This window comes from Polynucleobacter sp. MWH-Spelu-300-X4 (assembly GCF_018687515.1).
Taxonomy (GTDB): domain Bacteria; phylum Pseudomonadota; class Gammaproteobacteria; order Burkholderiales; family Burkholderiaceae; genus Polynucleobacter.
In genome coordinates this window covers 1,496,421-1,611,763 of the sequence record NZ_CP061294.1, presented here as the reverse complement: position 1 = coordinate 1,611,763, position 115,343 = coordinate 1,496,421, and the positions used below count along the sequence as shown (strand labels likewise).

Here is a 115,343-nt window from a genome sequence, read left to right as displayed (position 1 = left end):
ATGCCAAATCATAGGTAATGGGGCCATAAACGGCATCTTGGAAGTCCAGAATGCCAGGGTTATTCTCGTTTGTTAGCATCAAATTGCGGCTGTGGTAGTCGCGATGCACTAAGACCTGAGGTTGGGCCAGGTTATTTTGCAAAATTAGCTCAAAAATCTTATTTAGGTCTTCCGTTTGGCTATCTGTCAGGGTCATTCCAAGATGTTTTGATAGATACCATTCTGGGAAGAGCATTAATTCTCTTGTTAAGAGGGCTCGATCGTATGGGGGGATTGCCTCATCTTTACCCAGTAGTTGCATCTTAACTAGCGCACTCATGGCATCTTTATAAAGATTGGGCGCCGTTTTTTCATTCAAGCAAGCCAGGTAGGTTTGGCTTCCTAGGTCTGATAGAAGCAAAAATCCTTCAGCGACATTCTCTTCAAGAATCAAGGGTACATTAAGGCCGCCTTGGGCCATTAATTTGGCGATATGGATAAAAGGCCGCGTATCTTCATGGCTAGGCGGGGCATCCATAACGATAAAGCTGTCATTTTTATGGCCCAAAACCCTGAAATAACGCCTAAAACTGGCATCACTAGAGGCTGGTGCTAGGGATGCCATATTTAAGGACCATTTACCGGCTAAATTACCAAGCCAGATATTTAATTGAGATAAGCGCGTATCTGTTGTCATGGATTCGTATAATAAAAGCACTTAAGTCATATGCCTAAAATTTTTACATGTGCACAAGCACAATTTCCTAAAAAAGGGCCCGCCATAACGCAGTTAATGGTGGGTGTTTTTGCCTATTTTGCCTGTGTAGGCTTGGCGGCTGCTGAGGATGCTCAAAATCAGTCGGAGTCATTGCGACTAAAACTTGAAGATCAGTTATTGGTCAGGCCATTAGTGACCGATGAGGAAGCACCAACATTTACGTCTTCCAAAAAAGTTGATGGGGTGGTTGATCGGCAAATGCTCTTAGAGGGTGACGCAGTTATTAGGCGAAATCGCACGATTATTAAGGGTGATGTGATCACCTATGACCCCGATACTGACATTGCTGATGTGGTGGGTAATGCCACTTTAATAAAAGATTCAACATCATTTAAGGGAACGAAGGCTAAGTTAAGAGTAGATGCCCAAGAAGGTTGGATTGATGAGACGGTTTACGAACTAAGGGATATTGGCGGTGGCGGCAAGGCTAGCCGCGTTGAATTGCTTGAAGGCGATCAGTATGAGTTTGAGAAGCTAACTTACACAACATGCGGTCCTGATAATGTTGACTGGTATTTAAGTGCTAGCCGAATGGAAATAGATCCTGAAGCTAACTCTTCTACTGGTACAAATGGCGTCCTACATTTTTTTGATGTCCCAATTCTTTATACGCCAGTTTTTTCCTTGCCAGCTACATCTAATCGACAATCAGGATTTTTGTCGCCAACCTATGGGCATGTGTCTCGGGGCAATTGGAGTGGATGGGATATTACGTTGCCGTATTACGTCAACGTTGCACCTAATCGTGATTTAACTTTATTTCCTCGTTACCTTGAAGGTCGTGGTGAGCAACTCGGTGGTGAGTTCAGGTATCTAGATAGAAATTACATTGGCACTTTAAAAGCTGAGTATCTATCGAATGACAAAGTTTACGGTAAAGATCGTTGGGCATTTAGCATTAAGCATGCGCAAAATTTGGCAACAGGTGTTGTTGGTTATACAGATTTCTCCAAGGTGTCGGATGATTTGTATGTCGATGATCTTGGGAAAAGTTTAAACGGGGTGGTTAATCGCCAATTTAATCAAGAAATAGGTGCGCGTATAGCTAATAACGGTTGGAGTATTTTGACGCGAGTTCAAAAATTCCAAACCTTGCAGCCAGACCCAGCTTTAACAGCACAAACGTCCTTACCTTATGAGCGTGAACCACAGGTAAACGCCAAATACGTTAAGAACAATATAAGTGGATTTAATTTTAATTTCGAGTCTGATGTCACTAGGTTTACATATCCTGGCCGATATATCAGTGAACCTAATGCTGCAACTTATGGAACAGTATCTCGGTTGTATCGAGAGGGTGACCGGGCTTACATTAATACATCTTTAGCTAGGCCGTTTATGACTCCTGGTTATTACATCACGCCAAAGATTAGCTTGAGAACGACACAATATTCAGTCACCCCTTTCCCCGGTGAGAAAGATGTCAATCGTAATATTGCTCTACCCACTATGAGTGTTGATTCTGGAGTGACTTTTGAAAGAGATGCTTTTGAGTTAAAGCCTATTTTTGGTAGAGATATGTTGATGACGTTAGAGCCAAGATTGTTCTATGTCTATACGCCTTATAGGTATCAGTCTGACTTGCCATTATTTGATACGGCTGACGCTGGATTTGGGGTGTCTCAAATTTTTAGTGAAAATACATTTGCTGGTAATGACCGAGTTTCAGATAACAATAAAGTAACAGTGGGTGTGACATCTAGAATTTTGGATGGGGAAACTGGTATTGAAAGAGTGCGTGGCGTATTGGCGCAAAGGATCGACTTGACAGGTCAAAGAGTAGGCCTTACTTCTGAGCAAACGGTTACTCAAAAGAAAACGGATATTTTGGCGGGTCTTGCAACTAGACTTGCAGGTAATTTCAACATAGATGGTGTGGCGCAATATAGTCAAGAGCGTTCTAAGTTAGTTCAGCAGACTATTACCGCTAGTTATAGACCAGAAGTAAGAAAATTATTGAATGTTAGTTATCGTCGAACACTCAATCCTGATAACTCAGTGGCACTTGATCAATATGAAGTTTCTGGGCAGTGGCCAATTACAAGAAAATGGTATGGCCTAGCCAGATACAACTATGATGTGGTCTCTAGTAAGGTGTTAAATAGGGTTGCCGGTTTGGAATATGATGCTGACTGTTGGGTGGTTAGAGTTGTTCAGCGCCGCTATCAAAATACCAGTGTGTTAGCCACTTCAGAAATTTATATGCAAATCGATTTCAAGGGTTTTTCTGGGCTTGGAAGTAACCCAATTAACTTGATTCAATTTAATATTCCAGGCTATGAGCCTATCAGCCATAACCCAGCACCAATCTCTCCATTTGAAAGATACGAATGAAATTAAGTCATCTTATTTACTGTTCTTTGGTTTTAATGGCATTTGCCAAAGTGACGGTGGCACAAAATAAACCTCAATCTATTGATGAGGTTGTGGCAATCGTTGATACCGGGTTGATTACAAAAGTTGAGTTAAATACAAGAATTGCTCAAATTGAGAAACAGTTTAAGGCTAGCAATAGACCGTTGCCACCTGCTAATGAATTGAAGAAACAAGTTCTTGAACGCTTGATTTCCGAAAGAATTCAGGAGGGTTTGGCAAGAGATACGGGTATCAAGATTGCTGATAAAGAGTTAGATAAGATTATTGAAAATATCGCGGCTCAAAACAAAACAACGGTAGAAAATTTAAAAGCTAAGATTGAAAAAGAGGGTTTAACTTTTAAAAAGTACAGGGAAGATTTGCGTAAAGAAGTTCAAATTTCTAGATTGCGCGAACGTGATGTTGATGCCAGAGTTCAAGTTAGTGATGCTGAAATTGATGGGTATATCGCCGAAAAAAATCGTAGCCGAGCATCTGCGTTAGGTAATGAAGAAGTTGCTTTGGCGCAAATTGTTATATCGCTTAATCTAGGGGCGAGTGAGTCTGAAGTGGCTACAGCTAAGGCTAAGGCAGAAGAAATTTTCAAGCAAGCAGGTAATGAAAAAGATTTCTTGGCATTTTCCAAAAAGGTTGCCGCTGCAGGATCTGGCGTGCGTTCTGAAGATTTAGGTTCTAGAACATTTGATAGATTGCCACAATTGTTGGTGGAAGCTTCTCAAGGGGTGGGCGCCAATCAATTGATCCCGCGCGTATTGCAAAGTGGTGCTGGCTTTCATATTGTTAAAGTGATGGGTCGAAAAGGTGGCCCTGTTCAAGAAAATATTGTTATTACTCAAACGATGGCCCGCCATATTTTGTTACGCCATAGAGCAGGCATGACAGATGCTGAGGCAGAGCGTCGCTTAAGTATTTTCAGAGATCAGGTAAAAGTTAAAGCAGCTGATTTTGGTCAATTGGCTCAAAAATATTCAGAAGACGGTTCAGCTCCTAATGGGGGTAAGCTTGGTTGGATGTCGCCAGGAGAGTTGGTGCCAACATTTGAGCAAGCTATGAATAAGTTAAATATTGGTGAAGTAAGTGACCCAGTTAGAACGGAATTTGGTTGGCACTTAATTCAGGTGCTTGAGCGTCGTCAAACACAATTGTCTGCAGATAAACAGCGGGAATATGCTCGTGCAGCATTGCGTGAAAAGAAATTAGACCAGGCATATGAAGACTGGATTCGTCAGATTCGCGATGCGGCAACTGTAGAAATTCGTCAGATTGATTAAAGATGATTCATCTTGCGCTAACAACAGGTGAGCCTGCTGGTATTGGGCCTGAAATTAGTGTTAAAGCCACAAGAGCATTTCTAAAAGATAATCCGGATGTAACGGTTCACTTGTTGGGGGATCGACAAGTGTTAGGGTGCTCTGATGAGCCTCGTTTAATTGTTGAGCAACACGCTACGTGCGATAAGGTTTCTCCTGGGGAGCTGAATGTTCTTAATGCGCCATATGTTCTGAGTCTTTTAGATGGCGCAGTTAAAGGGTGTCAATCAGGTGCGTACGATGCCATGGTGACAGCCCCTATCCATAAAGGTATTGTTAATCAGTCTGGCATTCGTTTTACTGGCCACACTGAGTATTTGGCTGAGAAATGTGGCGTGCCATTAGTCGTAATGATGTTATGTGGCAAGCCTGTATTTGAGTCAAGCCTATTGCCTGAGCAACTGCGCGTGGCATTGGCGACAACGCATTTACCTTTGCATGAGGTGCCCAAGGCCCTTACCGCAGATTTATTAGAGCAAACCATTCATATTTTGCATGCTGATTTAAAAAATAAATTCGGCATCCAAAAGCCGCTTATCTATGTGACAGGTCTTAATCCTCATGCGGGGGAGTCTGGGCATATGGGCTCTGAAGAAGTTGAAGTGATTGAGCCAGTTATACAAAAGATGAAGTCCTTAGGATTACAGGTGGAAGGACCATTTGCTGGAGATACTATTTTTAGCCCTAAAAATTTAATGGCAGCAGATGCTATCTTGGCTATGTACCATGATCAAGGGTTGGCACCATTTAAATTTGCGACCTTTGGCTCAGGTGTTAATGTCACTTTGGGACTACCTATTATTCGGACATCGGTTGATCACGGCACTGCTTTAAATATGGCGGGGTTAGGTCAAGCTGATATATCAAGTATGCTTGCGGCATTAAATTTGGCTAAGCAATTAGCGAGGAATTCTAGTGGCACATCAAGCACGTAAACGTTTTGGGCAACATTTCCTGGTTGATACAGGCATCATTCATTCAATTATTCGAGTAATTGACCCTCAACCACAAGATGCCGTTATTGAAATTGGTCCAGGTTTGGGGGCAATGACCAAGCCATTATTGGCTCACTTGAACAAAATGGCGGTTGTTGAGCTAGATAGAGATTTGGTGAAGCGTTGGAATGCTGAAAATATCTCGAAGCTCACGGTTTTTGAGGCTGATGCGCTTAAGTTTGATTTTGCCGAATGGGTAAAAGCAGCTAAAGAAGAAGCTAAGAAATCCAGTGTTGGTGGGCGCATATTAATCGTCGGTAATTTGCCGTACAACATTTCATCTCCATTGCTATTCCATTTGATGGATGCGGCTTCAGATGTAGATGAGCAGGTTTTTATGTTGCAGGCTGAAGTTATTGAACGCATGGTGGCGACCCATGGTTCTTCTGAATACAGCCGTTTATCAGTGATGCTTCAGTCACGTTACATACTTGAAAATGTTTTAGACGTTCCCCCTGAGGCGTTCGACCCGCCTCCTAAGGTTGATTCTGCCATCGTTAGAATGACTCCTAGAACAGATTTGATTCTCTCAGATAAAGAATATCAAGCGCTTGAGGCTTTGGTTTCTATGGCTTTCGCGCAAAGAAGGAAGGTTCTAAGAAATAACTTAGCTAGCGTTAAAGATAAATTAAATTTGTCAGATGAAATCTTGAGCCAACGTGCCCAAGATATTTCTGTCGCTGATTACATTAGTTGGGCTTGTAAGCTGGCGCATCAATAACGCGCATTTCTTTTTCAATCCAATTTTCCATGGCTGTATGTAGTTCTCCAGCTGATTTATCGCTGGAGTCAATTGCTGGGCCAATAGAAACGGTAATTTTCCCTGGGTACTTTAAAAAGCCGTTTTTCGGCCAGCAGTGGCCAGCATTATGAGCAATAGGGATCACCCAAGCATTTGTTGCATTAGCTAAGCGCGCACCGCCTTTTAGGTAAGTTGTATTTGCGCCCACTGGAGTTCTAGTCCCCTCTGGAAAAATAATGATCCAAAGTCCTTTGGACAGATACTTCTTGCCTTGTGAAGCAATTGATTGAGAGGCGGCGGCAGTTTTAGAGCGGTTGATATGAATCATTCTAAGCATGCCAAGTGCCCAGCCAAAGAACGGTATCCATAGCAATTCGCGTTTAAATACGAAGCACAATTGTTTAGGCATGATGGCAAGAAATGCAATTGTTTCCCATGCAGATTGATGCTTAGACATGAGGATGACAGGCTTATCCATCATGGCAACCACATTTTCCATGCCAATAATTTCATAATGAATGCCACATAGATACTTTGCCAATCCTGTGACCGTCATGTTCCAGCCACGCACCAATTCATAACGCTTGCCTGCGCTCATAAATGGGAATGCAATAAAGCAAATAATGGCGTAAACCGGTGTGAAAGCTAATAAAAAAACAAAAAATAAGAATGATTTAATAAAGATCATGTGCGCTGAATGAAGTGGTTAGCAAAAGCCATTAAATCTTTATGAATAGCTGTGTAAGGAGGTAGGGCGCCAGATGCTCTGGCTTTCTCGCCTTTTCCAGTTAATACCAGATGAGGCTCCGCCCCTAACGCGACTCCAGCAGTTAAATCTCTAACGCTATCTCCTACAATTGGAACTCCAGTAATGGGAATGCCATAACGTTCAGAAATTTGTTGCATGAGACCTGGCTGGGGTTTTCTGCAGCTGCAATTATCAACATCTGTGTGTGGGCAGAAGAAAATCGCATCAATGTGACCGCCGCATTTGCCCAGTAGACGATGTAATTTCTCATGAATGGCATTTAATGTATCCATGTCATATAAGCCACGACCAACACCTGATTGATTGGTGGCGACAACGATGTGATATCCAGCCTGGTTAAGCTTGGCAATTGCTTCCAAACTCCTAGGAATGGGAATCCATTCGTCGGGAGACTTGATGTAGTGGTCGCTATCTTCATTAATAACACCATCCCTATCAAGAATGATGAGTTTTGAAGGATGTAATTTTGCAACCATATTAAGCAGCTAATTTACCAATGTCTGCCACGCGATTCATGGCTTGATGCATTTCAGAAAGTAATGCTAGACGGTTATCTCTGAGTGCCGTATCTGGATCCATGACCATGACGTCATTAAAGAAGCCGTCAACTTGGTGGCGTAATGACGCAAAAGATTGAAGTGCTAATGTGAAATTGCCTGCTTTGAAAGCCGACTGCACTTTAGGCATCACTTCATCAAGCGCTTGGGCTAAAGCTTTTTCCGCATCAAGTTTGAATAATGATGGGTTCACTTTCTTCGGGATCGCAAAATCTACTTTTTTCAAGATGTTGCCAATACGTTTATTGGCTGCCGCTAAGGCGGTAGCCTCTTCAAGTTGGCTAAACTGTCTAACAGCCGCTAAACGCTCCAAGATGTCATCAAAAAGAACTGGGGCTTGGCTGACAACGGATTCAACTTCATTCGTTGAGAAATTTTTACCATCCATCATTTGATCTTTTAGATAAGCTCTTAAACGATCTAGGATGAAGTTGTGAATAACATCAACTTTTGCGTTTTCGGCAACTTCTGCTTGAGGGAATTGCTTAAGTGTTTGGTTGATTAAATCAACCACGCTTAGTTTAATTTTCTTTTCAACCAAAATTCGACAGATACCTAATGCATGGCGTCGTAAGGCAAATGGATCTTTTTCACCTGTTGGCGCAAGACCAATACCCCAAATACCAATCAGCGTTTCTAATTTATCCGCTAGAGCGAGCACGGTGCCAATCTCTGTCTTTGGCAGGGCATCGCCTGAGAAGCGTGGCGCATAGTGTTCCATGCAGGCTGCGGCAACATCAGGATGTTCACCATCGTTGAGTGCATAGTAACGCCCCATGATGCCTTGTAGTTCAGGGAACTCGCCAACCATATCGGTTAATAAGTCAGCTTTAGCAATTTTTGCAGCTTGCTCTACTAGTGAGGTATCAATTTTTGAACCATTAGCCTGAAGTGATTGACTAATGAGGGCGCCAATTTTTTGAACGCGAGTAGTTCTTTCTAATTGAGAGCCTAATTTATTGTGATAAACCACTTTGGATAATAAGTTGGTTCTATCCGCTAAAGATTTTTTCTTGTCTTGCTCATAGAAAAATTTAGCGTCAGCAAGTCGAGGTCTTACAACGCGTTCATTGCCTGAGATGATTGCTTCTGGTGTTGATGTTTCAAGATTGGAAACAATTAAAAATTGATTGATTAGCTTTCCATCAGCATCTGTTAATGCAAAGTATTTTTGATTTGTTTGCATCGTTAGGATGAGACATTCTTGGGGGACGCCTAAGAATTCTTTTTCAAATTCACAGGTATAAACAACGGGCCATTCAACGAGTGCGCAAACCTCTTCTAGTAATGCCTCCGGCATTAAGACTGTTTTACCTTTTGCTGCATTTTGTAATGATTGGCGAATTTTTTCTAGGCGAACATCAAAGCTGGCAATAACTTTCCCCGAGCTTTCTAATTGGGCTGCATAGTTATCAGCATGAGTTATTTTGATGGCGCCATGAGATAAGAAGCGGTGCCCTAGGGTTGTGTCTTGAGAGCTTAACCCAAGAGTTTTAATTGAAATAGCTTTGTCACCATGTAAGGCAACCAAGCCATGGGCCGGTCTGACAAATTCAACATCTTGTGCTGCAGGAGTGCCAGGCGCTACTTGATAGCGCATCACTTTAGGTATCGGTAATTTAGTTAATGTTTGATCTATGGCTTGTTGCAGACCATTCGCCAAATCAACACCAGTGACTTCAACGGTTAAGTAAAAAGCTTCAGCCTTGTCTTTTCCTTGGCGCTCAAGATCTTCAATACGAGTATCAGGAAACCCTAAGCTAGCTAATTTTTTTAATAAAGGGGCGGTAGCCTGACCATTGGCATCTAATGCAATAGATACAGGTAATAATTTTTCTTGAACAGAGCGGTTCGGTGCTTTAGCTAATACGTTGGTGATGTGAACCGCTAGCCTACGTGGGGTTGCATAGCTTGTGCTAATGCTAGCATCCGCCAAAAGACCCGCTGATTTTAAATATTGCGTAATACCCTCAGAAAAACTTTGGCCTAAACGTTTTAAGGCTTTAGGAGGTAGTTCTTCTGTGAAAAGTTCTAGTAGTAGGGATGCCTGACTCATTTGACACCTCCTTGTTTGTTACACATAGGAAAGCCTAATTTTTCTCTTGAATCGTAATAAGCCTGCGCAACACTTCTAGATAGGTTGCGAATGCGTGCGATATAAGCCGCTCTTTCAGTAACAGAGATGGCACCTCTAGCATCTAGTAAATTAAACGTATGCGCAGCTTTTAAAACCATTTCATAAGCAGGTAGGGCTAGAGGAATCTCCATCAAACGTTTGGCTTCATTTTCATAGTTGCCAAATTGTTGGAATAGCAAATCCGCATTGGAGTATTCAAAGTTATAAGTTGATTGCTCAACTTCATTTTGGTGATAGACGTCGCCGTAACTAACGCCATCTGTCCAAACTAAGTCGTAAACATTCTCTACTTTTTGCAGATACATCGCTAAACGTTCTAAGCCATAAGTGATTTCACCTAAGATTGGTTTGCAATCAATGCCGCCTACTTGTTGAAAGTAAGTGAATTGAGTTACTTCCATGCCGTTTAACCAAACTTCCCAACCAAGACCCCATGCGCCTAGAGTTGGATTTTCCCAGTCATCTTCAACAAAACGAATATCGTTTTGTTTTAAATCTAGACCAAGCGCCTCTAAGCTGCCGAGGTAGAGATCTAAGATATTTTCCGGGGCCGGCTTTAGTACTACCTGGTATTGGTAGTAATGTTGAAGTCTATTTGGATTCTCGCCATAGCGACCATCTTTAGGCCTACGGGATGGCTGTACATATGCGGCCTTCCAAGGCTCTGGCCCTAGCGATCTCAAAAAAGTAGCGGTGTGGGATGTCCCAGCTCCGACTTCTAGGTCAACTGGTTGTAAAAGGGCGCAACCTTGTTGGTCCCAATAATTTTGTAGTGTAAGAATGACTTGCTGAAAGGTAAGCATATGATAGGTTTCCTGAACCTACTGATTTTACCTTTCTTGAGGCAACTAGTCGGACTTTTTATTGGAATACCAAGCCCATAACAGCAGTCCTAAGCAAAACACCAAAATGGGCGTGTTTTGCCATTTCACGAATGGTGTTTTTCCTTCGAAAGCCTGAACGGTTGTTTTTAGGCTTGTTCGAGTAAATTCAGGCAATTGAGCTGTAACCTGGCCTCGTTCATTAATTACAGCGCTAATGCCTGTATTGGTGGCTCGAATAGTGGGAATTCCTGTTTCAATCGATCTAAGTTGAGCTAAGCGTAGTTGTTGCTTGGACGCTTGGCTATCTCCAAACCAAGCTAAATTGGTTAGGTTGATCCATAACTGATGGGAGGTTTCGTTTTGACGTTTTGCTAATTCGCCGCCAAATACGTCTTCATAGCAAATCATGATGCCGGTATTGATAGCCGTATTTGTTTGTTTGATCACGAAAGGACTTTGGTTAGAGGCGCCTCTATAAAAATTTCCTAAAGGCACTCTCATGGCGTCGATGAACCACTGAAACCCTAATGGAATAAATTCACCAAAAGGCACTAAGTGTGTTTTGTCGTATCTGTAGTAGCCTAACTCTGGACCAAAGCCAAGCGCAGAATTAGCATATCGGCCATTGCCTGGTTCTCCCACAACTCCTGTCAAGATGTATTTGTTATGCCCCAAATCTTTTAGATAATTTTTATCAATTAAGTTTTCGCGAACAGGGAAAGCGGTCTCTGGTGTCACCACAAGATCAGCTTGGCTTTGTGTAATGGCTTTTTGATAAAAATTAATTTGATCTTGAATATAGTCCGGGTCAAATTTCAAACTTTGAGCGAAATTACCTTGAACTAGTTCAATTTGTATCGGGCTGCCAATTGGGGTGGTGAAGCTTAGGAAGCTTAAGGCATGAGCTGTGGCTAGACTTGCGCTGATAACAATTATTTTTTTGAACCAAGAGATTTTTATCTGACTTATAAATCCTGCCAATAAAACCGTGGCAAAGCACGAGGCTAATCCGCCTGCTAGCGGTGCTAGCGAATAAAAGGGCCCATTAATTTGGGATTCAGCAATACCTGCCCAAGGAAATCCTGTTAGCAGATAACCTCTTAGCCATTCTCCAATAGTCCACGTTGCGCCAAGTGCCCACACTTGAAGACAAGGTTTTCTAAATTGACGCGTTATGCTTATGCCTGCTGCTAAAAATATAGCCAAATAAGCAGATAGAGCTAAGACGCCAAATATGGCAAGTGGTGCGAACATGCCTCCTATATCGTGAAGGCTGATATAGAGCCACCATAGCGCGTTGGTAAAGTAGCCAAGCCCGAACAACCATGAATGGCGAAATGGCTGTTGACTAATGAGTGCTGCGTGAATAAATAAGGCCAAGTCTAGGATTAACCACCAACCCCCTAAAGGTAGCTCGGTAAGCCAAGCACCCATACAGCCTAATGCGAAAAAATAAAAAGCTTTAATCAATTCTGATGAGCGTCGCTAAAAGAACATGAATTTGGCTAGCGTCAGCTCTTTGAACTTCAAAATGAATATTGTCGATATCTAAAGATTCGCCTTTGTGAGGGACTCTGCCAAAATGTTTGAGAACGAAACCAGCTAAGGTGTCATTGTCTTCATCAGAAAAGTTGGTTCCTAGTACTTTATTGACTTGCTCTAGTTCTGTAATGCCTCGAATACGATATTTGCCTGTTTCGGCTTCGATAATGTTGTCTTCCACATCATCGGTGTCATGCTCATCCTCAATATCGCCCACAATTTGTTCTAAAACATCCTCAATGGTTACTAATCCTGCAACACCACCATATTCATCGACAACGATGGCAAGGTGATTGCGGTGCTCCCTAAAGTCTTTTAATAAAACACTTAAGCGTTTTGATTCTGGAATAAAGACAGCTGGGCGCAGCCAATCCCTTATTTGGAAGTCATCTTCTTGAGCGTGGCGTAATAAATCTTTAGCTAATAAGATGCCAATTACATTGTCGCGGTTATCTTCGTAAACAGGAAAACGTGAGTGAGCTGCTTGGATGACTTGTGCAATCGTCTCCGTCAGCGAGGCATTAATGTCAATCCAATCAATTTGAGATCTAGGTACGAGAATATCTCTGGCGGCAAGTTCGCTTACTTGAAAAACGCCTTCGATCATGGCTAAGGCATCTGCATCAATTAAACCTTCTCGCTGACCCTCCCGTAGAGTTTCCAATAACTCGGTGCGGCGTTCTGATGGCGTCGCTGGTGTTGGGGAAAGTAAATCGCTTAAGCGATCTAAAAGACTTCGTTCGGGTTCGGATGACATAATTTCTAAGGATAACGCATTTAGATGAATTTATTCATACGGATTGGGTTGCTTTATTTTTTTCAAGATAGCAATTTCCAATTCTTCCATCGCCAGGGCTTCTACTTCATCCTCGTGATCAAAGCCTTGCGCATGTAAAGTCCCATGAATCGTTAAGTGGGCTAAGTGTTGTAAAAAAGCCTTTTTTTGTTCTTTAGCTTCCTTTTCGACTACGGGAGGGCAGATGACAATGTCTGCGTACAAGTGGTCAATGCCAGGTTGTTCTTCATATGGAAACGTTAAAACATTCGTGGCGTAATCTTTCTGGCGATAAGCGGCATTTAATTTTCTGCCCTCTGCTCTACCAACAAAACGAATGGTGATGGTGGCATCTTCTAATAAAGCTGCTTGAACCCATTTCTTTAGCTTGGGTTTGGTAATCTGAAGACCCCACTTCTCCGCTAGTGCTTCACTGGCGAATTGCATATCTAACGTTAATTGATGTGTTTTTTTCTTCATTCTTTTATAAGAAGTTCGCCACGCAGAGAGTGTGGCATGGCTTCTGTAATTTTTACAGTGATTAATTTACCTAATAAACGTTTGGCTTGATCTGTATTGACATCAATTAATACCACTCGACCATTCTCTGTTCTGCCTTGAAGATGTAAGCCATCTCTAGCCATACTTTCCATCATGACCTTTTCAGTATTGCCAACCATGGTTTGATTGATTTCCCATACATGCTCATCAATTTTTGCGACGAGTTGTTTTAGGCGGGCATTTTTAACTTCTTTAGGAGTGTCATCTTTTAAGTTGGCAGCAGGTGTGCCTGGACGTTCGCTATAGATGAAGCAGTAGCTATTATCAAATTTGATATCTTCGACCAATTTCATCAATTGATTAAAGTCTTCATCAGTTTCTCCTGGAAAGCCCACAATGAAGTCGCTAGAGATGACCAAATTAGGTCTAATTGCTTTTAGTTTTTTAATAACGCTCTTGTACTCTAAAACTGTATAACCACGCTTCATACTGGCAAGAATTCTGTCTGAGCCATGTTGAACGGGCAGATGTAAATGGTTAACCAGCTTAGGTATTTTTTTGTACGCATCGATTAAACGTTGCGTAAATTCTTTCGGGTGGCTGGTTGTAAATCTAATGCGTTCAATACCTGGAACTTCTGCCACATATTCTAAAAGTAATGCAAAGTCGGCGATCTCATCTGTGCCTTGCATAGTTCCTCTATAGGCGTTGACGTTTTGACCTAGTAGATGAATTTCTTGTACGCCCTGTTGCGCAAGGCCAGCAATCTCAGTTAAAACATCTTCGAATGGGCGAGATACTTCTTCGCCACGCGTATAGGGCACAACGCAATAGCTGCAATACTTTGAGCAGCCTTCCATAATGGACACATAGGCAGAGCCACCTTCCACCCGAGCGGGAGGTAGGTTGTCGAATTTTTCTATTTCAGGAAAGCTAATATCTACTTGTGAGATGCCAGTCTTCTTACGGGCATTAATAAGTTCCGGTAAACGGTGCAGCGTTTGTGGCCCAAAAACAATATCGACATAGGGTGCTCTTGTGACAATGTGCTTGCCCTCTTGGCTAGCAACGCAACCGCCAACACCAATTAGTAGGTCGGGTTTATTTGCTTTTAATTCGCGTAAACGACCTAAATCCGAAAACACTTTCTCCTGGGCTTTTTCCCGAACAGAGCAAGTATTTAGAAGAATCACATCAGCATCTTCTGGTGTATCTGTTTGGATAAGACCTTCTTTTGCATTTAATACGTCGGCCATTTTGTCTGAATCGTATTCATTCATTTGACAGCCGAAGGTGCGGATATAAACTTTTTTCATTATTGCTTACTTAGAATAATTGAAAGGCAATCATGGCAATGATTGTTGATGGTAATGCTGCAAGAAATAAATTCAAAGCGGATATGCTTTGCTCGGGGAAGTGTTCTCTCAAAATTGATAGCCCTGCTGGATTGGGTGCGTTAGCAATGACGGTAAGGCCGCCGCCAGTAATGGCGCCAGCAACTAGGGAGTATTTGAACTCTGGGCTTGTTCCTTGCACCATCGACCCTAGGTAAGTTAGGGCCGCATTGTCAGTAATGGCTGTTAGGCCAACTGCTCCGAAGAACACTAACGCACTGTTGAGTTTTTCAAGAAGAGGTTGTAGCCACCATTGTTGTAAGCCACCAAGCACGACTAATCCTGCTAAGAAAAATGCTACTAGTAAAGCTTCTTTGAGTAGTAATGGATTTTGGTGTTTAGGATATGCGTGCGTATAGCCCATAAAGAAGAGTAATAGCCCCATAAATACTACGGGGTGATGAGCAAATATGACGATGCCAACCAGAAAGGCTAAATGAACCAAGCTAACGTTTAGTGGAATCACATCTTGTTTCGGTGATGATGTGTTGATGGTTGGCAGTGATTTATAGCAAAGTGTTGTTACTAGTAATGCATTAAAAAATACAACACTAATTGTTTTTATGCCAAATGTTTGAAATACAAAGCTAGTGCTCCAACCCCACGTGCCAGCAACCATCAGAATGGGAGGTGCAGCAAAGTTTGTTAGGGCGCCACCTACAGAGATATTTACAAATAAAGCGCCGATGGTGAGGTAAAGCAATTTGGCATTCTTGCTCTGGCTAAACACTTCTTTTTTTAGAAGTAGTGCCGCTAAAGTCATGGCTGCTGGTTCAGTAATAAAAGAGCCTAATAAAGGAACTAGGCACAATGTAATGAAGTAATTACTGGTTTGTGTATTTAGTTTGGTGACTTTGCTTAAACCTAGGCTAGTGTATTTAACAAAGGTAGACGCTAAAAATAAAATGGGTTTACTGGCGGAGACCACCATGATGGCAAATACAAATAAAGGCTCGGTGTAATTGCGACTTTCCAAATACTCGATGGCTGGACCATGGTTTCCATAAAGAAAGGCCATGCCAATAATAAGAATCAGTGCCCAAAAACCAAAAACAGTTTCAACCTCTCCAATCAAATGCCAAAGACCTGCATGATTAGGATATTTATGCGCTAAATGCTCAAAAAAAGATGCCGAAAATGTGTGCAAGATTGCGACACAAAATAAAGAAGTGGCAAGTAGTTCTATATGAGTTGCTGACATAAATGGTTAATTTTGTAGATTAGTTATATTTTACGTGGCTAAAAAAGCAAAACCGCCTAAATAAGGCGGTTTTTGCGGGGATTTATCGTATTAAGGTCTTAAATACGCATATTTTTGCTTGAACTGAAGGTTTGCTACTTCGGCAACGCCGGACGGTACGATTTTTGCCTCTAGAACAACTTGTTCTTTGGGTATTTTGCGGGCTTCTAAGGTGTTATTACAAGCTCTAAATTCAACACCTCGGCTAGCTAGCTCACCAATGGGGCCGGCAAACTTAACGCCAGACATGTTTTCAGCGCCTTCTAAAAGAAAGTCGATTCCGGCGCCATGTGTCACAACCACTATTTTTGCAGTTGGATCTGCATTGAGGTGGTTGCGAATATTGCCAATGGCTCGACTGGCTTGTTGAATGCCTTCACTTAGGTGGTAAACCACTTTTACCGGTTCAGCCTGAGCAGGTCCAGTAAAAAATAGGCTTAAGCCTAAACCTAAACCGACGAGAGTTCGTTTTAACCAGTTATTCATAAAAGATAGTCTAAATGAAAACGGCTCACATAGGTGAGCCGTCAGTATTTGGTGGCGAATCAGGGATTCGAACCCCGGACCTGCGGATTATGATTCCGTCGCTCTAACCGGCTGAGCTAATTCGCCAAAGACCGATATTTTAGCATAGGAGTGGCGTTTTTTAAATGTTCGGAACTATGCCTAACTCTACCCATCTTGTTTTGCCGGTAAAAAGGTTACGGTGCCCAATCCTGCGAGTGGGTGTCTAACCCTGTTGGATAGAGTGGGGAAATGGTGTTTTGGATGGGGTAGTGGTGTCGTGTTTAACACGACAGTGGATAAAAAAGCCACCCGAAGGTGGCTTGTAAGTATTGCTAAGGAATATTTAAAAACCGGCTGTATAAGTAGCCATTGTTGATAGCGTATTAGTTCTTTGGAAGGCTTCTTCTCTATAAACAGCATTTAGACTAACTCGCTGTGTTTTATCAATATCAAGATACGCACCAACATTAGCTGAGCCACGTAATCTCTTAATGTTTGGGTTAAAGGCGATATCTGTTAAACCAGTAACACCTGTTGCTGAATAGTTGTTACCACGATTCGTTGTATCTAGTTCAGCACCAAGACCGGCCAATACACCAAAGTTAGACATTAATCGACCTGATAAATTAATACCCGCTAAAGCTGTTGCTGCTTCTTGCTTTAACTCGCTATAAGTTAAAGGGGTTGTAACAGCATCAGATTCTGTATAGCCACCTGCTCTTACTTTTGTATAACGAGCACCTAAATATGGGCTAGCGACCCAATTCACTATCACGGGTGCGTTATAACTAACAACAGCGCTAACACCTTGAGTATTTAGACGAGTTTTACCTGTACCAGCTTCGCCACTAGAACCAACAGTTTCACGAGTAACTGTTAAGTCTTTATCGCCATAACCTGCTGCCACCTTAAGCTCTAAACCATTGCCTGATTTATCAGCATTCCAAACACCAAATACACCAAACATTGGCTTGCTATTACTTAAGTTAACGCCTGTACCTGTGTTAACGGATAAGTTTTGATCTACCCAAGCACCAAGACGAACATTAGGATGTACTTTATAAGCACCGATTACTAATCCATTCGCGGCTTTTGTTTCACCAGTATTCACACGGTTGTAGCGGCCACCAACACTGACGCAAATACCATTTTTATCAAAGATAGAACAGTCATAACTTAACCCTGCTGTTAGCGTAGATGTTTGAAGGGCGTAAATACTCTTTAATGCATTAGCTGATAACTCAAGAGATGATTGAGTATCCGCTGCTGTTGGGCCGGCAAGCATCACGTCTAACTCCCAAGTTGTTCCGGAAGTATTTACTAAAGACCACTTATATGCGCCAAATATTTGGTTGGTATAAGGCCCTGTTAAATTCGAAGCACTAATACCAGTTAAAACTGAAGAATATGTACCTACAGCAAGAGTAGAACCAGAATAAATTCCAAATGTAGTTTGCCCAGTAACTGAGTATCCAGCTAAGCGCCCGAATTGAGTTGGGCTATTAACAATAATGTTGTAATTAGTAGGCAAAATACCTTTATAAGTTAAAGGAGACCCGGAGCCCTGGAGGTTATTGAGCTCGCCAATCGAACCATTTTGATTGTAAATGGCGTAATTACTACCCCCACTGATAGTTCCGTAGTTTGTAATTGTGGTGACCGATGAGTTGCCCCCAGACATCCAAATAGCAGCTGGTCCACCAGTACCATCAATAATGCCCCCGCTTCTATTTTCGATAGTGCCAATTGATGAAAAAAGATCTAGTTGTATGGCAGCATTAGTGCTACCTTGTCCGTTATTAACTTGAATACTTCCTGTATTAATAAGTGTATTGATGCGAGTAATTGAGTCTGTTAGTGTGCCGTTACCATACAACCAAATACCTGTGCCTGTTTGACCTAAATATTGACTGGCTCCAATAAATCCACCATTAGTTAATGTATCAATACTGGTGTCAGAAGTGTAACCAGTTAGTCGAATGCCTGCCCACGGGCCTTCCACATATTTTGATGTATTAATTGTTACGTTTCCGCCGGCCACGCCTAATACTTCAAGACCATAATTATTTCTCCAATACATCCAATTTGATGGGCCACTTGCGGAGAGGTTCGCGTCAATCATTAAATTTTCACTGGCACTCAGAGAATATGTATTTGTTGTATTTGTAGAAATAGTTGTATCAATAGCGAATACGTTTCCCGCAAAACAAAGCGAGGTGAAAAATGGAATGGCAGATAATTTAAATTTCATTTATATAACCCTTATAGATATTAGGGTTAACTCTAGTGAAATTTATAAGTAAGTGGTTTTGGTATTTATATGAATAGTTAACCTATTTATATGAAATATTGTTTTTGATGTTTTATATAACCATCTTGTATGTAAAAATTTTCGAATGCATAGATCTAAACATACAGTTAATTTCAATTGGTTATTAGAGGCAGCTGAAACATCAGAGGAACTATTTGATAGCCAAGATATACCTTGGACAAAAACCCCTATGCCTGAAGCAATTGGTGAAGGCGGTTATGAAGGTTGGTTTTTAACAAATGGAATTGCGATTTATCGTTCTAACTACAAATTTCCAAAAGAAATTAGTGGGCAGTTAATACCACTAGCAAAAGTTTCTGGACAATTTGCTGAGCCGACATTAATGATTCAAACCCTCTTGAAGGGGCGTGTAATTCATCGAGATCAACTTGCCTCAAATGATTTAATTTATGGTGATGGCGTAGATTTATTTCGATTCTGTAATGAGGTTTCAGTTACGCCAATCATAGACACATCTAGTGAAATTGAAATGATTTCGGTCATGATTGGAAAAGCATCTTTATCGGCATTGATAGGAGAAGTCTTAGCCAATCAGTTAATTAGAAATCTTGGGTTAAATCCAATGCCTAAAGTTGTCGTTAGGCCAATCCCTAGTTATGTAAACAGCCCACTGCAAAATTGTTTGAAATCCCAATACTCTCCTACGCTTAAAAAAGTTTTAGCTCAAGCTAGGGTGCTAGATTACCTTTCAGAATTAACTAAATTTATTTGCGAAGATCAGGATAAAAAGATACCAACTAGTAAGCAAAAAAATAAAAGGGCTCAGCAAGTTCACCAGTATCTGATTACCCTCGAAGGAAAACTTCCAACAATTAATTCTCTTGCTGCTCAATTTGGGAAGTCTGCCAGAGTTTTGAATGAGGAATTTGAGCAAGAGTATGGTGAGTCTATTTATAACTTTATTTTCAATCACAGACTTAATGCCGCACACGAAGCAATCATCAATTCTTTAGTGCCCCTGAAGCAGTTGGCTGAGAAATTAGGCTATGCACACGTTAATCACTTTAGTGCAGCATTTCGCAAGAAATTTGGATATTCCCCTGGAAGTTTAAGGAAGAAATATTGATGGTGATGGGCGTTGCTCATTTTTATATCAGCGCATATCTTAGTAATAAGAATGGTTATTATTTGTGATAAGGTTATATTTTATATAACTAAAAAATAGCCAGCCGTAGAGAGTCTAGTTCTCTAATTTGTAGCCAGCCAACTTTCAATAAAGGTGGCTACATGCGAATTAAAAATAAATCTAGCGGTATCTCTATACCCGTATCAACGATCCTAGCAGCAATTCTGTTTCCGTCGACTAGTCATCTTGCAATGGCTAAAGAAGAAACTCAATTGCCAGCTATTCAAATTCTGGGTTCTGAGTCAGAGTATAAAAATATCCCCGGCTCATTATCTGTAGTTACAGAACGTGAACTTCAAAGTAATCAACCAGTTTCAGCACAAGATGCATTAAAGAAAGTGCCCGGTGTGAATGTTGTTGAAACAGATGGATATGGTTTTTATCCACGTATTGGTATACGCGGTATTGGTTCGACCATGAGTAAAAAAATATTGCTCTTAGAAGATGGCGCTCCTATTGCGTTAGGTCCTTATACAGATCCATCTAGTTATTACAGTCCACCCGTTGAGCGCATGGAGAAAATTGAAGTTTTAAAAGGCAGCGGTTCTTTGGCATATGGGCCATCGACTATTGGTGGTGTGGTTAATTACATTACCCGAGACCCATCTAAATTAAATGGACCAAGAGTGAAGTTATCTGCTGGAACTCAATCTAGTAAAAATATATTAGCTGAATACGGGACTCGCTGGGACGGCCATCATGCAAGCATTTCTATGCTGAAAAAAGATGGTGATGGTTGGCGTCAGACACCATTTAACTTAACTGATGTCGTAATAAAAGCGGGGACGCAAATTGGTTCTAATCATTATCTGGGTCTTAAGTACACCAATTATGATCAATCCTCAAAACATACCTACCTAGGTCTAACGGAGTACGAGTATCAAACTAATTACAAGCAGAATAAAGCTATCAATGATCAAATGTTTCTTAGTAGAGAAAGTCTTGATCTGACTGCGGTTAGTGATTTAGGCAATGAAGCTACTTGGAAAAATTTACTGTATTGGAATACAGCCAATAGAAATTGGTGGCGGCAATCACATACTCAAGGAAGTGACCCAGTTGTAACAACAATGGGTTCAACTGTGGATGGGCGGTTGAGGAAGTTTGATGTTCTAGGTCTTGATAGTAGATTAACTAAAAAATATAAATTAGCAGATCTCGATCAAGAAATTCATGTTGGGATTCGAGCACATGAAGAACAAATGAATAATCGTAGGGCTAGAGCCATTGGCCTAAGCACTTATGAGGTTGATGCTGCCTATACATCTGGTGACTATGTTGGAGGTTATCGAGAGCGAGATATGCGTAAAGCAAAAGCAATTGCTTTATATCTTGAAAATAGAGCACAGCTAAATAATGAATTAACTGTTACGCCAGGCCTTAGGGTCGAGCGTTATAAACAAGATCGAGTTAATCAGATGACACAAAAGTCTGGCGCTAGCTCAAATACGGAGTTTGTTCCAGGTGTGGGTGTCACTTATGACATGGCAAAAGATTCGGTAATGTTTGCTGGTGTTCATAAAGGTTTTGCGCCACCAACTGTGGCGGATGCGATTTCTTCAACGGGGGTTCCCGAAGATTTACACGCTGAACGAAGTACTAATTTTGAGTTAGGGCTACGGGGAAAATGGTCGCATGGAGATTATGAGTTCACGGTATTCAGATTAGACTTTGATAATCAGATTGTTTCCAAGTCAGCCTCGGGTGGTTCTGGGACTCAGTTAACTAATGCTGGCAAGACTTTAAATCAAGGGGTTGAATTTGCTGGTAGTTGGAGGCCTGACAACCATTGGAAATTGTCCGGAGCCTACACATGGTTGCCTGTCGCCAAATTAGATAGCACAAGAATGATTTCTGGGAAGAATAGAGATGGGAATCGATTAACCTATGCTCCCAAGCACACGCTTAACGCTAGCTTAAATTACGACACCAATCGTTGGTCTAGTGGCATTGGCATGGCCTATATTTCAGAACAATTTAGCAACTTGGAAAATACAGTTGAGCCAAGCTCTAATGGTAGATCGGGTGTTCTGCCTGGATATACCGTTTATCAGCTAAATGGCGATATCAAGATTGATAAAAAGACAAAAATTTTTGTGTCAGTTAAAAATTTATTTGATAAAAAATATATTTCATCTAGGGCGCCTGAAGGAATTTTCCCCGGAGTTGGCAGGATGGTTATGGTTGGACTGGATAGCAAGTTTTAATAAATTTTGAGCAATAAAAAACGGCAGCCTTTTGGGCTGCCGTTTTACTTTTTCTAACTACTGACTAGTATTTAGTCACCAGCATAGATGTCTACGTCTTTTGTTTCACGCATGAACAATGTACCGATAACCAATGTCATCGCGGCGATGATGATTGGATACCAGAGACCGTAGTAGATGTTACCGTTTTGCGCCACAAGAGCGAACGAAATAGTTGGTAGCAAGCCACCGAACCAGCCGTTACCAATGTGGTATGGCAATGACATAGATGTGTAACGAATACGTGTTGGGAACAATTCAACCAAGTAAGCAGCGATTGGACCGTACACCATTGTTACCAAGATCACCAAGTAAACAAGCAATGCTAGAACAGCAGGGATATTTACTTGAGCTGGATCAGCCTTAGCTGGGTAGCCAGCAGCATTCAACGCATCACGAACAGATTTCTTGAATGCAGCATCTTTAGCTTTAGCTTCATCAGCTGGAAGACCTTTTGAAGAGTAGCCTTCAATTTCTGTATCACCAATTTTTACCTTAGCAACTGTACCTGCGGCTGCGCCAACAGTTGAGTAGCTAGCAGAGTTACTTGCCATCACTTGTTTTGCGATATCGCAAGAACTTGTGAACTTAGCTGTACCTGTAGGGTTGAATTGGAAAGTACATTCTGCTTCATCAACAGTAATCGTTGCTGGAGATGCAGCCATCGCTTTTTCCAATGCTGGGTTGGCATAGTGTGTCAACGCATTGAATACTGACAATGGTGTATTTGGAATGTAAGTGATGATGGCAAGCAACAAGCCCAACATAATGATGAGTTTGCGACCAATACGGTCAGACAACGCACCAAATACGATGAAGAATGGCGTACCAATTACTAGTGAGCCTGCGATTAATAAGTTAGCAGTCTTAGCGTCTACCTTCAAAACTTGAGTTAAGAAGAATAGGGCATAGAACTGACCTGTGTACCAAACCACAGCTTGACCAGCAACTAGACCGAAAAGAGCCAAGATAACAATCTTCATGTTCTTCCATTGACCAAAAGCTTCTGTCAATGGCGCCTTAGATGTTGTACCTTCTGCCTTCATTTTTTGGAAAGCAGGAGATTCGTTCATAGATAAACGAATATATACAGATACACCTAAAAGCAAGATTGATACCAAGAATGGAACGCGCCATCCCCAGTCTTCGAATGCTGGGCCAGTGAATTCACGAGTGAACAAAATCACTAACAATGAAAGGAACAAACCAAGAGTTGCAGTCGTTTGAATCCAAGCAGTGTAGGCACCACGTTTACCGTGTGGAGCATGCTCAGCTACATAAGTAGCGGCACCACCGTATTCGCCACCCAAAGCCAAACCTTGCAACATCCGCAAGATGATCAAGATAATAGGAGCTGCTGCACCAATTACCGCATAGCCTGGTAACAAGCCTACGATGAAAGTTGCACCACCCATGATCAAGATTGTGACCAAGAATGTGTATTTACGACCAATCATGTCACCAAGGCGACCGAACACCAAGGCTCCGAAAGGACGTACGATGAAGCCTGCCGCGAAAGCTAGCAAAGCAAAAATGAACGCAGAACCTGCATCAAGACCAGCAAAGAATTGCTTAGCGATGATGGCAGCTAGCGAACCATAAAGGTAAAAGTCGTACCACTCAAAAACCGTTCCCAGCGATGATGCAAAAATAACTTTGCGCTCTTCGGCGGTCATCGGCGCGGCTGCAGTTTTAGCCATGTTTCCTCCTATTTATTGATAAAAAGACTCTATAGGTATAGAACCTCAAAATGCATCATTCTGTTTGGCACTTACTAAAGTCTGACGGGTTAGGGAAATCACTTACAAATCAGTGTTTTTAATGGGCTTTTTTTCGTATTTATGCATTTTTGAGGCATAAACCCATATTAATAGTAGGTATATAAGCAGAGCTCCTTGAGCGCCCCACCAGTAAGTGAATTCCCAACCAAAAAAGGAGAACCTAAGAAAGTTCGGGGCGACCCCTACTAACAAAGTAGTTAAAAACCAAATGATGAGTAGCATTCGCGTTAAGCGTTTGTTTTTTGACCAGGTTTTCATGCTCTACCTACTGGCAAATAGACTCTCATACAAGTGCCGTATTTGAGAGGAGTCTCTTGGTATACATTTTCAAGAATTTCTAATTTGCCGCCATGTTGGGCAGCAATTTCTTTAACAATCGCAAGTCCTAAGCCACTGCCTTCTACATCACTACCCAAAACTCGATAGAAGCGCTCTAAAACACGTTGCCTTTCTTCTGGTGGAATGCCTGGGCCGTTGTCCTTTACCTCAACAATTAATATGCCGGGGCGATTGGAGTGCCGAACGTTTACAGTAACGTAGCCCCCTTTGGGCGTGTATTTAATGGCGTTATCAATCAGGTTATTAAATAACTCTTTCAGCATGACTGGGTTGCCATACATTTGGAGTGTGCTGGTAGAGGATTCGTATCCCAAATCAACACCTTTTTCCCAAGCAGTATTTAGCCAATTTTTTGTTGCGTCTTCCGCTGCCTGAGATAAGTTAATAAGAATTTTCTCTGTTAGGTTGGAAGTGTTTTCCATTCTGGCTAAGGACAAGAGCTGCTGAACTAAATGTGTTGCCCGCGTTGAGCTGTCAGCGATTTGTTCTAAAGATCTTTGTAATTCTGCTGGGCTACTTTCTCTTTGCGCCAGCTCAGCCTGCATTCTTAGTCCTGCCAAAGGGGTTTTTAATTGATGTGCAGCATCGGCAATGAAGCGTTTTTGTGATTGCACGGAATCCTCAAGCTGGTACAGCACATCATTAAAACTAGAAATAAGCGGCATGATCTCTTGGGGTGCAGCGCGTTCTTCAATCGGGCTGGTATCGTCGACCGTGCGATTACGAATCCTGTTTTGTAAAGCATTTAAAGGTGCCAAGCCTCTCGTTAAGCCAAACCAAACTAAAACAACCACGATAGGCAAAATGATGAATTGAGGAAGAATGACGCCCTTAATAATTTCATTCGCCAGTTGAGCTCTTTTCTCTAAAGTCTCAGCTACCTGAACAAGAATTAACTTATTGCTATCGGTTTTATTGGGGGCAATATAGGTTGCGGCAACTCTTACTTCTTCGCCGCCAATTCGGGCATCTCTAAAAGTAACTAAGCCGATTTGCAAAACATCATTTTCGTGAGGAAGAGGTAGATCTTTATCTCCTGCAATGAGGTTGCCAAAGCGATCAATAACTTGGAAGTAAATAGAGTCATTTTCATCAGCTTTCAAAATTTGACGAGCCGACATGGGTAGGCTCAGTTGCGTCTTGCCATCGACTTCTTTGATTTGTTGGGCAATCGCTTGAACGGTATTTTCTAGGTTGCGATCAAATGGCGCATTTGCGATAGATTGTGCGACTAGGTAAGTAACCGCAATACTCATTGGCCACAGTAATAGCAATGGCGCGAGCATCCAATCTAAGATTTCTCCAAATAGAGATCTAGGGCCTTTATTGACAGGCCTTGCATCATAGGACTCTGGCGGCAGAAGTTGTTGCAGCTCAACATCGACTGCTGGATTAACGTCTGCCATATTAATTAAGCAACTGGATCTTTAGCTTGAGGTGCTTGAAATTTTTCTAAGCAATAACCAAGACCACGAATGGTTGCGATTCGAATTCCGCCAATTTCAATTTTTTTGCGTAAACGGTGTACATAAACTTCAATGGCGTTATTACTAACTTCTTCTCCCCACTCGCAGAGATGGTCAACCAATTGATCTTTTGATACAAGCCGCCCCACTCTTTTCAATAGAACTTCTAGCAAACCTAATTCTCTTGCTGATAGTTCAAGCATTTTTTCGTCGATATAAGCGACCCGACCAACTTGGTCAAATTGTAGGGGGCCATGTTTGACCACGGTTGGGCCACCACCAGTGCCGCGTCGAGTTAATGCTCTGACGCGGGCTTCTAGCTCTGAAAGTGCGAAAGGCTTAGCCATGTAATCATCCGCACCGTTATCTAAACCTTTAACGCGCTCTTCAGTTGAATCCGCAGCTGTCAAAATCAGTACGGGTAGCATTGAATTACGTGAGCGCAGACGTTTCAATACTTCCATGCCAGTCATTTTGGGTAGGCCTAAATCTAAAATTAATAGGTCAAATGCTTGCGCAGACAGAGCTAAGTCAGCAGACTGGCCATCTTTTACATGATCTACCGCATAGCCAGATTGGCGTAATGAACGGGTTAAGCCATCAGCTAATACGCTATCGTCTTCAGCAATCAGAATTCTCATACAACCTTATCCGGTAATTCCTACAAATTAATAAGATTTTGCCTACATTCCTAGGCAAGATATTTACTTTTAATGCATATATTCTAGCTAAGCACAAAAAATGCCTTGCGCAGACTACTGTTTTTATATACAGTTATTACTGTGAATTAAGCAAATATGACAAAAATACACCTAATTTTAAATAAGGACGATTATGGAAGACCATAAGAAGAAATCTGGCAGCGCTTCAACTGACATTGATGGTATGAGCGCTGATAAGCAAAAAGCATTAAATGCGGCCTTAGCTCAGATTGAGAAGCAATTTGGTAAAGGTTCCATCATGCGTTTGGGTGATAGTGATATTGCTCAAGATATTCAGGTGGTATCGACGGGCTCTTTAGGCCTTGATATCGCTCTAGGCGTTGGTGGCCTAGCCCGTGGTCGCGTGATTGAAATTTATGGCCCTGAATCTTCAGGTAAAACGACTTTAACTTTGCACGCTGTAGCGGAAATGCAGAAGTTAGGCGGTACATGTGCCTTTATTGATGCTGAACATGCTTTAGATGTTCAATATGCCGCTAAATTAGGCGTTGATGTTAATAATTTATTAATCTCTCAACCTGATACAGGTGAGCAAGCATTAGAAATCGCTGATGCCTTGGTGAGGTCTGGATCCATTGATTTGATTGTGGTTGACTCTGTTGCAGCGCTTGTTCCTAGAGCGGAAATTGAAGGTGATATGGGTGATTCATTGCCTGGATTGCAAGCTAGATTAATGAGCCAAGCGCTAAGAAAGTTAACAGGTACGATCAAGCGTACGAATTCAATGGTTATCTTTATTAACCAAATTCGTATGAAGATTGGCGTTATGTTTGGTTCACCAGAAACCACAACTGGCGGTAACGCTTTAAAGTTTTACGCTTCTATGCGCTTAGATATTCGTCGTATTGGCAGCATTAAGAAGGGCGACGAGGTAGTGGGCAATGAAACACGTGTGAAAGTGGTTAAAAATAAAGTTTCCCCTCCATTTAGAGAGGCTATCTTTGACATCATGTATGGCGAGGGTATTTCTCGCCAGGGCGAAATTATTGATTTAGGTGTTGAATGCGATATCGTTGAAAAGTCAGGCGCCTGGTACAGCTATAAAGGTGATCGTGTTGGTCAAGGTAAAGACAATGCCCGCGAATTCTTAAAAGAAAACCCTGAAATTGCTAAAGAAATTGAAGCAAAAATTCGTGAGAAATTAGGGGTTAAGGGCGGATCTATTATTTCTGCTCAAGAAATCGCTGATGCCTGAGGTTGCAGGCCCTAGCCTAATGGCAAGGGCTTTACGTTTTCTTTCACGTAGAGAGCATAGTAGGCAGGAGCTTCGTAAGAAGCTTCTGCCTCATGCAGCTGATAATCCAACGCAGTTGGATGAGCTTCTAGATCGTTTAGAAAAAGAGTCTTGGCTATCTAACGAACGATATGCTGAAAGCTTGGTGCGCCGTAAGTCTGAGCGTTATGGGACTTTACGCATTATTGATGAGTTAAAGCAACAATCAATCCCAATTGAAACCATTGATCGTTTAAAGGAGACCCTTAAAGAAACTGAGGGTGAGAGGGCTTGGGCTCTATGGTCGAGAAAATATGGCGAAGCTATTGCCACTGATCCTAAAGATCGAGCTAAGCAAGTTCGTTATTTGGTAAGCAAGGGATTTTCATTAGATTTAATTATTAAAATCACCTCTGGCAGATATCAGCCACCTTCAATCAATTTTGATTAGGGTTAACACCGTCCTGGTGTAGACTTTAGTGATGTCTTCCAGTCCTATTTCTCGCCAATTAATCCACACTCGGAAAATACATACTCAAGTTTTTCGGCGTGAGGATGGTTTGTGGGATATTGAGGCGAGTTTGCTAGATACCAAAGGTAAAGACTTTCATTTAGCTAGCAGCATGCGCGCAAAAGGTGAGCCTATTCACCAAATGTTACTCACTATTACGATTGATACCCAATTTAACGTTTTAGCAGCCAAAGCCGAATCATTAGCTGTTCCTTATCCAGGTTCTTGTGAGTCAATTACCCCAGCATATGAAAAGTTAGTGGGTCTTAACTTAATCTCTGGCTTTAGAGCTGCCGTAAAAAATCTATTTAAAGGTATGAAAGGCTGTTCGCACATCACTGAGCTTTGCTCAGTTTTGCCAACAGCGGCCATCCAGGCTTTTGCAGGCGAGGTTTTGCAGTCTAAAGTTGAGGGTGAGGCCCATCCTGACCAAATGCCCTTTCAGTTGAATGGTTGTCACGCACTTCGAACAGACGGCGAAGTAGTTAAAAAATATTACAAAATTTGGTATGGAGCGCCTCTGGTTGCGCCTGAAATGCGAAAACCAGGGTCTAGTGACTGAAAAAGGGATAATAGATAGCTTAGTTGTTAAAAATATACAGAGAAGACAGAGTTAAGTAAGTTAAAAACATTAGTATTTTGCGACTATTAAAGAGGGAGCCTCAATGAAGATCCATGAGTACCAAGGCAAGGAAATCTTGCGTCAATTTAACGTGCCAGTGCCAAATGGCGTTCCGGCATTAACTGTAGATGAAGCTGTTGAAGCAGCTAAGAAATTAGGCGGCCCAGTATGGGTTGTTAAGGCTCAAATTCACGCAGGTGGCCGCGGTAAAGGTGGTGGCGTTAAGGTTGCTAAGAGCTTAGATGAAGTTAAAACATATGCAACTCAAATTTTGGGTATGCAGTTGAAAACTCATCAAACTGGTCCTGAAGGTCAGAAAGTTCGTCGTTTATTGATTGAAGACGGCGCTGACATCAAAAAAGAATATTACGTAGGTATCTTGACTGACCGTGCAACACAATCAGTAGTTGTAATGGCTTCAAGCGAAGGCGGCATGGATATTGAAGAAGTTGCTGCTAAGACCCCAGAAAAAATTATCAAAGTGTTTGCAAACCCGTTAGTTGGTTTGACAGATGCTGATGCAGCTAAGTTAGCTCAAGGTATTGGTGTTCCAGAGGCTTCACAAGCTCAAGCAAAAGCTGTTTTGCAAAGCTTGTACAAAGTTTATATGGATACAGACGCATCATTGGTTGAGATCAACCCATTGATTTTGGAAGGTAACGGCAATATCAAGGCTTTGGATGCGAAATTCAATTTCGACTCAAACGCATTGTTCCGTCACCCAGAAATCGTGGCTTACCGTGACTTGGATGAAGAAGATCCAGCTGAAGTGGAAGCTTCAAAATTTGATTTAGCCTACATTTCATTAGACGGCAACATTGGTTGCTTAGTGAATGGTGCAGGTTTAGCGATGGCGACTATGGACACTATTAAGTTGTTCGGTGGCGAGCCAGCAAACTTCTTGGACGTAGGTGGTGGTGCTACTGCTGAGAAAGTAACAGAAGCTTTTAAGATCATGTTGAAGAACAAAGATGTTAAAGCGATTCTAGTTAACATTTTCGGCGGCATCATGAAGTGTGATGTGATTGCTGATGGTGTGATCACTGCATGTAAAGCGGTGAACTTGAGCGTACCTTTGGTTGTTCGTATGAAGGGTACAAACGAAGAGCTCGGTAAGAAGATGTTGGCTGAATCTGGCCTGCCGATTATTAGTGCAGACACGATGGCTGAAGCAGCGACTAAAGCTGTTGCAGCAGTTAAGTAAGCCACGAAAGGAATTTAAATGTCTATTCTTATTAATAAAAACACACGAGTTATTACTCAAGGTATCACTGGTAAAACTGGTCAGTTCCACACTGAAAAGTGTCAAGAGTACGCAAATGGTAAAGAATGTTTTGTTGCCGGCGTGAACCCTAAAAAAGCTGGCGAGAAAATTTTTGATATTCCTATTTATGCGTCAGTAAAAGAGGCTGCTGCTGAAACAGGTGCAACTGTTTCTGTGATTTACGTACCACCTGCTGGTGCTGCAGCTGCTATTTGGGAAGCTGTTGAAGCGGATCTTGATTTAGCAATCTGTATTACAGAAGGTATTCCTGTTCGCGACATGTTAGAAGTTCGCAACAAGATGGCTGCTAAAGAAGCTAAAGGCGGTAAAAAGACTTTGTTATTGGGACCAAACTGCCCAGGTTTGATTACGCCTGATGAAATCAAGATCGGCATCATGCCAGGTCACATTCATCGTAAGGGACGTATTGGTGTAGTTAGCCGTTCTGGTACTTTGACTTATGAAGCTGTTGCTCAGTTGACAGAAATCGGTCTGGGCCAATCTTCAGCGGTTGGTATTGGTGGTGACCCAATTAACGGTCTTAAGCACATTGATGTGATGAAGGCTTTTAATGATGATCCAGATACTGATGCTGTGATCATGATTGGTGAAATTGGTGGTCCTGACGAAGCTGAAGCAGCCCGTTGGTGCAAAGCTAATATGAAAAAACCTGTTGTTGGCTTCATTGCTGGTGTAACTGCCCCTGCAGGTAAGCGTATGGGCCATGCTGGTGCGTTGATCTCTGGTGGTGCTGATACAGCAGATGCTAAGTTGGCTATTATGGAAGAGTGTGGCTTCACAGTGACACGCAATCCATCAGAAATGGGTAAATTGCTAAAAGCGTTGTTGTAATATTCGCTCTAAGGGCAAAAAAATCAACGGGAGCCTGGCTCCCGTTTTTTATTCATAAAACAAAAAAGAAGATGACATGGAATTTTTCACAACAATAGACTGGGCAGTAATTGCTCAAATTATCATGATTGATGTCTTGTTAGGTGGTGATAATGCCGTAGTAATTGCATTGGCTTGTCGAAATTTACATCCAAGTCAGCGTCGCCGAGGAATTATGTGGGGAACGGTTGGGGCTATTATTTTGCGTATTATTTTGGTGATTTTTGCGGTCACATTACTAAAAATACCGTTCTTAAAATTTACTGGTGGTATTTTGTTGCTATGGATTGGCTACAAGTTGATGGTTGAGACGGCAGATGATGGTGATCATGAGTTGGAGGCATCTGACAAGCTTTGGACTGCAGTAAAGACTATTATCGTTGCCGACATTGCTATGAGCGTGGACAATGTTATTGCTATTGCTGGCGCAGCTGGTCAGGTTGATGCCGCTCATCATCAGTTTGGTTATATTGTTTTTGGTTTGTTAGTCTCTATTCCGTTAATTGTTGGTGGTAGTCAGATTGTTTTATATTTGATTGATCGATTCCCAATCATTGTTACATTCGGTGCGGGCTTATTAGGCTGGATTGCTGGCGGCATGATTTTCACCGACCCTGGTTTGATTCAGTATCTTGGTAATTACATTGAAGCATATTCTACTGTGGCTGGTGTTGTGGCTGCATTGAGTGTGATGTCTTTGGGAGAGTTAACGAAACGAAACAAGCAAAAGAAATAATTTTTTGCTGTAGTTTGATTCAACACAAAAATCAGCATTTTCTTACAATGTTGTGATCCCCCAAATCATTAACTATCTGGGATGATAGTGGGTGTTAACGGAGGTATTATTAAACATGAATGAAGGTAGACGTAATTTGCAGTTAAAAGAGAAAAACGGTTTCACTTTAATTGAGTTGATGGTTGTGATTGCCATCATTGGTATCTTGGCAGCTATTGCTGTGCCAAAGTATCAGGACTACATTGCCAAAACTCGTATTGCCGAAGGTTTAAGTCTTGCTGCTGGCGCGAAATTGGCTGTAACGGAGGTTTATTCAGGTAAGGGTGCTGCGGATATGGCTTTGGCGACAGAATCTATTTTTAAAGCCACAACAACCAACAGCGTTAAAGAAGTGAAAATTGATAAGAGCGGGGCCATTCATATTTCATATCAGAGCAACGTTGCACCAGAAGGGCAAAATTTACTTGTTTTGAGCCCAGTTAATGATGTGGCAAACGGTGAAGCAGTGGCAGTTGATTTAAGTGATGCCAAAGCTAAACCTTGGGCGGGTGTTTGGAGCTGTAAATCTACTCAAAATACATTGGATTCCAAACTATTACCGAGTGACTGCAAATAATCTAGACAGTTAGCTCGCAATTAGTAAATAAAACAAGGGAGCTATTTATAGCCCCCTTGTTTTATGGTCACCAGTCATTTTTCAAGTAAGCGCACATCTAAAATTACTCTATCTCTATCTAAGATTGCATTCTAAAACTTCTCCAGAGTTAGGGTAAGTAGGATAGAAATAAAACAAGGCTTTATATGGGGGGAATGGTGCATCATTTCTGAAATAGATGTTGGTTCGTGAGGGGCGCGCTAAAAGTTAAATTTAGAACTTATTAAGTGTTATAGTTTTTACAAATTAGAAGGCTTCCCGTGAAAAAAATAATTTTTATTGTTCTTGTTTTGTTTGGTTCAAGTGCCTATGCATATGATGGCATGACTAGTGAACTTAGTCATGCAGCAGGCGGCGCTGCAATTGCAGCGGTTGTAACAAAAATTGCTGATGACTCTCCTAATCGAGCATGGATTGGGTTTGGTGTTAGTGCCACCTTGGGTGTTTTAGCTCAAGGTTATGAGATGTCTGTTCAAAAAGCAAAGTTTTATCCTTCACTCTTGGATGCTGGCTCGCATGCCTTAGGTGCGGCCTTGGGTGCTTGGGTGACTGATAAATATTTTTTAACCCCTATTGTTTCCCGTTCGTATAGTGGAGTAATTTTACATAGGCAATTTTAATAAAACTAAAAGTGCGGGATTGGCAATGCCTCACCCCAGCTTGCTAATGTAAGTTCTATCTATATCGCACTTCAATGCAAGCTCTTCTTGGGAAAGAGCAATAGATTTTCTCGGGCTTCTCAGTTAGTATTTATAGAGGTTATTTTTCTCTTGTTGTTCTCGTGACGGCGCAATACTTTTAGGTCTAGAGATCAATGTATAAGATTAGCGTTTCCTACGCTGCCTTCCATATCCCAGATTTGCCGCCGCTCTTTTCAAGTAAACGCACATCTGAAATCACCATGCCTCTATCAACAGCTTTGCACATATCGTAAATGGTTAGAAGACCAATTTGAACGCCAGTTAAAGCTTCAATTTCAACGCCTGTTTGCCCAACGGTTTCTGTTGTCACGGTGCATTGGATAGATGACTTCTCTTCGTGCAAGTTGAATTCAACAGCAACCCTAGTCAACGCTATGGGGTGACACAAAGGGATTAAATCTGGGCTTCTTTTGGTTGCTTGAATAGCTGCAATTCTGGCAATACCAATGACATCGCCTTTTTTATGCGAACCTGCTTTAATGGCGGCAAAGGTATCTTTTTGCATTGAAATCATGCCAGTCGCAACCGCAACGCGATGAGTGTGGTTTTTTTGCCCAACATCAACCATATGGGCTTGGCCGCTTTCGTCAAAATGAGTGAACTTGTTCATGGCTGATTTGTACCATAATTGAGGCTATGAATAGTAAAAAAAATCGATTTCATAAAAAACTAATGGTCTTAGCTATGGCCTTAGTGTTTCAGCCAGCTTTTTTATATGCCCAGGTTGATGGAAATCGATTAAATCAAGATGCAACAGACCAGCCTATTAAATTAAGTAAATCTCAGGCGGCGGCTGTTGTCGCTCAGAGTCGCCAACCAATTTTGGTGTTGCCAGATTTAGGGGATTCATCAAGCGCTTCTTTAACGCCTGTTGATGAGCGTAAATTAGGTGAACGCATCATGCGAGAAATTAGGCGCGACCCTGATTATTCAGCGGATCCTGTCTTTTATGATTATTTGAATGGCATTGGACATCAGTTGGTCGATGCTGCTCGTAAACAGGGTGTAGCTGGTTTAGATGGTAAAGGTACTTTTGCGCTTAATTTTGAATTGTTTGGTGTGAAAGATCGCAGTATTAATGCTTTTGCATTGCCAGGTGGTTTTTTGGGTGTGCATACAGGTTTAATTGTTGCTGCTGAAACTGAGTCTGAGTTGGCTTCTGTGTTGGGGCATGAGATAGGCCACGTTACTCAGAAACATATTGCAAGAATGTACGGCCAACAAGGCACGAATTCCATGATTGCATTAGCCTCGATTGTTTTAGCAGTCGTGGCTGCGAGTCGTAATCCTAATGCTGCTCAGGGCCTGGCTGTGGGTGGTCAAGCTTTAGCGATTCAGAATCAATTAGCCTACTCTAGAGATGCCGAGCGTGAGGCAGATCGTGTGGGATTCCAGATTTTGCAAGCGGGTGGTTTCGATGTTCAAGGCATGCCGGATTTCTTCAATCGTATGCAGCGTGCTAATAGCATTATGGAAAGTGGTGTGCCTGGTTATGTTAGAACGCACCCATTAACGACGGATCGTATTGCTGATATGCAAGATCGTGTGCGAGGTATCGCTTCACGAAAAGTACCATCTTCAGTAGAGTTTTATTTATTAAAGGCTAGGGCTAGATTAATTCAGGCGACTAGTACGAGTACTTATCCAGACTTGCGTCAACTTTATGAAAGTTTGAGTCGTAAACCTGATTTAACTAAGCAGATAGAAGGGTATTACGGCTTGGCTCTGTTGAATCTCAAAGAGCAAAAAATTGCTGATGCGGAAGCTAATCTTGTGAAAACAAGAAATGCTTTGCAGGCACTTACTGCGAACGGTTCACCAATTCAGCGTTGGAGCTTAGCGGTAGAAGCAACTTCTATTGACATCATGTTTGCTAAGTCAATGTATGAGCCGGCATTAAAACAGTTAAATACATTAAGAGCAGGCCATCCTAGTTCTCGAACATTTAATTTATTAACAATTGAAGCGCAGCTGAAGCTAAAACAATTTGAGCCTGCGATTACTTGGCTAAAGAGGCAAACCAGGTTGTACTCGGATGATTCTGTGTGGTGGGGTCTTTTGTCCATGGCCTATGCGCAGTCTGGCAAGATTGCTCTTCAACATGCAAGCATGGCAGAGAAGTATGTTGCTGATGGTGCTTGGGTTGCTGCTATGGAACAAATGCGTTTGGCGAAAGCTTCAGGGGATGCCGATTTTTATCAATCTTCGGAGATTGATGCGCGCGCAAGACAGATACAAGAGTTGTATCGTCAAGAGCTAAAAGATCAAGGTAAGGTGCAATAAATTTTTTTAATGTCAGCAGATGTTGCTGATTCAACGGCAATTTTTTGACCTTGCCAATTCCAGTGACCTAATAGGCCGCAAGCATGTTGAACTTCAGCGGTCTCTGAAAATATGCCAAGATCATGATTGTGAAGTAACACATGGACTTCTTTTGTTTCTTTCAAAAACAGAGTTTCATTGGTGGTCGGTGCATATTGAACTTCAATGTGGGCAGTAAGGACAATTTGCCCTTTCTCATCCATTAAGCATTGAGTTGGTTTGATTGGTATGCCAGTTGTTGTTTTTAATAAATAAGTTTCTTTATCGGGATAAAACCGTGCAACTAGTGGCGTGTAATCTAGGTCGACATAAACTCTTTGCGGGCCATTTTGAAAAAACCACTCGCCATCTTCATTGGTGGCGTAATTTCTTTCAATAAATGAGACAAGTCCACTGTGCTGGATGATGTCTCCTGGGAGATGATTTTTTTGCGCGAATTCATTACGCATTCTCCAATTGCCTCTGCGGTCAAGCGCTAGCCAACCTCGACATTCAGGTACAGACGGCCACTTAATGAGTGAGCGTAATACCTGTTCATCCATGTTTAATGGAATCCGTGAATGGTGCTAGGTAGTTGGATATGTTCTTCTTGCGCAGGGCTTGCATGGATGTGAGCTATTTTCCAGCCCATAGGTCCTTGCACCAAAGCGTAAGTGAAGTTGAGGAAAAATTCTGGTTCAACTTGTTTTGCTTCCAAGCGAACGGCTTCGGTAGTGTCAAAGAATGCGATTCCCATCGCAGTATGGCCAATTGCTTGAATAGGGTCGAGCCATAAGAAATGGTCAGCTAATATTTTTTTAAGACCTTCTCTCAATTCCACGTGGCCTGTTAAGCGTTTACCGCCTGGGAGGATGCAAGTGATTGAATCTTCATCCATCCATAAATCAATGGATCCATCGAGATCATTGTGATGCAGTGAGTCGCGCCAAGCTTCTAGAACTTCTTCTGGCATTTGAAATAAGCGGGCTTGACGTGGCATGGCGAATTTATTGAGTGGTTGTAGATAGTGAGTTTAGGATGTCTTTAGGGGAAATGTCCATTAAACATTTTGTGTGACCTAAAGGACAGTTTCTTTTAAAGCATGGGCTGCACTCTAAGTGTAGCCAGTGAATCGTTGCCTTTGAGGATAGCGGCGGTGTGTGCCTTGGATCACTAGAGCCAAAAATAGCAACTTGGGGGCGTCCTAAGGCCGCTGCGATATGCATTAAACCTGAATCGTTGCTAACGACCGCATCTGCCACGCTAATAGATGCCATAGCTTCATCGAGTGATGTTTCACCACACCAGTTGAGAGCCTGATGAGGGTGTTGGCTTAGTTGTTTTATTTGCTCGCCTAACGCAGCTTCTTTTTTGCTACCCAAAATTAAAATTAAGCTATCAGGATGTTGGGTGACAATTAATTCTGCTAGTTTCGCAAAATGCTCTGCCGGCCACTGTTTGGCAGGGCCATATTCCGCACCAGGGCAAAGAACAAATAATTGTTGATGCGGGCATGTGGTTTGTAATTTATTTTTTATCGAATCAGATAAATCAGTGTTTACTGCTAGATGTGGGTGGGGTACTTCTGCGCTTTTATTTCCGGATAGCGCTAAATAATGGCTCGACATCGGTGGGCGATGAGACTTGGACGGGTTTTTTAATAAACGATTAATTAAGCCCCAGCGCATTTCCCCTTTGTAACCAACTCTAACAGGGATATTTGCCATCCATGGAATGAGTGCAGACTTTAGGCTATTAGGAAGTATGTAAGCGTGGCTGTAATTTGATTTCTTGAGATCAGCTGCCAGCTTTTTTCTTTCTGCCCATTGAAGTAAGCCATGTTTTAAATCCGCTGAAATAATTTGGCTAACGGCTGGGATTGCTCGCATCACCGAAGCAACCCACGGGGTTGCTAAAACATGTATTTCGCTATCGGGGTGTTGTTTCTTAACCTCTGTGATCAGAGGTTCAGCCATCACCGCATCACCAATCCAATTGGGTGCGATGATGAGAATATTAGCCATATTCTTTTAGTGACCGTGAGGCGCTGTGCCTGGTTTGAGTTGATATTGCGTACCGCAATAAGGACATTTTGCAGAACCTGTGGAGACAACATCTAAGAAAACTCTAGGATGTAAATTCCAGGCTGCTTGAGTAGGGCAATGAAGTGGTAAATCTTTATGCCCATCTACTTGAACAATGTTCTTATCTTGAGTCATATCTATCTCACACCAAAGTTAACCAGTGACTGTATTTATCATTTTTACCAGCTACAGCATCAAAGAATACTTTTTGAATTTTTTCTGTAATTGGGCCGCGAACACCTTTGCCAATCGCGCGATCGTCAAGTTCTCTGATAGGCGTTACTTCGGCAGCTGTACCTGTAAAGAAGGCTTCGTCAGCACAATACATTTCATCACGAGTAATACGTTTTTCACGAACTTCAATACCGAGGTCTTTTGCAATCGTAAAAATAGCGTCACGTGTAATACCGTCTAAGCAAGAAGCTAAATCTGGTGTGTAAATAATGCCATTCTTAACAATGAACACATTCTCACCAGAGCCTTCAGAAACATAACCGTCTGTATCAAGTAATAGCGCTTCATCGTAACCATGAATCGTTACTTCTTGGTTAGCCAAAATAGAATTGATGTAATACCCAGAAGCTTTTGCTCTAACTAGTGATACGTTGACATGGTGACGTGTAAATGACGATGTTTTAACGCGAATACCTTTGTTAATGCCGTCTTCACCTAAGTAAGCACCCCATTCCCAGGCTGCAATTGATGAGTGGATGGTGTTGCCTTTAGCTGATACACCTAATTTTTCGGAGCCAATCCAAACAATCGGTCTGATATAGCAAGAAGTTAATTTATTTTCTCTAACAACAGCTAGTGTTGCTTCTGAAATTTGCTCTTCTGTGTAAGACATCGGCATTTGAAATATTTTTGCAGAGTTAAATAGTCTGCGTGTGTGTTCTTTCAGCCTAAAAATAGCAGTGCCTTTATCGGTTTTGTAAGCGCGCACGCCTTCAAACACAGCCATGCCATAGTGAAGTGAGTGAGTAAGAACATGGATGTTGGCGTCGCGCCATGGAATAAGTTTTCCGTCCATCCAAATAAAGCCATCACGATTTGCCATTGACATGGTGTATTTCCTAAATTCTGAGAAAAATTGGTTGAATTGCTATTGTAAAACAGGCGACTGTCCATGGCTACGCATGGATTCTTATCCCTACCTATAATTGAGCAATTAATCTTAAAAACGAGGATCGTTTGGCCTGGTCTGATGGACATCGTGCTGCTGCTTGGGATGGTTTTAGAACCATGTCTAGGTCTGGTTTTGCCATATTCACTTGGGCATTAGTGACTGGGGTGGCTATGGCGAAGTCTGGTTTAACTACCGGCGAGGCCGTGGGGATGTCCTTTTTGGTCTATGCGGGTTCAGCACAATTGGCTGCTTTGCCTTTAATTGCCGGTAATTTTCCTATCTGGACCATTTGGTTAACCGCAGCGATTGTTAATCTACGCTTTGTGATTTCTAGCGCTGGTATTCAGCCGCACTTCAAGGATCGGGCTTTTTGGAAGCGATCGGTTTTGGGGTATTTGAATGGCGATTTAAATTTCGCTTTTTTTATGGCGCGCTACCCCGACCCTCACGGGGATCGTTTCGCTTTACCTTTCTTTTTGGGGATGTCCTTAACCAATTGGTGTATTTGGCAAACCGGATCCATGTTGGGTATTTATTTGGCTAGTTTGATTCCAGAAGCTTGGGGCTTGGGTTTTGCGGGTACTTTGGCATTGATAGCGATTTTGTTACCGATGGTCGATCATGGTTCGGCCATGTTTACAGCAATTGCTGCCGCGATTGTGGCTTTGTTGACGGTTAATTTGCCATTTAAGTTAAATCTTGTCTTATCAGTTTTAACGGCGATTATTGTGGGTATGTTGATGGATCAATATAACGCCAAGAAGCCATCTAAAAAGGGCGTTTTATGAGCACTTTAGAGATATGGGTTTCTATTTTAGGTTTGATGGTGATTACTTTTTTAACCCGAGGCTTCTTTCTTCTCATGGGGACTAGGGTTGAGCTGCCGGATTCTGTTCAGAGAGCTATTCGTTACGCCCCAGCTGCTGCCTTGGTTGCTATCGTCGTTCCCGAGATCTTTTTGCTTAAAACTGGCTCTGTGGCTAGTTTTGAGTGGAAAAACCCCCATCTTTGGGGTGGATTGGTCGCCATGGGAGGTTTTTTGCTTACTAGAAGCATGGTTTTAACAATCATTTTGGGGATGGTGGGCTTTACCTGCGCTAGATGGTATTTTTGAGGTCAAAAAAGCGAGATTTGCCTCAGTAAAAAGGTAAAATCTGACTTTCTAGCTTTTTACTCAAATCTCTAGTCATCATGCCTGGCACATCAAAACTTAAATTTAATCGTCTTTCGGATTTAGCAGCTACTGGTCAACTAAAAGGTAAGCGTGTTTTTATTCGCGCTGATTTAAACGTTCCCCAAGATGAAGCAGGAAATATTACTGAAGATACGCGTATCCGTGCATCAATTCCAGCCATCAAGTTAGCCTTGGATGCTGGCGCGGCGGTGATGGTGACTTCTCACTTGGGAAGACCAACTGAAGGTGAATTCAAGCCAGAAGATAGTTTGTCTCCTGTGGCTGATCGTATCGCTGAATTATTAGAGCGTAAGGTTCCCTTGATCAGTGATTGGGTTGATGGTGGCTTTGAGGTAACGCCTGGCGATTTGGTTTTGCTTGAAAACTGCCGCCTAAACAAAGGCGAGAAAAAGAATAATGAAGAGTTGGCTCAAAAAATGGCCAAACTCTGTGATGTCTATGTGAATGATGCTTTTGGTACAGCACATAGGGCTGAAGCAACTACTCATGGTATGGCTAAATATGCTGGCATCGCTTGTGCAGGTCCTTTGATGGCAGCTGAGTTGGATGCTCTTGGTAAAGCACTAACAGATCCTAAGCGTCCTTTAGTGGCGATTGTTGCAGGTTCAAAAGTTTCAACAAAACTTACCATCCTTAAATCATTGGCTGAAAAAGTAGATCAGTTAATTGTGGGCGGTGGCATTGCTAATACATTTATGTTGGCAGCTGGTTTACCGATTGGACGCTCTTTAGCTGAGCCTGATTTGGTGAATGAAGCCAAAGCCATCATTGATGTGATGGCTAAGCGTGGTGCTAGCGTGCCTATTCCAGTGGACGTAGTGGTTGCTAATGAATTATCACCTTTGGCGCGTGCCAACCGAGTAGCTTCTACGGATGTTCAGTCTGATGACATGATTTTGGATGTGGGACCTAAGACATCCGCTGAGTTAGCTGGAATTGTGGCTCATGCAGGAACGATTGTATGGAATGGCCCGATTGGTGTTTTTGAAATTGATCAATTCGGGGGCGGTACAAAAATGTTGGCGGCTGCTATCGCTCATTCACCTGCATTTTCGATTGCGGGTGGTGGTGACACATTGGCTGCCATCGCTAAATATGGCATTGAGAAGCAAGTCGATTACATCTCTACAGGTGGTGGCGCTTTCTTAGAATTCTTAGAAGGTAAAACTTTGCCCGCTTTTGAAATTTTGAGTGAAAGATCTGAAAAATAATGCGTGCCACAAAAATCGTTGCAACATTAGGTCCTGCATCTAGTAGTGCTGAAATCCTAAAGCAGTTATTCGATGCTGGTGTTGATGTTGTGCGGTTGAATTTCTCTCACGGTACTGCTGTTGATCATCAGGCGCGTGCAAAGTTGGTGCGTGAAGTTTCAAAAGCAGCGGGTCGTGAAGTCGCGATCATGGCCGACCTTCAGGGACCTAAGATTCGTGTTGGTAAATTTGAAAATAACAAAATTATTCTAAAAGCCGGTGAGCGCTTCACTTTAGATGCTAATTGCCAGTTGGGTAATCAAACTTGTGTTGGTTTGGATTACAAAAATTTACCTAATGATGTCAAAGTTGGCGATAAGCTACTTTTGAATGATGGTTTATTGGTTATTCGTGTAGAGGCTGTGGAAGGTAGCTGTATTCATACGGTTGTTGAGTTGGGTGGCGAGCTGTCCAATAACAAAGGTATTAATCGTGCGGGTGGTGGTTTAACCGCTCCAGCGTTAACTGAAAAAGATAAAGAAGATCTTTTAACTGCCGTGGGTTTGGGCGCCGACTATATCGCCATTAGCTTCCCTAAAAATGCTGAGGATATGAAAATCGCTCGCGAGCTTTCTAATCAGGCAAGTCAAAAGTTTGGTCATAAGGCTAAGTTGATTGCCAAGATTGAACGAGCTGAAGCTGTTTTGCCAGGTGTTTTGGAAGGTATTTTGGAAGTGAGCGACGGCATTATGGTTGCTCGCGGTGACTTGGCTGTTGAAGTTGGTAATGCAACGGTACCAGCTTTGCAGAAAAAAATGATTCAGTTGGCGCGTGAAGCGAATAAGGTTGTGATTACAGCTACGCAAATGATGGAGTCGATGATTGTTAATCCGGTTCCAACACGTGCAGAAGTGAGTGATGTGGCTAATGCTGTTCTAGATGGTACGGATGCAGTGATGTTGTCTGCAGAAACTGCTTCAGGCCAATATCCAGTAGAAACAGTTTTGCAAATGGCTGCAATTTGTAAAGAGGCTGAAAAAACAGAAGTTCATCATTTGGACGCTGATTTCTTTGACCAAAAATTTACGCGTATTGATCAGTCCATTGCATTTGGTGCTCTTTTTACCGCTTACCATTTGGGGGTTAAGGCCATTGTTGCTTTAACAGACTCTGGTTCAACGGCTTTATGGATGAGCCGTCACAAAATTCAAGTGCCAATTTTTGCTTTAACTACAAAAGTGGCAAGTCAGAGAGCTATGGCTTTGTATCGTAACGTTCATCCCCAGCAATTGGAGACTAGTGATGATCGTGATACGGCATTAAACCAAGCTGAATCTTGCGTGAAAGATTTGGGTGTGGTTCAGTCAGGTGACGCGATTGTTTTGACCGTTGGTGAGCCTATGGGAACAGTTGGCGGAACTAATACGCTAAAAATTGTTAATGTGAAGTAATTTTTTTAATTAAGGGAAATAGTTATGGCACTCGTTTCATTGCGCCAATTATTGGATCATGCTGCTGAGAACACTTATGGTTTACCAGCATTCAATGTTAATAATCTTGAGCAAGTGCAAGCCATTATGGCTGCGGCTGATGAGGTTAATGCACCGGTGATTATGCAAGCCTCGGCAGGCGCTCGTAAATATGCTGGCGAAGCTTTCTTGCGCCACTTAATTGATGCAGCCGTAGAAGCTTATCCTCATATTCCAGTAGTGATGCATCAAGACCATGGCCAAAGCCCAGCTGTTTGTATGGCTGCGATTCGTTCAGGTTTTACATCCGTCATGATGGATGGTTCATTGATGGATGATGGTAAAACAGTCGCCACTTATGATTACAACGTTGCTGTATCTCAAGAGGTTGTAAAGTTCGCCCACTCTATTGGCGTAACTGTTGAAGCCGAGCTAGGTGTATTGGGTTCTTTGGAAACCATGATGGGTGACAAAGAAGACGGTCATGGTGCTGAGGGTGCTATGACACGTGAGCAGCTATTAACTGATGTTGAGCAGGCTGCTGACTTTGTGAAAAAAACCCAGTGTGATGCTTTAGCTATCGCTATTGGTACAAGTCATGGCGCTTATAAGTTCACTAAAAAGCCTACTGGCGACATTTTGGCAATTGATCGCATTAAAGAAATTAATGCGCGTATCCCAAATACTCATTTGGTGATGCATGGTTCATCAAGCGTACCTCAAGAGTTGTTGGCGATTATTCGCGAATTCGGCGGTGAGATGAAGGAAACTTATGGTGTGCCTGTGGAAGAGATTCAGCAGGGCATTAAACATGGCGTTAGAAAAATTAATATTGATACAGATATTCGTTTGGCTATGACCGCCGCTATTCGTCAGTATTTATTCCAAAACCCTGGCAAATTCGACCCGCGCGATTACTTAAAGCCTGCACGTGAGGCTGCTAAGAATTTATGTAAGGCAAGATACCTTGCTTTTGGTTGTGAAGGTCAAGCGTCAAAAATTAAAGCGATGCCATTAGAAAAAATGGCGGATCAGTATAAAAATGGCCAACTCGCTCAACTAGTTAGATAAGGTATTCATGCAAGCGCTTTACGAATCTTCTATTAAGTCTTTGCCTTTAATTTCTAAAGGTAAGGTTCGAGATATTTATGCGATTGGTGATGATCAGTTGTTGATGATCACAACTGATCGTTTATCCGCATTTGACGTGGTGATGGGGGAGCCTATTCCTGGTAAGGGAATCGTTCTTAATCAAATGGCTAACTTTTGGTTTGATAAGTTATCGCATGTGATCCCTAATCATTTAACTGGTATTAATCCTGAAACAGTGGTTGCCGCTGATGAAGTTGCTCAGGTAACTGGTCGCGCGATTGTGACTAAGCGTCTTAAACCTATTTTGGTTGAGGCTGTTGTGCGCGGATATCTTTCTGGTAGTGGTTGGAAGGATTACCAAGCGACTGGTGCTATTTGTGGCATTCAGTTGCCGGCTGGCATGCAGAATGCGCAAAAATTGCCTGAACCTATTTTTACGCCAGCTGCTAAAGCTGAAGTAGGTGAGCATGACGAAAATATTTCTTATGCTGAAGTTGAAAAGAAAATTGGCGCTGAATTAGCGAAAAAGATTCATGACGTAAGCATTCGGTTATATCAAGAAGCTTCTGAGTTTGCCGCCACTAAGGGCATCATCATTGCTGATACTAAATTTGAATTTGGTTTGGATGAGGCTGGGAATTTAGTTCTGATGGACGAAGTGTTAACAGCTGATTCTTCAAGATTCTGGCCAGCAAGTTCTTATCAAGTTGGGTCAAACCCACCGTCGTTTGATAAACAGTTTGTGCGTGATTGGTTGGAGTTGGCGGTTGTTAATGGTAAGCCTTGGGATAAATCTCCGCCGGCGCCTAAATTGCCAGCTGATGTGATTGAGAAAACCGCAGCAAAATACCGTGAAGCTTTAGAAACTTTAACGGCTTAAATAAATTGAGTGACGCGTTATTTAAAAGGAAAAGATGATGAGCCAAAAGCCAGTAGTTGGTATCGTGATGGGTTCAAATTCAGATTGGGAAACCATGCAGCAAGCTGCTCAAATTTTCCAAGAGTTTGGAGTTATCTATGAGGCAAAAGTGGTTTCAGCTCATCGTATGCCTGATGATATGTTCGATTACGCCGAACAGGCTTTATCAAGAGGATTAAAAGCTATTGTTGCCGGCGCAGGTGGTGCAGCCCATTTGCCAGGTATGTTAGCTTCAAAAACAATTGTGCCTATTTTTGGTGTACCAGTAGCTTCTAAGTATTTGAGAGGTGAAGACTCTCTTTACTCCATCGTGCAAATGCCAAAAGGCGTTCCGGTTGCCACTTTTGCTATCGGCGAGGCGGGCGCTGCTAATGCTGCTTTGCATGTGATTGCCAATTTGGCTGTTAATGATGCTGCTTTAGCTAAGAAGTTGGAGGCTTTCCGTTCTGCTCAAACAGAAAAAGCTCGTGCGATGAATTTGCCAGGACATTCTTAATTTATGGCTGACCGTTTAGACCCAGTATTACCCGGTTCTTATTTAGGAATTCTTGGAGGCGGCCAGCTTGGCAGGATGTTTACGCATGCTGCGCAAGCAATGGGGTATAAAGTTTGTGTCTTAGATCCAGATGCGAATAGCCCGGCAGGGGCTGTCGCTGAAAAACATATTCAAGCAGATTATGTTGATCATCAAGCGCTTAAAGAAATGGCAGCTTGTTGTAGTTCAGTTAGCACTGAATTTGAAAATGTTCCCGCTCAAGCTTTGGATGAATTAGAGGCCTTGGGCGTTTATGTTGCACCTAGAAGTGGTGGCGTTTCTGTCGCGCAAAATCGCGTAGCCGAAAAGAAATTTTTAGCCACTTGGAAGGCTGAGGCAGGGATTGGGCCTGCGCCGCACTTTGTGATTGAGCATGCCACAGATATTGATCATGTTGCGGCTGACTTATATCCGGGTATTTTGAAGATTGCTCGTATGGGTTATGACGGCAAAGGCCAAATAACTGTATCCAATAAAGAACAATTGACGGCTGCTTGGCAAGAGTTTGGTCAGGTGCCATGTGTTTTAGAAAAACGCATGGAATTAGATTTTGAAGTGTCTGCGCTTGTTGTGCGCGGTCATGATGATGAAGTTTTGGCCTATCCGGTAGCTCAAAATATTCATAAAAATGGCATTTTGCATACAACAACTGTGCCAGCACCTTCATTAAAGGCTGACCAAGAAGTAAAAATTATCGAAGCTGCCAAGGCGATTATTCGTCGCTTGGATTATGTGGGTGTTTTATGCGTTGAATTCTTTGTATTAAAGAGTGGTGAAATTGTCGCTAATGAAATTGCACCGCGTCCTCATAATTCTGGGCATTACACACAAAATGCTTGTGTGACTAGTCAGTTTGAACAACAGGTTAGAGCAATGGCTAGGTTGCCATTGGGTAGCACGAAATTAATTCAGTCAACCGTGATGTTAAATATTCTGGGTGATGAGTGGTTGGTAGATGGTGATCGTTCTGAGCCGAAGTGGCATATTGTTTTGAAAAATCATTCTGCAAAATTACATTTGTATGGCAAAGCTGAGCCACGTCAAGCTAGAAAAATGGGCCATATTAATTTTGTGGGTAACAACCCATCTGAAGTGGATGTGGCTTGTGCTGAAGCTATAAAGGTTTTGCGTATTCAACGCTAATTACGCTAAACATGACTGATTTAATTGGGCAAGCAGTTCAGACTTTGAAGTCTGGTCATTTGGTGGGTATCCCGACCGAAACTGTTTATGGCCTTGCTGCAGATGCAGCCAATCCAATTGCTATTAATAAAATATTTGCCACAAAAGGTAGGCCTACTGGTCATCCTTTAATTGTGCATATTGCTAAGCCTGTTCTTGAGAAGCTTAATCAGGAAGAAAAATATGCTGCTTGGGAAAAGCAACTGGCTTTATGGGCTCGAGATGTTCCTAGTGAAGCGTTGCTATTAGCTGAGGCATTTTGGCCAGGTCCTCTGACGATGATTTTGCCAAAAGCTAAAAATGTTTTATCAGAAATTACAGGCGGCCAAGAGACTGTGGGCATTAGATGCCCTAATCATCCAGTGGCGTTAGAGTTGTTAAGAAGATTTGATGGAGGTTTGGCAGCGCCATCGGCTAATAAGTTTGGACATATTTCACCGACTACAGCTGAACATGTTCAAGATGAATTCCCTGGGTTGCTTGTTTTAGATGGTGGAGCTTGTGAGGTTGGTATTGAGTCCACCATTGTTGACTTGAGTCGTTTGGATACTGTTGGTCCGACGATATTACGGCCCGGAGCTATATCTCAAGAGCAAATTCACGAGGTGCTGAGTGCAACTCTCAATCTAATAACGCCACTGGAAGTTAGATCAATCACCACATCAACACAAGCCACACCGAGAGTTTCTGGAAGTTTAAGTGCTCATTACGCGCCTAAAACAAAACTGGTTTTATATCGTGATGATATGAGCTTAAATAATGATGTCATCAAGCAAGCTAAGAAGATTGCATGGGTGCATTTAGACGATGGTAAAAAACTGGTTGATAAATCAGTAAGCGCATACATTGAATTTATCATTCCGAATAATCCAGTTGAGCTCGCTAAGGCTTTATATGCAACTTTGCGATCTCTGGATAAATCTGATTACGACCTTATTCTTTTCCAAGCACCTCCGCTCGGTAGCGAGTGGGATGCTGTGCGAGATCGATTATCTCGTGCAGCTGTTGGCTCGGGCCTTATTTAGAAGCTGGACCATCATCTAAAAGCCATGCCAATAAGGCATCGTGAATATTTCTACCGGTATTTGCATTAGGGTGGTTGATGAAAGAAGTCACTGCATACACTTCGCCTGTTCTACTCACCACATATCCAGAGATACTTCTAACATCCATTAACGAGCCTGTTTTGATATAGGCACCATATTTTTGCAGCGTCTCAGGAAAGCCTTGGGTATTGGTCTTTAAAAGGCTATTTTCTTTCTTGTTAGGTAAGTATTTTTTAATCTTATCTAGCAAGCGGTGTTTCATCGTCCCATCAACGCCAGCAATTGGTAGCGACTCGGTGTAATAACTTCTTGATTCAGAATTCAATCCGAGAACTAAAATATCGTTGAGATGTTTAGAGGAGATGCGTTCTATGCGTGATAGGCCTGAGCCATTCTCCATCACAAGCTCTGGCATGTCTAAGTTAGATTTTTTTAACCAATCCCTAACAATTTTTTCGCTATTTTCAGTATTACTAGCTTTGCCTGATTTTTCCAAAGAGATTGTTAAGAAAAGTTGTTTTGCCATCACATTATTAGATAGCTTATTAATATCTTTGACTGATTCATAAAGGGGTATGCCAAAGTGCGTCATGATGGGTCTGAATGACTTAGTCAAATTGCCAGTTTTAACGGTAGGTGTTTTAAGCCATATGCCGCCAGCATCTTCCCAAGCTGCAATGACACTTTGCGCCAAGAACGAATCAATATCACTCGCCACTACATTCCAAGCGGCACTTTTACATCCGCTTGGGTATAGGCCGTTGAAAGTCGCAAGCCATGAGCCATTTGTTTGGCGATCTAAAGACATATGAATATCTTTTTTCCAGTCAACACAAAAAGGGTTATCAACCACCTTTAAATTGTTATCTATCTTTAAGTTGGCTAGTCTTGGTGTTTGCTTAATTAAAACTAAGTCATTATCAGTATTAGGAAAGAACTGAAAGCTTAGGCTATTAAATGCAAATAGAAGAGCATCAGGTGATGTGTTATAGGATCTTTGGGTTTCTCCATCAGAAAATGATGACTCTTTCTGTGGTTTTTCATAGGCGGTTCTGTCAAAAATTAAATCGCCAGATATTTTTTTAATGCCTAATCCTTTGAGATTGGATAGTAGTTTGTTGATTTCTTCGGGAATTAGCTTGGGGTCGCCGCTACCCTTTAGTAATAAATCACCTTTTAAGGTGTCGCCTTGTATTTGCCCATTAGTGAACAAGTCTGTTTTCCAGCGATATTGCGGCCCTAGCATTTCCATGGCAGCTAGACTTGTAACTAGCTTCATGGTGGAAGCTGGGTTCATGGGTTTATCTTCCTGCCAACTTAAGACTTCAGAAGATATGTATTTGGAGCTGGGAGTATTTTGGCGAGAAATTTTTTCAACTGAAACCGTAATGGCTTCCTTTGAAATGGAACTTTTCTTAATTAGCTGTTCTACCGATTCTGGAAGAATATTGTGTCCATAGGCAATCAACGAGTGTAGAAATAATCCACTACTGAAGATGATTGTTCTTAGGCATTTATTTAGCATGGCTAAATTTTATAGCTTTAAGAAATTTATAGATAGTTATGACGAATTAGAAATTTTTCTTAAAATCCTGTTTGATTTGGCTAAAGCAACCCGTAAATTTTTCTCTGCGACAGGTAGTGATGAATATCTGCGTTGCTCAATTGATTGGCAAGATTTTTCAAGATGAGTATCTCCCACCAATTTAGACCCACCTTTAATCTTGTGTAGATGAGTTTTTAATTCTTTTTCATTGATTGGGCAGTATCTATTCCAATTGGCCGCCGCTAAGTAATGAATACTAGCAACTTGGGTTGCCAGCAATTCTTTAGATATATTGATTTGAATATTTTTATCTAGGCTGATATTGCTTAAAGACTGTATATATCTTTCCTCTAAATGAATTTCTCTTTCCCAATCATGAATAGATGCTGGTTTTGTGAGAATGGCATGAAAGACCGTCTGCTCATTGAGCAGTTCTTCTGGGCCATCGATGTAGGCGGTGAGGCCAAAAATCTTTGCTTTTCCATCATATTGCTCATGAATGATCTTGGCTAACTCCATGCCATTCATATCAGGCATGGAGAAATCAGTAATGACCATATCAAACTCGATTTCTGCGAGCATATTTAAGGCCATTCCTGCATGATCTGCCGTGTGAACGCAGTAGCCCATTTCTTTGAACTGTGAAGCTGTGATGAGCTGGCTTGCTGCGTGGTCATCAATGATGAGAACTGTTTTGTTTCTTTCAATCGGACGAATATTTTTCTGTAGGGTACATTCTGAGATGTAATTGGGTTGTTCAAGTGACCTCTTTAGGGCCAGGGTAAATGAGGCGCTCGTACCCAGGTCCTCTTCCGAAGCAAGTTCTAGCGTGCTACCCATCAAGCTTAAAAGATGCTCTGTGATATATAAGCCAAGTCCTGTGCCCAATTCTTGGCCGCCTCGTTTCATGTTCACTAGTTGCTCAAATGGCTCTCGAAGTCGATTAATTTCGTTATGAGGTATGCCTTTACCCGTATCGGCTACTTCAAAAAATATTATTTGGGCAAAGTGATCATCTGCAATCACCTTGGCGTTGATTCTTACGCAGCCATTCCTGGAAAACTTAATGGAGTTGCTGATGAGGTTTTGCAATATTTGGCGTAATTTAATAGCATCTATTAATAAGCTTTGCGCTATTTGGTTGCAAATATAAATATCAAATTCAATATGAGATTGCTTTGCTGATTCTGAGAAATTCCTATAGATGCTGCTAAGGATATTTTTTAAATCGCAGGGCTCTTCACGTATTTCGAATTTGCCAGCCTGTATTTTTGAAAAATCTAAATTTTGATTGAGAATTTCTAGTAAAGATTTTGCTGATGCATTGGCGCCTTCTAGAAGATCCCTATCTTCCAAAGGCAGAGATTGATTGCGCAATATTTTTTGATGAATCCCAATAAGAGCGCTAATGGGCGTTCTAATCTCATGGCTGATGGTTGAGAGGTGTGTGCTTTTTAGTGTGCTGAGCTCTTCTAAAGCGTGGTTTTTGGCCGATAGTTTTCCGGCTCGCTTTATTAGCCATCTATTTTGAATATGCAGATATATAGATAGGCTAACCAAGCATGCCATCAAGATGGAGTGCGTGATAGAGGTTTCAGTCATCTGTGATCTTATTAATTTTGCAGAAGGCAATTAAATCCGCAATATTGTTGACGCCAATTTTTTTGTATAGCCTGTGTTTATAAGTTGATACAGTTTTGCTGCTGATATGTAGAAACTCTGATATGTCGTTGTTGCCAAAGCCAGATGCCAGATATTTAAGAACTTGAAATTCTCTAGGTGAGAACGAGGATATTTTTTCTTCATCGCTGTCAGGAGATTTGCCATCTTGAGTCGTTTGGAAAAATGTATATCCCTGTGAAACTGCAAGGCAGGCAGCCATGATGATGTCTGAGTTAGCTGTTTTGTTGATAAAACCATGCCCACCTGTGCTGCGCACGCGATTGCCATAGATTTTTGCATCCAGACTTGAGACCACTAAAATTCTGATGTGTGGCGCCTGAATCGATAGTCGTCGGATGACATCTAAGCCATCTACTTTAGGCATATCGATATCTAAAACAACGATATCTGGTTGAAGGGTTTTAGTAATTTCCAGGCAGGCCTCACCGTTGGAAGCTTCACCTATTACTTCAAAGTGAGCTTGCGCCTGAATGATGCTTTTGAGAGCCCAAAGCATGGCTGGGTGATCATCAGCTAATAAAACTCTTTTTCTCATAGGCTTAATTACTCGTGATCATTTAGGTGGGAGCGAATCGCTGCTTTCTGAATCGCATTGCCATTGAGCTTGAGTATTTGATGTAGCGTCATTGTTGGCATCACAATCGGCCCATACTGTGCATCAAAGCCGTGTTTTAAAACTACCGAACTATCGTGTAATAGTTTTAGTGGGCCGGCGATGCATACGTAATGATTTTTCTTCGCGATGCTTAATATTTTCGCCAATTTTTTCTCGCATTCACTCCCTGGCACTGCTAATCGAATTAATTGGCTAGAGATATAGATGGCGGTAAATGAGTGTTGTTGCAGCAGTAGGCAGTCATACTCATCCGCTTCAAAATTTTGCAAATGAAGCAAGATGCCAATGCGCTGTAATTTGATAAGAGCTTCTTGAAGCAAAGGCTCTTCTGCTTGAGTCGGCCTATCTATTAAGGCGACATTAATAAGGCCAATAGGTAAATGGCAATTGAGTAGAGCATTTTGAATGCTATTTAAGATATGTTTACTGCATAGCCATGCAGTTTTCATGGGAAGCACAATTGAAACGGGCTTGGCTGAGCTTTGCCAATAATTCGCAGCGCTAATACCTTGCCTAAATAGACGAATGACATCTTCCTCTTGGCATTCATTCAATTCTTTGAGGATGACTGAATGTAGTTTCAGATCTTTGATCGAAAGGATGGCTTGATAGCTAAGCTCTTGGTTAGCTAGCCAATCTTTGATTTCCGGTTCGCCAACCGAAGAGTTAATTTTCAGATTATTTTGAGGAGCCTCCTTAACTACTTGGATAGGCTTATTGGTCCAATTTCTAACTAAAGCATACAAACGTGATTTAGGTTTCATTAATAATCTCTATTAAAAACAATTGGTTATAAAAAATCCAAGGATTGTTAACTCTTTGGCGGGGTCTCTAAGCATTACCAGATGGTTAATACAGGCATTGCTTAGGCTCTTTATTTAAGGAAACTGGCTGCCTGACTCTTGAAATACCTAGGAGCCATCCTTATAATTAGCACTCAACCAGTTAGAGTGCTAATAAATAGTGAAAACTATTTATGGAAATTATAATTAGTTAAATTTCCTAACTAACTAGTGAATACTTACTAACTTATTGAAGGAGTCAATATGAATCTACGCCCTTTGCATGATCGCGTGATCATTAAGCGTTTGGATAACGAAACAAAAACAGCGTCAGGTCTTGTTATCCCTGAAACTGCAGCTGAAAAACCTGATCAAGGTGAAATTCTTGCAGTTGGTACAGGTAAGAAAGATGACTCAGGCAAAACAATCCCTATGGACGTAAAAGTAGGCGATCGTGTTTTGTTTGGTAAATACGCTGGTCAAACAGTCAAAGTTGATGGCAATGAGCTTCTAGTAATGCGTGAAGAAGACATCATGGCTGTTGTTCAGAAGTAATTTAAAAAGAAACATCGAAAGGAATTCAAATGGCAGCAAAAGATGTATTTTTTGGTGATAGCGCGCGTACGCGCATGGTTGAAGGCGTTAACGTTTTAGCTAACGCAGTTAAAGTAACTCTAGGACCTAAAGGTCGTAACGTTGTATTGGAGCGTTCATTCGGTGGCCCATTAGTAACAAAAGACGGTGTGTCTGTTGCTAAAGAAATTGAGCTTAAAGACAAGCTACAAAACATGGGTGCGCAAATGGTTAAGGAAGTTGCGTCTAAGACAGCTGATAACGCTGGTGACGGTACAACAACTGCAACTGTATTGGCTCAATCAATTGTTCGTGAAGGTATGAAATTTGTTGTTGCTGGCCACAATCCAATGGATTTGAAGCGCGGTATCGACAAAGCGGTTGCTGCTGCAATCGAAGAGATCAAAAAGATCAGCAAGCCTTGCACAACTACTAAAGAAATCGCTCAAGTGGGTTCTATTTCTGCTAACAGCGATTACAGCATCGGCGAGCGTATTGCTGAAGCTATGGAAAAAGTGGGTAAAGAAGGTGTTATTACTGTTGAAGATGGTAAGTCTTTAGCGGATGAGTTGGATGTTGTGGAAGGTATGCAGTTTGATCGTGGTTACCTATCTCCATATTTCATCAGCAACCCAGAAAAGCAAGTTGCTATTTTAGAAAACCCATTCATCTTGTTGTTCGACAAGAAGATCAGCAATATCCGTGATTTGTTACCAGTATTGGAGCAAGTTGCTAAGTCTGGTCGCCCATTGTTGATCATCGCTGAAGATATCGAAGGTGAAGCACTTGCAACTTTAGTGGTTAACAACATCCGCGGCATCTTGAAGACTTGTGCTGTTAAGGCGCCAGGTTTCGGTGATCGTCGTAAAGCTATGCTTGAAGACATCGCTATCTTGACTGGTGGTCAAGTGATTGCTGAAGAAGTTGGTTTGACACTTGAAAAAGTAACTCTACAAGAGTTGGGTCAAGCTAAGCGTGTTGAGATTGGTAAAGAAAACACAACCATTATCGACGGTACTGGCGATGCTAAAAACATTGAAGCACGTGTTAAACAGATTCGTGCTCAAATCGAAGAAGCAACTAGCGACTACGATCGTGAAAAACTACAAGAGCGCGTAGCTAAATTGGCTGGCGGTGTTGCTGTTCTTCGCGTTGGTGCAGCCACTGAAGTTGAAATGAAAGAGAAAAAAGCACGTGTTGATGACGCGTTGCATGCAACTCGCGCTGCGGTAGAAGAAGGTATTGTTCCTGGCGGTGGCGTAGCTCTTGTACGTGCTAAGCAAGCTATCATTGGTTTGAAAGGCGATAACGCTGATCAAAACGCTGGTATCAGCATTGTTCTACGCGCAATGGAAGAGCCATTACGTATCATCGTTTCTAACGCTGGTGACGAAGCTAGTGTGGTAGTTAATAACGTAGCAGCTGGTAAAGCTAACTATGGTTATAACGCTGCAACTGGTGAGTACGGCGACATGGTGGAAATGGGTGTTATCGACCCAGCTAAAGTAACTAAAACAGCTTTGGTAAACGCTGCTTCAGTTGCTGGCTTGTTGTTAACAACTGATTGCGCTGTTGTTGAAACACCAAAAGATGATGCTCCTGCAATGCCTGATATGGGCGGTATGGGTGGCATGGGTGGTATGGGCGGCATGATGTAATTGAGCCCCCAGCTCACAAAAAAGGCGCTCAACAGAGCGCCTTTTTTATGCCAATAAAAACCAAAATCTAAGAAATAAAAATCTAAAAGATAAAAACCTAAAAAACAAAAAACTAATCAAACGAAATAGATTTATGTTTTTGCTTTCGGGTATTTAATTTTTTCTTCCTATTGCTCATAACGCTCGTCGCTTTCTTTTTGCCGTAACCGCTAGGAGGTATACCTGCGACGAGAAGAGCCTGCCGTTTAATTTGAGCTAAGGAAAGGCGCTTTTTAATATTCATAGAGAAAGACTAATAATAATTTTCATTTAATAACAGCAATATACCTAATAAGAGCTCCGTCAGAAAGTGTCAGATTCCTTATATTAAATAGTAGAAAATCGCACCTGTTAAAAATTTAGCCTAAAAGCTAACAACACTTTCAATAACCTAACAAATAAGAAAACTATGAAATTAAAGAATATTGCTTTGGCTTCAGCTTTAGTAGCTGGAAGTATGTTTACTGTTCAAGTAGTTGCGGCTACATATTATTCAAGTGCTACAGGATATTCGTTCCCTACGAATAACAATACATACTTATCTACAACTAGTACAGTTCCTTCTGGAGGCTCTTACTTACTATCATTTAATAGTAGTGCAGCTGTTGCTCAGGGTGCTAGTGTTTTCATGTTTAATATGAATGGATCAATGGCATTCATGGTTGCTGGATGGACTACGAACCAATCAGTTTCAGTAGGTTCAAATACATGGGCATTCACTGCTTCATCCGCATTTAATAGTTTTAGTTTCAATCCTGGTAGTGGCGCTCCTACATTATCAAATATTATTCTATGTGATGCAGCTGATGCATGCTCTACGTCAAATATTAACTCCTCATCATCAGTTGACCTAACCCCTAACGCCTACGCACTTCGCTCTGTATACAACGTTCAGTCAGCTGCTTTGAATGCTGGTTTGTCTTATGACTGTAATGTCTTTGATAAAGAAGGTGTCTGCTTATCAACAGGTGGTCGTTATTCAGTAACTAACTCACCAGAAACTACTACTACATCAGGTTTGTTGATTGGTTCTTATAAATATGACAAGAACATTCGTTTAGGTGCTTGGGTTGACCAAAACTTATCTGTAAAGAATGTTGATGGCATTAAGTTAAGCAATAGCCAGCCTTTATTTGGCGCATTTGGTGTTTGGTCTGAGCGTAACGATGGCTTAGGCTATGAAGTGAAGGTATCTGCTGGTTATGGTGATAAAGACGTTACAGTAACTCGCACTTCAACAAACGAAGGCTCTTCAAAGGTTCAATCAAGAGGTCTTCAAACAGTATCTAGCTACGGTATTGCAATCGATGGCGACTGGATTGCTGCTCCTTATGTTGGCGTGAAATACACTTCATTAAAGCGTGGTAGTTATGTAGAGGGCGGTTCAAGTCCTTTAACCTATGACACACTTCGTCAAGAAACAACAGCAGCTCTTGCTGGTGTTAAGTTCACAGGTAAGATTGATCCACAAACTTTTGCTGTAGTTTCTGCTGGAGTTGAGCAAGACTTAAATACAAATAATAGTCAGTACTCTGCTGGCTCAAATGCAACAGTATTTAATGCTAATCCACAAAAGACTCGCCCGGTAGTTTCTGCTGGTGTTTACTATGACCTCGATAAGACACAAAGACTTGGTGTTAATGCGACAGTAAGACAAGAAGCATTTGAGTCAACATCTTCAACATCTGTTTTGGCAACTTACACAGTTGGTTTCTAATCTAGTTTGATGTTCTATGAGGCCACCATGAGGTGGCCTTAAATGTAGTAAGTAAATTTAATTAAGGAGAAGTTATGAATAAAGCAGAATTAGTAGAAAAAATTGCAGAAGGTGCGGACATTTCTAAAGCATCAGCAGAGCGTGCATTAAATGCATCTATTGAGTCAATCATCAAAGCTGTTACTAAGGGTGACAAAGTTCAATTGATCGGTTTCGGTACATTTGGTTCAGGTAAGCGTGCGGCACGTGTTGGTCGTAACCCAAAAACTGGCGAAGCTATCAAAATTGCTGCTGCTAAAACTGTTAAGTTCACAGCTGGTAAAGCATTCAAAGACGCTGTTAACAAGCGCAAGTAATAACTAATCTTTAATTAGTTATAGACAATAAAAAACCACCTCGCGGTGGTTTTTTATTTCTTGATTGGGACAGGATTGGGACAGGTTACCCTTTCGCCTTCCTAACTTTTTGTTTCTACTGATAAAAACTTAAACTTCAACAGCTTTCACCATGTCTTCAATAACTTTCTTAGCGTCACCGAAGACCATCATGGTCTTGTCCATATAGAACAACTCATTATCTAGACCAGCATAACCAGAAGCCATAGAACGTTTATTAACGATCACAGTCTTCGCTTTGTATGCTTCTAGAATTGGCATGCCGAAAATTGGGCTGCCAGGAGTTCTTGCTGCAGGGTTAACAACGTCGTTCGCACCAAGAATCAACACAACGTCCGCTTGACCGAACTCACTGTTGATATCTTCCATCTCAAATACTTGGTCATAAGGCACTTCAGCTTCAGCCAACAATACGTTCATGTGACCAGGCATACGGCCTGCCACTGGGTGAATTGCATATTTAACTGTGACACCAGCATGAGTTAATTTCTCAGTTAACTCTTTTAGGGCATGTTGTGCGCGTGCAACTGCAAGACCGTAACCAGGAACGATGATGACAGTCTCAGCATTGGTCATTAAGAATGCCGCGTCATCAGCTGAACCAGATTTCACATTACGTTGTTCTTGTGAGCCAGCAGCGCCTGCAGATCCTGCATCACCACCAAAACCACCAAGAATCACGTTAAAGAATGAACGGTTCATCGCTTTACACATGATGTAAGAAAGAATTGCACCAGAAGAACCTACTAGTGAACCCGCAACAATCAACATAGAGTTGTTTAATGAGAAACCGATACCGGCTGCAGCCCAACCAGAGTATGAGTTCAGCATAGACACAACTACTGGCATATCAGCGCCACCAATTGGAATGATGATCAATACGCCCAAGATGAACGCGACAACAGTCATCACAACAAAATAGTTCCATGCTGGTTCTGCACCTGGAGCAATCGCAAACATCACGCCGCTGCCAACCATCACAATCGCTAGCGCAAGATTTAATAAATGCTGACCAGGGAATGTTACTGGCGCACCTTGGAATAATCTGAACTTATATTTGCCAGATAGTTTTCCGAAGGCAATGACAGAGCCTGAGAATGTAATCGCGCCAACAAACGTACCGATAAATAGTTCTAGTCTGTTGCCAAATGGAATTGGTGAACCTTTTGGAGCGATATTAAATGCATGAGGTTCTGCGACAGCAGCAACTGCGATACAAACAGCAGCCAAACCAATCATGCTGTGCATGAAGGCAACTAGTTCAGGCATTTTTGTCATTTCAACGCGCTTGGCCATAATGGCACCAGCGCCGCCGCCAATAACAAGACCTGCAAGAACATACGTTAAGCCATTGGTTGCGCTTTCTTGCGCTAACATCACAATCAAGCCTACCGTAGTGGCAATCGCAATTGCCATACCTGTCATACCAAATAGATTACCTTTGATAGACGTGGTTGGGTGAGATAAACCTTTTAGAGCTTGAATAAAACAGATAGAAGCTACAAGGTATAAAAGAGTAACGAGATTTAAGCTCATGCTGTTTCTCCTTTAGCTTTTTTATCTTTTTTCTTAAACATCTCCAGCATCCGTCTTGTTACCAAGAATCCGCCGAAAACGTTTACTGCTGCTAGAGCAACTGCAATCGTACCCATTGATTTACCTAATTCACCTTCCGTTAAGGCGGCAGCCAACATCGCGCCAACAATGATGATGGCGGAAATAGCATTGGTTACAGCCATCAATGGTGTGTGGAGTGCTGGAGTAACGTTCCAAACCACGTGATAACCAACATAAATGGCTAGAACAAAAATAATCAGGTTGTAAATAGTGTGACTAATTTCCATAATTTTTCCTTTTAGCCTTATGCGTTCTGACGAAGAACTTGACCGTTTTGGCACATTAAACATGCTGTCACGATGTCATCATCTGCTGGAATAACTAGTTTGGCTTCTTTATCAATGATGAGTTTCATGAAGTCCATTAAGTTGCGCGCATAGAGTGCTGAGGCATCTGCCGCTACCATGCTGGCTAAATTGGTGTAACCAATTAAAGTAACGCCATGCTTAGTAACAACCTTATCTGCCTCTGTTAATGGACAGTTACCGGCACCGTTTTCACCTTTGCCTGCAGCCAAGTCAACTACCACTGAGCCAGGTTTCATTTGTTGAACAGTTTCGGTATGCAAAAGCGTTGGAGCTTTGCGACCTGGAATTAACGCAGTCGTAATAACGATATCAGCTTGTTTAGCACGTTCAGCAACTAACGCTGCTTGTCTTTGCATCCATGAAGCTGGCATTGGGCGTGCATAGCCGCCTACGCCTTGAGCGATTTCACGCTCTTCATCTGTTTCGAAAGGCACATCAACAAATTTCGCGCCTAAAGACTCAATTTGTTCTTTAGCGGCAGGACGCACATCAGATGCCTCGATAACGGCGCCTAGACGCTTCGCTGTAGCAATCGCTTGCAAGCCAGCCACACCCGCACCAAGAATTAATACGCGAGCTGCCTTAACGGTACCAGCAGCTGTCATCAACATAGGCATAAAGCGTTGATATTCATTAGCAGCAACCATCACAGCTTTATAGCCAGCAATATTGGCTTGTGATGACAAAACGTCCATGCTTTGCGCACGTGTCGTACGTGGTGCAGCTTCCATCGCAAAAGCTGTAATACCTTTTGCAGCCATGGCGGCATTGTTAGCACTATCAAAAGGATCGAGCATGCCTAGCAAAACAGCATTGTTTTGCATTTGAGCTAACTCATTAGCTTCAGGAGCTCTCACTTTTAAAACAATTTCAGCACCTAATGCATCTGCTGCAGAACCAATCGTCGCGCCTACGGCTTCATAGGCAGAGTCTGGTTGACTGCTTGCGGTACCTGCATTACTTTGAACGATGACTGTATGACCTTGGCTGATGAATTTCTTCACAGTTTCTGGTGTTGCAGCCACACGCGTTTCATTAGGCTTTATCTCTAACGGCACGCCAATGCGCATGGGTTTCTCCCAGTTATTTTGTAAAGGATTAAGATTACTATAATTCCGAGATTTTTCTAACCCTAGTAAACCCCATTTTTAGATATTTTTTTGCCTATAAAAGACATCTAAGTGACTGTATTAATTAGATTGTTTTTATCAGATTTATGAATTTTCCTGCCATTGACACCAGTTTTTTAGAGGCTGCGCCTGTTTTACCGCCCGCAACGGTGGTTATTGGTATGTCTGGAGGGGTTGATTCTTCAGTAGCTGCTTGGATATTGAAGCAGCAGGGATATAAGGTCATTGGCCTATTTATGAAGAATTGGGAAGATGACGACAATAGTGAATATTGCTCATCTCGCCAAGATTGGTTGGATGTTGTTTCTGTGGCGGATTTAATTGGCATTGATGTTGAAGCCGTTAACTTTGCCGCAGAGTACAAAGATCGCGTGTTTGCAGAGTTTTTGCGTGAATACTCTGCCGGACGAACCCCTAATCCTGATGTTTTATGTAATGCGGAAATTAAATTTAAGGCTTTCTTAGACCATGCGATGAGTTTGGGAGCTGAAGCGATCGCTACAGGGCATTATGCAAAAACAGCTCGAGTTGGCAATGAAGTTCATTTGCTAAAAGCAATTGATGAAACAAAAGATCAAAGTTACTTCCTGTATCGATTAAGCCAAGCGCAGTTACAACATGTTATTTTCCCTTTGGGGGGTATTAGAAAAAGCCTCGTTCGGGAGATTGCCCAAGCAATTGGTTTACCCAATGCAGCTAAAAAGGACTCTACCGGCATTTGTTTTATTGGTGAAAGACCTTTCCGTGAATTCTTAAATCGCTATTTACCTACCAAAGCAGGCCCCATCAAAACAGAGGATGGAAAAATTGTTGGCGAACATGTTGGTTTGGCTTTCTATACGCTAGGACAGCGCAAGGGTATTGGCGTGGGTGGCAGTAAAGATGGTAATGGTGAGCCATGGTTTGTGGCGAAAAAAGACATGGCTAACAATACGCTTTACATTGTGCAGGGCCATGATCACCCTTGGCTGTTGAACCCAGTGCTTGAAGCATCTCAGATGAGTTGGACTTTTGACGGCTTACCTAAAATAGGTAACTATTCAGCTAAAGCCCGTTACAGACAGACTGATGCTCCGTGTCAGTTGGTTAGCGTTGATGAGCAAAATTTCTCATTGCACTTTGAAGAATCTCAGTGGGCGGTAACACCTGGCCAATCGGCGGTTCTTTATGATGGTGACCGTTGTTTAGGCGGTGGCATCATCACATCTTAAGTGATGATTTTCAAGAAAAAACAGTAATTTCAGGGAAAGTCTAGAGAACGACTAAAATCATGTTTTAAGTGATTTTTTAGGATTTAGCTGTGACTACTCAACTCTCTACTTTAAGTGCGCTTTCCCCATTAGACGGGCGCTACGCCTCTAAAACCGATGCTTTACGCCCATGGCTTTCAGAAGCAGCTTTTATGAGACAGCGTGTACGTGTAGAGGTTAATTGGTTGATTGCATTGTCTCAAGCTAAATTGCCAGATTTCCCAAGTTTTAGCCAGGCAGCCGAAAAAGTGCTTCTAGCATTGGTTGAGAATTTTTCAGATGCGGATGCAGAGCGTATTAAAGCGATTGAAGCTGTGACGAATCATGACGTTAAAGCTGTTGAATACTGGATGAAAGAAAAAGTAGCTGGTCATGCTGAATTAGAAAAAGCCAGTGAGTTTATTCACTTTGCATGCACTTCTGAAGATATCAACAACACATCTCATGGCTTGATGCTAAAAGGTGCCCGCCAAGAAGTTATTTTGCCTAAACTAAGAGAAGTATTGGCCGCACTAAAAGCAATAGCCCTTGCAAATGCATCTATACCTATGTTGTCTCGTACGCATGGTCAGCCAGCATCTCCAACTACCTTGGGTAAAGAGATGGCTAATATCGCGATGCGCTTAGAGCGAGCGATTGCCAATATTGAAAAAGTATCTTTCTTAGGAAAAATGAATGGTGCGGTTGGTAACTACAACGCCCATCTATCAGCCTATCCAGATGTAGATTGGGAAGCCTTCTCTAAAGAAGTGATTGAGAAACGCTTGGGTCTTGAGTTCAATCCCTACACAATTCAAATTGAGCCACATGACTATATGGCTGAGTTGTTCGATGCCATTGCTAGAGCTAATACGATTTTGTTAGATATGAACCGAGATATCTGGGGTTATATTTCAGTTGGTTACTTTAAGCAAAAAACTAAAGCTGGCGAGATTGGTTCTTCAACGATGCCTCATAAAGTGAACCCTATCGATTTTGAAAACTCCGAAGGTAATTTAGGTATTGCCAATGCATTACTAAAGCATTTATCAGAGAAGTTGCCGGTTTCACGTTGGCAGCGCGATTTAACAGATTCAACTGTTTTGCGTAATTTAGGTACCGCTTTAGGCCATAGCTTATTGGCTTATGACAGCGCATTGCGTGGTTTAGGTAAGTTGGAAACCAATCCTGCTCGTTTGGCGGAAGATTTGGATAATTGCTGGGAAGTGTTAGCTGAGCCAGTTCAAACGGTGATGCGTCGTTTTGGTGTGCCTAATCCTTATGAGCAGTTAAAAGAGTTGACTCGCGGTAAAGGTATTACGCCTGAAGGTCTTAAGACATTCATTCAAGGTTTGGATATTCCTGAGCATGCAAAAAAATCTTTGTTAGAAATGACGCCTTCTACATATCTAGGTAAGGCGATTGCTTTAACGGAACGTCTTAAGAAGTGACAGTAAAAAACCATAGATCTCCGCCGCGTTTGTTAACGCGCGTAACTTTAGGGCTCTATGAGTTTTTTTGGCATCTTTTGCTGCCAGTGGTGCTGTTGCGTTTGTATTGGAAGGGGCGTACCCAATGTGGGTACCGCCAAAACATATTAGAACGCTTGGGTTGTTATAAGAAGCGGGTGGGCTCTAACAAGCTGGTTTGGGTTCATGCAGTTTCTGTTGGTGAAACTAGAGCATCTGCGCCACTCGTACAAGCTTTATTGTCTGACGGATATCAAGTTCTGTTAACTCACATGACACCTACGGGTAGACAGACTGGTTTAGAAATTTTTTCTAAAGCGATTGCCGCTGGTCAACTGCAACAGGCGTATTTACCTTACGATGTTTCTTGGGCGGTAGGCGCATTTTTAAGAAAATTTAAACCCACATTAGGCCTCGTTATGGAAACGGAGATTTGGCCTGTTTTATTGCGCACAGCGGTTAAAGCACATGTACCTTTGTTATTGGTTAATGCGAGATTATCAGAGCGTAGCGCTAGAAAAACTTTGAAATTTGGTTCTATTGCAAAAGATATTTATCAATCTTTTAATCAAATCTTGGCTCAGACATCCATTGACGCTAAACGCTATGAATCTTTAGGTCTTAACCATGTAACCGTGACTGGTAATTTAAAGTTTGATGTCGCACCTAATTTTTCGCAAATTGATGAAGCTGTTAATTTAAGAAAAAATTTATCAGCAGAGATGCAGATTGTTTGTGCGGCTAGCACGCGTGACGGGGAAGAAGAGATTGTTATCGCAGCATGGGCATCTTTAATGAAAGCCCATCCTGACTTAGCTAAAACGGCACGTCTAATTATTGTGCCAAGACATCCCCAAAGATTTGATGAAGTTCATCAACTATTACAAAGTAACGCATCTTTGGTAGCCAGAAAATCTCAGTTGGCAGATGAGTTGTCTTTTGCTGATGCATTAAATAAAAATGCCATCATTCTTGGTGACTCCATGGGGGAAATGAGTTTTTATTACGCATTGTCTGACTTGGTTGTGATGGGAGGTAGCTTGCTTCCCTTGGGTGGTCAGAATTTCATTGAGGCTTGTAGTTTAGGTTGTCCGGCTATTTTGGGTGAGCATACATTCAATTTCCAACAAGCTAGCCAAGATGTCATTGATGCTCATGCAGCCATTCGTGTTGCAAATGTAGATGAGCTTTCAAAAGCGATGGCGTTGCTTCTATCCGATAAGCAGTTACGTGAAAAGATGAGTGCAAATGCCATTGATTTTTCTGGGCAGCACATGGGGGCTACGGGAAAAATTATGGATGTTGTGCATCAATACTAATACTGAGATGCAAGTAATAAAAAAGCCCCGTAAAGGGGCTTTTTTATTGATTCAATTCGTAGATTGGTCTGTTATCAATCTTAAATGAGCATGTTATTTATACCTGTGCTCCAAAGTTGGGGTCCTCAGGTTTATCAGTAGGGGTCACTTGTTTAACCTCAGCTTTGAGTAAATCTTCACGTTTTACGCCAAACCACATCGCAAGAGCTGCGGCAACGAAAACTGAAGAGTAAATACCAAACAAAATACCAATAGTCAGAGCAAGAGAGAAATAGTAAAGCGTTGGACCGCCAAATAACAACATGGCTAAAACCATCATTTGTGTGCTGCCGTGAGTGATGATGGTACGGCTAGTTGTACTTGTGATCGCGTTATCAATAATGGCAACGGTATCCATTTTTCTATACTTACGGAAGTTTTCGCGAATACGGTCAAAGATAACCACTGATTCGTTAACTGAATAACCAAGCACTGCTAATACCGCCGCTAGTACTGATAATGAAAATTCCCATTGGAAGAAGGCGAAGAATCCTAGAATAATAACCACGTCATGTAAGTTAGCGATGATGCCGGCTAGAGCGAATTTCCATTCAAATCGAACGGATAGGTAAATAACAATACCTAATACTACAAAGAGAAGGGCGAGAAGGCCATCAGTAGCTAGTTCTTTACCTACTTGTGGGCCAATAAATTCAACGCGCTTTAAAGAAACATCTGCATTAGATGCTTTAAGTGTGTTTAGTACTTGTTCGCTTTGTTGAGCGGAAGAGATGATGGTGCCTGTAGCATCTTTTTGAATAGGTAAACGTACAAGTACATCTTTAGAGCTGCCAAAGTTTTGTACTTGAATATCCTGATAGCCAAGTTTTGATAGGTCTGAGCGAATAGAGTCTAGTGGTGCTGCTTGAGAGTAGCTGACCTCCATAACCGTGCCGCCTGTAAATTCAACGGATAGGTGCAAGCCTTTAAAAGCTAAGAAGAAAACAGCTGCAACAAAAGTTAATGCGGAGACAATATTCAGCGCCAAAGCATGGCGCATAAACGGAATGTCACGACGGATGCGGAAAAATTCCATGGTCTTGAATCCTTTTATTCAGTTGGGCGCCAAACTTGGCCAATAGATAGTTTTTGTAATTTCTTCTGACGGCCATACCAAAGGTTTGCAACACCTCTAGCAAAAAATACCGCAGAGAACATCGAAGTAAGAATGCCTAAACTATGAACGACCGCAAAACCTCTAACTGGGCCTGAACCAAATGCTAATAAGGCAACGCCTGCGATAAGCGTGGTGATATTGGAGTCAAGAATCGTGCCCCAAGCTCTTTCGAAGCCAGCCGCAATTGCTGCTTGTGGGCTTGCACCATTTCTAAGTTCTTCACGAATACGCTCATTAATTAGAACGTTAGAGTCAATTGCCATACCTAGAGCAAGTGCCATAGCGGCAATGCCAGGCAAGGTTAAGGTTGCTTGTAGCATAGACAGAATTGCAACCAATAAGAACAGATTAACTGCCAATGCGATGACCGAGAAGAAGCCAAACAATAGGTAGTAGGCCATCATGAAAATAGCAATGGCACAGAAGCCGTAAATAACAGAGTTGAAACCTTTAGCAATGTTATCTGCACCAAGGCTTGGGCCAATCGTACGTTCTTCAATAATTTCCATTGGGGCGGCTAGCGATCCAGCTCTGAGTAATAGAGCTAAGTCATTCGCGCTTTCAGTACTTGGCTGGCCTGTGATTTGGAATTTAGAGCCAAATTCACTTTGGATGGTTGCAACAGTTAATACTTCGCCACGACCTTTTTCAAAAAGAATCATACCCATTGGTTTGCCAATGTTTTCACGAGTAACTTCTTGCATCACTCTGCCGCCAGCGGAGTCTAGTGTGATGTTCACAGATGGACGTTGGTTGGAGTCAAATCCTGCTGAAGCGCTGGTGATACGGTCACCACTGAAAATAACAGAACGTTTAAAAACAACTTGTCTGCCATCACCTGTTCTATAAATATCGGCGCCAGGGGGTGGAGTCTCTCCGGAAAGTAAATATGTTTTAACTGGGTCCGCTAAGCGTGATTCAAGTGTTGCTGTGCGGCCGATAATATCTTTTGCGCGAGCTGTATCTTGTACGCCAGGTAATTGAACAATGATGCGGTCTTGACCCTGTTGTTGAATTACTGGTTCGGCAACGCCTAGTTCATTGACGCGGTTATGTAATGTAGTGATGTTTTGCTTTACAGCGTTTTCTTGAACTTCTTTAATTGCGTTTTGCTTAAATTTACCAATAACCTTAAAGCCATCAGCAGCTCTTTCAACATTGAAATCTAAATCAGCGAGATTTTTGTTGAGCAATAATCTCGCTGCAGCGGCATCGTCTTGGTTTGAAAATTTGATGACGATTTGATCGTTTTGACGCTCGATACCCATGTGACGCAGAGATTTTTCTCTTAATTGCGTTCTTGTATCACTCGTTAAGCTTTCAAGTTTCTTTTGTAGCGCGCCACGCATATCTACTTGTAATAAGAAATGTACGCCGCCACGTAAATCTAGGCCTAAATACATCGGCATGGCACCCATTGAGTTAAGCCATGCTGGGGTATTGGAGATTAAGTTGAGAGCAACAACATAGGTTGGGTCATTGCTGTCAGGGTTTAAAGATTTTTGAAGTACATCTTTAGCTTTGAGCTGATTATCCGTATTAGTTAATCTAATTTTGATGGTGCCATTGCTGCCAGCTCGCTCAAATTGAATGCCTTTACTCTCAATATTGGCATCAGCCAAAATTTGAGCCACTCTATCTTGAGTGGCTAAATCAACTTTAACCGTTGCTTTACCCGCTGATATTTGTACAGCTGGCGCTTCCCCAAAAAAATTTGGGAGCGTGTAGATGGCGCCAATTAAAAGTGCCACGACGATAACAAGGTACTTCCACAGCGGGTAACGGTTCATACGTAACTTTCTTAAATAGCTTTGATCGTGCCTTTTGGCAATACTGCAGTCACAGCGTTTCTTTGCATTTTGACTTCAGTACCTGGCAATAGTTCCACAGAAAGATATTGATCTTTGATAGAGGTAACTTTACCCATTAATCCGCCAACTGTTACAACTTCATCGCCAACTGCTAATGCGTCTAACATGTTCTTCACTTCTTTTTGACGTTTCATTTGCGGGCGAATCATGACGAAGTACAAAACCACAAACATTAAAATAAGTGGCAAAAAGCCCATAATTCCACCGCCTTCGGCTCCAGCGGCTTGTGCGTAAGCGTTGCTAATAAACATTTTGTTTCCTCCAATTAGAAAGGAGGATTTTACCCTGTGGCATCCATCACGCCAACGGATCTGTTTTTATGGAATTCTTTAACAAATTCAGGGAATAAGTCTTGATCTAATGCTTCCCGTACCTCTTTCATGAGATTTAGGTAGTAATGAATGTTATGAATGGTATTGAGTTGAGATCCCAGTATTTCATTAGCCTTTTGGAGATGGTGCAAATAGGCGCGGGAGAAGTTCCGGCAGGTATAGCAGGTACAGGTAGGGTCGAGCGGACGCGTATCTTCCTTAAACCCTGCATTTCTAAGCTTTAAATCCCCAAATCTAGTGAATAACCAGCCATTGCGGGCATTTCTAGTTGGCATGACACAGTCAAACATGTCAATACCTTGGCTAACGCCAAGAATGAGGTCTTCTGGCGTACCAACCCCCATTAAATAGTGAGGCTTTTCTGGGGGTAATTGGGGTCCTATATGGGCCAAAATACGCTCAAATTCAGGTTTTGGCTCGCCAACAGAGAGTCCGCCAATGGCAATACCGTCAAAACCTTGTTCTGCAACGCCAGCTAAAGAGACTTCTCGTAAATGCTCATACATGCCGCCTTGAACAATGCCGAATAAAGCATTGCCAGTTTCAAGCTCTTTAAATCGTTGATGTGATCGCGCACCCCAGCGAAGAGATAGTTCTAGTGATTCTCGAACGGTTTTCTCATCAGTAGCTACACCATTGACTTCATAAGGGGTGCATTCATCAAACTGCATAGCGATATCACTATTAAGTGTCGCCTGAATTTCCATAGAAATTTCTGGAGACATAAACAGTTTGTCGCCGTTGACTGGCGAAGCGAAAGCAACACCTTCTTCCGTGATTTTCCGCAAAGCCCCTAAGCTAAATACTTGAAACCCACCAGAGTCTGTCAAGATTGGCTTTTTCCAGCCCATAAAGTCATGCAAGCCATGATGTTTATTGATGACATCTAGCCCTGGTCTAAGCCATAAATGAAAGGTGTTGCCAAGAATAATTTGAGCTTGCGCCTCTTCTAGGTCGCGAGGCGTCATGCCTTTAACGGTGCCATAGGTGCCAACTGGCATAAATATAGGAGTTTCAACAGCGCCATGAGGCAAGTTCACTCGGCCTCGTCTTGCATGAGTACGAGGATCTTTTTTGATTAATTCAAAACTTAAAGGTTTCATAGACGACTTAAAAACATGGCATCGCCGTAACTGAAAAAGCGATATTGTTGATTGATAGCGTGATCATAAGCTTTTCTAATGGATTCATATCCAGCAAAAGCGCTAACTAGCATGAGTAGAGTGGAGCAGGGTAGATGAAAGTTGGTAATGAGACAGTCAACCACTTTGAATTCATACCCAGGGGTGATAAATAGTCTGGTCTCACCTTCCTGGAGGTTTAGTGCTGCTGATGACTCCAACGCCCTTAGGCTAGTTGTGCCAACGGCTATGATTTTGCCCCCACGTTCTTTTGTTTGTTGGATTAATTTTTGAGTTTCACCAGGAATAGAGAACCACTCGCTATGCATTTTGTGTTCTGATAAATTTTCAGTTCTAACGGGGCTAAAAGTGCCTGCGCCCACATGTAACGTGAGTGTGGTGTGTTGCACTCCTTTTTGGGCCAGTAGTTCTAGTGTTTTTTCATCGAAATGTAGGCCTGCCGTTGGTGCTGCCACTGCGCCGGGATTTTTGGCTAAAACAGTTTGATAGCGCTTCTGATCTTCTTCGTCTGGCGTGTGCGTAATGTAGGGAGGGAGCGGTAATTGACCATGTTTTTCTAGTAATGGAATGCAAGGTCCAGGAAACTTCACTTCAAAAAAAGGATTTTGGGAATCTTCACTTCTACCTAAAACTTCAATCTCAAAAGGATCTTCCAAACTACCCATCAGTAGCTTGGTGCCGGCCTTAGGTGATTTGGATGCTCGGATTTGAGTTAGCGCAGTATCAACGCCTGTGACACGTTCTAAAAGCACCTCAACGGAACCGCCTGTCTCTTTTTTGCCGAAAAGACGAGCTGGGATGACCTTTGTGTCATTAAATACCAACAAATCATTTGGTTGAATTAACTCAATGACATCCGTAAATCGTTTATCGTTAAGCAAAAGTTGGCCATGGGCATCTTTACCAACTTCTAAAAGTCGGCTAGAAGTCCTGTTGGACAAGGGGTGCTGGGCAATTAGCTCAGGCGGTAAGTTGTAATTAAAGTCAGAAAGGCGCATCGCGATACCATGGGAACATTAAGATTCTAAACATGGTTAGTAAATCCAGTTCAACTCCTCTTGAAAAGTTAGGTTTGCGTTCCTCATTGGATTGCGCATTGCACCTGCCTATTCGATATGAAGATGAGACTAAATTATCAACTATTGGAGAGGTAATTCATGCATTTGGCGCGGTAACTGCTCAAGTTCAGGGTTACGTTATTCGTCAAGATGTCATGTTTAGGCCACGTAGACAGCTTTTGGTGGTGATTGCCGATGATGCTGGTAATGAGCTATTTCTGAGGTGGCTAAATTTTTACCCTAGTCAACAAAAGCAGATGGCTGTTGGGCAGCATCTAAGGGTGAGGGGTGATGTCCGTGAAGGCTATTATGGTCCTGAGATGGTGCATCCCACTGTTAGAGCCGTAGCGCCTGATGCGCCTTTACCTAATACTTTAACGCCTATTTATTCAACAATTGCTGGTGTGAGTCAGCTAGCTATTCGTAAAGCGATAAGTAACGCTTTAAAGGATCCTGATTTAACAGCGCAGTTGGCTGAAATTCTTCCTAAGAGTTTGGTTGATCAGATATTCCCGAATCAATCATTGCCTACTTTGTTGAGTGCTATTACAACTTTGCATCATCCAAGCAAAACGGATGACATGGAGTCTATTCAAAATCGGACGCACCCCACTTGGCGCAGAATCCAGATAGAGGAACTGTTAGCGCAGCAATTGTCTTTACAGCAGGCTAGAGCTAAACGTCTAAGTAGACGTGCTGTACAAATGGACCCGCAGCCAAGACCTAATGGCATCTTGAGTCAATTTTTATCTCATCTACCTTTTCAACTAACGTCTGCTCAAGTTCGTGTTTGGCAGGAAATTATGGGGGATTTATCAAATCCTTATCCAATGAACCGTTTGCTGCAGGGGGATGTGGGTAGTGGCAAAACGATTGTGGCTGCTTTAGCGGCTATGCACTGTATTGATCATGGCTATCAGGCGGCCATCATGGCTCCAACAGAAATCTTGGCTGAGCAGCACTATAGAAAATTAAAAGCCTGGTTAGAGCCATTAGGCATTCAAATTGTGTGGTTAACAGGCTCTTTAAAAGCTAAGGAAAAACGTGAGGCTCAAGCTCTGATGGCGAGTGGTGAGGGGCAGTTAATTGTTGGCACTCATGCGCTTATACAAGACGGTGTTGAGTTCTCCAAATTAGGGCTGGTTATTGTTGATGAGCAACATCGTTTTGGTGTTAAGCAACGTCTCCAGCTTCAGCAAAAAATTGATGATGTTGAAATTGATTGCCATCAATTAATGATGTCTGCCACACCTATACCTAGAACATTAGCGATGACGTTTTATGCTGATTTGGAAGTGTCTGTTATTGATGAGTTGCCTCCTGGTCGTACGCCTGTGATCACAAAATTAGTTAAAAGTGAGCGGCGTGATGAGGTGGTGGCTGGTTTGATGCATGAAGTTGATAAGGGTACTCAAGTGTATTGGGTTTGTCCGTTAATTGAAGAGTCTGAGGTTCTACAGCTACAGACCGCTGTTGATACGCATCAAGCGCTCCAACAAGCTTTGCCTAATATTAAAGTTGGTTTAGTGCATGGCCGATTAAAGTCGGATGAGAAAAATGCAGTGATGCAAGCTTTTGTATCTGGGGATATAAAAGTCCTAGTGGCAACAACCGTGATAGAGGTTGGTGTTGATGTGCCTAATGCCTCATTGATGATTATTGAGCATGCTGAACGCTTTGGTTACTCTCAGCTACACCAATTGAGAGGGCGAGTTGGTCGAGGTTCAGCCCAATCAGTTTGTATTCTTTTATACGGGCATGAATTATCGATGGCTGCTAAAGAAAGATTGCAAAATGTGAAAGAGATTCAGGATGGATTTTTAATCGCTGAGAAAGATTTAGCGCTGCGTGGGCCTGGAGAATTATTGGGCGCCAAACAATCGGGCGACACCATGTTACGTTTTGTGGATTTGCAACAAGAACATGGTTTGATTGAAAAAACCAAAGATTTATCAGCTAGATTGTTGGCGCAACATCCCGATTTGGTGGTTAAACATTTAAATCGTTGGTTGGGCCATAAGATTGATTACATAAAAGCTTGATATGCTCTACCTATGATACGTACAAAAATAGCTGCTTATTTATCTCTTATTCGATTTGATAAACCTGTTGGAACCCTATTGGTCTTATGGCCAACCTTGTGGGGTTTGTGGCTCGCTACCGATCGCCATCCGAGCTTTTTATATTTTTCTATTTTTGTTATTGGCACATTCTTGATGAGAAGTGCGGGTTGCGCTATCAATGATTATGCCGATAGGGGTTTTGATTTACATGTCGAAAGAACCAAGGAAAGGCCTGTTACTTCCGGCAGAATTAAGTCGTGGGAGGCTCTTGCTGTTGCAGGAGTTTTAGCTGCCTTAGCTTTTTTATTAATTACACCGTTAAATACTTATACGAAATTATTATCAGTGCCGGCATTGTTTGTTGCCATTATTTACCCATTCTCAAAAAGATTTTTTTCAATTCCCCAGGCAGTTCTAGGCGTTGCGTTTTCATTCGGTATACCCATGTCTTTTGCGGCAGTTCAAAATGAAATCCCTGGATATTCTTGGGTATTATTTTTTGCCAACATCGCTTGGGCAATTGCTTATGACACAGCCTATGCCATGGTTGATAAAAATGATGATCTGAAATTAGGTATGAAAACTTCTGCTATTACTTTTGGTAGATATGAAGTTTTAGCAATTATGTTGTGCTATTTGTTGCTATTTAGCGGCTTTGCTTATTTGGCTATTCGGTTAAATTTCTCAAGCGCTTTTTGGGTTTTCTGGAGTTTGGGCCTTGTTTTAGTTACGCATTATTATCGGTTGGTGAAAACGCGCGATCGAGCTAAATGCTTCCAAGCTTTTAAGCAAAATAATTGGTTGGGAGCTTGCTTATTTATAGCGATCGCAGTTTCCTAATAAAGACTGTTTAGTCTTTGCCAAACTCTTCACCCATTTCTTGTCCGCGCGCGCTTGCTGCAGCAATGGCCTCTCCTAAAATGGCAGCCCATTGTTTTTTCTCAAGAACTTGTAGCGCAGCGTAAGTGGTGCCACCTTTAGAGGTCACTCTTTCTCTTAAGACTGCGGGTGTTTCTGTTGATTGGGTCGCTAAGGTGGCAGCCCCTATAACGGTTTGAGATGCCAATAAGCGAGCCTGCTCAGGCGTTAGTCCTTGCGCAACGCCTGCACTCTCTAGGGCTTCTAGAAATGCGAAAACATAAGCTGGGCCACTACCTGATACGGCTGTAATGTCATCAATTTGCTTTTCGTCATCAACCCAAGTGATTTTTCCAACGGCCAAACAAATATTTTCCGCATTCAGTCGGTCTTCCTTGCTAGCGTCTTTGCTGGCATATAAGCCAGTCATACCTTGGCCAATGAGTGCGGGAGTATTAGGCATGGCTCTAATGAGACGTTGATGGTTTAACCATCTACCCATGTCTTGCGTGCGAATACCTGCCGCAACACTTAAGCAAAGAGGTTTTTTCTCTGAAGTTTCAAGAGTAGATTTTAGTTCTGCGGCAGCTTCTTTAAATTGCTGTGGTTTAACGGCTAAAACCAGAACATCAGAAGTTTTAATTTGTTCTGATAAAGCTGAAATACTTTCTTTTGAGGCAATATTAAATTCTGTTTTTAAACGTGCCCGAGTGCCTTCAAATGGATCTGCTACAAAAATATTTGAAGCCTTAGCTCCCTGATTAATGAGGCCGCCAATAAGCGCGCTAGCCATATTGCCGCCGCCGATAAAGCTAATTTTTAAATTTGAAAGAGATGTCATAAATAGGTTCTTTTGCCAAATATTGCTGTGCCAATACGTACCATCGTACTACCTTCTGAAATGGCTGCGGTCATATCGGAGGACATGCCCATAGAAAGCGTATCTAATTGCACCGGTAATTTCTGAATTTCTGGGTTTTCTTTTAAATTGCGAAAAATTGTAAATAAAGCACGGTGTGATTCTTTTTGTTCTGCCTCATTGTCTGTGGGTTCGGGGATACTCATCAAGCCACGCAACTTGAGTTTGGGCATATGGGCGATAGCTAAACATAGATTTACAACTTCACTTGGCTGAATGCCACTTTTACTTTCTTCACCGCTGATATTAACTTGTATGCAAACGTTTAAAGGTGGCAAATGATCTGGGCGTTGATCATTAAGTCTTTGTGCAATTTTGAGGCGGTCAATGCTGTGTACCCAATCAAAATGTTCCGCAACATCCCGAGATTTATTGCTCTGAATTGGGCCAATGAAGTGCCATTCAATATCAGCTCTTAAGTCTTTTAAGTCGCCAATTTTTTGAACGCCTTCTTGAACGTAATTTTCTCCAAACATTCTTTGTCCCCATTGATGGGCCTCTCTAATATCTTCTGGAGGAAATGTCTTGGATACGGCCAATAAATTAATTTCATTGGGTGAGCGCCCAGCAGCCTTCGCTGCTGCTGAGATTTGTTCTTTAACGGCATTCAGGTTTTCATGGATGGAACTCATAAATTAATGATTGTTTCCTAATGAGGTATCAATGAGTTCAATCCAGTGCTCAACAGGAGTTTGGTTATTTTGCAAATGGGTAATGCAACCAATATTAGCGGACACAATTCGTTCTGCGCCATTCTCACCCACAGCATTTAATAGATTGTTTAATTTTTGTTCTTTTAATTTTTTTGATAACTTGGGTTGAAGTACTGAATAAGTCCCCGCAGAGCCGCAGCAAAGGTGGCTATCTTTACAAAGCTCTGTATGTATACCTAGTTCTTCTAAAAAACTCTCTAGGACACCTTTAATTTTTTGACCATGTTGTAGTGTGCAGGGAGGGTGATAAACCAGTTTTTTATTGAATGAACCAAGTAGTCCTTTTAACTGTTTACTGTAATTGGGAATAACTTCAATTAAATCTTTGCAAAGCGTTGAGACTGTTTTTGCTTTCTCAGCATATTGAGGATCATCTTTAAGAAGGTGACCATATTCTTTGACTGTGACGCCACACCCTGAAGCATTCATAAGAATTGCCTCGACTTTTTGACCTTGGCATTCAGGTGCTTCGCCTGTAATAAAAGGCCACCACGCATCAATATTTCGACGCATATCATCAAGTCCTGCAGTTTGTTCATTGAGATGGTATTTGAGTGCGCCACAGCAGCCTGCTTTAGATGCGGATAAAACATCTACGCCTAAGCGATGCATGACTCGAATAGTGGCGTTATTGATATTAGGAAGCATGCCTGGTTGAACGCAACCTTCGAGCAAGAGCATTTTTGTTTTGTTTTTACCAAGGGTTGGTCGAGTGCCAGGATGTTTTCCTGTGGGTATTTTGCTTTTAATAACGGCGGGCATCAATGGTTTAAGCAGTCTACCTAAGCGCATGCCGTTATCGAATAATGGTTTATTGGTTAGTCCACTTGCTAGTATTTTTCTTATGGTGCGCTCGATAAATGGTCTTGGTTTAGTTTGTTCTTCCGCCCATTTGCGCCCTATATCAATGAGGTGCCCGTAATCAACCCCACTTGGGCAAGTGCTTTCACAATTTCTACAAGTTAAGCATCTGTCTAAATGTAACCTTGTTTTTTCGGTGGCAGGTTTGCCTTCCGCAATTTGTTTGATTAAATAAATGCGACCTCTTGGGCCATCTAATTCATCGCCAAGTAGTTGATATGTGGGGCAAGTCGCTGTGCAAAAGCCGCAGTGAACACACTTATTGAGAATAGCTTGCGCAGTTTGACCTTCCGGTGTTCCAGCAAGTTGGGGAGCTAGTTCTGTTTGCATTTTAGATAAGTCTTTCTGTTGCAAATACACCGTGAGGATCGAATGATTTTCTGAGGCGCTCTTCAATCGGAGCTAACGCAGCTGTTAACGGGTTATCTTTTAGCGAGCTAAACATATCACTTGTTTTGGCAGAAGCTTTAAAAATGCTAGCGTGGCCATCTAGTGATCTAGCGAGGGCCTTGATTTCTTGGCTGGCAATTTCACCTTTCCACCAGCGCTGTCCACCATGCCACTCGACAAGGGTTTCACCCGCTAGTTTTAATGGCGCTGCTGTTGAAGGAATGGCTAGACGCCAGAGTGGCTTTTCAGAATTATTTTTGAACCAGTCATGCTTTTGGTCTCTAATGCTATCCCAAAAAATGTGAGCCGCTTCATCATCTAATAGTTGCATGCCATATTCTTTTTTAAATGATGTGATGGCTGTTTGAACTGCCGCCTTAGCACCGCTTAATCTTAAATATAGCGTGCCCACAGCTTCGCCAATCCAGCAGCTCGCATTAATGGGCCATGGTTGACTGGCTAGTTGATTAATTAAGGCAATCGCTTTACCTTGTTCGATGCTAACGTGAAGTGTCGCGCTTGCAGCGGGTTTCGGTAAGACTTTAATAGATACATCAAGAAGTAATGCCAAGGTTCCAAGGGACCCTGGTAGCAGGCGAGAGACATCATATCCGGCTACGTTCTTCATGACGGTACCACCAAAATTCATGATTTGACCTTGACCATCCATGATGTTGGCGCCAAGAACAAAGTCTCTTAATCCTCCAACGCTAGCTCTTCCTGGGCCTGCTAATCCAGAGCAGATCATGCCGCCAATGGTTGCGCCATCAAGACGAGGGGGCTCAAATGCGAATTGTTGATTTTTTTCAGATAAAGCAGATTCCACTTCTTTAAGTGAAGTGCCTGCTTTAACTGTAATGACTAATTCATCGGGTTGGTAATCAATAATCCCTTGGTAATCTTTTGTTGGAAGTGGCGTGCCTTTTAAATTATTGCCATACCAATCTTTTGACCCAGAGCCAGTAATGCGTAAAACATTTTTTGATGCGCTTGCTTCAAGAATTTGATCTTTGAAGTGATTTAAGGTGGATTGACTCATTAGAAGCGCTCCAATTCTGGGTGAGGTAGGGCGCCACCTGTAATGCGCATGCGCCCATACTCGGCGCATCGATTTAATGTTGGAATGGCTTTATCTGGATTTAATAATTTTTCCGGATCGAAAGAGGCCTTTACCGACCAAAACATATTTCTCTCGGCTTCGCCAAATTGAACGCACATAGAGTTGATCTTTTCAATGCCAACACCGTGTTCACCGGTAATGGTGCCACCTAATTCAACACAGGTTTCTAAAATATCACTGCCAAACTCTTCGGCCCTATGCCATTCATCTTGGTCGGACCCATTAAATAGAATTAATGGATGCATGTTGCCATCGCCTGCATGGAAGACATTCATGCAGCGTAATTGGTATTTTTTCTCCATATCTTGAATGCGCTTTAATAAAGTCGCGATATGTTGTCTTGGAATCGTGCCATCCATGCAGTAATAGTCAGGAGAGATTCTGCCTGCAGCAGGGAAAGCATTTTTTCGACCGCTCCAAAATTTAAGGCGCTCAGCTTCGCTTTGAGATACCTGAATCCTAATGGCGCCACATTGATTGAGTACATCGGTCATGCGCCCGATTTCTTCAGCGACTTCTTCCGGAGTGCCGTCGGATTCGCATAGCAGAATGGCTTCCGCATTAATGTCGTATCCAGCATGAACAAATTCTTCAACAGCTCTAGTAGCGGCTTTATCCATCATTTCTAAGCCTGCGGGAATGATGCCTGCGGCAATAATCGCTGCAACAGCATTGCCACCTTTTTCTACATCATCAAAACTAGCCATGATGACTTGAGCTAATTGAGGTTTGGGAACTAATTTGACGGTTACTTCCGTGATAACAGCTAGCATGCCTTCGCTACCCACTAGGATGGAGAGTAAGTCCAGTCCGGGTGCGTCAGGGGCTAGGCTCCCAAATTCAACGACTTCGCCATTCATCAAAATGGCTTTTACTTTAAGAATGTTATGTAAGGTTAGGCCATATTTAAGGCAGTGAACGCCGCCAGAGTTTTCGCTAACGTTACCGCCAATAGAGCAGGCGATTTGTGATGATGGATCTGGTGCGTAGTACAGACCATGTTTTGCTACTGCTTCTGAAATAGCTAAATTTCTAACGCCAGGTTGTACGACAGCAGTTCTAGCAATTGGATCAATATGAATAATTTTCTTTAATTTAGCTAGGGATAGTACTAATCCTTGAGCTATTGGCATTGCTCCACCAGATAGGCCGGTGCCAGATCCTCTCGGAACAATTGGAACTTGTAGTTTTTGACACACCTTAATCACCGCCACTGCTTGTTCTTGGTTCTCAGGCAAGGCAACTGCTAGAGGCATTTGTCTGTAAGCGGCTAGGCCGTCACATTCATAAGGAATCGTATCCTCTGGTTCCCAAAGCAATGACTCTTGGGGGAGTAAAGGTCTAAGAGCATCTACGAGCTCTTTTTGCTTGGCCAAAATTTCGGCAGGAGTAGGGGGTAAGGTTGTGTCCATTTGTCTCTATTTATTGTGGTTTTACTATATTCTAGCCATTTCCATATAATCGGTGTCATGGGCAAAAGATTGACACAAATAGCAACGCGTACGGGTGACACAGGAACCACTGGTTTGGGTGATGGTAGTCGCGTGGATAAAGACCATTTACGCATCTGTGCGATGGGTGATGTGGATGAGCTAAATTCAGAAATTGGGGTTCTAATTACTGAAGATATTCCTGAAAGTGTTGCTGTTGAATTAAGAGAATTATTTTCTCAGGTCCAGCATGACTTATTCGATCTTGGGGGTGAGTTATGTATCCCCAATTACACCCTCCTAAAAGAAGAGCAAGTGGCTCAATTGGATGGATGGTTGGCTAAATACAACGCCACGCTGCCTAAGTTGGAAGAATTTATTTTGCCGGGTGGCTCAAGAGCAGCTGCGCAAGCGCATGTTTGTCGAACTGTTTGCCGCCGGGCTGAAAGATCTATTGTGAAGTTGGGTAAACATGAAGCTATTCATGATAGCCCTAGGCAATATGTCAATCGTTTGTCGGATTTGTTATTTGTTATAGCTAGAGTATTAAATCAGTCTGGTGGTGGCGCAGACGTTTTATGGAAACATAAAAAAGAGCCTAAATAGAAAACAAAGTTAATCCAAGGCAATAAAAAAGACCCTTAAGGGTCTTTTTTATTGTTCTCAAGCTTAGAGGCTTATTAGGTTTAGTTCTTATTTCTGTGTGCGACGTTTTTTAACGCCTTGCGCGAGAATTTCTAAAACATCTAATGAGTCATCCCAGTTGATGCAGGCATCTGTGATGCTTGTGCCGTATTTAAGATTGGCAGGATCATCTTTTCCTGGGGTGAACTTTTGGGCACCTTCATTCAAGTGACTTTCAATCATTACGCCAAATACCTGTTTTGAACCAGAGGCTAATTGGTTGGCAATATCCTTAGCTACTTCAATTTGACGTTCATGTTGTTTGCTTGAGTTGGCATGTGAGCAATCAACCATCAAGGTGCCGGGTAGTTTTGACGCTTCTAGTTCGGCACATGCTTTTGCCACACTCTCTGCATCGTAGTTGGGTGTTTTGCCGCCGCGCAAAATAACGTGACAGTCTGAATTGCCTTTTGTTTCAACAATCGCCACCTGACCATTTTTATGAACAGATAGGAAGTGGTGAGGTCTGTTGGCTGATTGAATCGCATCCGTAGCAATTTTGATATTGCCGTCTGTGCCATTCTTAAAACCAATTGGCGCTGAAATACCAGAAGCTAGTTCACGGTGAACTTGACTTTCGGTTGTGCGGGCGCCAATAGCTCCCCATGAAATGAGGTCGCCAATGTATTGTGGGGAAATAACATCCAAAAACTCACTGCCGGCAGGCATGCCGATGCGATTGATTTCAATGAGTAACTGTCTGGCAATCCTTAAGCCTTGATCAATTTTGTAGCTTTCATCTAGGTAAGGGTCGTTAATTAAACCTTTCCAACCAACAGTTGTTCTTGGTTTTTCAAAGTAGATGCGCATCACAATCTCTAGTTCGCCAGCGTATTTTTGACGTTGTTCTAGTAGGCGATTAGCGTACTCAATAGCGGCGCTTGGATCATGAATGGAGCATGGTCCAATAATCACTAATAGGCGGTCATCGTCGCCATGCATGATGTTACGTATTTTTTTACGTGTGCTATTAATTAGTTTTTCAGTCGCGGTTCCCTGAATTGGAAAGAAGCGAATGAGATGCTCTGGGGGTGGTAACACGGTAATTTCCTGAATGCGTTCATCGTCGGTCTCTGAGGTTTTATCGACGCTTGCATACCAGTTATCTATGTTGCCTAGAGTTTTCTTGCTCATGTTGTTCACTCCAATTCCGCTATTTTTATGAAATTTAAAGGTATAAAAAAACCGCCGAGGTATTCGGCGGTTTGATTGAGTGCTAGAAATTTATGCTTGAATTTCTGCCTCTCGACCGCCGTGGCCTGAGAACCAAAAATAAAAGAAATAAAAATTAATTGCACGCATAGAGCTAATGTAGCACAGTTTTTTTACTTGTCCAATTATCCCGTGCCGCCAACTGTCATGTTGTCAATTCTAAGGGTGGGCTGACCAACACCGACTGGGACGCTTTGACCATCTTTTCCGCAAACGCCAATGCCGCTATCAAGCCCCATATCATTGCCAATCATGCTGATGTCTTTTAGCGATTCTGGGCCGCTACCGATAATGGTGGCGCCTTTGACTGGATATTGAATTTTGCCGTTTTCGACCCAATAGGCCTCAGATGCGGAGAAAACAAACTTGCCGCTAGTGATGTCGACTTGCCCTCCGCCAAAGTTCACTGCATACAACCCTTTTTTGATGCTGCTAATAATTTCCTGAGGATCTTCTTTGCCGCCCAACATGTAAGTGTTCGTCATGCGTGGCATAGGGAGAGAGGCGTAGCTTTCGCGCCTAGCATTGCCAGTCACGGGCATATTCATGAGGCGGGCATTGAGGCTATCTTGTAAATAACCTTTTAGGATGCCGTCTTCAATCAGCGTGGTGCATTGGGTGGGGTTACCTTCATCATCAACCGATAAAGATCCTCTTCTACCTGAGATGGTGCCGTCATCTACAACTGTGACGCCTTTAGCCGCAACTTTTTGCCCGATTCTTCCTGAAAAAGCAGATGAACCTTTTCTATTAAAGTCGCCTTCCAACCCATGGCCAATAGCTTCGTGCAGTAATACGCCAGGCCAACCTGGCCCTAAAACAACTGTCATTGGGCCGGCTGGAGCTGGTCGAGATTCTAGGTTGATTAGGGCTGAATGCACGGCTTCATCAATCCAGCGGTCAATTTTTCCGGCATCGAAAAAGTGATAATCAAAACGACCACCGCCGCCAGAGGAGCCTACTTCACGCCGACCATTTTGTTCGGCAATAACGGTAATCGACACTCTGACTAGTGGTCTGATATCTGCAGCCAAAACGCCATTAGCTCTTGCTACTAAAACAATATCGAATTCACCAGCTAAACCCGCCATCACTTGAACAATTCTTGGGTCCTTCGCTTTGGCTTTGCGTTCAATGTCTTCAAGTAAGGCAATTTTGGCTTTGGCGTCTAGGCTAGCAAGTGGGTCATAAGGTTGATATAGAGCATGGGTTGGTGGCGTTGCCCATTTAGGGGATACATGCACTTTTTGATTTTTAGGTCCAATGACCCGCGTTGCTTCCGCTGCTTGCTTAAGAGCAAGGGCGCTAATTTCATCAGAATAAGCAAAAGCAGTTTTATCTTGGCTAATAGCTCTTACCCCAACACCTTGATCAATTCCAAAGCTTCCTGATTTGACAATACCTTCTTCTAAGCTCCAAGACTCATTTAAGGTTCTTTGAAAATATAAATCCGCATCATCTAAGTGATGCAAATGCATGTGGGATAAAGTCTTTTGAAGGTCTTCCTCAGTAATGCCCGCGGGTGCCAAGAGTATATCTTTGGCAATTTTTAGTGCCTCCGCTCGACTAAGTGAAAGTGAATTTTCTAGGGCTAAGTGTGAGTTCATAAAACTAATTAAAGAGTGCGATGCTGTAGGGCGGGTAGTTTTGTACGTATTTCATGAATCAGCTCTTTCTTAAGATGGCCGATGACGAAGCCTTCACCATCCTTTAATTCTGATTCGATTTCTCCCCAGGGGTTAACTAACATGCTTTGCCCCCAAGTTCTTCTACCGTTATTGTGTTTTCCACCTTGAGCGCTGGCTAAGACATAACACTGATTTTCAATAGCGCGGGCCCGTAATAATATTTCCCAATGAGCTTTACCGGTCGTGTAGGTGAATGCTGCTGGTATGACATGGCAATCTACAACTCCGATCGCTCTATATAGCTCTGGGAACCTCATGTCATAGCAAATAGATAGTCCAATGTTCCATTCGGTATTTTGGTGAGTGATCGTAAAACTTGTAGGTGTTGTACCGGGCTCAATCGTATTGGATTCTTGATAGTTCTCGTCACCTTGCTTAAATCCAAATAAATGAATCTTGTCGTAACGACTAATGACTTCGCCAGATGGACTAAACACCAAAGTTGAGTTCCTCACTTTGTTTTTATCAGTTGATGCCAGTGGGATGGTTCCTGCAACTAAATAGACCTGGTATTTGATGGCTAAATTTTTGAGGGCGTCCTGTATAGGCCCATCTCCAAACTGTTCGCATATTTTGACTTTATCTTGATCTGAATGACCCATTAAGCAGAAATATTCGGGTAAGGCGATCAGGTTAGCCCCAGCAGATTTAGCAGCAGATATTTGCTGTGTGGCAGAGCTAAGGTTATCTTCCCAAGATGGTGAAGACACCATTTGTATGCTGGCAACGGATAGCTGTGCGGATGAGGTCATGCCCTCATTCTATTGCTTATTGGGATTTTGCTGTTGGCGCAGCAAAGATTTATCTCTAATTTCTTTTAATTGGCTCTCGTTGATAGGTTTGCCCTTGCTATCTAAAGCAATCACTTGCGGCGTGGCCCAAGTTCCTTGAACAAGGTAGTCCATCTGGAACAACTTGCTTACTTCATCGGCAATAAGGTATTGCCCAACCAGTGTGCTTAAGCCAATAATTGGATTGATGAAGGTATAGGCAACTGAGGCGGAGCCAGCATTTAGATTGGGCACAACAGTTACGCGCATATCTTGGGTTTCATTGATCAGATTTGCCTGCCCCGTTAAGCGCACATTTCCTTGGGGGCCTTTCATGGTTAGATCTTGAATAAGCGCTATGCCATTATTGATGGTGCCTTTAGCAGTAATCCGGTCAAAAGGGGTGCCTTGGGTTACGATGGGTTTTAATACGCCCCCAATATCTAACGTGGCAATTCTGCTTAACCCTTGAAAGCTAAGAACCCCTAATAGTCTTGCGATGCCTGGTTCAACTTGTAGAACGGTGCCTTTGGCTAAATCCAAGGACATGTCACCTTTTAAAGACTTGATGTCAAATTTATACGGCTCACCTTGCCAATGAATAGTGCCTACGAGTTTTCCGGCGCCATCTTCAATGGTTTTAGGAAAGCCAAGGTTATTTAGAAGTGAGCCTGCGTTATCAATATCTAGGTCAAAAGTTAGCTCTGTTCTTCCTGAAGAAGGTTGATTCCCTTGACGAGCCAATATCCATTTGCCATATGCGGTTAATTTTGCATCAGGAGTTTTTAAGTTGAGCTTTTCGATCTTCCAATCATTCTTATCATTACTAGCTAGCAACTCCATCTTCCCGTAAGGTTTGCCATTAATGATTAATAGTTCTGATTGAATATCTAAAGCGGGAATTTTTTGAATCCGTTGGTTAATGCTCTTCGTAATGGTTTCATCGGACGCTTCGCTCTCGATAATAAGTTTCTGCAGTTTTGCCGTTAACTTGCCTTGGGGTAGGCCTGCTTGAGGTGATTTCCATTGCACTAAACCAACTGCTAGCGATGAGTTAATGCTGGCATGCCATAGATCTTGATCATGGGTTGCTGATAGCGTGATGTTCTTTAATTCTTTATTGGCAACTTTCACCGAGCCAATGGATGCTGAAAGAGTATTTAGTTGAATGCCACCTGATTTTGGGGAATTGCTAGTGGGGGAGTCTGGCAAATGTTTATCGCCCCAATTCTGCCAAGCTTCAAGGTCTAGCTTGTCTAAAACAATGGTTGATGAGAAGCCTTGCATTGGGAGGGTGGCTGGTGAGTTAATGCCTAAGCTAATCCGGGTTGGATAACTATTTTTAAATGCAAATTTAGCTTCAAGTAATTTTTCAATTCTTAGTGTAGCGAGATGCTCAGTTTTTCCATTGACAGAGATATTCTCAGCTAAGAGTTGACCACTCATAGCTGTGCCTAATTTCTTATTGAGTGGCGCTGGTAATTGTGAGCTCAATTCATTTAATTGCAGCCCTAGGTTTAATTTGTAACCATTGTTTGTAATAGATAGTTTGCCGTCATACTTAAATTGCCCCTCAAATTGTTTTAAAAGGCTTGTATTAAGACTATCTTTATTGCCGTCGTTCAGTAATTCGCTAAGAGCGTCAATTTTTGCACTTCCAGTGACGCGCATTTCATTTTGAGAATGCCATGGCAACTGAGCAGGGGCATTGATGGATATGGTGCCACCTAGAGCCTGAGCTTTTAAGTTTTTAGCGATGATTTTTTCTTCTGAGAAAAGAATCTGCCCTGTTATATCTTTCACATCAATTTGATTGTTGATGTTGATGGTGTTTTTATTTAATTCGATCTCGCCTTGAATTTTTGAATTGCTTACATCTTCAAAAGGAATTTCTAACTTAAGGTTAAGTTGCGCGTTACCCTCGGCCTTGATTTTGTCCCAGCTATCAGTAACTTTTTTCCCGGAGGGACTGCTTGCGTAGTAGTACAGCAAATCTTTAGCAAGACCTTCCGCTTGCCCGTCGATGATGAGTGTCGCATTTTTGCTGACGATATTATCGACATGCCCCTTTATTTTTTTGAGTTGAACACTTTCATAGCTTGCTTCTTTGATGTCGAGCTCAAGGCGGGGTCCTTTAAATATAACGACACCTTTAACGCGAGAAAATGCTGACCATGTGCCGCCTGTCTTAGATATTTCTTTCGCGGGCAAATAATTGGCGTTTTCAATAGGGAGTTCCAAGTTAAAAATTCCTGGATGTTTCGTATTGAATGGAATTTTCTCGGGATCGCCTTCAATATGAATAGAGCCATCATTAATTTGGCCATCTAGTAATGATTGCCTAATATATTTTCTTGCGTCTGGTGACATGGCGATGGGGAAGTAGCGCGTAATGCCAGCCACTTTGGCCCTTTTGATATTGCCTTTGACTTTTATTTTTTCAGAGCTTGCTCCGTGTTGAGGGCTGTAAGCAGCATCAAAGTCTACGGATGCATCAGAGTTATCAAGATGTATATTGCTTAACTCATAAGACCAAGCGCCATTAGTTTTTTGCCACTTAATTGAGCCTTTGGCTTGATTTAATTCTAGAAGATCATTCTCTAGCATTTTGGGCAGCGTGATGACTGAGGCATTGCTATCTAATTTAACTTCTCCACCTAGTTCAGACGCAGTTAACTCGCCCTTTAAGTTAGCAACAGCTAATTCATTAGCTTTATAAGGTGTTAGGAATAAACGGTTGAATTTAAGGGATAGCTTGTAGTGTGACTGATGGAATCCAGGAATTTCTAAATTGAAAGGTAATTTAAAAGTATCAGCGTTCCAGTTGGCATCTAGATCTTGCAACTCACCTGCAGCTTGGTATTGTTTGATGAAGTCATTTAAATCTTTGGGTAATGGAAATTGTTTTGCTAATTGTTCAAATAATTCAATATCGATGTGTGCGGCTTTAATGCCAACACTTTTTACGGATTCAATATTCGGAGCAATTTTCCAATAAAGACTTAAATCATTTAATTCTTGTAGGGATGATTGATTATTGACGCGCCATTTCAGGAGCGGCGCGCTTAATGTCATAGTGCTGCCTTGTGTATTTTGCTCTAGGCGACTTTCAATAAATTCAATTTTGAGTGGTTTATTAAAGCGCTCCCAATCAAAATGAAGATTATGGCCTTGTAAGATAGTTTGGCCACCATCAAGGATGCCATTATTTAAATAGGCATCACCTGTCACGGTGATTTGGCCATCAATAATTTTGATTGAAGTATCAAAGATTTGATTTACTTTTTTTAGATCAATCCCTTGGATGTCCCATGCTAATTTACCGCTCCAATTTTCCCAATTCCCGGTATCACTTAAAAATCCATGCCTAAATTTTGCTTGAATATTGGCGGTTTTTTCATGCCAAGGGCTATCGATAGCTAATTGAATTTCATGACTAAACCAAGAGTTATTGAGTTGCAGGCTATTAACGGTGATGGTGTGGGAAGTTGTTTGCTTGAATTGATCAAGCCATATAATTTTGGCGTTAGTGATATTGACGTTATCTTGGTCAAAAAGCCAATTGCCGAACGTAAAGCCTGCTGAATCTTTTGATAATTTAATGCCAGCAATATCCCAATTTCCGTCTTGCCCTCTTTTTATTTCAATACGAGCGTTATCAAATTTTAGGTTGTGAAAGAAAGGTTTTAAATGCCAAATACTTTCCCATGACAATCTTCCAGTAACTTCGGGAATATTTAATAGCTCTTGTTGTGGATGTTGTTTATCAACAATGGAGATTTGTTTGATGCTAAATGCTGGCCATAGCACAGACCAATTCGTCTTAATTTCGCCAATTTTTACCTGAGCACCAATGTTTTTACTTAAGGCCTGCTCAAAGTAGGTCTTATTTTCTTCAACTTTAGGCCAAATGATGAATCTAACCGTTAGATGGGTTATTAGAAAAATGCTGAAAAATAGGACGGTCAGCCACTTTAGCTTCTTTTTCCAAGAGGGCCATTGTTCTGCTTTTTCTTTAAGCTGAAGCAGGGTGTTAATGGCGGTGGAAATTTGTGACCAAGACATTTTGTAATTATGCGATAGCCAAGCAGGTATTGATAGCTATAACATAGATATTATGACAATTAATGATAGTGGTTTTTTGGCGCTTCGTGAGCATTCTTCATATGCTAATCGCTGGTTAAACGCTCAGCCGAGCTGGCTTGCTGACCTGGCCGGCAGGGTGGTAGCCCCCATTGACGAGCGGGTTATCGACGATATTTTGTCTGAGGCTCAAGCATTGCTATCTCAGCAGCCTATTAATCTAGAAGCTTTTTCTTCCCAATTACGTTTGGCCCGTCAGCGTTTTATGTTGTTGACCGCTTATAGAGATTTAAATGAGCTAGCTGATCTTAAGGAGGTCACCGAGGGGATTAGTTTATTTGCAGAAAAGGCCATTGCGATATCTATTGAGGCTTTACGCATTGATATGAAGCCACTGGTGGGTGAGCCTTTATCCGCAGATGGAACTTATGTGCCGCTGATGGTTGTTGGAATGGGGAAGTTGGGAGGCCGTGAGTTAAACGTCTCTTCCGACATTGATTTGGTGTTTGTTTATGAAGATGAGGGCGATACCCAAGGCGGCACTAAAAGCATTTCCCATCATGAGTGGTATACCCGCTTAGGTAAAAAACTAATATCTTTGCTATCTGAGTTAACTGCTGAGGGTTTTGTTTTTCGTGTAGATATGCGTTTAAGGCCCAATGGTGATTCTGGGCCGTTGGTTTGCAGCTTGGGTATGTTGGAGGAATATTTCAGTGTGCAAGGCCGTGAGTGGGAGCGTTACGCTTGGATTAAGGGGCGAATGATTTACCCGCCAGAGCAAGATGCAGCCTACCCACGCTTATTTAAAGGTCTGCAAGATTTAGTGCGCCCGTTTGTTTATCGTCGTTATTTGGATTTTGGTGTCATTGCTGCTATTCGTGAGCTTCATGGGCAGATTCAGCAAGAGGCTGAAAAAAGAAGTTTGGCACATCCTGAGAGAGCGGCTGATATTAAATTGGGGCGAGGCGGTATTAGAGAAATTGAGTTTATGGCTCAGATGTTTCAGTTAGTGCGTGGGGGTCAAGATCCGGGATTGAGAATCAGACCTACTTTAGAAGTTCTTCATGCAGTTTATGAGCGCCAATTATTGTCTGAGGTGGATTTAAAGCAATTAACTCAAGCTTATGACTACTTCAGGAAATTAGAGCACCGTCTTCAGTATTGGGAGGATGCTCAAACTCATCATTTGCCTGGTGATGATGCGTCTCAAGCACGCCTAGCTAAAGCCATGGGTCATGAAAATCTGGAGAATTTCAGGACAACTTTAGCTTTTCATCGAGGTAATGTTGCTCAGTTATTTGCCAATGCATTTGTTTTGAAAAAAATGAATGATGAGAATGAGCAGGTCGGCGAATCTATTACCACCTGGGCGCCGTCTAATGAACATCCGGAAGTTAAGGAGCGTTGGGAAGCGTGGTTAGGTAGCGCGCGCTATCGGTCTTTGACAGATGTATCTAGAAGAAGATTTATTACATTGGTGGCTAATTCTGCTGAATATATTCAGCAGAAAAATTGGGGGGCTTTGAGATCTGACGAAGTCTTAGTCAGAATGATGAATTTGCTTGAGTCCGTGTCAAGGCGCTCATCTTATTTGGCATTATTAAGTGAATATCCTCATGTATTAGGCCGTTTAATTCAGTTCATTGCTGCATCTAAGTGGGGGACTGAATATCTCATTAAGCATCCGCACTTATTGGATGATTTGCTGACTGGGCAGGGGCAATATTCTCCAGAGGACCATCCTGAGGTTTATTGGGAAAGACTCAGAGCAGAAACAAATATTCTTTTAGATGATGCTATTGAGCAAGGGGATCATTCCGATCAAGCCATGGATGTTCTAAGGCAGGTTCATCACACGGAAACTTTTTTAACCTTATTGGCCGAACTTGGTATTGGGAGAGAAAATCCTTTACCTATCGAAAAGGTGAGTGATCGACTTTCTGCTTTAGCAGATTTGATTTTAGGATTGGCATTAGAGAGGGTTTGGCCGTCCGTGGCAAAGAAATATCAACTGGATATTTCAGCGCCTCCTAAATTCGCAGTCATTGCTTATGGAAAGTTAGGCGGTAAAGAATTGGGTTACGCATCTGATTTAGATGTTGTGTTTTTATACGATGCGCCCAAGGAAGATCAGGGGGCCTCCGAACGTTATGCGATGTTTGCTAGGCGCTTGATTGCTTGGTTAACCACAGCTACTTCAGCGGGCGTTTTATTTGAGATTGACACACGTTTAAGGCCTAACGGAACCGCTGGCTTATTGGTCACCAATATTGATTCATTCAGAAGCTATCAGCTAAGAGAAGAAAATAATTCGGCATGGGTTTGGGAGCATCAGGCTTTAACGAGGGCACGTTTTTGTGCGGGCGATAAAGTCATTGGCCAACAATTCGAAGAGATAAGAAATGCTGTTTTAAGTCAGGTGCGGGATAAGGTCGCCTTAAAACAAGAGATCCTGTCTATGCGCCAAAAGGTAATGGATGGACATCCCAATGATTCTGGTCAATTTGATATCAAGCATGACAGTGGTGGGATGGTAGATATTGAATTTATTGTTCAGTATTTAGTTTTGCAATTTAGCCATAATCATCAAAAATTATTGGGTAATTGGGGCAATATTGCTTTGTTATTGAATGCGGGTGAAGCTGGTTTGATTCCAAATCAAATGGCGCAAGCAGTAGCTGATGCGTATCGTTTGTATCGTGAATACCAACATCGTATTCGTCTAGATGGCGCTGACAAGACGCGTATTAAATTGGAAGAGATGGATGATCGACTAAAGTCGGCAAGACTTGCCGTCCAGGATTTATGGCGTTTAGTTTTGCTTAGCGAATGATTTAATTGCCGAGAAGTTCGCGGGCATGGCGTTTGGTGGTGTCTGTTATTTCAGCACCACCTAACATTCTGGCAATTTCCTCCACGCGATCATTTCTATTAAGGCTGGTGATGCTAGAAGTGGTTATGCCATGAATGCTATTTTTTTCAACTTTCCAGTGTTGATGTCCTTGAGCGGCTACTTGAGCTAAGTGTGTGACGCAAAGTACTTGATGAATTTGACCAAGTTCTTTTAAGCGTTTACCAACAGTCTCAGCAACTGCTCCACCAATCCCTGAATCAACTTCATCAAAAATTAAAGTGGGTACTTGACTGTGCTCAGAGGTTATGACGCTGATAGCCAAACTGATACGCGCTAACTCACCACCAGATGCAACTTTTGATAAAGGCTTGGGTGAAACGCCCGGATGACCGGCTACTAAAAACTCAATCTGCTCTAAGCCATGAGAGGTTTCATTAGGAAGTTTTACGAGCTCTATCGCAAATTTCCCTCCAGCCATTGATAAATCTTGCATGGCTGCGGTAACGGCGATTTCTAGTGCTTTGGCTGCTTTGGCGCGTTGAGCGCTAAGAACTTTGGCATCTTTTAAGTAGGCGGTATGGGCTGCCTTTACAGTGCTTTCTAATGCTTCCAAATCTTGTGCATCTTTGATGGCTGTAACTTTTTCTTGAATGTCTTGCCAAGTAAGATGGAGTTCTTCGGGCGTAACCTTAAATTTTTTTGCTGCAGCATGTAAAGCTTTTAGACGTTCTTCAACTTCAGCTAACCGTTCTGGGTCCACATCAATTTTTTGTAAGTAACGGTTGAGGCTATGCCCAGCCTCACTAAGTTGAATTTGAGCAGATTCAATAGCAATTTTGGCGTCTTCTAAATTACTATCAAGTCTGGCTAAGTCTTCAATTTCGCCAAAAGCTTTAGCTAATAATTCTTCAGCATTGCCTTCTTGGGTTTCAATTAATTGCAGGGCTGTTTGTGAGCCCTCTATCAATTTGGCTGCGTTGGCTAGGCGAGCGTGCTCTATTTCAACTTCAGCCCATTCACCTTCTTTGGGGGCTAGGGCATCTAGTTCTTCAAGTTGCCACGTTAATCGCTCTTGTTCTCGTTGCAGGTTTTCGCCAGCTTTTTGAGCGTTTTCTAATTGTTTTCTGGCAGCGTCCCATTGATGAAATAGCTGAGTTACCTGTTGGCCTAATTCTGATAAGTTGGCTTGGTTATCTAATAGGTCGCGTTGTGCTCCACTCTTTAAAAGCAGTTGATGAGCATGTTGCCCGTGGATATCAACTAACTGATCTCCTAAATCTTTTAATTGTGCGAGGGTTGCTGTACCGCCATTGATGAAGGAGCGACTTCTGCCGCCTGAATCAATAACGCGCTTAAGAATAAGCGTTAATCCGTCATCCTCTGCAGTAAAACCTTCATTCTCAAGCCAGGTATTAATGGATTGTTGAAGTTTTCCGCTTAAAGAAAAAATCGCAGATATTTCAGCCTTTTGTTTGCCTTCGCGAATCTGGCTAGGGTCAGCGCGCTCTCCTAAAACAAGCGATAAGGCATCTAATAAGATAGATTTGCCTGCGCCTGTTTCTCCGGTTAGGACGGTGAATCCTTTTTCCAGATCAATATCTAGCTCATCGACAATGACGAAGTCGCGAATGGAGAGACTGCACAGCATATTTAGAAAGATGACGGGTATTCATTCCAGTGTAACTTTTTCCGCAGGGCTAAGTAATCGCTATGACCAAACGGATGTAAAAGAGTCACTGTTTTAGTTGATCGTTTAATTTTTATTTGATCGCCAATCTGTAAATTAGTAAGAGATTGCATATCAAAATTGACGCTAACATCTTTGCCGCCAGCCAGTTTTACGGCGATACGGGCATCATGGGGGAGGACAATGGGTCTGTTAGATAGCGCATGCGGTGCAATAGGTGCCAAAACAATGCCTTCAACAGATGGGTGGAGTATGGGGCCGCCGACGGACATAGCGTAAGCAGTTGAACCAGTTGGGGTTGCGATAATTAAGCCATCTGAACGCTGGTTGTACATGAACTGATCATTCACATGAACTGAAAGTTCGACCATGCCTGACATACCGGAACGATTGACTACAACATCATTAAGCGCTAACCCAGAGCCAATCAGTTCATTATCTCGAAATACATCCGCTTCTAGAAGATTACGAGTATCTGATTCATATTGACCATTGATCATATCCTTTAGAACGGATTCAGCATCTTGAAGTGGGATATCTGTCATGTAGCCCAAAGTTCCCATGTTGATGCCAATCAAAGGGATGTTCTCACCCGCGATTTGTCTGGCAATACCTAGCATGGTGCCGTCACCGCCAAGCACAATCACTAAATCAACGGTCGAGCTAAAGTCACGCGCTTCAACGGTTTTAATATCCGAAATACCAGTATGTCGAGCAGTTTCCGTTTCGACAAATACCTCGCATCCCCAAGACTTTAGGGCCTTTGCTAAGGTATTTAGCATCTCTGCAAAGCCATCCGCTTGATATTTACCGACTAAGGCAATTTTCTTGAAATGGCTTTTTACTGGTTTTGTCTTAAGATTTGACATGTTGTTGATTAAACCATAGCCCAATTAGCCCTACAATTAGTAAATGATGGATGAACGTTCAAAAAGCTTACTTAAAACTCTGATTGAGCACTATATTGCTGATGGGCAGCCTGTTGGCTCCCGTGCGCTTTCCAGATTTTCTGGTTTGGATTTATCTGCAGCTACGATTCGTAATGTAATGGCGGATCTTGAGGAAATGGGGTTTATTTCTAGCCCTCATACTTCAGCTGGGCGTATTCCAACCCCTAAGGGATATAGGTTGTTTGTCGATACGATGCTTTCAGTTAAGCCTATTGAGCAATTGATTGCTAACGAAGCTCAGGATGCTATTCACGCAGATGCTCCGCAACGGGTTGTAACAGCGGCAGCTCAAGTTTTATCCAATTTATCTTCTTTTGCTGGCGTGGTTTTGACGCCTAGACGATCTGAATTATTCAGGCAGGTCGAATTTTTGCGCTTGTCAGAAAAACGAATTTTATTAATTTTGGTAACGCCAGATGGTGATGTGCAAAACAGAATCATTTTGACGGATCGAGATTACAAGCCGTCCGAGTTGGTGGAAGCCGCTAATTACCTTAATGCTCAATTTGCTGGTTTAAGTTTTTACGCCGTACAAGAACGATTGCGACAGGAATTAAGGGGGCTAAAGGCAGATATCGCTACCTTGATGGAAGCCGCTGTTAAGGCGGGCACGGAAACCTCAAATTCTGATGCGGGGGTTGTGATTTCCGGTGAGCGCAGGCTGTTAAGTGTGGGTGATTTATCTTCTGATATGGATAAGTTGAAGCGCTTGTTTGGAATTTTTGAAGAAAGAACGAGCTTGCTGCAGTTGCTTGATGTGTCTTCTCGCGCAGATGGTGTGCAAATATTTATTGGTGGCGAGAGTGAGTTGGTGCCCATGGAAGATATGGCAGTCATTACCGCACCTTATAACGTTGACGGCAAAATTGTTGGAACTTTAGGTGTTATTGGGCCAACTAGAATGGCTTATGAACGAGTGATTCCGATCGTCGATGTAACAGCAAAGTTACTTTCTAGCGCTTTAAGTAGTGATATTTCAAAAAAATAATAGGGAATAGGACCTTTATGGCACCTCATCAACAGTCGGAGCGCACAGCTGTTTTATTGGTTAATTTGGGCACGCCTGATGCGCCTACGCCTAGTGCTGTGAGACGCTATCTCAAAGAATTTTTATCTGATCCGCGCGTGGTTGAAATTCCCCGCGTTATTTGGTGGTGCATTCTAAATCTCATTATTTTGCCGATTCGTTCAAAAGCCTCAGCTAAAAAATATGCCAGCATTTGGATGCAGGGCCAAGAGACTGGCTCACCACTTTTAATCCATTCAAAAAACCAAGCCCTCGCCCTTGAGAAAAGATTTTCGTCTCAAGGTAAGGAGGTTATGGTTGAGTTGGCCATGAGGTATGGCAAGCCTAGCTTGGAATCTGTATTAAAGAAACTGCGTGATGCAGGTGTTGGTAGGTTATTGGTGCTACCTTTGTATCCACAATATTCTGCAACGACGACTGCTTCAACCTTCGATGAAATATTTAGAGTTCTTGCGACTTGGCGTAATCAACCAGAGTTGAGGTTGGTGAAGCACTATCACGATCATCCTGCTTATATCCAAGCGTTAAAAGAGCAGGTAGAAGCTTCTTGGCAATTGAATGGCAGACCAGACTTTGCACAAGGCGACAAGTTGGTATTTTCTTTCCATGGTGTGCCTAAGAGGACTTTAGATAAAGGCGACCCTTACCATTGCGAGTGCCATAAGACTGGGCGATTATTGCGTGAGGCCTTGGGATTAACACCAGATCAGGCATTGGTAACGTTCCAGTCGCGTTTTGGTAAGGCTGAGTGGTTAAAGCCGTACACAGCACCTACGATAGAAGCTTTTGCTAAAAATCATGTCAAGCGTGTTGATGTTTTTTGCCCAGGTTTCCCGGCTGATTGTTTGGAAACGCTAGAGGAGATCGCGCTGGAAGTGCGGGATGAGTTTTTGGCGGCAGGTGGTAAAGACTATCGTTATATCCCTTGTTTAAATGATTCTGCCCATTGGGTTGCGGGTTTGGACGCTATTGCTGTTGACCATTTGGGTAAATGGCCAACACAGTTGGATACTTTGCAGGAATTGGATGTTAGGACGCGGCGCGCGAAAGCATTAGGCTCTAAAGAATAATTTAGGGTTTGGGGCTTGAAATACCTTCATTAGCCCCCATATCGGTATTTGTTGAATGGATAAATACCGTATGAGCGAAGAAAATAATCTAGAAAAATCTAAAGAAAACAATGAGTTGGATTCAGCGCCTGCAGCTGAAGCAGCTTCTGCTGCGCCATTGACGCCAGAGGAAACTATTGCAGCTTTAGAGGCGCAAATTCAGGAGCATCAAGATCAGTTTTTGCGTGCTAAGGCTGAGGTGGAAAATGCTCGCAGACGTTCTATGGAAGAAGTAGCGAAAGCCCATAAGTTTGCTATTGAGGGGTTTGCTGAGAATTTGTTGCCTGTCATGGATAGCCTAAATGCCGCTTTATTAGATGGTGGTGAAGATTTAGCCAAGATGAAGGAAGGTATTGAGTTAACCCTCAAGCAGTTGATAGGCGCCTTGGAAAAAGGACGTGTTCTAGAAATTAATCCTGTTGGGGAAAAATTTGATCCGCATCGTCATCAGGCTATAGCCATGGTGCCGGCAGAGCAAGAGGCTAATACAGTGGTCACAGTCTTACAAAAAGGATATTTGATTGCTGACCGTGTTTTAAGACCAGCATTGGTGACGGTTAGTCAGCCCAAGTAATTCATGGGGTACTTGAAAAACAGTATCAAGTCCCCAAATTAAATATATAAAACATTTTTAGGAGTTTAAGAGCATGGCAAAAATTATTGGTATCGACTTAGGTACAACTAACTCATGTGTATCAGTTATCGAAGGTAATACACCTAGAGTAATTGAAAATGCTGAAGGTGCGCGTACAACCCCATCCATCATTGCATATATGGAAGATGGCGAAATTTTGGTTGGCGCTCCAGCAAAACGTCAGTCCGTGACTAACCCACGTAATACTTTGTATGCGGTGAAGCGTTTGATCGGTCGTAAATTTGAAGAAAAAGAAGTTCAAAAAGATATCGACTTGATGCCTTACACAATCGCTAAAGCGGATAACGGTGACGCTTGGGTTGAGGTTCGCGGTAATAAGATGGCTCCTCCACAAATTTCAGCAGAAGTTCTTCGTAAGATGAAAAAAACTGCTGAAGATTATTTGGGTGAAGAGGTAACAGAAGCTGTTATTACGGTACCAGCTTACTTCAACGATAGCCAACGTCAAGCGACTAAAGACGCTGGCCGTATTGCTGGTTTAGAAGTTAAGCGCATCATTAATGAGCCAACAGCAGCAGCGTTAGCCTTTGGTTTGGATAAGCAAGAAAAAGGCGATCGTAAGATTGCTGTTTATGACTTGGGTGGCGGTACTTTCGACGTATCTATTATTGAAATCGCCGATGTGGATGGCGAGAAGCAATTCGAAGTATTGTCTACAAACGGCGATACATTCTTGGGTGGTGAAGACTTTGACCAACGTATTATTGATTTCATCATCGCTGAGTTTAAGAAAGAGCAAGGCGTAGATCTTTCAAAAGATGTGTTGGCATTGCAACGTCTAAAAGAAGCTGCTGAAAAAGCAAAAATCGAGCTTTCTTCAAGCCAGCAATCAGACATTAATTTGCCATACATTACAGCTGATGCTTCTGGTCCAAAACACTTGAACATCAAGATGACTCGCGCCAAGTTGGAGTCTTTGGTTGAGGACTTAATTGCTCGTACGATTGAACCATGTCGTACAGCGATTAAGGATGCGGGCGTTTCAGTTGGCGATATCCACGATGTGATTTTAGTGGGTGGTATGACTCGTATGCCTAAGGTGCAAGAGAAGGTTAAAGAGTTCTTCGGTCAAGAGCCACGTAAAGATGTGAACCCTGATGAGGCTGTAGCTGTCGGTGCGGCTATTCAAGGTGCGGTATTGTCTGGCGATCGTACAGATGTATTGTTATTGGATGTGACCCCTCTTTCTTTAGGTATTGAGACTTTGGGTGGTGTGATGACTAAGATGATCACGAAAAACACCACGATTCCAACAAAACATGCTCAAGTATTCTCAACCGCTGAAGATAATCAGCCTGCTGTAACTATTAAGGTTTACCAGGGTGAGCGTGAGATGGCTTCAGCCAATAAGGTTTTGGGTGAGTTTAATTTGGAAGGTATCGCACCGGCTGCTCGTGGCACACCTCAAATTGAAGTGTCATTTGATATCGATGCCAATGGTATTTTGCATGTGGGCGCAAAAGATAAAGCTACTGGTAAAGAAAATAAAATCACGATTAAAGCTAACTCAGGTTTGTCAGAGGAAGAAATTCAACGCATGGTGAAAGATGCGGAGATGAATGCTGATGAAGACCGTAAGTTGCGCGAATTGGTAGATGCCAAAAATACTGCTGAAGCTTTGGTTCATTCAACTAAGAAAGCAATGGAAGAGCATGGCGCAAGTCTTGAGGCTGATGAAAAAGAGAAAATTGAAGCAGCTCTAAAAGACTTGGAAGAAGCAAGCAAAGGCTCTGACAAAGATGCGATTACTTCTAAGACTGAAGAGCTTGGCAAAGTAAGTCAAAAGCTTGGTGAAAAAGTGTATGCTGCAATGGCTGCTAAAGAACAAGCTGCTGCTGGGGCGCCTGGTGATGCAGCTAAGCCAAAAGACGACAATGTCGTTGATGCCGATTTCAAGGAAGTAAACGATAAGAAGTAAGGATTAGTTTTGGCTAACAAGCGCGATTTTTATGACATTCTGGGTGTAGCTAAGAATGCGACTGATGATGAGATTAAAAAATCTTATCGTAAGTTGGCTATGAAATTTCACCCAGACCGCAACCCTGATAGTAAAGAGGCTGAGGAAAAATTCAAAGAGGCTAAAGAGGCCTATGAGATGCTTTCCGATCCTCAGAAACGCGCTGCTTATGATCAATACGGTCATGCTGGTGTGGACCCTAATATGGGTGGCTTTGGTGGTGGCGGTCAAGGTTTTGGTGGTTTTTCAGATGCCTTTGGCGATATCTTTGGTGATATTTTCGGAGGTGGCGGTGGTCGCGGAGGTGGTCCTCAAGTTTATCGTGGTGCCGATTTGCGTTACAGCATGGAAATCACGCTTGAGGAAGCTGCTTTGGGGCATGAGACGCAAATACGTGTGCCAAGTTGGTCACATTGTGACTCGTGTGGCGGTGACGGTGCTGAGCCAGGTTCAAAAGTTGAAACATGTACGACATGTCACGGAGCTGGCCAAGTTCGAGTTGCGCAGGGGTTTTTCTCTATGCAACAAACTTGCCCTCGTTGTAGCGGCTCCGGTAAATATATTCCGAAGCCATGTAAGAAGTGCCATGGCGTAGGTACTCTAAAGTCTCAGAAGACACTTGAAGTCAAAATACCAGCAGGTATTGATGACGGTATGAGAATTCGTTCAGCCGGTAACGGCGAGCCTGGTGTGAATGGTGGGCCTAGTGGCGATCTTTATGTGGAAGTTCACATTAAACCTCATGCCGTTTTCGAACGTGATGGTGAAGACTTGCATTGCCAGATGCCGATTTCATTTGTAGTCGCAGCTTTGGGTGGTGAGATAGAAGTACCAACTTTGTCTGGTAAGGCTAGCTTTGATGTGCCAGAGGGTACTCAAAGTGGTAAAACATTTAGGTTGCGTTCAAAAGGTATTAAGAGTTTAAGAACGGCGCTGCCTGGAGATTTATATATCCATGTATTGGTTGAGACGCCTGTTAAGTTAACGGACGCTCAAAAGAAATTATTAAAGCAGTTTGATGACAGTATTCAAGAAGGGGGCGCCAAGCATAACCCTCAGCAGAAGGGCTGGATCAATAAGGTTAAAGATTTCTTTAATTAAGATTTAAAGCAGTGTTCAGGGGCGGGGAAAGTTCCCGCCTTGACCTCTTTAACGTAGGCCTTAATGGCCCCTTCAATGGATCCTTGACCTTCAAGGAAATTTTTTACAAATTTAGGTGTTCTTCCTGGGAAGGCGCCTAACATATCGTGCATAACCAATACTTGACCAGAGCAATCTGGACCAGCGCCAATTCCAATCGTTGGAATCTGGATTGCTTGAGTAACTTGTTTACCTAAATCAGATGGGATAGCTTCTAATAAAAGCATTTGTGCGCCAGCATCTTGAAGTAATTTGGCTTCGGCAATCAATTTCTTTGCCGCTTCTGGAGATTTACCTTGAACCTTAAATCCACCGAGGGTATGAACTGATTGAGGCATGAGCCCTAAGTGAGCGCATACAGGAACGCTACGATCAACTAAAAATCGAATAGTCTCCGCTAGCCATTCACCACCTTCTAGCTTGACCATTTGTGCGCCGGCTCGCATTAAGTGAGCGGCGTTATCCATGGCTTGCTCAGGCGTCGAGTAACTAGCGAACGGCATATCCGCCATTAAGAAAGCTGATTGATTACCTCTTGCGACACACTCAACGTGATACACCATTTCTTCGATAGTGACAGGGGTTGTGCTGGTGTGACCTTGAATCACATTACCTAATGAGTCACCTACTAGAATCGCATCAACACCCGCATGATCCATGAGAGCTGCAAAACTGGCTTCGTAAGCTGTTAAGAAGGCAATTTTTTCACCAGACTGATACATGGTGTTCAGTTGAGAAATAGTTGTTTGTGCACGGGGTGCGCTAGTGTCTTGTAAATAGCTCATGGGCGAATATTAACCCTTAAATGGTATTGCTTGGGCAACAACAACCTTGAACTTTTTCAATGCGTTGATGTTCAACTTGTTTAAGGTATTGTGAAAGTTCACCCAGGGTAGGCAAATTAAGATCGGGCGATATTTCTAAAAGTGGCAAAAGTACAAATGCTCTTTCAGTTAATCTGGGGTGCGGAATGGTTAAAAATTCATCAGCTAGTTCTACTTGATCGTAGATTAATAAATCTAGATCTAAGGTTCTTGGGGCATTTAAAAAAGGACGCTCTCTACCAAATTGATTTTCTACTTGATGGCAAATAGCTAATAACTCTTTAGGTTGGATATCCGTCTCAATGGAAATAACCGCGTTAATGAAATCATTTCCAGTAGCATCTACAGGCGCGCTTTTATACATGCAGCTGCGTGTTTTTACTCTTAGCTCCGGGCGCTGAGCTAAGCAAACGATAGCATCTTTGATGAGTTGTTTCGCATCACCAATGTTGCCGCCAAGACCAATAAAGGCCAGTGCCATGTAAAACCTTCCTTATTTCTTTATTAACCGTACTTTATCTTTTTTTTAATTTGTTTGCTCGGGCGCTTTTGGTTTCGCATTTTTTGATCTTGTGCGTCGACGCCTTTTTTTATTGGTAGAACTGGTTTCAGTAGATTCTGATTTGGCTAATGTCATAAGCTCTTGTCGTTGGATATCATCACCCAACCAGAAATTAGTCCACCATTCACTTAAATCTTCTGATACCTCACCCACTTCCGCGCGTAATAGCAAAAAGTCATAGCCAGCTTTAAATTTATTCGTTTCAACTAATCTGAATGGGTAGCGACCAACTCTTTTTTCTAAGCGGGGTTGCATGGTCCAGATTTCTCGCATATCAGCTTCGTGACGGCGTTGCATTCCCAGGAAAGATTTTTGTGATTCTAGTACTTCATCAATCGCAGCATGTAATGCTGGTATTGTAGGCATATCGTTATTTTCATATCGAGCCCAAGCTTCTTGGACATCGTGCCAAAGCAAGGTAGCAAAAAGAAAGCCTGCAGAAACGGGCTTGCCCGATTTGATGCGGTTATCTGTATTTTCTAAAGATTTCTTAACAAAAGTTAGGCGATCTTCATGACTGGTAATTTCATCAATTAAAGGCAATATCTTATGGTGAAGACCGGCTGCTTGTAGTTGTGAAATGGATGACCAAGCGTGGCCAGACATTAATAATTTGAGAATTTCATCAAATAGGCGGGCGCTAGGCACATCCTGAATGAGGTTGGCTAGCTGCTCTAGTGGAGCTCGAGTTTTAGGTTCAATCGCAAACCCTGTTTTCGCTGCAAAACGAATAGCTCTTAACATCCTGACAGGATCTTCACGATATCTTTGGGTGGGTTCCCCAATCATACGAATGGTCTTTGCCTCAATATCTTGCATACCCCCGTGGTAATCCAACACGGTTTCAGTATGAGGGTCGTAATACATCGCATTGATGGTGAAGTCTCTGCGGGTGGCATCTTCAGCTTGGCTGCCCCATACGTTATCTCGTAAGATGCGACCACTAGCTGCCACATGAGCCTCATCGGCTTGAACATGCGCTCTAAAAGTCGATACCTCGATGATTTCTGGTCGATCTTTGCCATAGAAAGTCACGTGAACAATTTGGAAGCGTCGACCAATGACGCGAGAGCGGCGGAATAATTTTTGTACTTCTTCCGGGGTTGCGTCGGTTGCTACATCAAAATCTTTAGGTGCTATGCCTAATAGTAAATCGCGAACGGCGCCACCAACGATATAAGCGTCATAACCTGCCTCTTGTAAAACAGCAGTTACTTTGACCGCATTTTTTGAAAGTAAATCAGGATTGATGTGATGGGAGCGTTTAGCAATCTTTTTGGGAGTGACTTGATGACCGTGAATCAGTTTCCTTTGTTTGGGCGATGCACTAAAAATGCGATCAATGAAACGGCGAATCATGCAAACAACTCCAAAATTGGCCAAGCCCGCTCAATCGCCTCTTGTTTTAAACGCTCATCAGGGTTGGTGGGTATTGGTTGCTTAACCTTTTCCATGAGCGGTAAATCATTAATCGAGTCGGAATAAAAATAACTATCGTTAAAGCTATCCCAGTTGAGATTTTTGGATGCAAGCCAATTCTCAACCCTCGTTATTTTTCCTTCTCTGAAATTAGGAATACCTGAAACTTTCCCGGAAAAATTACCGGTTTCAGGATTGCCAATGACCTCTGGTTCAGTGGCAACTAAATTATTAATACCAAATGCTTTGACGATTGGTTTTGTAACAAAACTATTGGTAGCTGTTACAACACAACATAGATCACCTTGATCTTGATGTTTTTTAACTAAATCTAAAGCGCTTTGGCGTAAATTCGGCAAGATAATTTCTTGCATAAATTGTTGATGCCAAATATTTAATTGCTCTCTACTGTGCTCCGATAGTGGTTTTAGTGCAAAGGCAAGAAAACCATATATATCAAGGCGACCGGCTTTGTAGTCAGCGTAGAAACGTTCATTTTCACGGGCGTAATGATCAGAATCAACCACCCCAATCTTGACTAGGAAGCGTCCCCACTCGTGATCACTATCAACGGGCAGGAGGGTGTGGTCTAAATCGAATAAAGCTAGTTGTGTCATATCCCGTAATTATGTTTCATTTTTAGGAGCTAGCATTTCTTTTACTAGCGGCAGGGTAACCGCCCTCTTGGTTTCTAGGGAGTAGACATCAAGAGCTTCTAGAAGAGCCATTAAGCTTGGCATGTCACGATGAAAGTGCCTTAATAGCCAAGGCGCCACATCGCTAGATAAATTAAGTCCCCTAGCACTTGCGGCTTTTTCTAAAGCATTTAATTTTTCTGCATCCGCTAAGGTATGCATTTGAAACACCAAACCCCATGCCAAACGAGTTCTTAAGTCATCTCTAAGCCTTAGGCTTGCCGGAGGCAGCGAACTTGTGGTGATCAAGACTTGTAGTCGAGAGTCTTTGATGAGATTGTGGATTCTGAATAAGGCCCCTTGGCCAAATTCATCTAAATGATCCACATCGTCGACGCATAGCAGGGCGATTTTTTCAGTAGAGTTTTCTAGTTCTAGGCTTGCAGCGCGCCATTCATCTGGTGTACTGCTGTGATTTAGTGAAGAGGCGGAGATATTCAAATCATTGGCCTTGGCGACCATCGCTTGGAGAATGTGAGTTCTTCCTGAGCCACTAGGCCCCCATGCATGAATTAAGCGTTGATCAAATCGAGGGGCTGATGATGTTGCACTTTCCCAAGTCTTTCCTAGGGCTTGTAGAGCGCTGATTAAGTTTTCATTACCTGTTGGAATAAATGTGCTTAATCTGACTTCGGGCGCATGGCCTAAGTCAAGGGTGGTTTGGCGTGGAAATACTTTAGATTTGGTCACGAGGGGATTTTACTGGCGATACCAAGCGCTAGCTTGGTATTTGGCTAAACCATGTTTGCTGAGCACTAAAGCAATGGCGCTGATAGGTAGTGCTAGCAAGACACCGAAAAATCCAAACCAACTACCAAATAGCATTAAAGAAAAAATAACTAAAACGGGGTGTAGCCCAATTTTTTCACCAACTAATTTGGGTGTTAAGAAAAATCCCTCCAAAATTTGCCCAGCAAGGTAAAGCATCAAAACAGAACCTATTTGGATGCCATCACCCTGTAGGGATACAGATAGGAGGGCCAAACATAGAGCTACGGCAAAACCAAGGTATGGAATGATGATAGCGATGCCTGTGAAGATACCTAGGGCGAATGCCCCTGCTAGCCCTAACAGTTGAAGTCCCAACGCATAGTAAAGGGCTAATAATGCTATGACGAAGACTTGACCTCGTAAGTATTGGGAGAGTAGCGCATCGATTTCACAAAAAATTTGTGTCACCTGTTGTTTATATCTCGGTGGAATAACGCAGCTAATATGTTTTAAAAAACCTTCCCACTGAGCTAGTAGATAAAACATGACAAAAATAATTAATACAAAATTTAAAAACCCTGATATCAGATTTTGACCAGAGCTTAAAAGTGTTTCTAGACCAGTGGTGACAAGGGTATCCGCATTGTTAGAGAGATGGCTATTAATTTTATTTTGAAGTATTTTTTGAATTTCAGGCCAGCTGAGGTCGATTGGCAGGTGGTTTAGCAAAGGGGTTAGTGTTGTTTGCCCTTGATTGAGCCAAATGGGTAATTGTTCGCGTAAGGCTGGAATTTCTTTTTGTAAAACACTGGCAAATAGTAGGATTAAGCCCAAAATTAGGGAAAAACCAAAAAAAATAGTAAAAATCGCAGATAGGTTTTTATGAAGGCCAAACCTCTGAAGGCGCGCAGTTACAGGCCTTAGGGCGTAGGCGAGGATAAAAGCAGCTAAGAAAGTTGTTAATAAAGAGGCCATAGGTATAGCGTATCCACTAGAATTCTAGGATTCTACTGATCAAATACGTTTATACCTATGTCTTCTACAAATTCTTCTCAAACTCAGGGCCTATCTTACCGTGATGCTGGTGTTGATATGGAGGCTGGTGATGCCCTTGTCGAGCGCATTAAGCCTATGGCCAAAAAGACGATGCGTGAGGGTGTTTTAGCTGGTATTGGAGGTTTCGGAGCTCTTTTTGAGGTGCCTAAACGCTATAAAGAACCTGTATTGGTTTCTGGTACAGATGGTGTTGGCACTAAGCTTAAGTTAGCTTTTGACTGGCAGCGTCACGATACGGTTGGTCAAGATCTTGTGGCTATGAGTGTCAACGACATTTTGGTGCAGGGTGCTGAACCATTATTTTTCTTGGATTATTTTGCTTGTGGCAAATTATCTGTAGATACCGCTGCGACTGTTGTGGGTGGTATTGCTAAGGGCTGCGAATTAGCTGGCTGTGCTTTGATTGGTGGTGAGACTGCCGAGATGCCGGGTATGTACCCTGAGGGTGAGTACGATTTAGCGGGTTTTGCCGTGGGTGCTGTTGAGAAGTCCGGCATGATTGACGGCACAACTATTGCTCCAGGTGATGTTATTTTGGGTTTGGCTTCTAGTGGAGCGCACTCGAATGGTTATTCATTGATTCGTAAAATTATTGATAGAGCCGGTGCTCGCCCTACAGATGATTTTCATGGCCAGACATTAAGTGATGTGGTGATGGCCCCAACTCGTATTTATGTGAAATCCATGTTGGCCTTGATGTCTAAATTGACTGTAAAAGGTATGGCTCATATTACGGGTGGCGGTTTGGTTGAAAACGTACCACGTGTTTTGCCAGAAAATACGCAAGCAGTGCTTCACCGCAATGCATGGGCGATGCCAAAGCTATTCCAATGGTTGCAAGAAAAAGGCGGCGTTCAGGATGCAGAAATGCATCGTGTATTTAATTGCGGTATTGGTATGGTGGTGATTGTGAATGCTGCTGACGCGGCAGCTGCTAAAGCCCAATTAGAGTCAACTGGTGAGACTGTTTACCAACTAGGTGAAATCAAGGCTAGACCGGCTGGTGCTCACCAAACGATTGTTATTTAAATTACTTAAATAATTGAATAGTGAGCAAGGCATACTTGCTCACATCGATCCATGTCGATTGGATCTAATGGGTCGAATATTTCTCTATCTGCGATGCCGCGTAACCAGGTAAGTTGGCGTTTAGCTAATTGCCTAGTGGCTGCAATCGATTGATCCCTGAATTCTTGAAGATTGATTTTTCCGTCAAGGTGCTCCCAGGCTTGGCGATAGCCAACCGCTCTCATGGAGGGTAGTTCTGGTGTTAGAGCTTCATTCTTCCTCAGGAGATGCATTTCCTCTAAAAATCCTTGCTGCATCATGATGTCAAAACGTTCGGCGATTCGTTGATGAAGGATGCCTCTGTCCGAGGGTTCGATTGATATCAAACGGAAATTAAGAGGGATTTCACTATTATGCCGCCCGGTATCTTTGGGTGATTCATTAATCCAGCTAGACATCGGTTTGCCGCTGGCTAGGAAAATTTCTAAAGCTCTTTGAACGCGCTGCGTATCATTAACCTCTAGACGAGCGGCGGTAATGGGGTCTACTTTCATGAGTTCAGCATGAATGGCTGCCCAACCTAATTGAGCGGCTTGTTTTTCAATTGAATCTCTAATTTCCGGTGACGCAGGCGGCATATCAGATAAGCCATGCACTAATGCTCTCCAGTAAAGCATGGTGCCCCCAACAATGATTGGAATATTTCCGCGATCATTAATTTCGCCAATCCATTTTTTTGCATCTTTTGCAAATCTAGCTGCTGAATAAGGCGTCTCTGGTTCGCAGATGTTAATACCGTGATGAATAACTTCAGCCATCTCTTCTGCACTTGGTTTAGCCGTACCGATATCCATGCCCCTGTAAACCAAGGCAGAGTCCATGCTGATTAATTCAACCGTTTTACCATGCTGCTTAGCCTGACGTGCTACGCGCATCGACATGGAGCTTTTGCCACTTGCGGTTGGGCCAACAATCGCAATCACTGAATGATGGGTCATTTACTTATCGGCCGCGTAAGAAAAGCTTATCTAAATCAGAAATGCTTAATTGAACCCAGGTTGGTCTACCGTGATTGCACTGATCCGCTCTCTCGGTTTGTTCCATTTGCCGTAGCAGGGCGTCCATTTCGGTGAGGGTTAGTAATCTATGAGCTCTCACGGCTGCATGGCATGCTTGAGTGGCTAAGCGTTCATGTTGGGCAGCATCTAATACTGCTTGCGATCCTGTGGCGTCCAATTCAGATAGTAAGTTTCTTAATAGGGTGCTTGGATCGGCTCTTTGCAATAGGGTTGGGATGGTTCTGATGGCTAATTGTGTTGGTGACAATGTGGCTACATCAAAACCAATTTGATTCAGAATCTCTCTGTGGCTTTCGGCTTTACTAACTTCTAATTCTGAAGCGTGCATGACAACGGGAACTAGCATTTGCTGAACTTTGATACCGTTGGCCAAATCTTGTTTTAATTTCTCATAAAGCACGCGTTCATGCGCGGCATGCATATCAATTAAAACCAAGCCGTGTTTGTTCTGCGCGAGGATGTAAATGCCATGTATTTGTGCGATTGCATGGCCTAGAGGTAGTTCTTCTTCAGGCTCATGGGTGTTCGGCGTGGATTGATGGCTTGGTAGGCTGGCAGATAGATGGCTGTTATCAGTTCTTGAAAAAAAGCTATCAAGATTAGCTTTTGTGCCTGATGTTAACGGTAGATGTTGATTTCCCACATTGTTTGACCAGGTGGGGGCAGAAATTTCAGGTGTTGCAAAGTTGGATGGTGAGCTTATCGGCTGTAATGAGCTGCCCCCTCCAACACTTAAGGCATGTTGAATCGCTTTGTAAATGAATTGGTGGACAGCACCACTTTCTCTAAAGCGCACTTCTGTTTTTGCTGGATGAACATTGACGTCTACTAATGTGGGATCTATTTCAAGCGACAGCACCACCATCGGTTGCCTATCACCATGCAACACATCTTGATAAGCGCTCCTTATGGCGTGCTGAACAACCTTGTCTCTAACAAAACGACCATTGATATAACTAAATTGTTGATCCGCTCTTGCTCGGCTAGCGGTCGGTTTGCTGATAAAGCCTCGTAATGTGAGTGGCCCGGAGATGCTTTCTATAGGAATGCGAGATTCATGAAACTCTTCTCCTAGAATGGCATCGACTCTCTGCTCGATATTGCCGGAAGTCCAGCGTTCAGTTACTTTACCGTTATGCCAAATGGCAAAAGCAATATCCGGTCTTGAGAGCGCGATTCTACGTATAACATCTAGGCAATGACCGAGTTCGGTGGCGGCGCTTTTTAAAAATTTTCTTCGAGCTGGTGTATTGAAATAGAGATCTTGCACATCAATGGTCGTTCCTAATGGGCCAGATGATGGGCTAATAGCACCAACGGTTTGCCCGCCATTCACTTGAATTTGCCAAGCATGCTCATCAGCTGCTGTTTTGGTTGTAATTGATAATCTGGAAACTGATGCTATAGAGGCAAGTGCTTCACCACGAAACCCAAGCGATGCCACTGATTCAAGATCTGATAAAGATCTTATTTTGCTCGTGGCGTGACGTTGAACTGCGAGTGTTAGTTCTTGGTTGGCGATCCCTTGGCCGTCGTCCTGAATAGAAATGCGTTGTATGCCGCCTTCTTCGAGTCTGATGGTAATCGCTCTTGAACCTGCATCAATAGCATTTTCAAGAACTTCTTTAACAACAGATGCCGGCCTTTCAACAACTTCGCCAGCGGCAATTTGACTAATTAATGTATCCGGCAGCGCCGCAATCGCTTGTCTCATAAGTCCTTAATTAATGATGACGCGACTGTTGCTCAAGCTGCATGATTTGTTCACGAATTTCATCTTGATCGCTAGCATCCGGCGATTCATCAATATAGCGTTGCATATCTTCGATGGCAGGGCGAATGTAATCGAGTTGAGCTAAAGCTAAACCACGGTCTCTTACTTCTTCAAGAGCCTCTGGCAGCAAAATAACCAAGCGTTGTTGAATGCCTAGTAATCTTTCCCAGCGATCATGTTGGGTGTAGATGGCTTTTAAATTTCTTAAAAATCTTGAAAGAATTTCTCTTGGACTAGAGGATCTTAAAAATGCCGCGAGTGGCAATTGATACTCACCCCGATAACCTTGAGCATCTAAATAAGGATCTAGCATTTCTTGCAATTCTTGTTTGGATAAAGAGGTGCCCGTTAGTGGATCCATGATGACCTCTCCTTGAGGGAGTGATATGCGAATCATGAAATGATTGGGAAAGGAAACCCCTTTAATAGGTAGACCGATTTGCTGGCCTAGCTCCATAAAAATAAGGGCCAGTGAAATAGGAATGCCGCGGCGAGTTTGTAATACGCTATGAATGTAGGAGTTATCAGGATCGTAGTAATCGTTACGGTTTGGGCCAAAGCCTAAATCTTTATAAAAATACGATTTAAGCAATTGCAATTTCTGTAACCCAGGCATTTCTTTGCTAATACGGTGCTTTAACTTGTCGCCGAGTAAATCCAGCTCATCCATGACATTTTGAACAATTAAATCTGGATAGGCATGCTGAGCAATAGCAATAGCCGCTTCTGTTAGAGGGAAATGTTCATCCTCTGCGACTAGCGATGTGAAATAGTCTAATTGTTGGGTTGGCATAAATAATCTAATTTATTCTGTTCTGTATAAAAAATCTTTTGTTCTAAATCCTAGTATCCACAAAACGCCAAGATAAGTTGCGCCTGCGACCGCAAGCCATCCAGTCAATAAGCTAATTCTAATCAGAGGCGTATGACGCAGCTCAATCCAGTTATGCTGGTGTGCCCCAACATACAAAATAAGGCCAATACTGATTAATGCAAGGCCTAGCCTCCATAAAAATGGCAGCCAAGCCGCATTCTTTTTGAGAACGCCTAATTTGGATAGACCGCGCCAAAGCATCCAAGCATTCAAGCAGGCGCCTAAGCCAATAGACAGGGCTAAACCTGCATGATTGAGCCAAGGAACAAGAATAATATTGGCCAATTGCGTCAATATTAAAACTCGTATGGCTATTTTGACGGGCGTTTTAATATCTTGGCGAGAGTAGTAGGCTGGCGCCAAAATCTTAACTAAGATCAGGCCAATCAGACCAACACCGTATGCTGCTAATGCCGATTGAGTCATGCTGACGTCTGTCGCATTAAATTGACCATAGTGATAAAGCACTGCGGCTAACGGTTCGCCGAATATAAATAAAGCTAAGGCTGAAGGTGCTGCCAAAATGAAGGTGAGCTTCAAACCCCAATCCATTAAATCGGCAATTTGTTCTTGATTCGCTGAGGCATTCGCTTTGCTTAAGCTAGGTAATAAAACAGTACCAATAGCCACGCCCAATAAGGCGGTTGGGAATTCCATCAATCTATCAGCATAAGACAGCCAAGAAACGCTACCAGCGGCCAAATGAGAGGCGATATTGGTATTAATGATGAGGGATAGTTGCGCTACGGATACTGCAAATAAAGCTGGGCCCATGAGGGTTAGAACTTTTCTAGCACCTGGGTGATGCCATGCTTTTTTAACTGTTTTCCAAGATAGGCCTATCTGAGGCAGCATGCCTATCTTTTTAAGAGCTGGTATTTGAATGGCTAATTGGCTGATGCCCCCCAAAATAACACCGATACCCAGAGCGTAAATAGGTGTTTGGAGGTAAGGGGCGATAAGCCATGATGAAAAAATCATCGATAAATTGAGTAAAACAGGGGTAAAAGCAGGTATCGCGAAGCGTTTATAGGTGTTTAGGATGCCTGCTGACAGTGAAACTAAGGAAATTAAGCCAATATAGGGAAACATCATTCTGGTCAGAATGAGGCTTGTATCGTGGGCATTACTCGCTTTAAAGCCTGAAGCCACCATAAAAATGATCCAGGGGGCGGCGAAAACGCCCGTCAGAACCGTTAAAACCAGGGCCCAAAAGAGAAGGGTAGCGATAGCGCTAACCATTAAGGTAGTGCCTTCTTGACCCTCTTTGGCGTTGGTTTCCCCTAAAACGGGGACGAAAGCTTGGGAAAACGCCCCTTCAGCAAATAATCTGCGTAATAAGTTGGGGATTCTGAATGCCACATTGAAGGCATCAGTCCATTCTGAAGCCCCGTAAGTACGGGCTATCAGGGTTTCTCGCAGTAAACCAGTGATGCGGGAGAGCATCGTTAGGCTGCTGACTTTGGCGGCGGCAGATAATAAATTCACAGGCATAGTTTTACAGATTTTTCTCAGGGGTGGTAGCCTTGGCCGAGATAAGTTATAATCTTTTTCTTTTGGCAATACCCCTAAAGGTTACAAACATGGCAAATACAGCCCAAGCTCGCAAACGCGCCCGCCAGGCCGTTGCACAAAATGAACATAACGCAAGCTTGCGTTCACGTCTTCGTACAGCAATTAAGTCTGTTCGTAAGGCTGTTGACGCTGGCGATCAAGCTGCCGCAGCTAAGGTTTTCCAGGCTGCTCAAGCTACTATCGATAAAATCGCTGACAAGAATGTTGTGCATAAGAATACTGCTGCACGTACAAAATCACGCTTGTCTGCTGCTGTAAAAGGCATGACTGCCTAATTAATTTAGGCATTCAAATAGCCCGTTCCCTGATCCGGAGCGGGTTTTTTATTTGTAGGTTTTAGGATTTAGAAGGGATTTCGCAGGCTTCAACAATTGGTAAATTGTTGTCTTTAGCGAAGTTTTTGACGAAATCCATGGCTTTGGGCTCAATATCTCTTAGTCGTTCATCTACAACCACGCATTTGACGCCGGCAATATTGACGGGCTTAACGTAGGGTGAGTAGGTGAATCTAGGGTCGCTGGAGTCGTCCTCTGGGCGAAATTGAGCCATAACTCCGCAAAGTCTTTCCGCCCAGTCACTGGGTCTGAAAGGTTTGCCATCATGAGTTAAGCCTTGTATAAAGAATTGTTTGGCCGTCACGATGTCTTTGCTGTTGAAATAGGTTGATAATCAGGGATAACCCTAGAATTTTATCAGCCTCACTAGTTGTTGAATAGATATTTGAATGAATCAGGTGTTAAAAAACTATGGTATCGAATATTCCTGTTAGGCATTACCTACAATTTACCGACTTTAGTGCCGATGAGTATGCGTACTTATTGGAGCGCTCAGCTTTTCTTAAAGCAAAATTTAAGCGTTATGAGACTTGGCATCCTTTGCATGATCGTACATTGGCGATGATCTTTGAGAAAAACTCAACGCGTACGAGATTGTCATTTGAAGCTGGTATTCACCAATTGGGTGGTCACGCTGTATTTTTAAATACTAAAGACACACAATTAGGCCGTGGTGAGCCTGTCGAAGATGCTGCTCAAGTTATTTCTCGTATGACGGACATCATCATGATCCGTACTTTTGGCCAAGACATTATTGAGCGCTTCGCAAGCAACTCGAGAGTCCCTGTTATTAATGGTCTAACGAATGAGTATCACCCTTGCCAAGTATTGGCTGATATTTTTACTTTTACAGAACATCGCTCATCAATCAAAGGTAAGACGGTTGCTTGGATTGGTGATGCAAATAACATGGCTTATACCTGGATACAGGCTGCTGAGTTATTGGGCTTTCAGGTGAATTTCTCCGCTCCGCCAGGTTATCAGTTAGATCAGTCGATGTTAAGTGCCAATGCGAAGAATCATTTGAAGGTTTTTGATAAACCAGCGGATGCTTGTAAAGATGTTGATTTGGTTACCACGGATGTTTGGACGAGCATGGGTTATGAAGATGAAAACCAAGCGCGTCTGAAAGCATTTAAAAACTGGATGGTGACAGATGACTTGATGAAAGTAGCTAAGTCGGATGCGCTCTTTATGCATTGTTTACCGGCCCATCGTGGCGAAGAAGTTTCGGCTTCAGTGATTGATGGCCCGCAAAGTGTTGTTTGGGATGAGGCGGAAAACCGCTTGCATGTTCAAAAAGCGCTGATGGAATTCTTGCTTTGTGGCAAGTTGTAATTTTTGTTAACACTTAAAAATCGTAGATAAATATGTCAGATATTAAGAAAGTAGTTCTTGCTTATTCCGGTGGTCTTGATACCAGCGTTATTTTGAAATGGTTGCAAGACACCTACCATTGCGAAATCGTTACTTTTACTGCTGATTTGGGTCAGGGGGAAGAGTTGGAGCCTGCGCGCACAAAGGCACTTCAATTTGGCATTAAGCCAGAAAATATTTTTATTGATGATCTTCGCGAAGAATTTGTCAGAGATTTCGTCTTCCCTATGTTCCGTGCAAATACTATTTATGAAGGCGAGTATTTGTTAGGGACATCTATTGCTCGTCCTTTGATTGCCAAGCGTCAGATTGAGATTGCTCATCAGACGGGCGCTCAAGCGGTTTCTCACGGTGCGACTGGCAAGGGTAATGATCAAGTTCGTTTCGAATTGGGGTATTACTCATTAGAGCCATCGATTAAGGTTATTGCTCCATGGCGTGAGTGGGATTTATTGTCTCGCGAAAAATTATTGGCCTATGCCGAACAGCATGGTATTCCTGTTGAAATGAAGCATAAGCAAGGTGGCGCACCTTATTCAATGGATGCGAACTTATTGCACATTAGCTACGAAGGTCGTCACCTAGAAGATCCTAAGGCTGAGGCTGAAGAATCTATGTGGCGTTGGACGGTGTCTGCTGAACAAGCACCAGATGCTCCAGAGTATTTAGATATTGAGTTTGAGCGTGGTGATGCTGTTGCTATTAATGGCACTCGTTATAAGCCGCACGAATTATTGGCCGAGTTAAATAAAATTGGCGGTAAACATGGTGTGGGCCGTCTAGATTTGGTGGAAAACCGTTATGTAGGCATGAAGAGCCGTGGTTGTTACGAAACACCGGGAGGCACTATCTTGTTGAAGGCTCACCGCGGTATTGAAAGTATTACTTTAGACCGTGAAGTAGCGCACTTAAAAGATGACTTGATGCCACGTTATGCAAGTTTGATTTACAACGGCTACTGGTGGGCGCCTGAAAGAGTTGCTTTGCAAACTTTAATTGATCATACACAGCAAACAGTGAGTGGTTTTGTGCGAGTAAAGCTTTATAAGGGCTCGGTAAGTGTTGTTGCTAGAGATTCCAAGTACACCTTGTTTGATCAAACTATTGCGACATTCGATGATGATGGTGGCGCTTATAACCAAGCTGATGCTGGCGGATTTATTAAATTAAACGCTTTGCGTATGCGTATTGCGGCTAATGCCCGCCGCAAGCGTGGCGCTTAATGAAGAATAAATAGATATATTGAGGATAAAAAGATGCAATTTGATCAAGTAAGTGTTGGCAAAAAAGCTAATGTGTTTTTTGATGGTAAGTGTGTTTCACATACAGTCACTTTGCCAAGTGGAGAGCGAAAGTCTGTTGGCGTTATTTTGCCTAGTACTTTGCGTTTTGATTTGAGTACTAAAGAGGTCATGGAAGTGGTTGATGGAACTGCTTATGTGAGCATTAACGGTGCGCCTGAGCAAGCATTTACTGCTGGCCAATCATGGACGGTAGAGGCTGGTGGATATTTTGTTATTCGCGCAGAGCAGGCAGTTCATTATGTTTGTCATTTTGGTTAATTAACCAAAAAATAACTAAGCATTACAACTAAGTAGTAAAACTATAAATAGCTTTAAGTAACTTTAATTAAAAAGTTTTAAGACTATTTAACGGCGGGGGATGCCTGAAATGACATTTCCCGCACTCAATCCTTTTTGCGAGAACCAGTTCTGGTTCATTTCTAGAGCATAGCGAATGGGCGCTGTCGGGCAGTGATTGTCGTCCGACATCGGTTTCATTTCTTCAATGTTCACAATTTTCCCATCATCGCCAATGAAAGCGATTGCTAAAGGAATCTTGGTATTTCTCATCCAAAAACAATGGGTGTCTTTATTCTCAAAGATAAAAAGCATGCCATCGTTGGCCGGTAAATAAACACGGTACATTAATCCTAGCTGTCTAGAGCTGGGGGTGGATGCTACTTCTGCCTGGATTTTATAGATGCCAGCTTGTAGGCTGATGCTGGGGAGGGGTTCTGCTTGAAGAAAAGCGCCACACGTCGCTAAAAATAAAGCAATAGCGACTTTATGGCGCTTCAAGACCTAGTTCCTAATTACTCAGCAGCGTGTTTAGCTTTTTTAGACTTCTTGCCATGCTTAGCTTTTTTGGCTTTCTTAGCTTTCTTTTGACCAGCTTTTTCAGTAGCTTGTTCTTGAGCGACTGGTGAGGCTTGAGGTGCTGGGGCAACTGGAGCTGCTGCAGGGGCTTGAGCAAAAGCAACTGCTGCAAATAGTGAAAGTGTCAAAGATGCAAGTAATTTTGAGATCATGATTGTATGTTTCTTTATGTTGAATATAAGGTGTGTTGCAAATACTTGGTTACTACAGGTAGTAACTGTATCAGAAGGAATTATTTTTTGGCAAAAAATTACAAAAACTTCAGTAGCTACAGTCGTTGCAGGCCCGCTAGATTTTCTATGAACATAAAAATAAAAGACCTTCTGACTTGAATGCTAAGTTGTGTTTAGAATAGGAAATATGAGTCAAAAACCACGCAATCCGAATCCGATTAATTTTCCTCATTTTCAGGAAGATCAAGCCACTGTCATGGATAGACAGTCGGAGAGGGTTCAGCCGCCAAAAATGTATAGGGTGGTGTTATTAAATGATGACTACACTCCAATGGAATTTGTCGTGATGATCATTCAAGAGTATTTTCATAAAGATCAAGAAAGTGCGACCAGAATTATGTTGCAGGTTCATCTAGAGGGTAAAGGAGTTTGTGGTGTATTTACCAAAGATGTTGCTGCGACGAAAGTTCACCAAGTAGTAGATAGGGCTCGCGAAGCGGGTCATCCTTTGCAATGTACGATGGAGGCAGCATGATTGCTCAAGAGTTAGAAGTTACCTTGCATATGGCGTTTGTCGACGCTCGAGCGGCTAGACATGAATTTATTACCGTAGAGCATTTGTTATGCGCTTTGATTGATAACGCTACAGCTGCTGATGTTTTAAAAGCTTGTGCAGTCAATTTAGATGATCTCAAAAGTAACCTTAAAAACTTTATCGACGACAACACACCGATTGTTCCAGGGTCTGAAGAGGTTGATACACAACCAACGCTTGGTTTCCAACGAGTGATTCAGCGCGCCATCATGCATGTTCAATCAACATCCAATGGTAAAAAAGAAGTAAATGGTGCCAATGTGTTGGTTGCCATTTTTGGTGAAAAAGATTCACATGCTGTGTATTACTTGCAGCAACAAGGTATTACTCGTTTAGATGTGGTTAATTACATTAGCCATGGCATTAGAAAAGATCAAGCAGAGCCACCTAAGCCTAGCGAGAGTAGTTCTGAGGGTGAGGAGGGTGGCGCAGCAAGTAAAGATAGCCCTCTTGAGCAATATACGCAAAATCTTAACGTGTCTGCTCGGCAGGGGCGTATTGATCCTTTGATTGGTCGTGAAGGAGAAGTTGAGCGTGTTATTCAAGTGCTTTGCCGTCGTAGAAAAAATAATCCATTGCTAGTGGGTGAGGCTGGGGTTGGTAAAACCGCGATTGCGGAAGGTTTGGCTTGGCGTATTACGCAAAACGATGTTCCTGAGGTATTGGCCAAAGCGACTGTTTACTCATTAGATATGGGCGCTTTATTAGCAGGCACTAAGTATCGCGGTGATTTTGAGCAGCGCTTGAAAGGTGTTTTAAAAAATCTTAAAGATAATCCTGATGCCATCTTGTTTATTGATGAGATTCATACGTTGATTGGTGCTGGAGCTGCATCTGGCGGCACATTGGACGCGAGTAACCTTTTAAAGCCAGCTTTATCTAGTGGTCAGATGAAATGTATTGGCGCCACTACTTTTAATGAGTACAGGGGCATTTTTGAAAAAGACGCGGCGCTTTCTCGTCGTTTCCAAAAAGTGGATGTGCTTGAGCCTACGGTTGATCAAACAGTACAAATCTTGCGCGGTTTGAAATCTAAATTTGAAGAGCACCACAGTGTTAAGTATGCCCAAGCAGCTTTAACAGCTGCTGCGGAGTTATCTGCGCGTTATATCAATGACCGTCACTTACCAGATAAAGCGATTGATGTGATTGACGAAGCGGGTGCCGCACAACGTATCTTGCCAAAATCTAAACAAAAGAAAACTATTGGCCGCCAAGAGATTGAAGATATTGTGGCAAAAATTGCGCGCATTCCTCCGCAATCTGTGTCTGTTGACGATAGAAGTAAGTTGCAAACTTTGGATCGAGATTTGAAGAGTGTGGTGTTTGGTCAAGATCCTGCTATCGAAGTATTGGCATCTGCTATCAAGATGTCTCGTGCAGGCCTTGGTAAAGACGATAAGCCAATTGGATCCTTCTTGTTTTCGGGCCCTACTGGCGTTGGTAAAACTGAGGTGGCTAAACAGTTGGCATTCATTATGGGTATTGAACTGATTAGGTTTGATATGTCTGAGTACATGGAGCGTCACGCGGTGAGCCGTTTAATTGGCGCGCCTCCAGGGTATGTTGGATTTGACCAGGGCGGTTTGTTAACGGAAGCGGTTAATAAGAAACCTCATTGTGTTTTGTTGCTTGATGAAATTGAAAAAGCTCACCCTGATATTTTCAATATCCTATTGCAGGTCATGGATCACGGTACGCTGACTGATAACAATGGTCGTAAAGCAGATTTTAGAAATGTCATCATTATCATGACGACCAATGCTGGTGCCGAGACGATGCAAAAATCAACCATTGGCTTTACAACTGCGCGTCAAGCTGGCGATGAGATGGGAGATATTAAGCGGACATTTACACCGGAATTCCGCAATCGTTTAGATGCCATCGTGGCATTTAGATCGCTTGATGAAAGTATCATTTTGCGTGTTGTTGATAAATTCTTGATGCAATTAGAAGAGCAGCTACATGAGAAGAAAGTAGATGCAAGCTTTAGCGCTGGATTAAGAAGTTATTTGGCGAAGCATGGTTTCGACCCATTAATGGGCGCAAGACCAATGCAACGCTTGATTCAAGATTTAGTTCGAAAAGCTTTGGCCGATGAGTTGTTGTTTGGCAAGTTGGCGCATGGTGGCCATGTAGTCGTTGAT

106 protein-coding genes and 1 tRNA gene (2 of these 107 cut by a window edge) are annotated in these 115,343 nt (G+C 42.5%); 47 read left to right on the top strand and 60 right to left on the bottom strand.

Annotated elements, in window-relative coordinates:
* Positions 1–676, bottom strand: partial view of an aminoglycoside phosphotransferase family protein gene (locus tag ICV01_RS08150; protein WP_215287338.1) — the 5' portion only. The gene continues 341 nt to the left of window position 1, outside the view; 676 of the gene's 1,017 nt are visible here — the first part of the coding sequence; it begins with the start codon at positions 674–676; the stop codon falls past the left edge of the window.
* 30 nt (positions 677–706) lie between these two features.
* On the opposite strand from ICV01_RS08150, the gene ICV01_RS08145 reads away from it, so the two are divergent.
* The 4 genes from ICV01_RS08145 to rsmA are packed head-to-tail and all read left to right on the top strand — an operon-like array spanning position 707 to position 6,159.
* Entirely contained in the window at positions 707–3,091 is a 2,385-nt protein-coding gene (locus tag ICV01_RS08145) for an LPS-assembly protein LptD (RefSeq protein WP_215287336.1), read from the top strand.
* Positions 3,088–4,404, top strand: coding sequence for a peptidylprolyl isomerase (locus tag ICV01_RS08140; RefSeq protein ID WP_215287334.1), 1,317 nt, complete (start codon positions 3,088–3,090; stop codon positions 4,402–4,404). Before ICV01_RS08145 ends, ICV01_RS08140 begins: the two co-directional genes overlap by 4 nt.
* Positions 4,405–4,406: 2 nt before the next feature.
* Positions 4,407–5,378 (top strand): 4-hydroxythreonine-4-phosphate dehydrogenase PdxA, encoded by a 972-nt coding sequence (gene pdxA, locus ICV01_RS08135; RefSeq protein ID WP_215287332.1) that lies wholly within the window; start codon positions 4,407–4,409, stop codon positions 5,376–5,378.
* Positions 5,359–6,159 carry a 16S rRNA (adenine(1518)-N(6)/adenine(1519)-N(6))-dimethyltransferase RsmA gene (gene rsmA / locus ICV01_RS08130; protein WP_251369343.1) on the top strand — a complete coding sequence of 267 codons (801 nt, stop codon included), beginning with the start codon at positions 5,359–5,361 and terminating at the stop codon, positions 6,157–6,159. Before pdxA ends, rsmA begins: the two co-directional genes overlap by 20 nt.
* On the opposite strand, the gene ICV01_RS08125 is transcribed toward rsmA, so the two are convergent.
* The 12 genes from ICV01_RS08125 to ICV01_RS08070 all read right to left on the bottom strand — a co-directional run bounded on the left by ICV01_RS08125 (position 6,128) and on the right by ICV01_RS08070 (position 18,677).
* Positions 6,128–6,868 carry a 1-acyl-sn-glycerol-3-phosphate acyltransferase gene (locus ICV01_RS08125; RefSeq protein WP_215287330.1) on the bottom strand — a complete coding sequence of 247 codons (741 nt, stop codon included), beginning with the start codon at positions 6,866–6,868 and terminating at the stop codon, positions 6,128–6,130. The two genes, rsmA and ICV01_RS08125, sit on opposite strands and share 32 nt — an antisense overlap.
* Complete coding sequence (gmhB, locus tag ICV01_RS08120; protein WP_215287322.1) at positions 6,865–7,425, bottom strand: D-glycero-beta-D-manno-heptose 1,7-bisphosphate 7-phosphatase; 561 nt, start codon at positions 7,423–7,425, stop codon at positions 6,865–6,867. Before gmhB ends, ICV01_RS08125 begins: the two co-directional genes overlap by 4 nt.
* 1 nt (position 7,426) lies before the next feature.
* A complete protein-coding gene (glyS, locus tag ICV01_RS08115; RefSeq protein WP_215287320.1) occupies positions 7,427–9,562 on the bottom strand; it encodes a glycine--tRNA ligase subunit beta in 2,136 nt (711 codons plus the stop codon).
* On the bottom strand, positions 9,559–10,446 hold the full coding sequence (gene glyQ, locus ICV01_RS08110) for a glycine--tRNA ligase subunit alpha (RefSeq protein ID WP_215287318.1): 888 nt from the start codon (positions 10,444–10,446) through the stop codon (positions 9,559–9,561). The genes glyS and glyQ overlap by 4 nt, the downstream gene beginning before the upstream one ends.
* A gap of 45 nt (positions 10,447–10,491) precedes the next feature.
* Positions 10,492–11,901, bottom strand: coding sequence for an apolipoprotein N-acyltransferase (gene lnt, locus ICV01_RS08105; protein ID WP_215287309.1), 1,410 nt, complete (start codon positions 11,899–11,901; stop codon positions 10,492–10,494).
* A 28-nt stretch (positions 11,902–11,929) separates the two neighbouring features.
* Positions 11,930–12,766: an HlyC/CorC family transporter gene (locus ICV01_RS08100; RefSeq protein WP_215287307.1), complete on the bottom strand. Its 837-nt coding sequence runs from the start codon at positions 12,764–12,766 to the stop codon at positions 11,930–11,932.
* 30 nt (positions 12,767–12,796) lie between these two features.
* The gene (gene ybeY, locus ICV01_RS08095; protein WP_215287299.1) at positions 12,797–13,264 is read right to left on the bottom strand and encodes an rRNA maturation RNase YbeY; all 468 of its coding nucleotides are present in this window, start codon (positions 13,262–13,264) and stop codon (positions 12,797–12,799) included.
* Positions 13,261–14,604 (bottom strand): tRNA (N6-isopentenyl adenosine(37)-C2)-methylthiotransferase MiaB, encoded by a 1,344-nt coding sequence (gene miaB / locus ICV01_RS08090; RefSeq protein ID WP_215289186.1) that lies wholly within the window; start codon positions 14,602–14,604, stop codon positions 13,261–13,263. Before miaB ends, ybeY begins: the two co-directional genes overlap by 4 nt.
* Before the next feature lie 7 nt (positions 14,605–14,611).
* Entirely contained in the window at positions 14,612–15,880 is a 1,269-nt protein-coding gene (locus ICV01_RS08085; protein WP_215287291.1) for a putative Na+/H+ antiporter, read from the bottom strand.
* A gap of 90 nt (positions 15,881–15,970) precedes the next feature.
* Positions 15,971–16,405, bottom strand: a complete 435-nt coding sequence (locus ICV01_RS08080; RefSeq protein WP_215287289.1) for a DsrE family protein — start codon at positions 16,403–16,405, stop codon at positions 15,971–15,973.
* 49 nt (positions 16,406–16,454) lie between these two features.
* Positions 16,455–16,531: transfer RNA gene (locus ICV01_RS08075), tRNA-Met, on the bottom strand.
* Positions 16,532–16,769: 238 nt separating this feature from the next.
* Positions 16,770–18,677, bottom strand: coding sequence for an autotransporter outer membrane beta-barrel domain-containing protein (locus ICV01_RS08070; RefSeq protein ID WP_215287287.1), 1,908 nt, complete (start codon positions 18,675–18,677; stop codon positions 16,770–16,772).
* Positions 18,678–18,927: 250 nt separating this feature from the next.
* On the opposite strand from ICV01_RS08070, the gene ICV01_RS08065 reads away from it, so the two are divergent.
* Positions 18,928–19,824 (top strand): helix-turn-helix transcriptional regulator, encoded by an 897-nt coding sequence (locus ICV01_RS08065; RefSeq protein WP_215287285.1) that lies wholly within the window; start codon positions 18,928–18,930, stop codon positions 19,822–19,824.
* Between the two features lie 161 nt (positions 19,825–19,985).
* Positions 19,986–22,091, top strand: a complete 2,106-nt coding sequence (locus tag ICV01_RS08060; RefSeq protein WP_215287283.1) for a TonB-dependent siderophore receptor — start codon at positions 19,986–19,988, stop codon at positions 22,089–22,091.
* 71 nt (positions 22,092–22,162) lie between these two features.
* On the opposite strand, the gene ICV01_RS08055 is transcribed toward ICV01_RS08060, so the two are convergent.
* From ICV01_RS08055 to ICV01_RS08040, 4 genes are all read right to left on the bottom strand, one after another.
* Positions 22,163–23,830 (bottom strand): MFS transporter, encoded by a 1,668-nt coding sequence (locus ICV01_RS08055; protein WP_251369342.1) that lies wholly within the window; start codon positions 23,828–23,830, stop codon positions 22,163–22,165.
* A 102-nt stretch (positions 23,831–23,932) separates the two neighbouring features.
* A complete protein-coding gene (locus ICV01_RS08050) occupies positions 23,933–24,169 on the bottom strand; it encodes a DUF4212 domain-containing protein (RefSeq protein WP_215287281.1) in 237 nt (78 codons plus the stop codon).
* Positions 24,166–25,656, bottom strand: coding sequence for a sensor histidine kinase (locus ICV01_RS08045; protein WP_215287280.1), 1,491 nt, complete (start codon positions 25,654–25,656; stop codon positions 24,166–24,168). The genes ICV01_RS08050 and ICV01_RS08045 overlap by 4 nt, the downstream gene beginning before the upstream one ends.
* Positions 25,657–25,661: 5 nt before the next feature.
* Positions 25,662–26,357, bottom strand: a complete 696-nt coding sequence (locus ICV01_RS08040; protein ID WP_215287278.1) for a response regulator transcription factor — start codon at positions 26,355–26,357, stop codon at positions 25,662–25,664.
* Positions 26,358–26,550: 193 nt separating this feature from the next.
* Between ICV01_RS08040 and recA the strand changes: the two genes are divergently transcribed.
* From recA to ICV01_RS08000, 8 genes are all read left to right on the top strand, one after another.
* Positions 26,551–27,633: a recombinase RecA gene (recA, locus tag ICV01_RS08035; protein ID WP_215287277.1), complete on the top strand. Its 1,083-nt coding sequence runs from the start codon at positions 26,551–26,553 to the stop codon at positions 27,631–27,633.
* Positions 27,626–28,102, top strand: a complete 477-nt coding sequence (gene recX / locus ICV01_RS08030; protein ID WP_215287276.1) for a recombination regulator RecX — start codon at positions 27,626–27,628, stop codon at positions 28,100–28,102. The genes recA and recX overlap by 8 nt, the downstream gene beginning before the upstream one ends.
* A gap of 31 nt (positions 28,103–28,133) precedes the next feature.
* Complete coding sequence (locus ICV01_RS08025; protein WP_251369341.1) at positions 28,134–28,724, top strand: DUF2889 domain-containing protein; 591 nt, start codon at positions 28,134–28,136, stop codon at positions 28,722–28,724.
* A gap of 103 nt (positions 28,725–28,827) precedes the next feature.
* A complete protein-coding gene (gene sucC, locus ICV01_RS08020) occupies positions 28,828–29,988 on the top strand; it encodes an ADP-forming succinate--CoA ligase subunit beta (RefSeq protein ID WP_215287274.1) in 1,161 nt (386 codons plus the stop codon).
* 18 nt (positions 29,989–30,006) lie between these two features.
* Complete coding sequence (gene sucD, locus ICV01_RS08015; protein ID WP_088813015.1) at positions 30,007–30,900, top strand: succinate--CoA ligase subunit alpha; 894 nt, start codon at positions 30,007–30,009, stop codon at positions 30,898–30,900.
* Between the two features lie 76 nt (positions 30,901–30,976).
* The gene (locus ICV01_RS08010; RefSeq protein ID WP_215287272.1) at positions 30,977–31,675 is read left to right on the top strand and encodes a TerC family protein; all 699 of its coding nucleotides are present in this window, start codon (positions 30,977–30,979) and stop codon (positions 31,673–31,675) included.
* Between the two features lie 115 nt (positions 31,676–31,790).
* Complete coding sequence (locus ICV01_RS08005) at positions 31,791–32,291, top strand: pilin (protein ID WP_215287270.1); 501 nt, start codon at positions 31,791–31,793, stop codon at positions 32,289–32,291.
* A 299-nt stretch (positions 32,292–32,590) separates the two neighbouring features.
* The gene (locus ICV01_RS08000) at positions 32,591–32,950 is read left to right on the top strand and encodes a hypothetical protein (RefSeq protein WP_215287268.1); all 360 of its coding nucleotides are present in this window, start codon (positions 32,591–32,593) and stop codon (positions 32,948–32,950) included.
* 30 nt (positions 32,951–32,980) lie between these two features.
* Here the strand turns inward: ICV01_RS08000 and ICV01_RS09150 are convergent, their stop codons facing one another.
* Both ICV01_RS09150 and moaC read right to left on the bottom strand, forming a co-directional pair.
* Complete coding sequence (locus ICV01_RS09150; RefSeq protein WP_371817479.1) at positions 32,981–33,052, bottom strand: hypothetical protein; 72 nt, start codon at positions 33,050–33,052, stop codon at positions 32,981–32,983.
* 112 nt (positions 33,053–33,164) lie between these two features.
* Entirely contained in the window at positions 33,165–33,641 is a 477-nt protein-coding gene (gene moaC, locus ICV01_RS07990; RefSeq protein WP_215287266.1) for a cyclic pyranopterin monophosphate synthase MoaC, read from the bottom strand.
* Between the two features lie 26 nt (positions 33,642–33,667).
* Here moaC and ICV01_RS07985 point away from each other — a divergent pair, with 26 nt between their 5' ends.
* On the top strand, positions 33,668–35,314 hold the full coding sequence (locus ICV01_RS07985; protein ID WP_215287264.1) for a M48 family metallopeptidase: 1,647 nt from the start codon (positions 33,668–33,670) through the stop codon (positions 35,312–35,314).
* Here the strand turns inward: ICV01_RS07985 and ICV01_RS07980 are convergent.
* Genes ICV01_RS07980 through ICV01_RS07960 form a run of 5 tightly spaced genes read right to left on the bottom strand, consistent with a single transcriptional unit; the run spans position 35,296 to position 38,479 of the window.
* Complete coding sequence (locus ICV01_RS07980; protein WP_215287262.1) at positions 35,296–35,895, bottom strand: DUF2946 family protein; 600 nt, start codon at positions 35,893–35,895, stop codon at positions 35,296–35,298. The genes ICV01_RS07985 and ICV01_RS07980 overlap by 19 nt on opposite strands.
* Before the next feature lie 2 nt (positions 35,896–35,897).
* Positions 35,898–36,332: a nuclear transport factor 2 family protein gene (locus ICV01_RS07975; RefSeq protein WP_215287260.1), complete on the bottom strand. Its 435-nt coding sequence runs from the start codon at positions 36,330–36,332 to the stop codon at positions 35,898–35,900.
* 7 nt (positions 36,333–36,339) lie between these two features.
* A complete protein-coding gene (waaF, locus tag ICV01_RS07970) occupies positions 36,340–37,356 on the bottom strand; it encodes a lipopolysaccharide heptosyltransferase II (protein WP_215287259.1) in 1,017 nt (338 codons plus the stop codon).
* 6 nt (positions 37,357–37,362) lie between these two features.
* Entirely contained in the window at positions 37,363–37,551 is a 189-nt protein-coding gene (locus ICV01_RS07965; RefSeq protein WP_215287257.1) for a zinc-finger domain-containing protein, read from the bottom strand.
* Positions 37,552–37,558: 7 nt separating this feature from the next.
* Positions 37,559–38,479, bottom strand: a complete 921-nt coding sequence (locus ICV01_RS07960; RefSeq protein WP_215287255.1) for a branched-chain amino acid transaminase — start codon at positions 38,477–38,479, stop codon at positions 37,559–37,561.
* A 128-nt stretch (positions 38,480–38,607) separates the two neighbouring features.
* Between ICV01_RS07960 and ICV01_RS07955 the strand changes: the two genes are divergently transcribed.
* The 9 genes from ICV01_RS07955 (at position 38,608) to ICV01_RS07915 (ending at position 47,149) form a co-directional block, all read left to right on the top strand.
* Complete coding sequence (locus ICV01_RS07955; RefSeq protein ID WP_215287253.1) at positions 38,608–39,330, top strand: AzlC family ABC transporter permease; 723 nt, start codon at positions 38,608–38,610, stop codon at positions 39,328–39,330.
* Complete coding sequence (locus ICV01_RS07950) at positions 39,327–39,656, top strand: AzlD domain-containing protein (RefSeq protein WP_215287251.1); 330 nt, start codon at positions 39,327–39,329, stop codon at positions 39,654–39,656. The genes ICV01_RS07955 and ICV01_RS07950 overlap by 4 nt, the downstream gene beginning before the upstream one ends.
* Positions 39,657–39,733: 77 nt before the next feature.
* Positions 39,734–40,948: a phosphoglycerate kinase gene (locus ICV01_RS07945; RefSeq protein ID WP_215287249.1), complete on the top strand. Its 1,215-nt coding sequence runs from the start codon at positions 39,734–39,736 to the stop codon at positions 40,946–40,948.
* On the top strand, positions 40,945–42,378 hold the full coding sequence (gene pyk / locus ICV01_RS07940; protein WP_215289183.1) for a pyruvate kinase: 1,434 nt from the start codon (positions 40,945–40,947) through the stop codon (positions 42,376–42,378). Before ICV01_RS07945 ends, pyk begins: the two co-directional genes overlap by 4 nt.
* Positions 42,379–42,402: 24 nt before the next feature.
* Complete coding sequence (gene fba / locus ICV01_RS07935; protein WP_215287247.1) at positions 42,403–43,467, top strand: class II fructose-bisphosphate aldolase; 1,065 nt, start codon at positions 42,403–42,405, stop codon at positions 43,465–43,467.
* 7 nt (positions 43,468–43,474) lie between these two features.
* Positions 43,475–44,368, top strand: coding sequence for a phosphoribosylaminoimidazolesuccinocarboxamide synthase (locus tag ICV01_RS07930; protein WP_215287245.1), 894 nt, complete (start codon positions 43,475–43,477; stop codon positions 44,366–44,368).
* A 37-nt stretch (positions 44,369–44,405) separates the two neighbouring features.
* Positions 44,406–44,903, top strand: coding sequence for a 5-(carboxyamino)imidazole ribonucleotide mutase (gene purE / locus ICV01_RS07925; protein ID WP_215287243.1), 498 nt, complete (start codon positions 44,406–44,408; stop codon positions 44,901–44,903).
* 3 nt (positions 44,904–44,906) lie between these two features.
* Complete coding sequence (locus ICV01_RS07920) at positions 44,907–46,085, top strand: 5-(carboxyamino)imidazole ribonucleotide synthase (RefSeq protein WP_215287241.1); 1,179 nt, start codon at positions 44,907–44,909, stop codon at positions 46,083–46,085.
* 11 nt (positions 46,086–46,096) lie between these two features.
* On the top strand, positions 46,097–47,149 hold the full coding sequence (locus ICV01_RS07915) for an L-threonylcarbamoyladenylate synthase (protein ID WP_215287239.1): 1,053 nt from the start codon (positions 46,097–46,099) through the stop codon (positions 47,147–47,149).
* Here ICV01_RS07915 and dacB read toward each other — a convergent pair.
* The 4 genes from dacB to ICV01_RS07895 are packed head-to-tail and all read right to left on the bottom strand — an operon-like array spanning position 47,142 to position 51,779.
* Positions 47,142–48,695, bottom strand: coding sequence for a D-alanyl-D-alanine carboxypeptidase/D-alanyl-D-alanine-endopeptidase (gene dacB, locus ICV01_RS07910; RefSeq protein ID WP_215287237.1), 1,554 nt, complete (start codon positions 48,693–48,695; stop codon positions 47,142–47,144). The genes ICV01_RS07915 and dacB overlap by 8 nt on opposite strands.
* Positions 48,696–48,731: 36 nt before the next feature.
* Positions 48,732–50,318, bottom strand: a complete 1,587-nt coding sequence (locus ICV01_RS07905) for an ATP-binding protein (protein WP_215287229.1) — start codon at positions 50,316–50,318, stop codon at positions 48,732–48,734.
* Positions 50,311–50,934 carry a response regulator transcription factor gene (locus ICV01_RS07900; protein ID WP_215287227.1) on the bottom strand — a complete coding sequence of 208 codons (624 nt, stop codon included), beginning with the start codon at positions 50,932–50,934 and terminating at the stop codon, positions 50,311–50,313. Before ICV01_RS07900 ends, ICV01_RS07905 begins: the two co-directional genes overlap by 8 nt.
* Before the next feature lie 8 nt (positions 50,935–50,942).
* Entirely contained in the window at positions 50,943–51,779 is an 837-nt protein-coding gene (locus ICV01_RS07895) for a hypothetical protein (protein WP_215287225.1), read from the bottom strand.
* A gap of 282 nt (positions 51,780–52,061) precedes the next feature.
* Between ICV01_RS07895 and groES the strand changes: the two genes are divergently transcribed.
* The 4 genes from groES (at position 52,062) to ICV01_RS07875 (ending at position 56,140) form a co-directional block, all read left to right on the top strand.
* On the top strand, positions 52,062–52,352 hold the full coding sequence (groES, locus tag ICV01_RS07890; protein ID WP_215287223.1) for a co-chaperone GroES: 291 nt from the start codon (positions 52,062–52,064) through the stop codon (positions 52,350–52,352).
* Positions 52,353–52,381: 29 nt separating this feature from the next.
* The gene (gene groL, locus ICV01_RS07885) at positions 52,382–54,028 is read left to right on the top strand and encodes a chaperonin GroEL (RefSeq protein WP_215287221.1); all 1,647 of its coding nucleotides are present in this window, start codon (positions 52,382–52,384) and stop codon (positions 54,026–54,028) included.
* 448 nt (positions 54,029–54,476) lie between these two features.
* On the top strand, positions 54,477–55,784 hold the full coding sequence (locus ICV01_RS07880) for an autotransporter outer membrane beta-barrel domain-containing protein (protein ID WP_215287220.1): 1,308 nt from the start codon (positions 54,477–54,479) through the stop codon (positions 55,782–55,784).
* A 74-nt stretch (positions 55,785–55,858) separates the two neighbouring features.
* The gene (locus tag ICV01_RS07875) at positions 55,859–56,140 is read left to right on the top strand and encodes an HU family DNA-binding protein (RefSeq protein WP_215287219.1); all 282 of its coding nucleotides are present in this window, start codon (positions 55,859–55,861) and stop codon (positions 56,138–56,140) included.
* A gap of 129 nt (positions 56,141–56,269) precedes the next feature.
* Here ICV01_RS07875 and ICV01_RS07870 read toward each other — a convergent pair whose 3' ends face one another.
* The 3 genes from ICV01_RS07870 to ICV01_RS07860 are packed head-to-tail and all read right to left on the bottom strand — an operon-like array spanning position 56,270 to position 59,174.
* Positions 56,270–57,715, bottom strand: coding sequence for an NAD(P)(+) transhydrogenase (Re/Si-specific) subunit beta (locus ICV01_RS07870; RefSeq protein ID WP_215287218.1), 1,446 nt, complete (start codon positions 57,713–57,715; stop codon positions 56,270–56,272).
* On the bottom strand, positions 57,712–58,023 hold the full coding sequence (locus ICV01_RS07865) for an NAD(P) transhydrogenase subunit alpha (RefSeq protein WP_215287217.1): 312 nt from the start codon (positions 58,021–58,023) through the stop codon (positions 57,712–57,714). The genes ICV01_RS07870 and ICV01_RS07865 overlap by 4 nt, the downstream gene beginning before the upstream one ends.
* 17 nt (positions 58,024–58,040) lie before the next feature.
* Positions 58,041–59,174, bottom strand: a complete 1,134-nt coding sequence (locus tag ICV01_RS07860; protein ID WP_215287216.1) for a Re/Si-specific NAD(P)(+) transhydrogenase subunit alpha — start codon at positions 59,172–59,174, stop codon at positions 58,041–58,043.
* Positions 59,175–59,320: 146 nt separating this feature from the next.
* On the opposite strand from ICV01_RS07860, the gene mnmA reads away from it, so the two are divergent.
* The 3 genes from mnmA to ICV01_RS07845 all read left to right on the top strand — a co-directional run bounded on the left by mnmA (position 59,321) and on the right by ICV01_RS07845 (position 63,251).
* Positions 59,321–60,445, top strand: coding sequence for a tRNA 2-thiouridine(34) synthase MnmA (gene mnmA, locus ICV01_RS07855; protein ID WP_256440695.1), 1,125 nt, complete (start codon positions 59,321–59,323; stop codon positions 60,443–60,445).
* A gap of 89 nt (positions 60,446–60,534) precedes the next feature.
* Positions 60,535–61,914, top strand: a complete 1,380-nt coding sequence (gene purB, locus ICV01_RS07850) for an adenylosuccinate lyase (protein WP_215287215.1) — start codon at positions 60,535–60,537, stop codon at positions 61,912–61,914.
* Positions 61,911–63,251, top strand: a complete 1,341-nt coding sequence (locus ICV01_RS07845) for a 3-deoxy-D-manno-octulosonic acid transferase (protein ID WP_251369340.1) — start codon at positions 61,911–61,913, stop codon at positions 63,249–63,251. The genes purB and ICV01_RS07845 overlap by 4 nt, the downstream gene beginning before the upstream one ends.
* 97 nt (positions 63,252–63,348) lie before the next feature.
* Here ICV01_RS07845 and secF read toward each other — a convergent pair whose 3' ends face one another.
* Genes secF through queA form a run of 5 tightly spaced genes read right to left on the bottom strand, consistent with a single transcriptional unit; the run spans position 63,349 to position 68,750 of the window.
* Complete coding sequence (secF, locus tag ICV01_RS07840; protein WP_215287214.1) at positions 63,349–64,326, bottom strand: protein translocase subunit SecF; 978 nt, start codon at positions 64,324–64,326, stop codon at positions 63,349–63,351.
* Between the two features lie 14 nt (positions 64,327–64,340).
* Entirely contained in the window at positions 64,341–66,197 is a 1,857-nt protein-coding gene (gene secD, locus ICV01_RS07835) for a protein translocase subunit SecD (protein WP_215287212.1), read from the bottom strand.
* 11 nt (positions 66,198–66,208) lie between these two features.
* Positions 66,209–66,529, bottom strand: coding sequence for a preprotein translocase subunit YajC (gene yajC / locus ICV01_RS07830; RefSeq protein ID WP_215287211.1), 321 nt, complete (start codon positions 66,527–66,529; stop codon positions 66,209–66,211).
* A gap of 29 nt (positions 66,530–66,558) precedes the next feature.
* The gene (tgt, locus tag ICV01_RS07825) at positions 66,559–67,713 is read right to left on the bottom strand and encodes a tRNA guanosine(34) transglycosylase Tgt (RefSeq protein ID WP_215287209.1); all 1,155 of its coding nucleotides are present in this window, start codon (positions 67,711–67,713) and stop codon (positions 66,559–66,561) included.
* Complete coding sequence (gene queA, locus ICV01_RS07820; RefSeq protein ID WP_215287207.1) at positions 67,710–68,750, bottom strand: tRNA preQ1(34) S-adenosylmethionine ribosyltransferase-isomerase QueA; 1,041 nt, start codon at positions 68,748–68,750, stop codon at positions 67,710–67,712. Before queA ends, tgt begins: the two co-directional genes overlap by 4 nt.
* 17 nt (positions 68,751–68,767) lie before the next feature.
* On the opposite strand from queA, the gene recG reads away from it, so the two are divergent.
* Both recG and ubiA read left to right on the top strand, forming a co-directional pair.
* Positions 68,768–70,852, top strand: coding sequence for an ATP-dependent DNA helicase RecG (gene recG / locus ICV01_RS07815; RefSeq protein ID WP_256440729.1), 2,085 nt, complete (start codon positions 68,768–68,770; stop codon positions 70,850–70,852).
* A gap of 15 nt (positions 70,853–70,867) precedes the next feature.
* Positions 70,868–71,713 (top strand): 4-hydroxybenzoate octaprenyltransferase, encoded by an 846-nt coding sequence (gene ubiA, locus ICV01_RS07810; protein WP_371817478.1) that lies wholly within the window; start codon positions 70,868–70,870, stop codon positions 71,711–71,713.
* Between the two features lie 10 nt (positions 71,714–71,723).
* On the opposite strand, the gene proC is transcribed toward ubiA, so the two are convergent.
* Genes proC through ICV01_RS07785 form a run of 5 tightly spaced genes read right to left on the bottom strand, consistent with a single transcriptional unit; the run spans position 71,724 to position 77,146 of the window.
* Positions 71,724–72,572 carry a pyrroline-5-carboxylate reductase gene (proC, locus tag ICV01_RS07805; protein ID WP_215287202.1) on the bottom strand — a complete coding sequence of 283 codons (849 nt, stop codon included), beginning with the start codon at positions 72,570–72,572 and terminating at the stop codon, positions 71,724–71,726.
* Positions 72,569–73,282, bottom strand: a complete 714-nt coding sequence (locus ICV01_RS07800; protein ID WP_215287200.1) for a YggS family pyridoxal phosphate-dependent enzyme — start codon at positions 73,280–73,282, stop codon at positions 72,569–72,571. The genes proC and ICV01_RS07800 overlap by 4 nt, the downstream gene beginning before the upstream one ends.
* 3 nt (positions 73,283–73,285) lie before the next feature.
* Positions 73,286–74,554 (bottom strand): glycolate oxidase subunit GlcF, encoded by a 1,269-nt coding sequence (glcF, locus tag ICV01_RS07795; protein ID WP_215287198.1) that lies wholly within the window; start codon positions 74,552–74,554, stop codon positions 73,286–73,288.
* A 1-nt stretch (position 74,555) separates the two neighbouring features.
* A complete protein-coding gene (gene glcE / locus ICV01_RS07790) occupies positions 74,556–75,653 on the bottom strand; it encodes a glycolate oxidase subunit GlcE (protein ID WP_215287197.1) in 1,098 nt (365 codons plus the stop codon).
* Positions 75,653–77,146, bottom strand: a complete 1,494-nt coding sequence (locus ICV01_RS07785; protein WP_215287196.1) for an FAD-linked oxidase C-terminal domain-containing protein — start codon at positions 77,144–77,146, stop codon at positions 75,653–75,655. Before ICV01_RS07785 ends, glcE begins: the two co-directional genes overlap by 1 nt.
* Positions 77,147–77,203: 57 nt before the next feature.
* Here ICV01_RS07785 and ICV01_RS07780 point away from each other — a divergent pair, with 57 nt between their 5' ends.
* Positions 77,204–77,770, top strand: coding sequence for a cob(I)yrinic acid a,c-diamide adenosyltransferase (locus ICV01_RS07780; RefSeq protein ID WP_215287195.1), 567 nt, complete (start codon positions 77,204–77,206; stop codon positions 77,768–77,770).
* 87 nt (positions 77,771–77,857) lie between these two features.
* On the opposite strand, the gene ICV01_RS07775 is transcribed toward ICV01_RS07780, so the two are convergent.
* From ICV01_RS07775 to ICV01_RS07760, 4 genes are all read right to left on the bottom strand, one after another.
* On the bottom strand, positions 77,858–78,982 hold the full coding sequence (locus ICV01_RS07775; protein ID WP_215287194.1) for a 3-deoxy-7-phosphoheptulonate synthase: 1,125 nt from the start codon (positions 78,980–78,982) through the stop codon (positions 77,858–77,860).
* Between the two features lie 203 nt (positions 78,983–79,185).
* Entirely contained in the window at positions 79,186–80,667 is a 1,482-nt protein-coding gene (tldD, locus tag ICV01_RS07770; RefSeq protein WP_215287193.1) for a metalloprotease TldD, read from the bottom strand.
* Positions 80,668–80,675: 8 nt separating this feature from the next.
* Entirely contained in the window at positions 80,676–81,500 is an 825-nt protein-coding gene (locus tag ICV01_RS07765) for a carbon-nitrogen hydrolase family protein (RefSeq protein WP_215287192.1), read from the bottom strand.
* A 9-nt stretch (positions 81,501–81,509) separates the two neighbouring features.
* Entirely contained in the window at positions 81,510–85,583 is a 4,074-nt protein-coding gene (locus ICV01_RS07760) for a YhdP family protein (protein ID WP_215287191.1), read from the bottom strand.
* A 52-nt stretch (positions 85,584–85,635) separates the two neighbouring features.
* Between ICV01_RS07760 and glnE the strand changes: the two genes are divergently transcribed.
* Positions 85,636–88,434, top strand: coding sequence for a bifunctional [glutamate--ammonia ligase]-adenylyl-L-tyrosine phosphorylase/[glutamate--ammonia-ligase] adenylyltransferase (gene glnE, locus ICV01_RS07755; RefSeq protein ID WP_215287190.1), 2,799 nt, complete (start codon positions 85,636–85,638; stop codon positions 88,432–88,434).
* A gap of 1 nt (position 88,435) precedes the next feature.
* Here the strand turns inward: glnE and recN are convergent, their stop codons facing one another.
* Complete coding sequence (gene recN / locus ICV01_RS07750) at positions 88,436–90,103, bottom strand: DNA repair protein RecN (protein WP_215287189.1); 1,668 nt, start codon at positions 90,101–90,103, stop codon at positions 88,436–88,438.
* Between the two features lie 2 nt (positions 90,104–90,105).
* A complete protein-coding gene (locus ICV01_RS07745; protein ID WP_215287188.1) occupies positions 90,106–91,011 on the bottom strand; it encodes an NAD kinase in 906 nt (301 codons plus the stop codon).
* 46 nt (positions 91,012–91,057) lie between these two features.
* On the opposite strand from ICV01_RS07745, the gene hrcA reads away from it, so the two are divergent.
* The 5 genes from hrcA to dnaJ all read left to right on the top strand — a co-directional run bounded on the left by hrcA (position 91,058) and on the right by dnaJ (position 96,941).
* Positions 91,058–92,080 (top strand): heat-inducible transcriptional repressor HrcA, encoded by a 1,023-nt coding sequence (hrcA, locus tag ICV01_RS07740; RefSeq protein ID WP_215289180.1) that lies wholly within the window; start codon positions 91,058–91,060, stop codon positions 92,078–92,080.
* A gap of 17 nt (positions 92,081–92,097) precedes the next feature.
* The gene (gene hemH, locus ICV01_RS07735) at positions 92,098–93,189 is read left to right on the top strand and encodes a ferrochelatase (RefSeq protein WP_215287187.1); all 1,092 of its coding nucleotides are present in this window, start codon (positions 92,098–92,100) and stop codon (positions 93,187–93,189) included.
* A gap of 70 nt (positions 93,190–93,259) precedes the next feature.
* Positions 93,260–93,802 (top strand): nucleotide exchange factor GrpE, encoded by a 543-nt coding sequence (gene grpE, locus ICV01_RS07730; RefSeq protein ID WP_215287186.1) that lies wholly within the window; start codon positions 93,260–93,262, stop codon positions 93,800–93,802.
* Positions 93,803–93,875: 73 nt separating this feature from the next.
* Positions 93,876–95,801 carry a molecular chaperone DnaK gene (gene dnaK / locus ICV01_RS07725; RefSeq protein WP_215287185.1) on the top strand — a complete coding sequence of 642 codons (1,926 nt, stop codon included), beginning with the start codon at positions 93,876–93,878 and terminating at the stop codon, positions 95,799–95,801.
* Between the two features lie 9 nt (positions 95,802–95,810).
* Positions 95,811–96,941 carry a molecular chaperone DnaJ gene (gene dnaJ / locus ICV01_RS07720; protein WP_215287184.1) on the top strand — a complete coding sequence of 377 codons (1,131 nt, stop codon included), beginning with the start codon at positions 95,811–95,813 and terminating at the stop codon, positions 96,939–96,941.
* On the opposite strand, the gene panB is transcribed toward dnaJ, so the two are convergent.
* Genes panB through ICV01_RS07690 form a run of 6 tightly spaced genes read right to left on the bottom strand, consistent with a single transcriptional unit; the run spans position 96,938 to position 102,166 of the window.
* Complete coding sequence (panB, locus tag ICV01_RS07715; protein WP_215287183.1) at positions 96,938–97,765, bottom strand: 3-methyl-2-oxobutanoate hydroxymethyltransferase; 828 nt, start codon at positions 97,763–97,765, stop codon at positions 96,938–96,940. The genes dnaJ and panB overlap by 4 nt on opposite strands.
* A gap of 16 nt (positions 97,766–97,781) precedes the next feature.
* Complete coding sequence (folK, locus tag ICV01_RS07710) at positions 97,782–98,285, bottom strand: 2-amino-4-hydroxy-6-hydroxymethyldihydropteridine diphosphokinase (protein WP_215287182.1); 504 nt, start codon at positions 98,283–98,285, stop codon at positions 97,782–97,784.
* 45 nt (positions 98,286–98,330) lie between these two features.
* Complete coding sequence (gene pcnB, locus ICV01_RS07705) at positions 98,331–99,725, bottom strand: polynucleotide adenylyltransferase PcnB (protein ID WP_215287181.1); 1,395 nt, start codon at positions 99,723–99,725, stop codon at positions 98,331–98,333.
* The gene (locus ICV01_RS07700) at positions 99,722–100,402 is read right to left on the bottom strand and encodes an HAD family phosphatase (protein ID WP_215287180.1); all 681 of its coding nucleotides are present in this window, start codon (positions 100,400–100,402) and stop codon (positions 99,722–99,724) included. The genes pcnB and ICV01_RS07700 overlap by 4 nt, the downstream gene beginning before the upstream one ends.
* A 9-nt stretch (positions 100,403–100,411) precedes the next feature.
* Complete coding sequence (hda, locus tag ICV01_RS07695; RefSeq protein WP_215287179.1) at positions 100,412–101,170, bottom strand: DnaA regulatory inactivator Hda; 759 nt, start codon at positions 101,168–101,170, stop codon at positions 100,412–100,414.
* Between the two features lie 9 nt (positions 101,171–101,179).
* A complete protein-coding gene (locus ICV01_RS07690; RefSeq protein ID WP_215287178.1) occupies positions 101,180–102,166 on the bottom strand; it encodes an AI-2E family transporter in 987 nt (328 codons plus the stop codon).
* Between the two features lie 57 nt (positions 102,167–102,223).
* On the opposite strand from ICV01_RS07690, the gene purM reads away from it, so the two are divergent.
* Positions 102,224–103,276, top strand: coding sequence for a phosphoribosylformylglycinamidine cyclo-ligase (gene purM / locus ICV01_RS07685; protein ID WP_215287177.1), 1,053 nt, complete (start codon positions 102,224–102,226; stop codon positions 103,274–103,276).
* A 5-nt stretch (positions 103,277–103,281) separates the two neighbouring features.
* Here purM and miaA read toward each other — a convergent pair whose 3' ends face one another.
* Genes miaA through murJ form a run of 4 tightly spaced genes read right to left on the bottom strand, consistent with a single transcriptional unit; the run spans position 103,282 to position 108,470 of the window.
* Positions 103,282–104,253 (bottom strand): tRNA (adenosine(37)-N6)-dimethylallyltransferase MiaA, encoded by a 972-nt coding sequence (gene miaA / locus ICV01_RS07680; protein ID WP_215287175.1) that lies wholly within the window; start codon positions 104,251–104,253, stop codon positions 103,282–103,284.
* Between the two features lie 4 nt (positions 104,254–104,257).
* Positions 104,258–106,048 (bottom strand): DNA mismatch repair endonuclease MutL, encoded by a 1,791-nt coding sequence (gene mutL / locus ICV01_RS07675; protein WP_215287173.1) that lies wholly within the window; start codon positions 106,046–106,048, stop codon positions 104,258–104,260.
* A 10-nt stretch (positions 106,049–106,058) separates the two neighbouring features.
* Positions 106,059–106,901, bottom strand: coding sequence for a SirB1 family protein (locus ICV01_RS07670; protein ID WP_215287171.1), 843 nt, complete (start codon positions 106,899–106,901; stop codon positions 106,059–106,061).
* Positions 106,902–106,913: 12 nt separating this feature from the next.
* Complete coding sequence (murJ, locus tag ICV01_RS07665) at positions 106,914–108,470, bottom strand: murein biosynthesis integral membrane protein MurJ (protein WP_215289179.1); 1,557 nt, start codon at positions 108,468–108,470, stop codon at positions 106,914–106,916.
* Between the two features lie 95 nt (positions 108,471–108,565).
* On the opposite strand from murJ, the gene rpsT reads away from it, so the two are divergent.
* Positions 108,566–108,832, top strand: a complete 267-nt coding sequence (rpsT, locus tag ICV01_RS07660; RefSeq protein ID WP_215287169.1) for a 30S ribosomal protein S20 — start codon at positions 108,566–108,568, stop codon at positions 108,830–108,832.
* Positions 108,833–108,893: 61 nt separating this feature from the next.
* On the opposite strand, the gene ICV01_RS07655 is transcribed toward rpsT, so the two are convergent.
* Positions 108,894–109,196 (bottom strand): DUF3579 domain-containing protein, encoded by a 303-nt coding sequence (locus ICV01_RS07655; RefSeq protein WP_215287167.1) that lies wholly within the window; start codon positions 109,194–109,196, stop codon positions 108,894–108,896.
* Between the two features lie 107 nt (positions 109,197–109,303).
* Between ICV01_RS07655 and argF the strand changes: the two genes are divergently transcribed.
* Genes argF through ICV01_RS07640 form a run of 3 tightly spaced genes read left to right on the top strand, consistent with a single transcriptional unit; the run spans position 109,304 to position 111,831 of the window.
* Complete coding sequence (argF, locus tag ICV01_RS07650; protein ID WP_215287165.1) at positions 109,304–110,230, top strand: ornithine carbamoyltransferase; 927 nt, start codon at positions 109,304–109,306, stop codon at positions 110,228–110,230.
* A gap of 32 nt (positions 110,231–110,262) precedes the next feature.
* Positions 110,263–111,492 carry an argininosuccinate synthase gene (locus ICV01_RS07645; RefSeq protein WP_215287163.1) on the top strand — a complete coding sequence of 410 codons (1,230 nt, stop codon included), beginning with the start codon at positions 110,263–110,265 and terminating at the stop codon, positions 111,490–111,492.
* A gap of 33 nt (positions 111,493–111,525) precedes the next feature.
* Positions 111,526–111,831 (top strand): pyrimidine/purine nucleoside phosphorylase, encoded by a 306-nt coding sequence (locus ICV01_RS07640; protein ID WP_215287161.1) that lies wholly within the window; start codon positions 111,526–111,528, stop codon positions 111,829–111,831.
* Between the two features lie 87 nt (positions 111,832–111,918).
* Here the strand turns inward: ICV01_RS07640 and ICV01_RS07635 are convergent, their stop codons facing one another.
* The gene (locus ICV01_RS07635; protein WP_371817477.1) at positions 111,919–112,329 is read right to left on the bottom strand and encodes a DUF192 domain-containing protein; all 411 of its coding nucleotides are present in this window, start codon (positions 112,327–112,329) and stop codon (positions 111,919–111,921) included.
* A gap of 35 nt (positions 112,330–112,364) precedes the next feature.
* Positions 112,365–112,580, bottom strand: a complete 216-nt coding sequence (locus ICV01_RS07630) for a hypothetical protein (protein ID WP_371817461.1) — start codon at positions 112,578–112,580, stop codon at positions 112,365–112,367.
* Positions 112,581–112,857: 277 nt separating this feature from the next.
* Between ICV01_RS07630 and clpS the strand changes: the two genes are divergently transcribed.
* On the top strand, positions 112,858–113,136 hold the full coding sequence (gene clpS, locus ICV01_RS07625) for an ATP-dependent Clp protease adapter ClpS (RefSeq protein WP_251369424.1): 279 nt from the start codon (positions 112,858–112,860) through the stop codon (positions 113,134–113,136).
* Positions 113,133–115,343: the 5' portion of an ATP-dependent Clp protease ATP-binding subunit ClpA gene (gene clpA / locus ICV01_RS07620; RefSeq protein WP_215287156.1), read on the top strand. The gene runs 93 nt beyond the window's last position; 2,211 of the gene's 2,304 nt are visible here — the first part of the coding sequence; its start codon is at positions 113,133–113,135; the stop codon falls past the right edge of the window. The genes clpS and clpA overlap by 4 nt, the downstream gene beginning before the upstream one ends.

Coding starts and splice junctions, on each gene's coding strand:
- ICV01_RS08070 (WP_215287287.1), bottom strand. CDS start 18,677: ATGAAATTTAAATTATCTGCCATTCCATTTTTCACCTCGCTTTGTTTT.
- groES (WP_215287223.1), top strand. CDS start 52,062: ATGAATCTACGCCCTTTGCATGATCGCGTGATCATTAAGCGTTTGGAT.
- ICV01_RS08050 (WP_215287281.1), bottom strand. CDS start 24,169: ATGAAAACCTGGTCAAAAAACAAACGCTTAACGCGAATGCTACTCATC.
- purM (WP_215287177.1), top strand. CDS start 102,224: ATGTCTTCTACAAATTCTTCTCAAACTCAGGGCCTATCTTACCGTGAT.
- ICV01_RS07800 (WP_215287200.1), bottom strand. CDS start 73,282: ATGAGTTCCATCCATGAAAACCTGAATGCCGTTAAAGAACAAATCTCA.
- glnE (WP_215287190.1), top strand. CDS start 85,636: ATGACAATTAATGATAGTGGTTTTTTGGCGCTTCGTGAGCATTCTTCA.
- mnmA (WP_256440695.1), top strand. CDS start 59,321: ATGAATTTTCCTGCCATTGACACCAGTTTTTTAGAGGCTGCGCCTGTT.
- ICV01_RS07745 (WP_215287188.1), bottom strand. CDS start 91,011: ATGTCAAATCTTAAGACAAAACCAGTAAAAAGCCATTTCAAGAAAATT.
- ICV01_RS08080 (WP_215287289.1), bottom strand. CDS start 16,405: ATGAATAACTGGTTAAAACGAACTCTCGTCGGTTTAGGTTTAGGCTTA.
- ICV01_RS07865 (WP_215287217.1), bottom strand. CDS start 58,023: ATGGAAATTAGTCACACTATTTACAACCTGATTATTTTTGTTCTAGCC.
- proC (WP_215287202.1), bottom strand. CDS start 72,572: ATGACATCTCTTTCAAATTTAAAAATTAGCTTTATCGGCGGCGGCAAT.
- rpsT (WP_215287169.1), top strand. CDS start 108,566: ATGGCAAATACAGCCCAAGCTCGCAAACGCGCCCGCCAGGCCGTTGCA.
- groL (WP_215287221.1), top strand. CDS start 52,382: ATGGCAGCAAAAGATGTATTTTTTGGTGATAGCGCGCGTACGCGCATG.
- glcE (WP_215287197.1), bottom strand. CDS start 75,653: ATGAGTCAATCCACCTTAAATCACTTCAAAGATCAAATTCTTGAAGCA.
- ICV01_RS08100 (WP_215287307.1), bottom strand. CDS start 12,766: ATGTCATCCGAACCCGAACGAAGTCTTTTAGATCGCTTAAGCGATTTA.
- ICV01_RS07780 (WP_215287195.1), top strand. CDS start 77,204: ATGGGCAAAAGATTGACACAAATAGCAACGCGTACGGGTGACACAGGA.
- ICV01_RS08055 (WP_251369342.1), bottom strand. CDS start 23,830: ATGGCTAAAACTGCAGCCGCGCCGATGACCGCCGAAGAGCGCAAAGTT.
- ICV01_RS07905 (WP_215287229.1), bottom strand. CDS start 50,318: ATGACTGAAACCTCTATCACGCACTCCATCTTGATGGCATGCTTGGTT.
- ICV01_RS07765 (WP_215287192.1), bottom strand. CDS start 81,500: ATGACCTCATCCGCACAGCTATCCGTTGCCAGCATACAAATGGTGTCT.
- ICV01_RS07915 (WP_215287239.1), top strand. CDS start 46,097: ATGACTGATTTAATTGGGCAAGCAGTTCAGACTTTGAAGTCTGGTCAT.
- ICV01_RS08025 (WP_251369341.1), top strand. CDS start 28,134: ATGTCTTCCAGTCCTATTTCTCGCCAATTAATCCACACTCGGAAAATA.
- tgt (WP_215287209.1), bottom strand. CDS start 67,713: ATGAAACCTTTAAGTTTTGAATTAATCAAAAAAGATCCTCGTACTCAT.
- ICV01_RS08145 (WP_215287336.1), top strand. CDS start 707: ATGCCTAAAATTTTTACATGTGCACAAGCACAATTTCCTAAAAAAGGG.
- sucC (WP_215287274.1), top strand. CDS start 28,828: ATGAAGATCCATGAGTACCAAGGCAAGGAAATCTTGCGTCAATTTAAC.
- yajC (WP_215287211.1), bottom strand. CDS start 66,529: ATGTTTATTAGCAACGCTTACGCACAAGCCGCTGGAGCCGAAGGCGGT.
- ICV01_RS07930 (WP_215287245.1), top strand. CDS start 43,475: ATGCAAGCGCTTTACGAATCTTCTATTAAGTCTTTGCCTTTAATTTCT.
- ICV01_RS07630 (WP_371817461.1), bottom strand. CDS start 112,580: ATGATCTCAAAATTACTTGCATCTTTGACACTTTCACTATTTGCAGCA.
- glcF (WP_215287198.1), bottom strand. CDS start 74,554: ATGCAAACAGAACTAGCTCCCCAACTTGCTGGAACACCGGAAGGTCAA.
- hemH (WP_215287187.1), top strand. CDS start 92,098: ATGGCACCTCATCAACAGTCGGAGCGCACAGCTGTTTTATTGGTTAAT.
- ICV01_RS07640 (WP_215287161.1), top strand. CDS start 111,526: ATGCAATTTGATCAAGTAAGTGTTGGCAAAAAAGCTAATGTGTTTTTT.
- tldD (WP_215287193.1), bottom strand. CDS start 80,667: ATGAACTCACACTTAGCCCTAGAAAATTCACTTTCACTTAGTCGAGCG.
- ICV01_RS07860 (WP_215287216.1), bottom strand. CDS start 59,174: ATGCGCATTGGCGTGCCGTTAGAGATAAAGCCTAATGAAACGCGTGTG.
- ICV01_RS07960 (WP_215287255.1), bottom strand. CDS start 38,479: ATGTCAATGGCAAATCGTGATGGCTTTATTTGGATGGACGGAAAACTT.
- ICV01_RS07870 (WP_215287218.1), bottom strand. CDS start 57,715: ATGAGCTTAAATCTCGTTACTCTTTTATACCTTGTAGCTTCTATCTGT.
- ICV01_RS08125 (WP_215287330.1), bottom strand. CDS start 6,868: ATGATCTTTATTAAATCATTCTTATTTTTTGTTTTTTTATTAGCTTTC.
- waaF (WP_215287259.1), bottom strand. CDS start 37,356: ATGGCTAATATTCTCATCATCGCACCCAATTGGATTGGTGATGCGGTG.
- ICV01_RS07875 (WP_215287219.1), top strand. CDS start 55,859: ATGAATAAAGCAGAATTAGTAGAAAAAATTGCAGAAGGTGCGGACATT.
- fba (WP_215287247.1), top strand. CDS start 42,403: ATGGCACTCGTTTCATTGCGCCAATTATTGGATCATGCTGCTGAGAAC.
- glyS (WP_215287320.1), bottom strand. CDS start 9,562: ATGAGTCAGGCATCCCTACTACTAGAACTTTTCACAGAAGAACTACCT.
- sucD (WP_088813015.1), top strand. CDS start 30,007: ATGTCTATTCTTATTAATAAAAACACACGAGTTATTACTCAAGGTATC.
- clpS (WP_251369424.1), top strand. CDS start 112,858: ATGGATAGACAGTCGGAGAGGGTTCAGCCGCCAAAAATGTATAGGGTG.
- glyQ (WP_215287318.1), bottom strand. CDS start 10,446: ATGCTTACCTTTCAGCAAGTCATTCTTACACTACAAAATTATTGGGAC.
- panB (WP_215287183.1), bottom strand. CDS start 97,765: ATGAGCTATTTACAAGACACTAGCGCACCCCGTGCACAAACAACTATT.
- miaA (WP_215287175.1), bottom strand. CDS start 104,253: ATGACCCATCATTCAGTGATTGCGATTGTTGGCCCAACCGCAAGTGGC.
- lnt (WP_215287309.1), bottom strand. CDS start 11,901: ATGGGTGCTTGGCTTACCGAGCTACCTTTAGGGGGTTGGTGGTTAATC.
- ICV01_RS07950 (WP_215287251.1), top strand. CDS start 39,327: ATGAGCACTTTAGAGATATGGGTTTCTATTTTAGGTTTGATGGTGATT.
- ICV01_RS07690 (WP_215287178.1), bottom strand. CDS start 102,166: ATGGCCTCTTTATTAACAACTTTCTTAGCTGCTTTTATCCTCGCCTAC.
- ICV01_RS08040 (WP_215287278.1), bottom strand. CDS start 26,357: ATGAGAATTCTGATTGCTGAAGACGATAGCGTATTAGCTGATGGCTTA.
- ICV01_RS07645 (WP_215287163.1), top strand. CDS start 110,263: ATGTCAGATATTAAGAAAGTAGTTCTTGCTTATTCCGGTGGTCTTGAT.
- recN (WP_215287189.1), bottom strand. CDS start 90,103: ATGCTGTGCAGTCTCTCCATTCGCGACTTCGTCATTGTCGATGAGCTA.
- ICV01_RS07785 (WP_215287196.1), bottom strand. CDS start 77,146: ATGGACACAACCTTACCCCCTACTCCTGCCGAAATTTTGGCCAAGCAA.
- gmhB (WP_215287322.1), bottom strand. CDS start 7,425: ATGGTTGCAAAATTACATCCTTCAAAACTCATCATTCTTGATAGGGAT.
- secD (WP_215287212.1), bottom strand. CDS start 66,197: ATGAACCGTTACCCGCTGTGGAAGTACCTTGTTATCGTCGTGGCACTT.
- ICV01_RS07775 (WP_215287194.1), bottom strand. CDS start 78,982: ATGAGCAAGAAAACTCTAGGCAACATAGATAACTGGTATGCAAGCGTC.
- ICV01_RS08045 (WP_215287280.1), bottom strand. CDS start 25,656: ATGGCAGACGTTAATCCAGCAGTCGATGTTGAGCTGCAACAACTTCTG.
- ICV01_RS07760 (WP_215287191.1), bottom strand. CDS start 85,583: ATGTCTTGGTCACAAATTTCCACCGCCATTAACACCCTGCTTCAGCTT.
- ICV01_RS08065 (WP_215287285.1), top strand. CDS start 18,928: ATGCCTGAAGCAATTGGTGAAGGCGGTTATGAAGGTTGGTTTTTAACA.
- mutL (WP_215287173.1), bottom strand. CDS start 106,048: ATGAGACAAGCGATTGCGGCGCTGCCGGATACATTAATTAGTCAAATT.
- recA (WP_215287277.1), top strand. CDS start 26,551: ATGGAAGACCATAAGAAGAAATCTGGCAGCGCTTCAACTGACATTGAT.
- ICV01_RS07880 (WP_215287220.1), top strand. CDS start 54,477: ATGAAATTAAAGAATATTGCTTTGGCTTCAGCTTTAGTAGCTGGAAGT.
- ICV01_RS07945 (WP_215287249.1), top strand. CDS start 39,734: ATGCCTGGCACATCAAAACTTAAATTTAATCGTCTTTCGGATTTAGCA.
- ICV01_RS08140 (WP_215287334.1), top strand. CDS start 3,088: ATGAAATTAAGTCATCTTATTTACTGTTCTTTGGTTTTAATGGCATTT.
- secF (WP_215287214.1), bottom strand. CDS start 64,326: ATGGAATTTTTCCGCATCCGTCGTGACATTCCGTTTATGCGCCATGCT.
- ICV01_RS08005 (WP_215287270.1), top strand. CDS start 31,791: ATGAATGAAGGTAGACGTAATTTGCAGTTAAAAGAGAAAAACGGTTTC.
- dnaK (WP_215287185.1), top strand. CDS start 93,876: ATGGCAAAAATTATTGGTATCGACTTAGGTACAACTAACTCATGTGTA.
- moaC (WP_215287266.1), bottom strand. CDS start 33,641: ATGAACAAGTTCACTCATTTTGACGAAAGCGGCCAAGCCCATATGGTT.
- purE (WP_215287243.1), top strand. CDS start 44,406: ATGAGCCAAAAGCCAGTAGTTGGTATCGTGATGGGTTCAAATTCAGAT.
- folK (WP_215287182.1), bottom strand. CDS start 98,285: ATGGCACTGGCCTTTATTGGTCTTGGCGGCAACATTGGTGATGCGAAA.
- ICV01_RS07975 (WP_215287260.1), bottom strand. CDS start 36,332: ATGCCACGTCAAGCCCGCTTATTTCAAATGCCAGAAGAAGTTCTAGAA.
- ICV01_RS08060 (WP_215287283.1), top strand. CDS start 19,986: ATGCGAATTAAAAATAAATCTAGCGGTATCTCTATACCCGTATCAACG.
- pcnB (WP_215287181.1), bottom strand. CDS start 99,725: ATGATTCGCCGTTTCATTGATCGCATTTTTAGTGCATCGCCCAAACAA.
- ICV01_RS07920 (WP_215287241.1), top strand. CDS start 44,907: ATGGCTGACCGTTTAGACCCAGTATTACCCGGTTCTTATTTAGGAATT.
- recX (WP_215287276.1), top strand. CDS start 27,626: ATGCCTGAGGTTGCAGGCCCTAGCCTAATGGCAAGGGCTTTACGTTTT.
- grpE (WP_215287186.1), top strand. CDS start 93,260: ATGAGCGAAGAAAATAATCTAGAAAAATCTAAAGAAAACAATGAGTTG.
- argF (WP_215287165.1), top strand. CDS start 109,304: ATGGTATCGAATATTCCTGTTAGGCATTACCTACAATTTACCGACTTT.
- pdxA (WP_215287332.1), top strand. CDS start 4,407: ATGATTCATCTTGCGCTAACAACAGGTGAGCCTGCTGGTATTGGGCCT.
- ICV01_RS07670 (WP_215287171.1), bottom strand. CDS start 106,901: ATGCCAACCCAACAATTAGACTATTTCACATCGCTAGTCGCAGAGGAT.
- dacB (WP_215287237.1), bottom strand. CDS start 48,695: ATGCTAAATAAATGCCTAAGAACAATCATCTTCAGTAGTGGATTATTT.
- ybeY (WP_215287299.1), bottom strand. CDS start 13,264: ATGAAGAAAAAAACACATCAATTAACGTTAGATATGCAATTCGCCAGT.
- hrcA (WP_215289180.1), top strand. CDS start 91,058: ATGGATGAACGTTCAAAAAGCTTACTTAAAACTCTGATTGAGCACTAT.
- ICV01_RS07900 (WP_215287227.1), bottom strand. CDS start 50,934: ATGAGAAAAAGAGTTTTATTAGCTGATGATCACCCAGCCATGCTTTGG.
- ICV01_RS07985 (WP_215287264.1), top strand. CDS start 33,668: ATGAATAGTAAAAAAAATCGATTTCATAAAAAACTAATGGTCTTAGCT.
- ICV01_RS08085 (WP_215287291.1), bottom strand. CDS start 15,880: ATGTCAGCAACTCATATAGAACTACTTGCCACTTCTTTATTTTGTGTC.
- ICV01_RS07895 (WP_215287225.1), bottom strand. CDS start 51,779: ATGAAACCTAAATCACGTTTGTATGCTTTAGTTAGAAATTGGACCAAT.
- ICV01_RS07965 (WP_215287257.1), bottom strand. CDS start 37,551: ATGACTCAAGATAAGAACATTGTTCAAGTAGATGGGCATAAAGATTTA.
- ICV01_RS07980 (WP_215287262.1), bottom strand. CDS start 35,895: ATGGATGAACAGGTATTACGCTCACTCATTAAGTGGCCGTCTGTACCT.
- ICV01_RS08010 (WP_215287272.1), top strand. CDS start 30,977: ATGGAATTTTTCACAACAATAGACTGGGCAGTAATTGCTCAAATTATC.
- ICV01_RS07700 (WP_215287180.1), bottom strand. CDS start 100,402: ATGACACAACTAGCTTTATTCGATTTAGACCACACCCTCCTGCCCGTT.
- queA (WP_215287207.1), bottom strand. CDS start 68,750: ATGCGCCTTTCTGACTTTAATTACAACTTACCGCCTGAGCTAATTGCC.